General features: G+C 42.4%; 106 protein-coding genes, 3 tRNA genes and 1 pseudogene (2 of these 110 cut by a window edge). 46 read left to right on the top strand and 64 right to left on the bottom strand.

Annotated features, from left to right (window positions below):
- The 6 genes from I595_RS04040 to clpX all read left to right on the top strand — a co-directional run.
- Positions 1-345 carry the end of an alpha/beta fold hydrolase gene (locus I595_RS04040; RefSeq protein WP_054558131.1) on the top strand. It extends 426 nt beyond the left edge of the window, so 345 of the gene's 771 nt are visible here — the last part of the coding sequence; its start codon lies beyond the left edge, outside the window; it ends in the stop codon at positions 343-345.
- Between the two features lie 114 nt (positions 346-459).
- Positions 460-1980: an SGNH/GDSL hydrolase family protein gene (locus I595_RS04045; protein ID WP_054558659.1), complete on the top strand. Its 1521-nt coding sequence runs from the start codon at positions 460-462 to the stop codon at positions 1978-1980.
- 71 nt (positions 1981-2051) lie between these two features.
- Positions 2052-2399: a phage holin family protein gene (locus I595_RS04050; protein WP_054558132.1), complete on the top strand. Its 348-nt coding sequence runs from the start codon at positions 2052-2054 to the stop codon at positions 2397-2399.
- Positions 2400-2497: 98 nt separating this feature from the next.
- A complete protein-coding gene (gene tig / locus I595_RS04055; RefSeq protein WP_054558133.1) occupies positions 2498-3820 on the top strand; it encodes a trigger factor in 1323 nt (440 codons plus the stop codon).
- Between the two features lie 86 nt (positions 3821-3906).
- On the top strand, positions 3907-4584 hold the full coding sequence (gene clpP / locus I595_RS04060) for an ATP-dependent Clp endopeptidase proteolytic subunit ClpP (protein WP_054558134.1): 678 nt from the start codon (positions 3907-3909) through the stop codon (positions 4582-4584).
- Positions 4585-4687: 103 nt separating this feature from the next.
- Positions 4688-5923, top strand: a complete 1236-nt coding sequence (clpX, locus tag I595_RS04065; RefSeq protein WP_054558135.1) for an ATP-dependent Clp protease ATP-binding subunit ClpX — start codon at positions 4688-4690, stop codon at positions 5921-5923.
- A gap of 215 nt (positions 5924-6138) precedes the next feature.
- On the opposite strand, the gene I595_RS04070 is transcribed toward clpX, so the two are convergent.
- A complete protein-coding gene (locus I595_RS04070) occupies positions 6139-6723 on the bottom strand; it encodes a hypothetical protein (RefSeq protein WP_054558660.1) in 585 nt (194 codons plus the stop codon).
- Positions 6724-7006: 283 nt separating this feature from the next.
- The gene (locus I595_RS04075; RefSeq protein ID WP_054558661.1) at positions 7007-8518 is read right to left on the bottom strand and encodes a GH3 auxin-responsive promoter family protein; all 1512 of its coding nucleotides are present in this window, start codon (positions 8516-8518) and stop codon (positions 7007-7009) included.
- A 65-nt stretch (positions 8519-8583) separates the two neighbouring features.
- Here I595_RS04075 and I595_RS04080 point away from each other — a divergent pair, with 65 nt between their 5' ends.
- A complete protein-coding gene (locus I595_RS04080) occupies positions 8584-9378 on the top strand; it encodes a DUF2797 domain-containing protein (protein WP_054558136.1) in 795 nt (264 codons plus the stop codon).
- Positions 9379-9527: 149 nt separating this feature from the next.
- On the opposite strand, the gene I595_RS04085 is transcribed toward I595_RS04080, so the two are convergent.
- The 3 genes from I595_RS04085 to sppA are packed head-to-tail and all read right to left on the bottom strand — an operon-like array spanning position 9528 to position 14739.
- Entirely contained in the window at positions 9528-12227 is a 2700-nt protein-coding gene (locus I595_RS04085; RefSeq protein ID WP_054558137.1) for an AsmA-like C-terminal region-containing protein, read from the bottom strand.
- 36 nt (positions 12228-12263) lie between these two features.
- Positions 12264-12971, bottom strand: a complete 708-nt coding sequence (locus I595_RS04090) for a queuosine precursor transporter (protein ID WP_054558138.1) — start codon at positions 12969-12971, stop codon at positions 12264-12266.
- Between the two features lie 4 nt (positions 12972-12975).
- Positions 12976-14739, bottom strand: coding sequence for a signal peptide peptidase SppA (sppA, locus tag I595_RS04095; RefSeq protein ID WP_054558139.1), 1764 nt, complete (start codon positions 14737-14739; stop codon positions 12976-12978).
- A 32-nt stretch (positions 14740-14771) separates the two neighbouring features.
- Here sppA and folK point away from each other — a divergent pair, with 32 nt between their 5' ends.
- On the top strand, positions 14772-15953 hold the full coding sequence (folK, locus tag I595_RS04100; RefSeq protein WP_245628222.1) for a 2-amino-4-hydroxy-6-hydroxymethyldihydropteridine diphosphokinase: 1182 nt from the start codon (positions 14772-14774) through the stop codon (positions 15951-15953).
- A 262-nt stretch (positions 15954-16215) separates the two neighbouring features.
- On the opposite strand, the gene I595_RS04105 is transcribed toward folK, so the two are convergent.
- The gene (locus I595_RS04105) at positions 16216-16746 is read right to left on the bottom strand and encodes an RNA methyltransferase (protein ID WP_054558140.1); all 531 of its coding nucleotides are present in this window, start codon (positions 16744-16746) and stop codon (positions 16216-16218) included.
- 129 nt (positions 16747-16875) lie between these two features.
- Between I595_RS04105 and mutS the strand changes: the two genes are divergently transcribed.
- From mutS to rlmB, 6 genes are all read left to right on the top strand, one after another.
- Positions 16876-19458 (top strand): DNA mismatch repair protein MutS, encoded by a 2583-nt coding sequence (gene mutS, locus I595_RS04110; RefSeq protein WP_054558141.1) that lies wholly within the window; start codon positions 16876-16878, stop codon positions 19456-19458.
- A gap of 207 nt (positions 19459-19665) precedes the next feature.
- Positions 19666-19738, top strand: a tRNA-Gly gene (locus I595_RS04115).
- A 71-nt stretch (positions 19739-19809) separates the two neighbouring features.
- Positions 19810-19893, top strand: a tRNA-Leu gene (locus I595_RS04120).
- Positions 19894-20048: 155 nt separating this feature from the next.
- Positions 20049-23378 (top strand): VCBS repeat-containing protein, encoded by a 3330-nt coding sequence (locus I595_RS04125; RefSeq protein ID WP_054558142.1) that lies wholly within the window; start codon positions 20049-20051, stop codon positions 23376-23378.
- A 104-nt stretch (positions 23379-23482) separates the two neighbouring features.
- Positions 23483-24220: a hypothetical protein gene (locus tag I595_RS04130; RefSeq protein WP_157449638.1), complete on the top strand. Its 738-nt coding sequence runs from the start codon at positions 23483-23485 to the stop codon at positions 24218-24220.
- Positions 24221-24294: 74 nt separating this feature from the next.
- Positions 24295-25032 carry a 23S rRNA (guanosine(2251)-2'-O)-methyltransferase RlmB gene (gene rlmB, locus I595_RS04135; protein WP_054558144.1) on the top strand — a complete coding sequence of 246 codons (738 nt, stop codon included), beginning with the start codon at positions 24295-24297 and terminating at the stop codon, positions 25030-25032.
- Here rlmB and I595_RS04140 read toward each other — a convergent pair.
- Positions 25029-25763 carry a rhomboid family intramembrane serine protease gene (locus I595_RS04140; protein ID WP_054558145.1) on the bottom strand — a complete coding sequence of 245 codons (735 nt, stop codon included), beginning with the start codon at positions 25761-25763 and terminating at the stop codon, positions 25029-25031. The two genes, rlmB and I595_RS04140, sit on opposite strands and share 4 nt — an antisense overlap.
- Before the next feature lie 80 nt (positions 25764-25843).
- On the opposite strand from I595_RS04140, the gene I595_RS04145 reads away from it, so the two are divergent.
- Positions 25844-27121 carry a replication-associated recombination protein A gene (locus I595_RS04145; RefSeq protein ID WP_054558663.1) on the top strand — a complete coding sequence of 426 codons (1278 nt, stop codon included), beginning with the start codon at positions 25844-25846 and terminating at the stop codon, positions 27119-27121.
- On the opposite strand, the gene I595_RS04150 is transcribed toward I595_RS04145, so the two are convergent.
- Genes I595_RS04150 through radC form a run of 6 tightly spaced genes read right to left on the bottom strand, consistent with a single transcriptional unit; the run spans position 27118 to position 32632 of the window.
- The gene (locus I595_RS04150; RefSeq protein WP_054558146.1) at positions 27118-27891 is read right to left on the bottom strand and encodes a hypothetical protein; all 774 of its coding nucleotides are present in this window, start codon (positions 27889-27891) and stop codon (positions 27118-27120) included. The genes I595_RS04145 and I595_RS04150 overlap by 4 nt on opposite strands.
- Positions 27892-27903: 12 nt before the next feature.
- Positions 27904-29352, bottom strand: a complete 1449-nt coding sequence (locus I595_RS04155) for a DUF5723 family protein (protein WP_054558147.1) — start codon at positions 29350-29352, stop codon at positions 27904-27906.
- Positions 29349-29900 (bottom strand): hypothetical protein, encoded by a 552-nt coding sequence (locus I595_RS04160; protein WP_245628223.1) that lies wholly within the window; start codon positions 29898-29900, stop codon positions 29349-29351. Before I595_RS04160 ends, I595_RS04155 begins: the two co-directional genes overlap by 4 nt.
- A gap of 55 nt (positions 29901-29955) precedes the next feature.
- Entirely contained in the window at positions 29956-30645 is a 690-nt protein-coding gene (locus I595_RS04165; protein ID WP_054558149.1) for a YjjG family noncanonical pyrimidine nucleotidase, read from the bottom strand.
- Positions 30638-31933, bottom strand: a complete 1296-nt coding sequence (locus I595_RS04170; RefSeq protein WP_054558150.1) for a polysaccharide deacetylase family protein — start codon at positions 31931-31933, stop codon at positions 30638-30640. Before I595_RS04170 ends, I595_RS04165 begins: the two co-directional genes overlap by 8 nt.
- On the bottom strand, positions 31934-32632 hold the full coding sequence (radC, locus tag I595_RS04175; protein WP_054558151.1) for a RadC family protein: 699 nt from the start codon (positions 32630-32632) through the stop codon (positions 31934-31936).
- 137 nt (positions 32633-32769) lie between these two features.
- Here radC and I595_RS04180 point away from each other — a divergent pair, with 137 nt between their 5' ends.
- On the top strand, positions 32770-33213 hold the full coding sequence (locus I595_RS04180; RefSeq protein ID WP_054558152.1) for a DUF1569 domain-containing protein: 444 nt from the start codon (positions 32770-32772) through the stop codon (positions 33211-33213).
- A gap of 49 nt (positions 33214-33262) precedes the next feature.
- Here I595_RS04180 and I595_RS04185 read toward each other — a convergent pair whose 3' ends face one another.
- Positions 33263-34618, bottom strand: a complete 1356-nt coding sequence (locus I595_RS04185; RefSeq protein ID WP_054558664.1) for a UDP-N-acetylmuramate--L-alanine ligase — start codon at positions 34616-34618, stop codon at positions 33263-33265.
- An 80-nt stretch (positions 34619-34698) separates the two neighbouring features.
- On the opposite strand from I595_RS04185, the gene I595_RS04190 reads away from it, so the two are divergent.
- The 5 genes from I595_RS04190 (at position 34699) to I595_RS04210 (ending at position 44142) form a co-directional block, all read left to right on the top strand.
- A complete protein-coding gene (locus tag I595_RS04190) occupies positions 34699-35010 on the top strand; it encodes a cupin domain-containing protein (protein WP_054558665.1) in 312 nt (103 codons plus the stop codon).
- An 86-nt stretch (positions 35011-35096) separates the two neighbouring features.
- Positions 35097-35882 carry an SDR family oxidoreductase gene (locus tag I595_RS04195; RefSeq protein WP_054558153.1) on the top strand — a complete coding sequence of 262 codons (786 nt, stop codon included), beginning with the start codon at positions 35097-35099 and terminating at the stop codon, positions 35880-35882.
- 199 nt (positions 35883-36081) lie between these two features.
- The gene (locus I595_RS04200) at positions 36082-42171 is read left to right on the top strand and encodes an alpha-2-macroglobulin family protein (RefSeq protein WP_054558154.1); all 6090 of its coding nucleotides are present in this window, start codon (positions 36082-36084) and stop codon (positions 42169-42171) included.
- Between the two features lie 247 nt (positions 42172-42418).
- Entirely contained in the window at positions 42419-43135 is a 717-nt protein-coding gene (locus I595_RS04205) for a carboxypeptidase-like regulatory domain-containing protein (protein ID WP_054558155.1), read from the top strand.
- Positions 43132-44142, top strand: coding sequence for a transglutaminase domain-containing protein (locus I595_RS04210; protein WP_054558156.1), 1011 nt, complete (start codon positions 43132-43134; stop codon positions 44140-44142). The genes I595_RS04205 and I595_RS04210 overlap by 4 nt, the downstream gene beginning before the upstream one ends.
- A 12-nt stretch (positions 44143-44154) precedes the next feature.
- Here I595_RS04210 and I595_RS04215 read toward each other — a convergent pair whose 3' ends face one another.
- The 9 genes from I595_RS04215 to I595_RS17085 form a co-directional block, all read right to left on the bottom strand.
- Positions 44155-44874: a LytR/AlgR family response regulator transcription factor gene (locus tag I595_RS04215; RefSeq protein WP_054558157.1), complete on the bottom strand. Its 720-nt coding sequence runs from the start codon at positions 44872-44874 to the stop codon at positions 44155-44157.
- On the bottom strand, positions 44871-45926 hold the full coding sequence (locus tag I595_RS04220; RefSeq protein ID WP_054558158.1) for a sensor histidine kinase: 1056 nt from the start codon (positions 45924-45926) through the stop codon (positions 44871-44873). Before I595_RS04220 ends, I595_RS04215 begins: the two co-directional genes overlap by 4 nt.
- Positions 45923-47011 (bottom strand): histidine kinase, encoded by a 1089-nt coding sequence (locus I595_RS04225; RefSeq protein ID WP_054558159.1) that lies wholly within the window; start codon positions 47009-47011, stop codon positions 45923-45925. The genes I595_RS04220 and I595_RS04225 overlap by 4 nt, the downstream gene beginning before the upstream one ends.
- Positions 47012-47121: 110 nt before the next feature.
- Positions 47122-47328, bottom strand: coding sequence for a hypothetical protein (locus tag I595_RS04230; protein WP_054558160.1), 207 nt, complete (start codon positions 47326-47328; stop codon positions 47122-47124).
- Positions 47325-47525 (bottom strand): hypothetical protein, encoded by a 201-nt coding sequence (locus I595_RS04235; RefSeq protein ID WP_054558161.1) that lies wholly within the window; start codon positions 47523-47525, stop codon positions 47325-47327. Before I595_RS04235 ends, I595_RS04230 begins: the two co-directional genes overlap by 4 nt.
- A 288-nt stretch (positions 47526-47813) precedes the next feature.
- Positions 47814-48341 (bottom strand): DUF4136 domain-containing protein, encoded by a 528-nt coding sequence (locus I595_RS04240; protein WP_054558162.1) that lies wholly within the window; start codon positions 48339-48341, stop codon positions 47814-47816.
- 60 nt (positions 48342-48401) lie between these two features.
- Positions 48402-49400 (bottom strand): GTPase ObgE, encoded by a 999-nt coding sequence (gene obgE, locus I595_RS04245; RefSeq protein ID WP_054558163.1) that lies wholly within the window; start codon positions 49398-49400, stop codon positions 48402-48404.
- Positions 49401-49432: 32 nt separating this feature from the next.
- A complete protein-coding gene (locus tag I595_RS17320) occupies positions 49433-49576 on the bottom strand; it encodes a hypothetical protein (protein ID WP_157449639.1) in 144 nt (47 codons plus the stop codon).
- Positions 49577-49589: 13 nt separating this feature from the next.
- A complete protein-coding gene (locus I595_RS17085; RefSeq protein WP_083467492.1) occupies positions 49590-50699 on the bottom strand; it encodes an adenylate kinase in 1110 nt (369 codons plus the stop codon).
- 114 nt (positions 50700-50813) lie between these two features.
- On the opposite strand from I595_RS17085, the gene I595_RS04255 reads away from it, so the two are divergent.
- From I595_RS04255 to I595_RS04280, 6 genes are all read left to right on the top strand, one after another.
- Complete coding sequence (locus I595_RS04255; protein WP_054558164.1) at positions 50814-51971, top strand: 5-(carboxyamino)imidazole ribonucleotide synthase; 1158 nt, start codon at positions 50814-50816, stop codon at positions 51969-51971.
- Positions 51972-52114: 143 nt separating this feature from the next.
- Positions 52115-52627: a tetratricopeptide repeat protein gene (locus I595_RS04260; RefSeq protein WP_054558165.1), complete on the top strand. Its 513-nt coding sequence runs from the start codon at positions 52115-52117 to the stop codon at positions 52625-52627.
- 59 nt (positions 52628-52686) lie between these two features.
- Positions 52687-53175 carry a 5-(carboxyamino)imidazole ribonucleotide mutase gene (gene purE / locus I595_RS04265; RefSeq protein WP_054558166.1) on the top strand — a complete coding sequence of 163 codons (489 nt, stop codon included), beginning with the start codon at positions 52687-52689 and terminating at the stop codon, positions 53173-53175.
- Between the two features lie 75 nt (positions 53176-53250).
- On the top strand, positions 53251-53652 hold the full coding sequence (locus I595_RS04270; RefSeq protein WP_054558167.1) for a hypothetical protein: 402 nt from the start codon (positions 53251-53253) through the stop codon (positions 53650-53652).
- 9 nt (positions 53653-53661) lie between these two features.
- Positions 53662-55689, top strand: a complete 2028-nt coding sequence (locus tag I595_RS04275) for a M3 family metallopeptidase (protein WP_054558168.1) — start codon at positions 53662-53664, stop codon at positions 55687-55689.
- Between the two features lie 111 nt (positions 55690-55800).
- Complete coding sequence (locus tag I595_RS04280) at positions 55801-56808, top strand: cadherin domain-containing protein (RefSeq protein WP_054558169.1); 1008 nt, start codon at positions 55801-55803, stop codon at positions 56806-56808.
- A gap of 97 nt (positions 56809-56905) precedes the next feature.
- On the opposite strand, the gene I595_RS04285 is transcribed toward I595_RS04280, so the two are convergent.
- The 7 genes and pseudogenes from I595_RS04285 to I595_RS04315 form a co-directional block, all read right to left on the bottom strand.
- Entirely contained in the window at positions 56906-59473 is a 2568-nt protein-coding gene (locus I595_RS04285) for a toxin-antitoxin system YwqK family antitoxin (protein ID WP_157449640.1), read from the bottom strand.
- Positions 59474-59561: 88 nt separating this feature from the next.
- Positions 59562-60629, bottom strand: coding sequence for a hypothetical protein (locus I595_RS04290; RefSeq protein ID WP_157449641.1), 1068 nt, complete (start codon positions 60627-60629; stop codon positions 59562-59564).
- Between the two features lie 11 nt (positions 60630-60640).
- Positions 60641-61540 carry a hypothetical protein gene (locus I595_RS04295; RefSeq protein ID WP_054558172.1) on the bottom strand — a complete coding sequence of 300 codons (900 nt, stop codon included), beginning with the start codon at positions 61538-61540 and terminating at the stop codon, positions 60641-60643.
- Positions 61528-62052: a macro domain-containing protein gene (locus I595_RS04300; RefSeq protein ID WP_054558173.1), complete on the bottom strand. Its 525-nt coding sequence runs from the start codon at positions 62050-62052 to the stop codon at positions 61528-61530. Before I595_RS04300 ends, I595_RS04295 begins: the two co-directional genes overlap by 13 nt.
- 92 nt (positions 62053-62144) lie before the next feature.
- Complete coding sequence (locus I595_RS04305; protein WP_054558667.1) at positions 62145-62561, bottom strand: hypothetical protein; 417 nt, start codon at positions 62559-62561, stop codon at positions 62145-62147.
- 144 nt (positions 62562-62705) lie between these two features.
- Positions 62706-62906 (bottom strand): annotated as a pseudogene (locus I595_RS17830) (DUF7737 domain-containing protein); the annotation flags it as partial.
- Positions 62907-63162: 256 nt separating this feature from the next.
- Positions 63163-63735 carry a DUF6714 family protein gene (locus tag I595_RS04315; protein WP_054558175.1) on the bottom strand — a complete coding sequence of 191 codons (573 nt, stop codon included), beginning with the start codon at positions 63733-63735 and terminating at the stop codon, positions 63163-63165.
- Between the two features lie 170 nt (positions 63736-63905).
- Between I595_RS04315 and I595_RS04320 the strand changes: the two genes are divergently transcribed.
- Positions 63906-65111, top strand: a complete 1206-nt coding sequence (locus tag I595_RS04320; RefSeq protein WP_054558176.1) for a hypothetical protein — start codon at positions 63906-63908, stop codon at positions 65109-65111.
- Positions 65112-65374: 263 nt separating this feature from the next.
- Here I595_RS04320 and I595_RS04325 read toward each other — a convergent pair whose 3' ends face one another.
- The 13 genes from I595_RS04325 to I595_RS04385 form a co-directional block, all read right to left on the bottom strand.
- Positions 65375-66769: an RtcB family protein gene (locus I595_RS04325; protein ID WP_054558177.1), complete on the bottom strand. Its 1395-nt coding sequence runs from the start codon at positions 66767-66769 to the stop codon at positions 65375-65377.
- A 532-nt stretch (positions 66770-67301) separates the two neighbouring features.
- The gene (locus I595_RS17330) at positions 67302-67505 is read right to left on the bottom strand and encodes a hypothetical protein (protein ID WP_157449642.1); all 204 of its coding nucleotides are present in this window, start codon (positions 67503-67505) and stop codon (positions 67302-67304) included.
- Between the two features lie 25 nt (positions 67506-67530).
- On the bottom strand, positions 67531-68286 hold the full coding sequence (locus I595_RS04335; protein WP_054558179.1) for a hypothetical protein: 756 nt from the start codon (positions 68284-68286) through the stop codon (positions 67531-67533).
- A 13-nt stretch (positions 68287-68299) separates the two neighbouring features.
- Positions 68300-69016, bottom strand: coding sequence for a hypothetical protein (locus I595_RS04340; RefSeq protein ID WP_054558180.1), 717 nt, complete (start codon positions 69014-69016; stop codon positions 68300-68302).
- A gap of 50 nt (positions 69017-69066) precedes the next feature.
- Positions 69067-69576 (bottom strand): hypothetical protein, encoded by a 510-nt coding sequence (locus I595_RS04345; protein ID WP_054558181.1) that lies wholly within the window; start codon positions 69574-69576, stop codon positions 69067-69069.
- A 44-nt stretch (positions 69577-69620) separates the two neighbouring features.
- Complete coding sequence (locus I595_RS04350) at positions 69621-72191, bottom strand: DUF1963 domain-containing protein (protein ID WP_054558182.1); 2571 nt, start codon at positions 72189-72191, stop codon at positions 69621-69623.
- 2 nt (positions 72192-72193) lie between these two features.
- Positions 72194-73057, bottom strand: a complete 864-nt coding sequence (locus tag I595_RS04355; protein WP_157449644.1) for a hypothetical protein — start codon at positions 73055-73057, stop codon at positions 72194-72196.
- Between the two features lie 5 nt (positions 73058-73062).
- The gene (locus tag I595_RS04360) at positions 73063-73470 is read right to left on the bottom strand and encodes a hypothetical protein (RefSeq protein WP_054558184.1); all 408 of its coding nucleotides are present in this window, start codon (positions 73468-73470) and stop codon (positions 73063-73065) included.
- Positions 73471-73633: 163 nt separating this feature from the next.
- Positions 73634-74263 carry a hypothetical protein gene (locus I595_RS04365; protein ID WP_054558185.1) on the bottom strand — a complete coding sequence of 210 codons (630 nt, stop codon included), beginning with the start codon at positions 74261-74263 and terminating at the stop codon, positions 73634-73636.
- Between the two features lie 5 nt (positions 74264-74268).
- Positions 74269-75258 (bottom strand): SPFH domain-containing protein, encoded by a 990-nt coding sequence (locus I595_RS04370; RefSeq protein WP_054558186.1) that lies wholly within the window; start codon positions 75256-75258, stop codon positions 74269-74271.
- Positions 75259-75299: 41 nt separating this feature from the next.
- A complete protein-coding gene (locus I595_RS04375) occupies positions 75300-75800 on the bottom strand; it encodes a YcxB family protein (protein ID WP_054558187.1) in 501 nt (166 codons plus the stop codon).
- 25 nt (positions 75801-75825) lie between these two features.
- On the bottom strand, positions 75826-76389 hold the full coding sequence (locus tag I595_RS04380; protein WP_054558188.1) for a DUF6620 family protein: 564 nt from the start codon (positions 76387-76389) through the stop codon (positions 75826-75828).
- A gap of 137 nt (positions 76390-76526) precedes the next feature.
- Positions 76527-77306 (bottom strand): hypothetical protein, encoded by a 780-nt coding sequence (locus I595_RS04385; protein WP_054558189.1) that lies wholly within the window; start codon positions 77304-77306, stop codon positions 76527-76529.
- A 651-nt stretch (positions 77307-77957) separates the two neighbouring features.
- Between I595_RS04385 and I595_RS04390 the strand changes: the two genes are divergently transcribed.
- From I595_RS04390 to I595_RS04410, 5 genes are all read left to right on the top strand, one after another.
- Positions 77958-78461, top strand: coding sequence for a GbsR/MarR family transcriptional regulator (locus I595_RS04390; protein WP_054558190.1), 504 nt, complete (start codon positions 77958-77960; stop codon positions 78459-78461).
- Between the two features lie 51 nt (positions 78462-78512).
- Positions 78513-78953 (top strand): hypothetical protein, encoded by a 441-nt coding sequence (locus tag I595_RS04395; protein WP_054558191.1) that lies wholly within the window; start codon positions 78513-78515, stop codon positions 78951-78953.
- Positions 78954-78964: 11 nt separating this feature from the next.
- Positions 78965-79876, top strand: coding sequence for a TIGR01777 family oxidoreductase (locus I595_RS04400; protein ID WP_054558668.1), 912 nt, complete (start codon positions 78965-78967; stop codon positions 79874-79876).
- 252 nt (positions 79877-80128) lie between these two features.
- Positions 80129-80683 (top strand): sigma-70 family RNA polymerase sigma factor, encoded by a 555-nt coding sequence (locus tag I595_RS04405; protein WP_054558192.1) that lies wholly within the window; start codon positions 80129-80131, stop codon positions 80681-80683.
- 2 nt (positions 80684-80685) lie between these two features.
- Complete coding sequence (locus I595_RS04410; protein ID WP_245628224.1) at positions 80686-80919, top strand: hypothetical protein; 234 nt, start codon at positions 80686-80688, stop codon at positions 80917-80919.
- Here I595_RS04410 and I595_RS04415 read toward each other — a convergent pair.
- The gene (locus tag I595_RS04415) at positions 80913-81632 is read right to left on the bottom strand and encodes a UbiA prenyltransferase family protein (RefSeq protein ID WP_157449645.1); all 720 of its coding nucleotides are present in this window, start codon (positions 81630-81632) and stop codon (positions 80913-80915) included. The genes I595_RS04410 and I595_RS04415 overlap by 7 nt on opposite strands.
- A 221-nt stretch (positions 81633-81853) precedes the next feature.
- On the opposite strand from I595_RS04415, the gene gcvP reads away from it, so the two are divergent.
- The 5 genes from gcvP to I595_RS04440 all read left to right on the top strand — a co-directional run bounded on the left by gcvP (position 81854) and on the right by I595_RS04440 (position 87815).
- Positions 81854-84706: an aminomethyl-transferring glycine dehydrogenase gene (gene gcvP, locus I595_RS04420; RefSeq protein WP_054558194.1), complete on the top strand. Its 2853-nt coding sequence runs from the start codon at positions 81854-81856 to the stop codon at positions 84704-84706.
- A gap of 190 nt (positions 84707-84896) precedes the next feature.
- Positions 84897-85955, top strand: a complete 1059-nt coding sequence (locus I595_RS04425) for a 3-oxoacyl-ACP synthase III family protein (RefSeq protein WP_054558195.1) — start codon at positions 84897-84899, stop codon at positions 85953-85955.
- Positions 85956-86045: 90 nt separating this feature from the next.
- Positions 86046-86579 carry a class I SAM-dependent methyltransferase gene (locus tag I595_RS04430; RefSeq protein ID WP_054558196.1) on the top strand — a complete coding sequence of 178 codons (534 nt, stop codon included), beginning with the start codon at positions 86046-86048 and terminating at the stop codon, positions 86577-86579.
- Between the two features lie 54 nt (positions 86580-86633).
- Positions 86634-87485 (top strand): glycosyltransferase family 2 protein, encoded by an 852-nt coding sequence (locus tag I595_RS04435; RefSeq protein WP_054558197.1) that lies wholly within the window; start codon positions 86634-86636, stop codon positions 87483-87485.
- The gene (locus I595_RS04440) at positions 87486-87815 is read left to right on the top strand and encodes a hypothetical protein (RefSeq protein ID WP_054558198.1); all 330 of its coding nucleotides are present in this window, start codon (positions 87486-87488) and stop codon (positions 87813-87815) included.
- On the opposite strand, the gene pafA is transcribed toward I595_RS04440, so the two are convergent.
- On the bottom strand, positions 87784-89466 hold the full coding sequence (gene pafA, locus I595_RS04445; RefSeq protein ID WP_054558199.1) for an alkaline phosphatase PafA: 1683 nt from the start codon (positions 89464-89466) through the stop codon (positions 87784-87786). The genes I595_RS04440 and pafA overlap by 32 nt on opposite strands.
- A gap of 112 nt (positions 89467-89578) precedes the next feature.
- Here pafA and I595_RS04450 point away from each other — a divergent pair, with 112 nt between their 5' ends.
- The gene (locus I595_RS04450; protein WP_054558200.1) at positions 89579-90319 is read left to right on the top strand and encodes an MlaE family ABC transporter permease; all 741 of its coding nucleotides are present in this window, start codon (positions 89579-89581) and stop codon (positions 90317-90319) included.
- Positions 90316-91083, top strand: a complete 768-nt coding sequence (locus tag I595_RS04455; RefSeq protein ID WP_054558201.1) for an ABC transporter ATP-binding protein — start codon at positions 90316-90318, stop codon at positions 91081-91083. The genes I595_RS04450 and I595_RS04455 overlap by 4 nt, the downstream gene beginning before the upstream one ends.
- Before the next feature lie 89 nt (positions 91084-91172).
- Here the strand turns inward: I595_RS04455 and I595_RS04460 are convergent, their stop codons facing one another.
- From I595_RS04460 to I595_RS04470, 3 genes are read right to left on the bottom strand one after another with little or no spacing between them, the layout of a single operon-like run.
- Positions 91173-92633 carry a DUF389 domain-containing protein gene (locus tag I595_RS04460; RefSeq protein WP_054558202.1) on the bottom strand — a complete coding sequence of 487 codons (1461 nt, stop codon included), beginning with the start codon at positions 92631-92633 and terminating at the stop codon, positions 91173-91175.
- Between the two features lie 3 nt (positions 92634-92636).
- The gene (locus tag I595_RS04465) at positions 92637-93716 is read right to left on the bottom strand and encodes a mannose-1-phosphate guanylyltransferase (protein WP_054558203.1); all 1080 of its coding nucleotides are present in this window, start codon (positions 93714-93716) and stop codon (positions 92637-92639) included.
- A gap of 10 nt (positions 93717-93726) precedes the next feature.
- Positions 93727-94332: a SprT-like domain-containing protein gene (locus I595_RS04470; protein WP_054558204.1), complete on the bottom strand. Its 606-nt coding sequence runs from the start codon at positions 94330-94332 to the stop codon at positions 93727-93729.
- Positions 94333-94700: 368 nt separating this feature from the next.
- Between I595_RS04470 and I595_RS17710 the strand changes: the two genes are divergently transcribed.
- The 3 genes from I595_RS17710 to I595_RS04480 are packed head-to-tail and all read left to right on the top strand — an operon-like array spanning position 94701 to position 97900.
- Complete coding sequence (locus I595_RS17710; RefSeq protein ID WP_262485529.1) at positions 94701-94823, top strand: hypothetical protein; 123 nt, start codon at positions 94701-94703, stop codon at positions 94821-94823.
- Positions 94824-94881: 58 nt separating this feature from the next.
- Complete coding sequence (locus I595_RS04475) at positions 94882-97260, top strand: amylo-alpha-1,6-glucosidase (protein ID WP_054558205.1); 2379 nt, start codon at positions 94882-94884, stop codon at positions 97258-97260.
- Positions 97261-97267: 7 nt separating this feature from the next.
- Positions 97268-97900 carry a peptidylprolyl isomerase gene (locus I595_RS04480; protein WP_054558206.1) on the top strand — a complete coding sequence of 211 codons (633 nt, stop codon included), beginning with the start codon at positions 97268-97270 and terminating at the stop codon, positions 97898-97900.
- Positions 97901-98036: 136 nt separating this feature from the next.
- On the opposite strand, the gene I595_RS04485 is transcribed toward I595_RS04480, so the two are convergent.
- The 13 genes from I595_RS04485 to porV form a co-directional block, all read right to left on the bottom strand.
- Entirely contained in the window at positions 98037-98720 is a 684-nt protein-coding gene (locus I595_RS04485) for an SDR family NAD(P)-dependent oxidoreductase (RefSeq protein ID WP_054558207.1), read from the bottom strand.
- 129 nt (positions 98721-98849) lie between these two features.
- Positions 98850-99278, bottom strand: a complete 429-nt coding sequence (locus I595_RS04490; RefSeq protein WP_245628225.1) for a hypothetical protein — start codon at positions 99276-99278, stop codon at positions 98850-98852.
- A 628-nt stretch (positions 99279-99906) separates the two neighbouring features.
- Positions 99907-100053, bottom strand: coding sequence for a hypothetical protein (locus tag I595_RS17785; protein WP_316934158.1), 147 nt, complete (start codon positions 100051-100053; stop codon positions 99907-99909).
- 294 nt (positions 100054-100347) lie between these two features.
- Positions 100348-101181 carry a M23 family metallopeptidase gene (locus I595_RS04500; RefSeq protein ID WP_157449646.1) on the bottom strand — a complete coding sequence of 278 codons (834 nt, stop codon included), beginning with the start codon at positions 101179-101181 and terminating at the stop codon, positions 100348-100350.
- Between the two features lie 63 nt (positions 101182-101244).
- Entirely contained in the window at positions 101245-102033 is a 789-nt protein-coding gene (locus I595_RS04505) for a hypothetical protein (RefSeq protein WP_157449647.1), read from the bottom strand.
- 10 nt (positions 102034-102043) lie between these two features.
- Entirely contained in the window at positions 102044-102565 is a 522-nt protein-coding gene (locus I595_RS04510) for a hypothetical protein (RefSeq protein WP_054558212.1), read from the bottom strand.
- A 169-nt stretch (positions 102566-102734) separates the two neighbouring features.
- Positions 102735-103460 (bottom strand): DUF5131 family protein, encoded by a 726-nt coding sequence (locus I595_RS04515; RefSeq protein ID WP_054558213.1) that lies wholly within the window; start codon positions 103458-103460, stop codon positions 102735-102737.
- Positions 103461-104555, bottom strand: a complete 1095-nt coding sequence (locus I595_RS04520; protein WP_054558214.1) for a three-Cys-motif partner protein TcmP — start codon at positions 104553-104555, stop codon at positions 103461-103463.
- Positions 104556-104630: 75 nt separating this feature from the next.
- Positions 104631-105680, bottom strand: a complete 1050-nt coding sequence (locus I595_RS04525; protein WP_083467493.1) for a M28 family metallopeptidase — start codon at positions 105678-105680, stop codon at positions 104631-104633.
- 96 nt (positions 105681-105776) lie between these two features.
- Complete coding sequence (locus I595_RS04530) at positions 105777-107411, bottom strand: pyruvate dehydrogenase complex dihydrolipoamide acetyltransferase (RefSeq protein ID WP_054558215.1); 1635 nt, start codon at positions 107409-107411, stop codon at positions 105777-105779.
- Between the two features lie 5 nt (positions 107412-107416).
- Positions 107417-108415: a pyruvate dehydrogenase (acetyl-transferring) E1 component subunit alpha gene (gene pdhA, locus I595_RS04535; RefSeq protein ID WP_054558216.1), complete on the bottom strand. Its 999-nt coding sequence runs from the start codon at positions 108413-108415 to the stop codon at positions 107417-107419.
- Between the two features lie 81 nt (positions 108416-108496).
- Complete coding sequence (gene cdd / locus I595_RS04540) at positions 108497-108988, bottom strand: cytidine deaminase (protein WP_054558217.1); 492 nt, start codon at positions 108986-108988, stop codon at positions 108497-108499.
- Positions 108989-109069: 81 nt separating this feature from the next.
- Positions 109070-110233: a type IX secretion system outer membrane channel protein PorV gene (gene porV, locus I595_RS04545; protein WP_054558218.1), complete on the bottom strand. Its 1164-nt coding sequence runs from the start codon at positions 110231-110233 to the stop codon at positions 109070-109072.
- A gap of 410 nt (positions 110234-110643) precedes the next feature.
- Here porV and gldJ point away from each other — a divergent pair, with 410 nt between their 5' ends.
- The 3 genes from gldJ to I595_RS04560 all read left to right on the top strand — a co-directional run bounded on the left by gldJ (position 110644) and on the right by I595_RS04560 (position 114091).
- The gene (gldJ, locus tag I595_RS04550; RefSeq protein WP_054558219.1) at positions 110644-112302 is read left to right on the top strand and encodes a gliding motility lipoprotein GldJ; all 1659 of its coding nucleotides are present in this window, start codon (positions 110644-110646) and stop codon (positions 112300-112302) included.
- 63 nt (positions 112303-112365) lie between these two features.
- A complete protein-coding gene (locus I595_RS04555) occupies positions 112366-113646 on the top strand; it encodes a UDP-N-acetylmuramoyl-tripeptide--D-alanyl-D-alanine ligase (protein ID WP_054558220.1) in 1281 nt (426 codons plus the stop codon).
- Between the two features lie 73 nt (positions 113647-113719).
- A complete protein-coding gene (locus I595_RS04560; RefSeq protein WP_054558221.1) occupies positions 113720-114091 on the top strand; it encodes a thiol-disulfide oxidoreductase DCC family protein in 372 nt (123 codons plus the stop codon).
- 165 nt (positions 114092-114256) lie between these two features.
- Here the strand turns inward: I595_RS04560 and I595_RS04565 are convergent.
- The 3 genes from I595_RS04565 to I595_RS04575 all read right to left on the bottom strand — a co-directional run.
- A tRNA-Val gene (locus tag I595_RS04565) sits at positions 114257-114331 on the bottom strand.
- A 28-nt stretch (positions 114332-114359) separates the two neighbouring features.
- Complete coding sequence (locus I595_RS04570) at positions 114360-114770, bottom strand: 6-pyruvoyl trahydropterin synthase family protein (protein ID WP_054558222.1); 411 nt, start codon at positions 114768-114770, stop codon at positions 114360-114362.
- Between the two features lie 61 nt (positions 114771-114831).
- Positions 114832-115343, bottom strand: the 3' portion of a protein-coding gene (locus I595_RS04575) for a sugar phosphate isomerase/epimerase family protein (protein ID WP_083467494.1). The gene runs 328 nt beyond the window's last position; the window shows 512 of its 840 coding nt (coding positions 329-840); its start codon lies beyond the right edge, outside the window; the stop codon is at positions 114832-114834.

A 115343-nucleotide genomic window follows, 5' to 3' on the forward strand; every position in this document is an offset into this window, starting at 1 on the left:
GATCAATTGGCCAAACAGTTATCCAACCTGGGAATCCGTCAATTTTTATTAAAAAACCTGTACTGGAAAACAAAAGAACAATTGGCTTTTAGGTTTCATTTGGAAGTACTCAAAAATAAAATGGAGGAAATTGGGGACGGCTTGGACCCAATGGCCACATACTTGGGTAAGACACTCTTTCTACGAGGTGAAAAATCCGAATACATCTTACCCAGTGATTACGACACCATTAAGAGGCACTTTCCCAAGTCAGAAATCCAAACCGTATCCAAAGCGGGACATTGGCTACACGCAGAAAACCCAGATGAATTCTTTAAGAAAACGCTAGATTTCATAAATCCATAAATTCTAAGGTTATTTATTATGCATGCATAATTTTTTAATTGCAATTATTGTGTGTATCGCAATTTTAGGCTAGATTTGAACATACGGATTAAAACTAACTCAAATTATATTCTTATGAAAAAGTTCCTTGCCCTTGCTTGCTTTACAGGGCTCTTGGTCACCTCGTGCTCTGATGACGACACTGTGATGGAAGAAGAAATGACACCACAAGAACCCATTGTCTACACCAGTGGTACCGCAGATTTTTCTAATTACGTGGCGCTGGGCAATTCATTGACAGCGGGGTTTTCGGACGCGGCACTTTTTAGGGCAGGCCAAGAAGCTTCTTACCCGAACATGTTGGCCCAAAATTTTGCGCTGGCGGGCGGCGGTGAATTTACCATTCCTTTTATGGCAGACGACCTGGGTGGCGCTACCCTTGGCGGACAGCCTATTCTAGGCAATAGGTTGATATTATCCTTTGCAAGTGGCTCGCCCGCACCTGTGCCCGTATCCGGCCAAGGTTCCACTGAAATTTCCAATCGTTTATCTGGTCCCTTTAACAACATGGGGGTCCCCGGGGCAAAAAGCTACCATTTGTTGGCTCCAGGCTATGGCAGTGTTGCCGGTGTTCCGCAGGGCACGGCCAATCCATATTACGCTAGATTTGCCTCTGCAGAAGATGCCACGGTCTTGGGTGATGCGGCAGCTCAGAACCCAACATTCTTTTCCCTTTGGATAGGTAACAATGATGTCTTGGGATACGTAACAGCTGGCGGGGCCGGCGTTGACCAAACCGGAAATTTGGACCCTTCCACTTACGGAGGCAGCGATATATCCGATCCAATGGTACTGGGCGGGGCAATCACCCAGATATTAACCACCATGACGGCAAACGGCGCAAAAGGGGTTATGGCCAATTTACCCGATGTCACTTCCATACCGTTTTTGAATACCGTTCCACATAATCCCGTACCCTTGGACCAAGCAACGGCAGATTTATTGAATGGGGCCTATGCAGCATACAACCAAGCACTGTTGGCATTCAGCACCAATCAAAACCCGCTGGGCACACCGCTTATCTCCCCAGAAGAAGCCCAAAAAAGAACCATTTCCTTTGAAGCTGGCAGCTCTAATCCAGTAGTACTGCTGGATGAAGACCTGACCGACTTAACCGCTGTGAGTCCTGCGTTGATCAATATGAGACAAGCTACCGAGGAAGACCTTTTGGTCTTAACCTCGCAAACGATAATTGGCACCTTGGCCAACCCTAACGACCCTACCTCAATCAACGGGGTTGCCGTACCCTTGGCAGACCAGTGGGTTTTAACCCCCGAAGAACAAGAAACTGCCAATACGGCATTAGTTGCCTACAACCAGATTATTGCTGGCTTGGCTTCACAGTTTGATGTTGCCCTGGTGGATGCCAATTCCCTTTTGGTGGAACTGGGCACAACAGGCTTTACTTTGGCTGATGGGAGTGTGGTCACAGCCGATTTTGGAACCGGTGGTGGCTTTTCATTGGACGGGGTTCACCCTTCCCCTAGGGGTTACGCCATTTTGGCCACGGCATTTACGGAAGCCATTAATGAAAAATACGGTTCTAATTTACCGGAAGTAAATCCACTGGCGTTTACCGGTCTGTATTTAGAATAATAAGGCTACATGTGTTTATTTTAAAAGAGGCACCGTTTTTGCGGTGTCTTTTTTAATTTATAACACCATTTATGAAATTTCTATTACGTATCCTGTTAAGCGCCTTTGCCGTTTTATTGTTATCCGAGGTTTTACCGGGAGTTACCACCAACAAATTCACTACTGCCATTCTGGTGGCGTTGGTGCTAAGTGTGCTTAACTTCTTGGTCAAGCCTATTTTAATTGTACTTACACTGCCCGTCACCATCGTGACCTTTGGTCTGTTTATACTGGTCATTAACGCCATTATTATTATGTTGGCAGATTCCTTTGTGGCCGGCTTTAACGTAGACGGTTGGTTCTGGGCCATTGTTTTTAGCCTTTTACTATCCTTCTTACAATCCATTTTGTATTCCATCTTAAAAGAGGATGCCAGTTAGGTACTTTTTGATTGATTTACAATGTTTTAAAAACTTGCCAAGGCGAATAAAATATCCTATTTTTGCCACCCATTTTTAGTACAGCAAATAGCGCATCAATGAACATTACAAAAGAACAAATAGACGATTTAAATGCCGTTGTCAAAGTAGCCCTCACCAAAGATGACTATCAAGATAAGGTAGACACCATTCTTAAGGATTATAGAAAACAAGCCAATATACCTGGTTTCCGTAAAGGGCAGGTACCCATGGGGCTTATCAAAAAACAATATGGCAAGGCGGTCTTGGTGGACGAAGTGAACAAACTGCTCCAAGACAACCTTAATAAATATCTGACCGAGGAAAAATTGGACGTCTTGGGAAATCCCCTGCCCAAACAACAAGAGAGCTTGGATTGGGATGCGGAAGAGTTGGCTTTTGAGTTTGAGCTAGGCCTGGCGCCTTCCTTTGATGTAAAGCTAAAAACCAAAAAGGCGATAACGCAGTACAAGATCGTTGCCGATAAAAAAATGGTTGAAGAGCAAGTAGAGCGCATCAGAAAGCAATACGGAAAAATTGTATCCAAATCTGAAGTTGGCAAAAACCATGAACTTACCGGTATCTTTAAAAATGAAGCTGAGGAAATTGAGCATAAAACAACCCTAGAACTGGATAAGGTAAAAAGTAAAAAAGCCTTGGACACCCTGCTGGGCAAGAAGGTAAATGATACCGTAACACTTAAAACAAAAGGGCTTTTCAAAGAAGATTACTTATTGTCCGCCGCTTTGGGGATTGATCGGGAAAAAGCGGAAAAATTAAATATAGAGGTTGAATTTACCATTGAAGAAATCAATGAGCGTGAGCTAGCAGAATTAAACCAAGAGCTATTCGACAAAATTTTTGGTGAAGGAAAAGTAAGCTCCGAAAAAGAATTGAAAGCCAAAATCAAGGAAGATTCTGAAAAGCAGTTTGAACAGCAAGCAGACCAAAAGCTTTTAAATGACGTCACGGAAAAGTTGATCGAGGAGACTAAGTTTGAGCTACCCAAGGAATTCCTGCACAAATGGATTCAGGTAAGCGGGGAAAATCCACTCACGGAAGATGAAGCTAAAGAGGAATATGAAAAGTCCGAAAAAGGACTTCGTTATCAGTTGATTGAGGGCAAAATTATCAACGAAAACAATCTTCAAGTACAATTTGACGAGCTCAAGGAATTTGCCAAGGGCTTTATTAAATCACAAATGGCACAATACGGCCATTTGAATCCAGAAGAGGAAGAACTGGAAAACATTGCTGCAAGGGTTATGGGCAACCAAGATGAGGTAAAGCGCATGTCCGAACAGTTAATGAGCCAAAAATTACTGAATCTTTACAAAGAAAAAGCCAATCTTAAAGTGAAGGAGATCAGCTACGAAAACTTTGTAAAAGAGGTTTACGGCTAACAACTTAAATAATATGTATCTTTACGGTTCTGAAATTTTCATTTCAGAACCTTTTTTATGGACTAAAATCAAGAGTACAATATCCTATGGATTACGGAAAAGAATTTAAAAAATACGCCACCCAACACCAAGGAATCAACAGCATGTATTACGACCAAATCGTAAGCAGCATGTATCCCGTAAATCTTACCCCTAACATCATTGAAGAACGACAAATGAATATTGCCGTTTTTGATGTGTTCTCGCGTTTGATGATGGACAGAATTATTTTTCTAGGAACGGGAATCAACGACCAAGTGGCCAACATTGTTCAGGCACAACTACTATTTTTGGAAAGCACTGATGCCACCAAAGATATTTCCATTTACATTAATTCCCCTGGCGGAAGCGTTTATGCCGGATTAGGTATTTACGATACCATGCAGTTTATAAAGCCAGACGTAGCCACCATTTGCACAGGAATGGCGGCCTCCATGGGCGCAGTCTTGCTCTGTGCCGGAGAAAAGGGTAAAAGGAGCGGACTTACCCATTCTAGGGTAATGATACACCAGCCCATGGGCGGCGCCCAAGGACAAGCAAGTGACATTGAAATCACGGCAAACGAGATATTAAAACTGAAAGGAGAACTTTACCAGATTATTGCAAACCACTCTGGCCAAACCTACGACAAGGTATACGAAGATAGCGACCGTGATTACTGGATGAAATCCGATGAGGCACTCTCCTATGGAATGATTGACGAAATCCTGGTAAGGGAACGATAGATTATCCGACAAAAAATTTAATCAGATAACAAAACTTGGTGGGGTACATAGAACAAAACCCCATTTTTAGCGTTTTGCAGTAGGACCAACTTGACGAAGCAACATGGCAAAAGAGAATTTAGAATGTTCATTTTGCGGCCGTAAAAAGCCGGAAACCAATTTATTGATAGCTGGTTTGGATGCCCATATTTGCGACCGATGTATTGAGCAAGCGCATAGTATTGTAGCCGAAGAATCCAAACAGTCCAAATCCAGTGACCTTTCTTCTGAATTGGTCCTTAAAAAACCTCAGGAAATCAAAGAGTTCCTGGATACCTTTATCATTGGTCAAGAACGCACCAAAAAGGTAATGTCCGTTGCCGTATACAACCACTATAAAAGACTGCTGCAACCCAAAAGCAAGGAGGATGATATTGAGATACAAAAGAGCAATATTGTCATGGTTGGGCAAACTGGTACGGGAAAGACATTAATGGCCAAAAGCATAGCCCGTATGCTTAATGTGCCGTTAGCCATTGTGGATGCCACTGTACTTACCGAGGCAGGTTACGTTGGTGAAGATGTGGAAAGTATTCTGACAAGGCTACTACAGGCCGCAGACTACAATCTGGAAAAAGCAGAACGTGGTATTGTTTTTATTGACGAAATTGACAAAATAGCCCGTAAGAGTGATAATCCCTCCATCACCCGTGACGTTTCTGGTGAAGGGGTACAACAAGGCCTCTTAAAATTACTGGAAGGAACCGTAGTGAATGTTCCACCAAAAGGTGGGAGAAAACATCCTGACCAAAAATTTATTGAGGTCAATACGGAGAATATTCTGTTTGTCGCCGGTGGTGCTTTTGACGGTATAGAACGTATTATTACCAAACGTCTAAATATGCAGGCCGTTGGTTATAGTGCCTCCAAAGCGGAAGACAAGGTAGACAACGAAAATATCCTGCAGTACATTATCCCCAAGGATTTAAAGGAATATGGGCTTATCCCGGAAATTATAGGAAGACTTCCCGTGCTTACCCACATGAATCCCCTGGATAAAAAGACCCTTAGGGCCATATTGACAGAACCCAAAAATGCCATCATAAAACAATATGAAAAATTGTTTGCCATGGACGGCATACAATTTAAGATTACGGAACAGGCACTTGACTATATCGTTTCCAAGGCTGTAGAGTATAAATTGGGGGCTAGGGGTCTACGTTCTTTGTGCGAGGCCATCTTTACCGATGCCATGTTTGAACTCCCCAGTAGTAATGAAAACGAGTTTAAGGTCACCAAAGCATACGCAGAAGAAAAACTATCCTACGAAACCATTAAAAAGCTGAAGGCGGTTTCTTAGCAGCTATTAGGAATTCACTACTATACCTATATCTCTAGCACACCTATAAATTTTAGCCTGAGGCGGGCATTTTGCGTTTTGTTGACCATCCTATTGGTTGAATTCAAAGAAAATGAACTAAGAATTTCTTTAGGTCATCATGAAAAAAACCAACTATAGGGAAGTATAAAAAGTACTTTTATTTAAAATTGGTACCAAAAAGGTTGAAAAGATGCTTATGCACCTTTTTTATATTGCTCAGGTGCACTTACTTCAGATTCCACTTGATGTCCACCTAAAACTTTTTGAAGTAAACCCTTACACAAGGCCGTAATTATTTTTTCATCTGAATATAACTCATGGCCAAAATTTGGCACCACGTTCATGGATACGCCCACGTTCTCTGCCCATTCCAAGTTGGGTCTATATACATCGTTTTCGCCGTACATCAAATCTATCTCACAGCTGGGTTTGGTCTCTTCAAAACGAATCCTAGTTGCGGAAATAGCAGTTAATGACTTCATCTTAAAACCCTTAAGTCCAGCCTTCCAAGCAATGGTGCCACCAGTACTAAACGCCAAAACATGGCAGGGTTCTGTTTCCTTTTTCATCAAATGTGCCACAGCGGTATCTATCCCGCCGTTGACGAAGGCCTTGTGCAAATTTTTCTCGGTATTGACCAGTTCGTCAATGTGCCCTAACTGTTGGCTATCATAGAACTGGATGTCAAAAAATTGTTGTAGATACCCAAAATAGGATGTAATCCAGAGGCCCTTTTTAACGCCCCACATGTCTGATATAACGAGTAATTTTTCTGCCATAATGGTCTTTTTGTTAATGGTTTTAATAAGTATTCGGGAACTATCGGATTCAAACTTCAACCATAAACGCACTAAATCAATATTTATTGGTTCAATTATGGGTTTTGTTCGTTGAGGTGCACATTTAACTATAACGTTTTCGTAAAACACTGCTGTTTTGTATGGTTACCTTGGATAAAAATGGAGGTTTTATCGCTAGAAAAGTATAACTATCTTATTTTAAGAGTCTTAACCACCACTACGGGGTGGTTGTTATGAAGGATAAGTTGCCTATTGGTTGTGTTTAGTTCATTTTGAGCAATTCCTCAAGATAACCCCTATCGTTGGAAAGCCTGGGTATTTTATGCTGCCCACCCAATTTGTTTTTTAGCTTGAGCCAATCATAAAAAAGATCTTTGCGCGCTATATGAACCTCTGGCATCCTTAGGGTAATATTGTTATAACGTTTGGCTTCATAATCAGAATTCAAGGCTTTAAGTGCATTGTCCAAGAATTCCGTAAAATATCCCAAATTCTCTGGCGGGTGCCTAAACTCTATCATCCATTCATGCGCCCCTTTATCATTGCCCTGCATAAATATGGGTGCTGCGGTATACTCCTTAATTTCCGCTCCTGTTTTTTTACAGACCTGCTTTAAGGCTTCTTCCGTATTCTCAATAATCAACTCCTCACCAAAAGCGTTGATATGGTGCTTGGTACGTCCGGTAATCCTGATTCTAAATGGGTCCAAAGAGGTAAACCGCACCGTATCCCCAATCTTATAACGCCATAAACCGGCGTTGGTGGTTATAATGATAGCGTAGTTGATACCTGTCTTCACCTCCCAGAGAGGAATGGCCTGCGCTCCTTCTTTACCATAAACATCCATCGGAATAAACTCGTAAAAAATACCGTAGTCCAACATCAAGAGCAAATCTTCCGAGTTGTTCCTGTCTTGGATTCCAAAGAATCCTTCAGACGCGTTATAGGTTTCATAATAATTAAACCGCTTTCTGGGCAGTAGCTTTTTGTATTGCTCCCTGTACGGGGCAAAACTGACCCCTCCATGAAAATAAACCTCCAAATTCTCCCAAACTTCAAACAAATGGTTTTTTCCCGTTCGCTCCATCACATTATTCAACAACACCAGCATCCAGGAAGGCACCCCGGCCAAGCTAGTTACATTTTCCCGGATACTTTCCTCAATGATGGCCTCCAACTTAGATTCCCACTCGCTCATTAAAGAGACCTTGTTGCTTGGGGTACTACTATACTCCGCCCAGAGTGGCATATTATCAATTAAAATGGCAGACAAATCACCAAAAAAAGAACCATTATCCTCATAAAGTTCCTTGCTGCCCCCTAAACGTAGGCTCTTACCAGTAAACAACTGGGAATTTTCGTTATTGTTTAAATAAAGACATAACAAATCCTTTCCTGATTTGTAGTGACAATCTTCCAAAGCCTCTGAACTTACCGGGATAAATTTACTTTTTGCATTGGTGGTGCCACTGCTCTTTGCAAACCATTTGATATGGCTGGGCCAAAAAATATTTTGTTCCCCCCTACGGGTACGCTCTATGGTTGGGGCTAGCTCCTCATAACTGGAAATGGGCACCCGCTCCCTAAAGGTTTCATAGGAACGGATAGAGCTAAAACCATATTGCTTGCCAAGTTGGGTATGTGCCGCAAAATTGATCAATTGCAACAATAGTTCTTTCTGAACGTCCAAAGGATACTTTAAAAACAACTCTATCTGGTGATAGCGCTTTTTAAGTAGCCAGGAGGCTATGGAATTAAACAATGGTATTGGCATTTTAGGTATATTTAGACCTGCGGTCCGCTGGCTAAAATACAAATTCATTATTAAGAAATCACAACATGTTGTACCAAGGTGTCTTACGTAAAATGAAAACTGAAATGGGAAATCCCATTCAATATTTTATGGTGTTTGAAAGTGACTTTATACATCTAAACCAGGCACTGGACAGCACCTTGCACCTAAAATTTATAAAACACCAGTGTCTCAATTGCGGAAACGATAGGAAAATTTACCGTCAAGGATTTTGCCAAAGCTGTTTTTTTGAAATTCCCTCTGCTGGTGATTGGATTATGAAGCCAGAGCTAAGCACGGCCCATTTGGACAAAGAGGACCGGGATTTGGAGTATGAAAAAAAGGTACAGCTACAACCACATATTGTCTATCTTGCCAATAGTAGCAACGTAAAAGTTGGGGTGACCCGCAAAGCACAGGTACCTACCCGTTGGATAGACCAAGGAGCACATGAGGCCATTGAAATTGTGGAAGTGCCCAACAGATACCTTGCCGGTATTACTGAAGTAGCGCTAAAAAACCATGTGGGGGACAAAACCAATTGGCGTAAAATGTTACAGAACAATATAGAAGACCTTGACCTCGTGGAATGGCGCGAAAAACTAAAAACCCATATTCCCGAGGAGGCCCAGGAGTACTTTATCACAAACAATACAGAGACCCAGCTCAATTTTCCCGTTTTGCGGTATCCAGAAAAAGTAAAGAGTTTAAACCTTGATAAAACCCCAGAATATAAGGGTGTTTTAAAAGGAATAAAAGGGCAGTACCTGATGTTTGAGGACAATACCGTTTTTAATGTTCGCGGAAGTGAAGGTTATGTGGTAGGAATTGATATCCGATAATTTACATTTAAATTCAGATAAAAAAGTTTTTGCTTACCCTCTTTTCTCTTGGCTCTTGCAGAAAGCTAAAAAGGAAAAATCGTACTTAAAAAGTTGGTCTAAAACCAAGTGAGGAGATTACAATCATCCCATCAATAACTATTTAAACTCTAGTTTTGGGTAGAATCTTGTTTCTTCTTCCTGCCCAATAAGTTGCCCAAAACACTTTTTGCAGCATCTTTTACCTGGTTCCTTTGGCCGGAGGAATCTATCGTCACGGAATCTTTCTTTTGAGCACCCAGCAAACCGCCCAACATCTGTACTGCTTTTGTCTTAGTGGAATCAGAGGTTGTAGCATCCTTGTTATTTCCCAACAAACCTCCCAATAAATCTTTGGCTTTGTCTTTTCCTTGGTTGACCATTTTCTGTTTCTGAATCTCCACCAATCGCTTTGTTAGGTTGGTTACACCAGACTTTAAATCTGTAGTGACGTTTGGGCTATTGTAAGCCCCGGTAATGGATGCCGTTACGGGAATGGTCAAACCATTTAGGCTGTCATCATCTAACTTGGCAATGATACTATTAACCTCATTACCCAAATAGGCAGCAGGAACGTCCAAAACTGCCTGATATTCCAAGGCCTTATCAAACGTATGATTCCCAGAAATGTTGATGGTAATATCCTTATAGGTTAACTTAAAAGGTTTAACGGCAACCCTACCGTCATTAAAAGTAAGCGCAGTTTTCAAATCCTTTAGGTCCAAGGCATCCAAATCAATAAAAGTAACACTGTTGTTCAACGCTTTTAAAACAGAGGCCTCCTTGGTATTTACCTGGGCGGATAGCAGTTCTCCCATTAAGCTACCGCTTAAGGTGGCCAAATTAGGAGTCATATCGTCTTTTAAAACACCGGACAACGTTATGTTGGAATTGAGTTTTCCCTCTAGGGCATTAGCCACAGGTGCCAATATTTTAAATAGATCCAAGGCTTTAAAGGACTCTGCAATTTGGAAATTGCTAATATCCAAGTTCATTTCAAAGTTAGAGACTTCCCCTTTGGTGGCTACTGCACCATCCATCCCTATGGTACCCCCAAATAATCCAGCTTGTACATCTTTTAAGGTTGCAATTTCCTCTTTAATCAATAACGTCCCAACCACATTTTTAAGGTTAAGATTATCGTACAGTACATTGGCGGCCCTTGCTTGTATGGTACAATCCAAAAAAGAAGGGATTTTGATGCGCTCGGCCAGCTTAGTATCGCCGCTAATAGCACCTCCATCAGGTTCTGCAGGCTCCTCCACCATAAAATCACCAACGGCAAAGGTATCAGAGGCCAAATTAAAATTTCCTTCAAGTTTTTCATCGTTAAATACAAAACCCAATAAATTGATCAATGTGCCCGTAGCCTTAAAATCGGTTTGGCCCATTTTTCCAGAAAAAGAATTCAAGCTTACCGTAGTTGGATTAAACGTCATCACTGCCTCGTCAATGGTAACAGGGTGCTTTAGTTCTTCTGACTTATATTGAAAATCTGCCAATTTAAATGTCCCATTCGTGGTGGTGTTTTTATACTGTTGATTCTCTACCGATGCCATATCAAAAGCAGTAGTAAGGTCTGTGGCCAAAATTCCTTTAAGGTTAAAATCGTTAGAAACAGGGTAGGCTTTGGAAATGTTGGCCAAATTAATTTTTCCGTCCGCATGGGCCTTTACTTTGGTATTGCCCAATAGCTCATGAATTTTAGCATTCAAATTAAAACGGTCGTCATCAATTTTAAATGATAAACGGTCGATGTCTACAAAGGTATCCTCGGTAATACCCGTGGTGTTCTTAATCTCGGTTTTTAGAAAGATGTTAGTGACCGCTTTTGGCAGGTCCGGATACTTAAACGAGGCATTTTCAGAATTGATGCTGATACCAAAAGTGGGAATATGGGTATCATCTACCAAGCCTTTAAAAAAACCTGAAACCTCAAAATTTCCAGTGGTGGTGACATTTTCAATATTTTTGGAATAGCCCTCAGGAATCACGGCCAAAAAATTCTTAAAATCTGAGGATGGGGTGTTAAAGTTGATATCAACCTCTTGGTTTTCATCATTGAGCTTCACGAATCCATCAAAAACCAACGGTAACTGATTCACCAAAGCCTTATTTTCTAAAAAGCTAAACTTGCTTTGTTCTAAATCTATACCAAGGAGCGCATCCAATGCAACGGCGTTGTTGTCCAAATAGTTGGTTCCATCAAAAGCAAAGGAAACCAAGGCGTCTGTTTTGGTTTGCAACTGGGAATTGGCCAATGATAGATCACCAGTACCAACATGGTTCATATCGGATATCTCCAAATGCATTCCAGTTGCATAATCGTCATAGATTATCTTGGTACCCGTGACTGCATATTGCCTTAAATCCAATTTAAAATCTGAGGAACTGCCAGAATCCGTTTGCTGGGTGTCCGTTTTGGAGGGCAATGCAATATCATAATTTACATTTTCCAAGCTATCCACCTGAATATGGAGAAGTGCGCCGTCCAAAGTGAGTTTTTTGATCGCAATGGGGTCTTCTTGCCTCTTAAAAAGCTCCTTGACAGAAAGTTCCAAGGCAATATCCTTTGCTGCAAAAAGGGTATCACCCTCAAAAGGTACTTTATTCACCAAGGACACCCCTTGTAAATCCAAATACGCATCAGGAAAACTTTTGATCAAGCTCAACTTTGCTTGCTCAAAGTCAAAAGTGGCATTGATATTTTGGTTGACCTTATTTTTAATGATATCTGCAATTTTACCCTCTAGAAAAAAAGGCACGGCTATCACAAGCAGTAAAAGAAAGGCAAAAAAGCCCAAGGCTATTTTAAGGAGTCGTTTTTTCATGATATTATTGGGAACGTGAAACTTTGGAAAATGTGATTAATCCAACGTTAATTCTTCCTCTATTTTTAGGTTAAAGCGCTTACGCATCATATATACGCACAAATAGAGCAAAGGGGTGTCCAGAAAGGCAATAAAAATTTTAAACAAAAAACCACTGACCACAAGACCATAAAACAATTCCCACGGTATGACCCCAAATGCACATAACAGACCTACGACGGTAAAGGTATCCACAAACTGGGATGAAAAGGTTGAAAAATTATTTCTGAGCCAAAGATATTTGCCATTGGTCATTTTTTTCCAGAAGTGATAGATTGAAATATCTATGTACTGGGCAAACAAATAGGCCAACATTGAGGCCAACACCCCCAAAGGGGACAAGCCAAACACTTGGGTAAAGGTAACGTCATCTATAGGTGAGCTTTCAATGGCGGGCACCACATTGGCTACATAAATAATAAGCATGGAGAACACAGACGCAAAAATACCTGCGGTAACCACTTGATTGGCCTTTTTCTTACCGTAGATTTCGGAGATCAAATCAGTAATCAAAAACGTGATGGGATAAGGCAAAATACCCACGGATACCTGAAATAAAGAAGCTCCAAAAAGTTGGATTTCCCCAAAAGGCTCCCAATAAAAAAATTTCTGGAAAATCAGGTTGGAGACTACCAGAGAGGTTATGAACAGTGCCCCCAGATATAAATAAATCTGAAAGGCCAATTTCTTATCCTTTTGGGGCATAGGCTTATTTGATGTTCAATATATAGGGCATCCGGGCCTGAACCCCTTGCTGCTCTGTGAGCTTTTTAAGCTCTATGAAGGCGTTATACGTTTCCACACCCAATTCTTCTTTCATAACGGACCCACCTATTTTGGCTTTTACGCCTCCCAGGTCTTCCATTAATCGTTCAAAATCAGATTTATATTTAGGATATTTACGGAGCCCATAGTTTTGCAGTTCTACCAACTCAGCGGCGTACTCAATAGCATCATCTAAACTGCCCAATTCATCTACCAGGCCATTGTTTACTGCATCAACCCCGCTCCATACACGGCCTTGGGCTATTTGGTTTACCGCCTCCTTGGACATGTTTCTCCCTTCCGCCACGCGGGACACAAACGTATCGTACACATTTTCGATACCCTCTTTTATTTGCGCACGGAACGCATCGGTCATGGGTTCAAAAAGGGAATAATCCACTGAATTGGCATTGGTACCAACCTGCTCCGCATTGATACCTATATCGGCTGCCAGCTGGTTCATATTGGGTATGGTACCAAAAACTCCTATAGAACCGGTAATCGTGGTTGGCTCTGCAAAAATCTTATCCGCGCCTGCGGCTATATAGTAACCTCCAGAAGCGGCCACGTTGCCAAAAGATACAATTACGGGCTTTGTTTTTTTGGTGAGCTCTATCTCCCGCCAAATAATGTCAGAGGTCAACGCACTGCCACCAGGGGAATTTACCCGTAGCACAATTGCTTTTACCTTATCATCTTCCCTGGCTTTTTTCAATGCTTTATTGATAACTCCCTGGCCTATAAAATCCTTGTTGCCCTCCCCGTACAAGATTTCTCCCTGCGCATAGATTACGGCTATCTTATCCGTTCCCTTTCGTAAAGTCTTTTTATTGGCCACGGTGATATAATCTTCAAAATCCAGATAGTTGATTTTCTCCTTTTCTTGGATGGACAGTTTATCCCTTAGCAACTGCTCATACTCATCATAATACCACAAGTCATCTACCATATGTGTTTGTGCCGCATATTTTGGCAAGCGTGCTCCCAAGGTATCGGCAATTAGGTTCAGGTTTGTTGTAGATAGGTTTCTAGAATCCGAGATATCTGTTAACATACTGGACCAAATGGCCGTGATGAGCTCTTTAATTTGAGCCCTATTCTCGTCACTCATACTATCTGCAATGTAAGGTTCCACGGCACTTTTGTACTTCCCGTGACGAATGACCTCTATCTTAATTCCTGTTTTTTCCTGTAAATCTTTCAGATACAAAACTTCCGATGACAACCCTTTAAAATCCATAGCCCCTTGCGGGTTCACATAAATGGAATCTGCCACACTGGCCAGATAATAATCTTTTTGGGTGTAAAAATCCGCATACGCGTAAATAAACTTGCCGTTATCCTTAAAAGTCTGCAAGGCCCGCCGTAACTCCTGCGCTTGTGCATAACCAGCTAATAAAAAACTGTTTTTTATGCTTATTCCTTTAATGTTGTCATCGTTGGAAGCGACTTGGATGGCATGTAATATATCATCCAAACCCATTCCAGCCTCGGCAAACAAGGTGGCAAAGGGGTCCGTATCATCTGTCCCTTCATAGTCCCTTATGGGTGTCTTAAAACTGAGCTCCAACACGGAATTAGGCTTTACCATTACCCCGTCCTCGCCGCTGCCCACCAAAGCAGCGAACACAAAAAACATGACAAAAAGGATTCCAATGGCAATTAAAGTTCCCAGAATGGCCGCCAAAAGATTTCTTAGAAAATTCATAGCAAAGTTTTATAAGGCAGCAAAGATAACCAATGTCAGATTGTTTTGTTTATTTTGCCCTTGCAAACATGATCGCAACAACAACAGCCTACATTTCCATTGGGAGCAATCAAGGAAAACGCCTTGCCAATCTGCAAAACGCCATCCTGCACTTTAACATGGATGGAACGGAGGTAATTGCTACTTCCCATGTCTATGAAAACGCAGCAATGGGATTTGATGGAGCTGATTTTTTAAATGCCTGTTTTTGCATACGTACGGATAAAAGCCCCACTGAACTTTTAAAGCATATCACGGCCACCGAAGCATATTTTGGCCGCAAGCGCTTTACGGACGGGCAATACCACTCACGAACAGTAGATTTGGATATCCTCTATTACGGAGCAGATTGTATTTCCACCGATACCCTGACCATTCCGCATCCCCGAATGACCCAACGCAATTTTGTCCTTAAACCCCTGGCCGATATTGCACCACAGTTCTATCATCCATTGGAACAAAAAGATACCAGAAACCTTTTGCAACAATGTCAGGATACCAGCGTACTTTGCAAAAGAAAATATCGATTGTTCGTTTCTCGCGTGGCACTTTTTAAACAGTTACAATTTTTGGCCATAGAGGGAACCATTGGGGCGGGCAAGACCACTTTGGCCAAAATGATATCCAAGGATTTTAATGCCAAACTGGTCTTGGAACGTTTTGCGGACAATGCCTTTTTGCCCAAATTTTATGAAGACCCAGAACGGTACGCATTTCCATTGGAAATGTCTTTTTTGGCAGATCGGTACCAGCAATTTACAGACGATACCAGTCAGTTTGATTTGTTCAAAAATTTTATGGTAAGTGATTATGACATTTTTAAATCCCTCATTTTTGCCAAAGTAACCTTGCAAAATGAAGAGTTTGGGCTATATCGGAAGCTTTTTAATTTTATGTACAAAGAAGTGAAAAAACCCGATATCTATGTTTATCTGCACCAAAATACGGATAGGTTATTGGAAAACATTAAAAAAAGGGGGCGCGATTACGAGCAGAACATTTCGCGGGATTACCTGGAAAAAATAAACCGCGGCTATCTAAACTTCATCAAAAGCCACCCACAACAAACCAGTTTACTCATTGACCTTGGAAATTTGGATTTTGTTTCCAACCCGGCTGATTACCGCTCTATTTTGGAAAAAATTGGGGCAGCGTTGATGGATGTATTGAATTAGCTAGTGGGGTTTTATTAAGGCCAAGACCTTTTTACATTATTTGGTGTGATTTACCATCCATCCACTTTTAGCAATCTACTGTTTTAACAATTTTTAGATTTTATTTGGATTTCCACATGGCTTTTACTTTCTTAGCAGCCTGTGAGATTCAGAAACTAACTAACTCAAACTATATAGTGCACCCTTGGTACCGAGTATCAAGGGTTTTTTGTTTACTGTCAAATTATTGCTGATACCGCTTTAATAAAAACCAAAAATGGCTTTATCCCTGTAATTTGGACCAGAAGTCCCAAAGCACTATCCCAGCACTCACCGAAATATTCAATGAATGCTTGGTGCCAGACTGGGGAATCTCAATGACCCCATCACATGCTGACACTACTTCCTGGGATACGCCTTTTACCTCATTCCCAAATACCAGACCATAGGTCTTTAAAGGTTCCGGTTGAAAATTGTTCAACAGAATTGCCCGTTCCGCCTGCTCTACAGAGAAAATGGCAACCCCGCTAGCCTGTAGTTTTTGCACGAGCCCAAGGGTATCCCCAACGTATTCCCAGGATACGCTATCCGTGGCTCCTAGTGCCGTTTTTTGAATATCCTTGTGAGGGGGTTTTGCGGTAATACCACAGAGATAGATTTTTTGAATCAGAAAGGCGTCCGAGGTCCTAAATACCGATCCGATATTGTTCAAACTCCGAATATTATCAAGAATCACGATAATCGGGGTTTTTTTGGCTTTCTTAAATTCATCAACGTTTAAGCGTTGTAGCTCTTCATTAGCAAGTTTACGCATAGACTTATCCACTTTTATCCTTGAAATATCAACAATAGTTCAAGAACCCTAGGTAACTTCATATTTTCGATAAAATTAAGACAATCTATTTTGGGCAAAATTACAAAGGTTAAAAAGGTGACACCTTTAATGAAGCAGTACAATGCCATCAAGACCAAACATCCTGATGCGCTTTTACTTTTTCGTGTTGGGGATTTCTATGAAACCTTTGGTGCAGACGCCATAAAAGCCGCTGAAATTTTAGGTATAGTGCTCACCCACAGAAACAACGGTGGTGACCAAACGGAACTTGCGGGCTTCCCACACCATTCCTTAAACACCTATCTACCAAAACTGGTCAAAGCAGGGCAGCGGGTGGCCATTTGTGACCAACTGGAAGACCCCAAACAGACCAAGAGTATCGTAAAAAGGGGGGTGACCGAGCTAGTGACACCGGGGGTTGCTTTAAATGATGACATTTTAAGCGCCAAGAGCAATAATTTTCTCGCAGCCGTGCATTTTGGAAGGAAAAAATTGGGGGTTGCATTTTTGGATATTTCAACGGGGGAATTTTTAATCTCCGAAGGCTCCATGGAGCAAATTGATAAATTATTGCAAAACTTTGCCCCAAATGAAATTCTGGTCCCAAAAACGCATCGGAAGGAATTCACAGAGCAGTTTGGCACAACGTACCACAGTTTTTTTCTTGAGGATTGGATTTTTCAAGAAGACTACGGCAACGAGCGCCTAACAGACCATTTTAGAACCATAGGCTTAGAAGGCTTTGGTGTCGCACATCTACAGCACGGCATTATTGCCGCTGGGGCGGTACTGCATTACTTATCGGAAACCCAACATAGACAGCTAAAGCATATCAATAAAATTGAGCGAATCGCAGAGGAATCCTACATCTGGATGGACCGTTTTACCATTCGTAACCTAGAACTCTACCAATCTGCCAATACCAATGCCGTCACCTTGTTGGACGTTATAGACAAAACTATTTCACCAATGGGTGGTCGTTTGTTAAAAAGATGGTTGGCGCTTCCTTTAAAAGACGTTGCAGAGATTACCCGTCGCCATGAGACGGTTGGTCACTTGAAAGATACAAGTGCGGTCTTAGAAAAAATGCAGCATTGGATGAAGCAAATGGGGGATTTGGAACGATTGATCTCCAAAGTGGCCACCGGCAAAATCAACCCAAGGGAGGTAGTTCAGTTAAAAAATTCACTTTTGGCGGTGCAGCCCATAAAACAATTGGCGTTAAAAAGTGGCAACAAAGCACTACAAGGTCTGGGAAACAACTTAGAGGATTGTAGGTTGCTTACAGAAAAAATAAAGGCAATGCTCAACGAAGATGCCCCGGTCAACATCGCCAAGGGAAACACCGTTGCCACTGGATATTCCAAGGAATTGGACGAATTACGCGGGTTGGCTTTTTCCGGCAAGGACTACCTTAACAAAATGTTGGCCCGTGAGACTGAAACTACGGGTATTACCTCATTAAAAATTGCGTCGAACAATGTTTTTGGATATTATATTGAAGTCCGGAACACGCATAAAGACAAGGTGCCAGAAAGTTGGATACGCAAACAGACCCTTGTTAATGCAGAACGCTACATTACAGAAGAGCTTAAAGAATATGAAGCTAAAATCCTTGGTGCGGAGGAACGTATTTTTACTCTGGAACAACAGTTGTTTGAGCAGCTTTTGGTTTGGATGCAAGCACATATCACCGAGGTACAGCAAAATGCCCAAGGAATTGCCAGATTGGATTGCCTTTGTGGTTTTGCACAGTTGGCAAAAGACAACAATTATACCCAACCAGAGATAAATACCTCTACGGATTTAATCATTAAGGATGGCAGACATCCGGTGATAGAAAAACAGCTTCCATTGGGTGAAACCTACATCACCAATGATGTTGTTCTCAACAGGGAAGAACAGCAGATCATTATGATCACAGGACCAAACATGAGCGGTAAATCTGCCATTCTTAGACAAACCGCGCTCATTGTTCTCTTGGCCCAAATGGGAAGTTTTGTTCCTGCGGCATCTGCCCAAATTGGCTTGGTAGATAAGATTTTTACGAGGGTTGGGGCAAGTGATAACATCTCCATGGGGCAGTCTACCTTTATGGTTGAAATGAATGAGACCGCTTCCATCCTCAACAACTTATCCGAAAGAAGTCTTGTCCTACTTGACGAAATTGGCAGAGGCACATCTACCTATGACGGTATTTCCATTGCCTGGGCCATTTCCGAATACCTGCATGAACATCCTTCGAGGGCCAAAACGCTTTTTGCAACCCACTACCATGAACTCAATGAAATGACCAACACCTTTGAACGAATCAAAAATTTTAACGTATCGGTCAAGGAGTTAAAAGACAATGTTCTCTTTATAAGAAAACTGGTTGCGGGAGGCAGTGAACACAGTTTTGGCATCCATGTGGCCAAAATGGCCGGTATGCCGCAGCAAGTAGTACAAAGGGCTGGCAAACTTTTAAAAAAGTTGGAGCAAACGCATGCCACGGAAGATAACGGTGCGCGTCTTCAATCTGGACAGGACGAGCTTCAACTAAGTTTTTTTAACCTAGACGACCCCCTTTTGGAAGAAATCAAGGAGGAAATCCTGCATTTGGACATTGACACCCTAACGCCAGTAGAGGCCTTAATGAAGCTCAACGAAATCAAAAGGCTATTGAGTAAGAACAAAAAAGCAACTTCCTAGTCCAATATCATTATCTTATGGTAATGGACTAATGTTTCTCCCTATTGGGATACTTATCAAAAACAGCCAACGAAGTAATGTTTAAAAGGATACCATTCATTTAAATTTTGGAGCGGCTATTATTTTTCATTCAAAAATTGTTTTAGATTACAAGAATTGTTTTAAATTTGCATCCGCATGTTAATAAATATGCACGTTCATACAAACGCGAAAATAGCTCAGCTGGTAGAGCATCACCTTGCCAAGGTGGAGGTCGCGGGTTCAAATCCCGTTTTTCGCTCAATTTCGACTCCGCTCAGTCAACCAGAGTGGAGTTTTTTTTTGAGGTAAAAAAAAATCAGATGAAGTCCTGCTCGAGTGGTGGAATTGGTAGACACGCCGGACTTAAAATCCTGTGGGCATTTGCCCGTGCGGGTTCAAGTCCCGCCTCGAGTACAGAAAAAGCTACAATCCCCGTATTGTGGCTTTTTTGTTGCGACCAATCTTACGTACCAACAATTTGGTCTTCCTGTTCAAAAAGCCAATTCACATTCCTGTATTAGGGCATTTAAAGTTCCCCATTGTATCTTTATCCCAAATTAAGATAAGAAATGAGATTATTTTTTGGTTTTATCCTCCTATGGGTTGCATCGGCCTGCATTAACAATAAAACAGAAGATAAACGTGGGGTTGCTGTCCCCAAAACTGCTCCCCAGCCCATTTTTAGTTCCTTATCCCCATCAAAAACCAATATAAATTTTAAAAATACACTTCAGGAAAACCTTTCTACCCTGGACAACTTGTTCGATTATGACTATTTCTATAATGGGGCTGGCGTAGGCCTGGAAGACATTAATAACGACGGGTTATTGGACATCTTTTTTTGTGGCAATCAAGTTCCCAATAAACTTTACCTAAACAAGGGAAACTTTGTGTTTGAGGATATCACGGAACAAGCTGGCATTAACCAAGGAAAGATATGGACCAACGGGGTCACCTTTGTTGACATCAACCATGACGGCTGGATGGATATCTATTTGTCCCAAGGCGGACCAAACCAAAGGTTACAAAGAAAAAACCTGCTATTTTTAAACCAACAGGACAATACTTTTAAGGAGGTTGCGGAAGAAATGGGACTTGCAGATATGGGCATAAGTACCCAGTCCGCTTTTTTGGACTACGATAAAGATGGTGATCTTGACCTGGTGGTAATGAATGAAAATGAATACTATGGCGTTGATCCCATTACCTTGGGCAACTTAATCACAAAAAATGAAGAGGCCGCTTATTTTAACTCTTCCCACTTTTATGAAAATAGTAACGGTAAATATGTGGACGCTACCAAAAAAGTGGGTTTAAATAGGCCAATTTTTGGATTGGGTCTTTCCATTCATGATTTTAATGGAGATATGTGGCCAGATATTTATATTGCAAGTGATTACTATTTACCTGACGCCCTATTTATTAATAATCAAAATGGTTCTTTTACGGATGAGATAAAAACCCATACCAACCAAATCTCTTTCTATGGCATGGGAATGGACGTGGCGGATATTAATAATGATACCCATGATGACATCTTTGTTTTAGATATGGCAGCTAGCGACCATAAACGGTCCAAGACACTTATGGCCTCAATGGATACCAAAAGATTTGAGTTTTTAACCGAAACTGCAAAATTCCACCACCAATATATGTACAATTCCCTGCAGTTGAATACCGGGACCAATCAATTCAACAACATAGCACATTTAACCGAAACTGCAAACACGGATTGGAGCTGGTCCGTTCTTATGTCCGATTTTGATTTTGATGAAGACAAGGATATTTATATTACCAATGGTTACCGCCGCTACGCACTGGATAATGATAGCCAGCGAAAGGTGTTCCAAGCGAGGCAAAAATACGGACGTAATGTACCCCTATCCGTAAAAAAGCAATTGTACAATGACCTTCCCACAGAAAAATTACCCAATATTTTATACCAAAACCACGGGGATTTAAGGTTCCAAGAATCAGCGGCGACATGGGGTTTGGCAGACTATACTTATAGTAATGGAGCTGCAACGGGCGACTTGGACAATGATGGTGATTTGGATCTTGTCATCAATAATCTGGATGATATGGCCTTGGTTTACCAGAACCATACGATGGAAAGGGAAAACAAGAACTACATTAAAATCCAGCTAAAGGGAAACCACTCTGAACAAACCGCGAAGGTTGTTCTTAACTATAATGGAAAACAGCAGGCCGTTACCCCAAGAAGGGTCAGGGGATATAGATCTTCCCAAGAAAAGGCCGCGTATTTTGGTTTGGGAAACAATACGATTATAGATTCCATAGACATAATTTGGGACACCGGTAAAAAGCAGACCCTAACCAACATAGCGCCCAATACTACCGTTGAGGCTTACATAAATGCTGCTACCAAAACCTATAAAGCCCCAAGCTCAACAACTCTTTTTGAAGAGATTAGCACACCCAAAATATCCCATACACATATTGAAAATCCGTACAACGATTTTGAAAAGGAAATTTTATTGCCGTACAAACAATCCTCATTAGGCCCATTGATGAGCAAAGGAGACGCCAATGGGGATGGATTGGAGGATGTCTACATTGGAGGGAGCTCCGGTCATGCCGGCCAGTTATTTATTCAAGGTGCCAATGGGTTTTCCAAAAAAAGGACCATCGCATTTGAGCTTGACAAGGACTTTGAAGACATGGAATCTGTATTCTTTGATTTTGATGGTGACAATGACTTAGACCTATTTGTGGCCAGCGGCGGCAATGAATTTGAGGAGCACTCGTCTCTTTTCCAAAACAGACTCTATGAAAATGATGGAAAGGGCAATTTTAATAAAGTTAAGGTAAAGGCCTTTGAGGAATATCCAAAAAACAGTAAAACCGTTGCCATTATAGATTTTGATGATGACGGGGATCCGGACATTTTAATAGGCAACCGTGTCATCCCTAAGAACTATCCAACGTTCCAACCCTCCACATTATACAAAAACGAACAAGGAACTTTTGTAGACGTAACCCAAGAATTTGCACCCGGACTCTTAGATTTTGGCATCATAAACAAACTCTTGGTCACGGATTTTAACAGCGATGGCAATGAAGATTTTATCGCCGTGGGGGAATGGACAGGTATCGGTTTTTTTGAAAATAAGGACGGTAGGTTTGTCCAGGTCAAGGATGAATCCAAAAATCCTGGTGCCACGGCCAAGGGTTGGTGGTTTACAGCAGAAGAGACTGACGTGAACAAGGATGGACTAAAGGATTATGTCATTGGTAATGTAGGCCAAAATCTAAAGTTTAAAGCAAGTAAAGAAAAACCCCTTAAAGTGTACGCAAATGATTTTGATGACAATGGAACCACAGATGTTGTCCTAAGCAAAAAATACAATGGTGAGTACGTCCCCGTTAGGGGCAGGGAATGCTCATCGCAACAAATGCCTTTTATCAGTGAAAAATTTGAAACCTATTCTGAATTTGCCGACGCAAAACTCATCGATATCTACGGGGATAAACTTGACAAAGGATACGCTGCAGAGGCAACCGATTTCCGCTCCGTTCTCTTGATTAACCAAGGTGATGGTGTTTTTAGACTTGGTTACCTGCCCATAGAAGCCCAGTTTATACCTAATTTGAGTTACTGTGTACAAGACCTTAACCATGATGGTTTTGAAGATATTGTGGTTACCGGGAATATTTATGAAACGGAGGTAGAAACCCCTAGGCTGGATGCCTATTCTGGAATTGTTCTTATATCCAACCAAAAGGACGGCTACAGCGTGTTGGCACCAAGCAAAAGTGGGCTCATTGTCAACGGAAACATCAAGGATGCGATTTTTGTGGAGCATCGGGACCAAACGCTTTTGCTGACAGCCCAAAATAATGGAAAATTACAGCTATTTCAATGGCAAGACCAATAAAAAATCGACCTTAAAGTAAGGTAAATGCAACATCAATGTTAACAACATCCAAATGTTGCTCATTTCGGTTGAAATTAATTAACTTACCCGCAAAATCAATCATTATGAAAAGTATTCTTTTATTCTTTTGTGTTTTTTCCATGTTTTTGGGTGAAGCGCAGTATTCTGGACAGTTTGCCTCATCTGGCTCTGCCGCGGGAAATGCCAATGGATTAGGACAGCTTGAACAAGCTTTGGGACCAATCAATGAACGTAATAGTAAAACGGCAAAAAAAATGGAAACCATTCAGGGTTCTCCATATACATCAAATACATTCCTCCCTGGAAACGTGTACTATAAAGAAGAAAACACGGGGAGCGTTTTCTACCGTTACAATGCGTACAATGAAGAAATAGAAATAAAAACCCAAAACCTGGAAGACGCCCCGATAAGAGGTCTTAGCCGAGACAAAAATATTGCCGTAATCGGGGTAGATGGCAGACAAGTAAGATTTAGCACTTTTATTGACAAAAGGAACAGAACGCAAAATGGGTATCTAACCTTAGTGCAGGACGGGAAATTTAAGCTCTATGAAAGAAACAACATCAAGTATACGGAAGGGCAGCCCGCCCCAAACCCATTTATTAAAGCAGTTCCGCCAAAATTCTCACAATTTAAAGAGTATTATTTGGAGATTGAGGGAAACAACAGGGTTGATGAGGTAGAGCTTAAAAATAAGAAACTCTTAAAATTATTGCCCGCGGATATGAAAGTGTCCACACAGCAATATTTAAAAGAAAATAAAATTAAGATTAAGGACATTGAGGATTTGATGGCGGTAGTCACCTATTTGAATCAATAAACAAAAAACTTTTATCCACTTAGACCCTACTACTGCCGTAGTGGGGTTTTTTAATAGGCATCATACCATCAAACATGAAAAAGGGTAACCTCATCTACGGCATTAGGGCAATCATAGAAGCTATTGAAGCCGCCAAACCGATCAATAAAATATACCTTCAGCGCGGATTGTCGGGAGACCTTTTCAAAGAATTGGAGCAACACATCAGAAGAAAGGGACTAAGCAGTTCTTATGTACCTGTGGACAAACTCAACAAACTTACCACCAATAAACACCAAGGTGCCATTGCAAGCATTTCCCCGGTAGCTTTCCAGGACTTTGAGGCCACAGCCGAAAAAATATTGACAAGTACGGAAAAACCCTTGTTCCTTATTCTCGATGGTATTACAGACGTCCGCAACTTTGGGGCCATTATCAGAACAGCGGAGTGTACAGGGGTCCATTTGATCATTGTTTCCAAAAACGGTGCAGCCCCCATAAATGATGACACTATAAAAACCTCAGCAGGTGCCGCCTTTAACATTCCCATCGCAAAGGTAGACCATATAAAGGATGCGCTGTTTTATTTACAGGCCTCCGAGGTAAAAATTGTTGCCGCAACGGAAAAAGCGCCAATGGATATATATCAAGTTGATTTAACCAATCCGCTCGCTATCATTATGGGGTCGGAGGATAGGGGAATAAACCCTTCCGTTCTAAATTTGGTATCAGAAAAGACTAAGTTACCCTTATTGGGCAGTATAGCCTCGCTGAACGTTTCGGTTGCCTGCGGGGTTTTCCTTTATGAAGTGGTAAGACAACGCATGGGTTAATCCTTTGTTTTAGGATTTTTTTTATAATGGTATATAATTTCCGTTTTATCGTCCGGGTCTTGCTCTTGGCCGGTTTCCATAAAATTCCCATCTGCATCAAAGTGCTTTAGGAAGGGATCGTCATCTTCGTTAAAATCCTCTTTTTCCCATTGATACCTTTGCGGACTGGGCAACCGTGTTGGAATTACTTTGGCCAAAACCAAACCAACTAAAAATCCAGATAGGTGGCCCTCCCATGAAATTCCGTCCTCAATCGGGAAAATATACCAAAGCATACTTCCATAAATAAACACCACCCCTAAGGATAGGGCTATCAACCTATAGTATTTTGAAAAAACACCCTTAAAAAAGATAAACGCAGCCAAGGCGTAAATCAACCCACTGGCACCAATATGGTAAGAAGGCCTACCAATGACCCAAGTAAGGGCTCCAGAACATACAACGCCCAGCAGAAACACTCTTAGGGCTGCATCCTTATAAAAATACACCACGGCCAAGGACAAGATGGCCAGTGGAATGGTATTGTTGTACAAATGTTCCAGGGAACCATGAATCAACGGGCTTAGCCCTATGCCAGCCAGACCCTTAATGGTTCTCGGATAAACGCCTAAATAGTTTAAGTTTACCTGAAACCGCACCTCTATCCAGAAAACCGTCCAAATAGCGAGTACGGCAAATAGCGGCACTAGCAGCATGGACGTCGTAAACTTATAATAGCTATTTTCGTTCATGGACCACATAAAAGCAAAGAATTGACCAGTTTAACCAAAACGGCTAAATTGTCAGATATATTTTACTTGGAATGAACCAAATGAACGCACCTTTAGCGGAACGTATGCGACCGGAGCATCTAGAGGATTACATCAGTCAACACCATCTAGTGGGCAAAAATGGCTCATTGACACAACAAATTAAGTCTGGCGTAATTCCATCATTGATTCTTTGGGGACCGCCCGGGACCGGAAAAACCACCTTGGCCAATATCATCGCCAAGGAAAGTAAACGTCCGTTCTATACCTTAAGTGCCATTAGCAGTGGGGTAAAAGAAGTACGGGAGGTCATTGCAAAGGCCAAAGATCAAGGAGGTCTCTTTACCACTAAAAACCCAATCCTGTTTATAGATGAAATCCACAGGTTCAGCAAATCCCAACAAGACTCTTTGCTGGGAGCTGTAGAAAAGGGTTGGGTGACCCTAATTGGAGCAACAACGGAAAACCCTAGCTTTGAAGTGATTCCGGCCCTTTTAAGCCGCTGTCAGGTATATATCCTGCGGCCTTTTTCAAAAGAGGACCTGGAAGCGTTGCTAGAACGTGCCATTAAACAGGATCCTTTATTAAAATCCAAAAAAGTTCATCTCAAAGAAACCGAAGCCTTAATAAGATTGTCCGGGGGTGATGGCAGAAAGCTTCTAAACATTTTTGAACTGCTGATTAATTCCTATCCGGAATCCAAGGTTATTGTTACTGATGAGCTGGTCTTAAAGCAAGTACAGGCCAATACAGTGCTGTATGATAAAACTGGGGAACAGCACTATGACATTGTCTCTGCTTTTATAAAATCCATCCGCGGTAGCGATGCCAATGCAGCAGTATATTGGTTGGCCAGAATGATCGAAGGCGGGGAAGATGTAAAATTTATTGCTAGAAGAATGCTTATTCTTGCCGCTGAGGACATTGGCAATGCCAACCCTACCGCATTGGTGATGGCGAACACTACGTTTCAAGCGGTGACGACCATTGGTTACCCAGAGGCAAGGATAATCCTGAGCCAATGCGCCATTTATTTAGCAGCATCACCAAAAAGCAATGCCAGCTACATGGCCATCAACAAAGCCCAGCAAAGCGTGAAGCAGACTGGTGACCTGCCCATACCGCTACACTTGCGAAATGCACCAACCAAATTAATGAAAGACTTAGGGTATGGAGATGGGTATGCATACGCCCATGACTACCAGAACAATTTTATTGACCAAGAGTTCTTACCAGAGCAACTAAAGGGAACTTCCTTTTATATTCCAGGAAAAAACGCTAGGGAACAGGGAATGAAGGATTTTTTACTGGCGCGATGGAAAGACAAATATGATTTCTAAAATACAATGACCAATTCCTCTACCATTTTGTCCTGCTCCTTTTCAGACTCAAAATACCATTTCCCCTCTTTCTGGTACACAATTCCCTTAACGCCTTTTTTATCTGCATGAAAAACATTTTCAGCAGCGGTTTTGGTCAAACGGTATTGTATGGTATCCGCGCCATCGACCAAAAGGTAACCATCATTGGTACCGATGGCATTTAAGCTAGTGCCGTTATTTGCAGAAAGGCCCTCCTTGGCTTCAGTTGGCACAATATTGCCATCGGTTGGGGAAGCACTTATGGGAGAAGGGGCTTTGGACTGTTCGGTGACCTGGGTATTTATTTTCTTTGGTGCGGTTGGAGGCCTGTAATTGTGGGTTAATCCAGTAAAATAGGAAGAAGCTTCCGTTATCACCTCTTTATAAGCCTTTAATAAGTCTTTTTCTTTGGTTTGTGCCTCAGGGGTGAGGTATACACTATTTCCCTTACAATCGTTAAGCGCTATGGCCACCTTTGTCTTTAACATGCTAGAATTGTCCTGAACATCCGCAAATAGCGCTAAGCATCTATTCGCTGCGCCATCTTGGGGCAGCTCGTCCTCATACAACACATTAAAGCCCGCCTGTTGCATGAAGTGCTTTATAATGGTGCTACTTTGATATTGGTTATACTCCTTAAAAGTCAAAAACTTTTTGGGTACCACAATGTATTTATATCCATCCAACTGTGCACTTATTGAGGTCCCGTACAAAACTACAAAGGTAAAAACCACTATATTCCTTAACATCTATACAAATTACTAATTAGGGTTCCAAGATAGTATATTCAACCCAAACTGTAAAGAGGCATAGTTACTCGCCGGCAGGTTTTGGTAACCGAGCAAGTTATCCGCCATTAGGTAAAAGTTCACAGGTCCTGCCTGCATACTAACCCCAAGCCCGAGATTGGCAAAGGAGTATTTATCCATGGTGTAAGTGCCTTTTAACGCCAAAACATTGCCCAATCTTTTTTGATAAAAAGCGGTTAACGCCGCCTGGGGCCCTCTGGGCCGATGAATCATGAAAAGTTGCGCTCCTACGGCATTCTTATAATCGATGTTGATATTTCTTCCACTTGGAGCGATATCGCAATCGCAATTTGATTTCTTGCTATATTCCCCAAAATGGTAGCGATAAGATGCATTAAGTTGTGTAGGCCTTAGCGAAAAAAAGGCATCGGCATTGGTATCCAGCGGAATACGTTCTTCAAAATCATCCACCAAATCCTGCCAAATGTCCACACTCAGGTTTCCCAAATCCTCGGGTAAGATAATTTCTATACCCTCATTGGTTCCGGCACCATTTAGGGTGTAGTTTTTAACATCATTATTGTGGTAAATAAACCCGATATCCAGAACGCTAATGGTGAAATAGGAATTTGAACCCAGTCTTTTTGTAAACCCAAAATCAAGACCAACACCTAAGTTTCCGCCCAACAGGGAGCGACCCAACAACCATCTGGGCAATTCTACACTTTGGGCCAAGGTATCATCCCCAAGCAGTTCCAGAAGGCTTTCCACGCCGGAAGTCCTCATGGTAACATCTGCCACTACCGTATTGCGCAAAATATTGTTCTCCCCTTGGGTGGTCACAAAATACCCATCGTTACCTTTGGATGTAAATTCAAATACACTGGAATATACCTTGAACCGCAACCCCGCGGTCAACCTATTGTTAATCTGCCTATTGATGCCAAAATGGAAGACATTGACGGCTTCGCCCCCAGTTGTTAAATGATTGAATTGAAACCTGCGGCCGATATTGTTGGCGTTGCCTTCAAAAGCTAGCTGTGCCAAATCGGACGGCCAATATTGGGCAATAAACCCTTCGCCGTACATGCCAAAAGAATAATAATCCGTAGGCCTTTTGGAACTTCTGAAACCACCCGAAAAAACCTCTATTTGTCCGCTGCCCCCAATGACATCGTTTGGGCTTAAACCATTGACCACACGTTCCCGGAACTTTGTGGTAAAATCAATGCCGTCATTGGCAAAAATATCGTTTACGGCAATTCCACTGCTTCCCGCCTGTACGGAAAGTCCTGACAACAAAGGAACTCCAGCGTGCCATTGGTATGGGGTAATGACCCCTGGGTTTAAAAGTAACGACTGGGGCACTTCATAGAAATCATACAATAACTGCTTATTTTGTGCAGTTACGCCCGCGGTCCAAAGGGCAATGAACCACAAAAAGGTATTGGTCCACCTCATCTGAGTTCTAGGCTAAAGGTAGCACTTGAACGAATTATAATGACTGGGGTACGTTCTGAGGATGTGCTGGAAGCGTCTCCCAAATTCTCCCCCGTTACCTTAATTAAGGTGGTGTTTCTTAGAATATCCAAGCTTTTGCCCCCCTCCCCATAGGCTACCTGACGTTCCAATAAGGGAAAAGGGTGCTCACCAATGGCAAAGTTTTCCGTATCCAGCACTGTTCCAGCATTGTCAAGAAAAGAGATACTCGCGGCTATTGGTTTACTGGTGGTGTTTTCTATTTGATAGGTAATGGTGCCATTAACAACCCGTTCTGAAACAAAAGGCTCGTTAAAGGCTTCAAAGGTAAAGTCCTGTTCGTAAAACGTTCCGCCACCCGCCGCGTTTATGGTGCCTTCATCGGACTCAAAATAAAAAATGCTACTAGACACCTCTGGAATTATGGACAGATTGTTAAACTGGTCAAAATCCTGCTCCTCCGCACAAGAAACGGCGAACAACAGGGCTATATACCAAAGAGGCCTACAAAGGGAACTAATTTTCATCATAGTGGAATACTTAATAAGAGATAACAATCAACAAAAAGTATACCCTACTATAACTCTACAAATAGTTTTTTATTTCGCTCAATTCCATGACCGATGGACAAATAGTATGGTCCAGTTTTTTTTGATATTCAAAATGTAAGGTATGCAAGCCCATATTCTTTGCGCCCAAAATATCCGCTTCTAGGCTATCTCCTATCATAAGTGAGGTTTTAGGTTGGGCATCTGCCATTTCCAATGCCATTTTAAAAATCTTGGGATGCGGTTTTTTTACCCCTGCCATTTCTGAGTTCACTACCACCTTAAAATAGTCCAAGATGCCCGCATTACGCATTTTCTTTTCTTGGATTTCCTCAAACCCATTGGTAATTATATGCAGCTTATAGCTGCCCTTTAAATAATCTAGAAGTTCCAGTGTACCGGGAAAAAGATGGTTAAAGGTAGATAGGTTGGCAATATAATCCTCTGCAAGTTGGTTGATATCATCATCGCTTACGAACATGCCCAATTGGTCAAAAGCGGTCCTTAGCCGCTGGTAGCGCAGTTCTTCTTTGCTAATTTTTTCCTCGCGGTAAAGCCTCCAAAAACTAAGGTTCAATGGAACATAGATTTCCAAGAACCTGGCCAGTTCAATGTCCAATTCGTTGCTTTTAAAAATCTTTTGAAAGGTTAATGCAGAGTTTTTCTCAAAATCCCAAAGGGTGTGGTCCAAATCAAAAAACACATCGGTAACAACCGCTTTAAACATAATATCTTTTTAAGGTGGCCCCGTAGAGTTCCAACCAGTTTATTTTATGGTTGCCCCCCAAGAGCTCATTGGAAAAAACAAGGGTAAAGGTTCCATTCACCTGTTTAACTTGTTGATAAAGGAGATCTAATTTCTGAAATACCTCTTGTTGATTCTTAAAATTCCTTAGGGCATAATCACACAACACAAACGGGTGAATGCGCAAGGGTTGCTGTGCCTCTAAGGTAAGGTCGTAAAAATAGAATGGAGTACAGGTTCCGGCCCTAAAACCAAGGTGGTGGGTATAGCCCATGGTATAATCGTCCGTAAATTCCGCTTCAATTAAATTGCGGTACGTTTGCGGAATGGCCACGCGGTTATACCGTAAACGAACATGCTGTACGGGCCTATTGATCAAATCAGAAAGACGTTTTCTTTCCTTGACCAATATGGAAATATCCCTAACCGAGGCCAAGGAAGCGCTTAGCGCCACTTTGCTATAATCCGAAACCGATTTAATGAGGTGCCTAAATTTGTTACGGTAAATGGAGATGTTCTTATCATGGGCAGAATATGCCGCAAATTGAAAGAAGAACATGGCCTTTACCTTAAATTTCTTATGAAGGCCCAGCAAGAAATCAAAATTGTCATACGGATCTTTTTTGGGGTTGAACCAAACCGTAATCCTTTTGACCAAACGAGATAAGCGCAGACGGCTTAAATCCAGAAAAAATCCGGCAATGCTCCTGGAAAAACCTTTGAGCGCGTAACAATGGGAGGTTGTCACATTTATGATAGGGGTAAAGGAATACGTTTTTGATGCCTGTTCTAGGTCTGGAAACCGCTGCTTTAAACCGTCCAACAGTAAATACGCCCATTGATCTACCAGCGGGCATTCCAAAAACCCTTTTTCAAACCCCAAGCTTTTTTTGGCCGGAAAACGACCTAAATCGTCTTTTACATGGGGTAAATATTCCTCATACCTACTAAGCAAGTAAAATGCTGCAGAAAAAATATCAAAGGGGACATTGCTGCGTTCGCCAGCATCAAAAAAGCATGGCACCCCGTTCCATTCTCCAAGCTTAATCTCTATATCATTGATGCCTTGCTCAAAAAGCAAATCATTGGAGCGAACAAAGAACTCGTTCTGCAAAGGCTGTTTGGTATAGGTGATTTTTGGCCCGGTGTGTTTGATAAAGTCCTCTACTTTGGTGGTAAACGTGACCTCAATACCTAAAATCCGCACAAAAACCTGCTTCATCACATAGGTGAAACGTTTTGTAATCTTATGTGTATAGATCAAGAGCATCTACAGGAGTTGTTCATCGGCAAAACTAAAGTACGCCTTTTGTGTGATGATTAAATGGTCCAACACCTTTATATCCAATGCTTGGGCCGCATTCTTAAGTTTTTGGGTGAGTTGCTTATCGGCCAAACTCGGTTTAAGGGTCCCAGAGGGATGGTTATGCGCCAAAATGAGTCCTACCGCAGCATGTTCAAGTGCAAGTTTTAAGACCAGCCTAACGTCTACCAATGTACCCGTCATACCCCCTTTGCTCAGTTGTTCCTTGTGAAGCACCTTATTGGCATTGTTTAGGTACAAAATCCAAAACTCCTCATGTGGCAACTCCCCCAGAATAGGTTGTAGCAAATCAAAAGCGACTGCACTACTGGTGATTTTACCAACCTTGACCAAGTCTTCTCCCCTTCTGCGCCGGCCAATCTCCAAAGCTGCGGCTATACCAATGGCTTTGGCCTCCCCAATACCTTTAAATTTCATAAGTTGCTGCAAGGACAATTTACCCAAATTGTTTAAATTATTGTCTACAGATGCCAAAATGCGCTTTGATAATTGTACCGCACTTTCTTCCCTACTGCCAGAACCAATAAGAATGGCGATAAGCTCTGCATCGGAAAGTGCGGAACGTCCCTTTTGCGCTAGTTTTTCACGTGGCTTATCGTCATCAGACCAGTTTTTTATGGGAAAGGAGGTTGGCTTATCTTGCATGCGCTAAAGATACTTGGAATTTTGGATTTGATGTTTCCCAAAGCCCATCGGATTCCATCTTTGCGATACCATGAACATTTGTCTAAAAAAGATTTAGGCCTTATCTTATAACGCATTAACACTAGCACCTATACGAAATGAAATCCCTATTAACCACCGATGGCCATGCTGAAATCAAAGATAGACTAGCAAAACTAACCGAGAATTCTAAAGGCCAATGGGGTAAAATGACGGTAGGCCAGATGTTGTGGCATTGTCAATACCCATTGCAACTTGCTATTGAAAACAGGCCAAACACCTCAAAGGGAAACTGGTTCATAAGGACTTTTTTTAAAAAATCGCTCTACAATGACAAGCCTTGGCGAAAAAACCTCCCTACTGCCCCACAGCTTAAAGCAAAAGAGCCCAAGGATTTTAGCACTGAGTACGAGGCTCTCACCCGTTTGGTAGATGAGTTTGCACAATTGCACGATCGTGAAACTTGGCACCCACACCCAGCTTTTGGCACATTTACCAAGAACCAGTGGGGACAATTGGAATTTAAACATCTAGACCACCATTTAAAGCAGTTTGGGGTATAGATTTCTATGTGCTGGATGGGGCATTGGCCCAAACACTGGAAAATTACCGCTAACCAAATAGGTCTTTAACTGCATTTAAGTCCAAACCGCCATAGTTGCCAGAACTCATAAACAGGGCTACCGTGTTGTCATAGTTCTTTTGAAACACCACCTCCCTAAAAGATGAAGCGTTGGTATAAATTTTTAGGTCTTCCCGCTTAAAGGCACTTTTAATTTGCTGCGTACTTACAGGTTCTAATTTTTTTATGGCCACGGATTCTGGCAAATAGAATACAATAGCCTCATCTGCCGCCGCCAACGAGCCTTCATACTCTTTTAAAAACTCCGGGTTAAAGCTGCTATAGGTATGTAATTCCAGAAATGCCACCAATCTTTTATCAGGATACTGTTCTTTTACCGCCTTAGTGGTGGCTTTTACCTTACTGGGAGAATGTGCAAAATCCTTATAGGCAACCTTGCCATTGCCCTGCACCAACTTTTCTAGACGTTTGGAAGCTCCCTTAAATGTGCCGATGGCTTCGTAGAAATCAGCTTCGTCCACCCCCATTTGCTGGCATATCCATTTGGCACCGGCTAGGTTATTGAGATTGTGTTGCCCAAATATTTCAATAGGCATCAATCCTTCCGGGGTATCCAGTAGCGTCTTTCCATCCTCTACCTTATAATTGGGGGTGCGATACGGAAATTTGCGAATGGTATTTTGGGACTGCTCTACCACCTGCACAACGGCAGGGTCTTCTTCGTTATAAGTAATAGAACCCCCATTTACAATGCTATCCACAAATATTTGAAACTGCTCCACATAATTCTCCAAGGTTGGGAATACATTGATATGGTCCCAAGCAATTCCGCTCAACAAGGCGATATTAGGTTGGTATAAATGAAATTTTGGACGCCTGTCCACGGGGGAAGAGAGGTATTCATCCCCTTCCAGGACCATAAAGTCATTATCTTCGGTTAAGTGCACCATGCGTTCAAACCCCTCTAACTGGGCTCCAACCATATAGTCCACCTCCTTTTCGTGGTACTTTAACACATGCAAAACCATAGAGGTTATCGTAGTCTTTCCATGGCTACCTCCTATGACCACCCTAGTTTTATTTTTGGATTGTTCATATAAAAACTCGGGATAGGAATATATGGTAAGCCCTAGTTCTTGTGCTTTTAAAAGTTCTGGATTATCCGCTTTGGCATGCATTCCCAAAATAACGGCATCTATGCCTTCGTGGATTTTATTGGGAAACCATCCAAAGACCTCTGGCAGTAACCCATGGGCTTGGAGCCTTCCTTTTGAGGGTTCAAAAATCACATCGTCACTACCGGTGACCTGATATCCTTTATGTGCCAAAGCCAATGCTAAATTATGCATCGCGGAGCCACCAATGGCAATAAAATGTACGTTCATAGCTGTTTTATTGCTGGCAAAGATAACCAATGGGCCAAAAATGTGTTTTGATTCTTGCTATCTTGTCAAAAAAGAAATTCATGAACCTATCAGAAATACCTTCAAAAGAGATGATGCCGGGCTATCACGGTAAAATGGTACACGCAAACACCATGAGTTGGGCATTTTGGGATGTAGAGATTGGTGCTCAGGTACCAGAACACCAGCATATCCACGAGCAGATCATGCACGTGGTGGAAGGAACGTTTGAATTTACCCTAGATGGCAATACCAAAACCTATAAAGCGGGTGATGTTGTCATTATCCCTTCCAATGTGCCACACAGCGGCAAGGCCATTACCACCTGTAAATTAATGGATGTTTTTAGCCCTGTTCGGGAAGAGTATAAATAAGGCGGTGAGGCTCCATGGGTGAACAAGCGGAACGTACAACAAACTAAGCAAATCCAGGGGTACAGAAACTTAAAAAAACGAAACATATGAACATATCACTACAACATAAAAACGCCCTTGTTGGCGGGAGCAGTGGCGGTATTGGTAAAGCCATTGCCCAACAACTGGCCGCCAGCGGCTCCAATGTTACCTTAATGGCTAGAAATAAGGAAAAACTAAAATTGGTTTTGGAAAGCCTAGATACGTCCCTAGGACAAAAACACCAGTATTTGGTGGTGGACTTTTCTGACTATGAAGGATACCTGCAAAAGATTACGGCGTATTTTAAAAGGAATACGATTGATATTTTAATAAACAACACCCAAGGACCCGCAGCCGGCAGCGCGTTAGAAAAGAAGGTCATGGAGTATCAGGAGGCTTTTGACCTGCTGTTTAAGACCGTAGTCCTTACAACGGAACTGGCCTTGCCCAAAATGATGCAAAACCAATGGGGCCGCATCATCAACGTAGCATCAATATCCGTTAAAGAGCCCTTGTCCTATTTGGCCCTATCCAATTCCATCAGGGCCAGTTTGGTTACCTGGGCAAAATCTTTGGCCACTGATGTTGGGGATAAACAGATTACCGTAAACAGTATTCTAACGGGATACTTTAATACCGAACGCATTGTACAGCTCAATGAAAAAAAAGCGGAACAATTGGGAATTTCACAAGATGAGGTCTTGGCAGACATGAAATCCAAAGTGCCCTTAAAACGCATAGGCGACCCAAAAGAGTACGGATATCTGGTGGCTTTTTTGGCATCGGACAAGGCGTCCTATATTAACGGAACACAAATTCCCATTGATGGAGGTCTATTAAAGAGTCTGTAAATACGCTAGGCAGTGAACCCCACACCTGCTTGTACAACCAGTACCGTTTTGAAGCTTTTTACTCATCCAAACACCTGTTTCCCTCATTTTTCATGGTATTCCGGGTACTTTGGAGGCATCTTTGTCCGTAATTTTATCATTCTATAAGCTAAGTAAGATTACCACTTCCTTGCTAAAGCGTATAGTTTAAGCGCAGCACATGAAACACATTGTAATCCTAATTGCCCCACTATTTTTTTTCCAAATGGCAAAAGCCCAACAACATAATGATTCTTTTGAAACCCTTTGGTCACAGGTTGAAAAACTAGAGGCAGATGCCTTGACCAAGTCTGCCGTTGCAGTAGTGGACATCATTAGGGCCAAGGCAGAAAAGGAAAAAAATGCCCCGCAGAACGTTAAGGCGCTTTTGTATGCAGCTAAGTACGCCCTTACCCTTAAGGAAGATGCCCAGTTGAGCATAATACAGGATTTTAATACCGCCATCCAGAACGCAGAATTCCCTACCAAGAATATTTTAGAAAGTTATTTGGCCAATCTCTACTGGCAGTATTTTCAACAGAATAGATATCGATTTTATAATCGTACACAAACAGAACAAAAAGTAGACCCAGTAGATTTTAGGACTTGGGACCTTAGCACCATTTTTAAAGAAATCACCACCCATTTTGAGGCTTCCTTGGAGAATGAATCTGCCCTTCAGCTGCTTCCAATTTCAGATTTTGAGCAGATTCTGAACCAACAGAAAGGTTCTGCGGAATACCGCCCTACCCTTTTTGACCTGCTGGCACATACCGCACTACGTTTTTATACCACTGGTGAAGATAATATGACCAGACCTGCGGACAAATTTGAAATTGATGATGCTGAATTTCTTTGTGACGGGGAAACCTTTGTACAGTTAAACATCTCCACTACAGATAACACCTCCCTCCAAGTTAAGGCTCTATGTGTTTTTCAAAAACTTTTAACCCTCCATGCCGCTTCCAAAAAGCCGTACACCTATGCTGAAGTGGACATCCAGCGTCTAAAGTTCATTTATCAAAATGCAGTTTTTCAGAATAAAGAGGGTAAATTTTTGCAGGTGCTTCAAAATAATGCCTCTAAGGAAAAAGGGAACTTGGCCGCTAGCCTTTACCACTATGAAATAGCCTCTTTACTGCATCAACAGGGTGCCACTTATAATCCAAAAACCAATACGGAAACGCGTTGGAAAACAAAGGAGGCCCTTGAACTTTGTGAGCAGCTCATAAGGGAAATGCCGGATAGTAGAGGGGCAGAAAAATGCCGGGGCCTTAAATCCCAGATTCTTTCCCATGACCTGCGTCTGACTGTGGAGCGGCACATTCCTATGCACCAAACATCACGCCTGTTGGTGAATTATAAAAATTACGATGGTCTACAACTCACCGCCCACAGCATTTCCCAAAAGCAATGGAACGCATTGCAACGTATCTATCCGCAAGAAAAGAAGCTGGTCTTTATCAAAGACTTGGTTGCCGTTGCTTCGTGGGAAGCCAGCTTAAGGAACGAAAACGATCATCAATCCCACAGTACCGAAATTTCCTTGCCCCCTTTGGGGAATGGGCAATATCTCATTTTAGCACTACCCAAGGACAACACCGATAACACATTCGCCTACACCCAAGTACAGGTTACCGATCTGGCTTTAATTCAGATAGAGACAGAAACCCATCAGGAGTTTCAAGTAGTGGATAGGAATAACGGAAATCCGGTTATTGGAGCAATGGTGACCTTGCGATATCGTTTAAACTATAACGGTAAAAAATTGACCAAAACATGGTACACGGACCAAACGGGAACAGTATCCATTAAGAGGACTCCCAAAGAGTGGAATGACGTGGATATTACCGTGTCCCACAAAAAAGATACGGCCTTCTATGGGAAGTACTACATTTACCGAAACTATGAACCAGGCGAACCCAAACCTACCTATTCTTCTTTTTTATTTACAGATAGGAGTATCTATAGGCCGGGGCAACCGTTATATTTTAAAGGCATTGCGCTAAAAAGATGGAAAGAAAATTCCTCCTTATTGAAAGACCTCAATGTTACGGTGCAGTTAAAAGACGTAAATGGCCAGGTAATAAACACTGCAGATTTTACCACCAATGAATATGGTTCTTTTGCAGGGGAATTCATCTTGCCAAATACCGGGCTCACCGGACAGTTTTCATTACAAGTGAGTGCAAAGGACCATGCCTTGGCCGGTTACACCAGTTTTTCCGTAGAGGAATACAAACGTCCCAAATTTGAAACGGCTTTTGAACGGGTCATGGAGAGTTATAAGGTCAATGATACTGTTACCGTTCATGGAACCGCTACGGCCTATGCAGGAAGCAACATCACCGATGCCAAAGTTAGTTACAGGGTAAAACGTTCCGTTTCCTATCCTCGCTGGTACTATTGGCGATATCCCTCCCAAAATACAAGTCCTCAAGAAATAACGAAGGGCGAAACAAAAACGGACGCCACGGGTACCTATTCCATAGATTTCAAGGCTATTCCGGATAACCGAACGGACAAAAAAAACCTACCCACCTTTACGTACGAGATCACTGCGGACGTGACCGACATTAATGGGGAAACGCATAGCGCCACTACTTTTGTGACCGTAGGATACCATGCCATGATGGCTAGGATGTCTTTGGCCAACCCAATGGATAAGGACATCAAAACCCATACGCTTAGCATTGCCACACGCAATCTTAACGGTCAGTTTGTAGCCGCAAAGGGAACTGTAAAAATGTATAAGCTAAAAGCCCCAAGTACTGTTTTAAGGCCACGGCAATGGCAATCACCGGATTATCCCGGTTTTACGAAAGAGGAGTTCCGAAAGTTATTTCCACACGATGCCTATGAGAATGAACATGATGCCTCTTACTGGGAAAAAGGTGCATTGGTATGGGAATCAAATTTTAATACGGAAACTTCCAAAGAACTTTCCTTGGGGAACATTAAAAAATGGGCATCGGGCAAGTACCTCTTGGAATTGGAAACCACCGATAGATTTGGGCAGGAAGTCAAGGATATTCTAGAAACCACCCTGTTTAGCCAAAACGATGAACAACTGGCAGACCATCAATTGTTCCAAATTAAGACCGATAAAAACAGTTATCGTACCGGTGAGCGCGTTAAAGTGACCCTACTTTCCAATGCAAAGGACGTTCATGTAACGGTTGCCATAGAAAAAAACAAAAAAATTATCGATACCAAGATTATCCGCTTGAACAAAAACTCAGCTAGTTTCACCATACCCGTAAATCAGGAAGATTTGGGAGGGTTTGCAGTTTCCTACAGCTACGCTGTGTACAACCATTTTGATTCTGGTACCCTTAATGTTGCTGTACCCTATCCCAGTACCGACCTCCAAATAGAGACCCTGACATTTAGGGATAAACTACAGCCTGGTACTGATGAGACTTGGTCGTTTAAAATTAAAGGGCCTAAAGGGGACAAGGTCGCTGCAGAGATATTGGCAAGCATGTATGACGCCTCCCTGGATGCCTTTAGGAATCATTACTGGGGATTTAACCCTTTGGTACGGCCACATTACTATGCCAATAGAACGGTGAACGCTTATTCCTGTTTTACCAATGCTACCTTTATCACCCATTTAGACAATGAGTTTTACACCTTTAAGAGCCTAAATTTTGATAGTTTTAATTGGTTTGGCCTTTATTTTGGGCATGGCAACTACAGGCTTGCAGGTGCCCAAGTAATGCGCAGTAAAACGGCTATGGCACCAAGGGCAGCATTAGGAGAGCCAATAATGGATAATGAAGGGTCTGAACTTGATGAAGTTGCTTTCTCCGAAGATTTTAAAAGAGAAAAGAAAGCCTTAGGTTATGCCGTAACCTCAGTGGATTCTAAAAAAATTGCTGATACTTCTTCTGAAGCAACCAAAGCCGAGAATTTACAAATCCGTAAAAACCTTCAGGAAAACGCATTTTTCTTTCCGCAATTGCAGACTGATGCGGAAGGTACCGTTTCATTTAGCTTTACCACCCCAGAAGCCTTGACAAGATGGAATTTACAATTGTTGGCCCATACCAAAAACCTTGAGAGTTCCTACACTACGCTGCAGGCCATCACCCAAAAAGAACTGATGGTAATACCCAATACGCCAAGATTCCTTAGGGATGGTGATCAAATAGTAATCAGCAGTAAAATTACAAACCTAACGGATAAGAAGCTATCCGGTTTAGCAAGGCTTACATTGATAGATGCTATTTCCGGCAAGGATATTTCCAAGAAATTGGCATCCTCCGCTCCCGGAACTGACATAAATGGAGTTGCCTTTACAGTAGATTCCCTTAACAATGCCCAGGTATCATGGCGATTAGAAATACCATCTGACATACAGGCCGTTCAATATACCGTAACCGCCAAAGCAGGGGATTTTAGTGATGGGGAGCAAAACGTTTTGCCCGTTTTGACCAACCAGATGCTAGTGACAGAAACCTTGCCCATGTGGGTCAGAAGCAACCAAACCAAGACCTTTACCTTAGATAAGTTAAACAAAGCTTCCTCCCCTACGCTCAAGCACCATAAGTTAACTTTGGAGATGACCAGTAATCCCGCTTGGTATGCGATACAGGCACTCCCCTATCTAATGGAGTACCCGTATGAGTGTAATGAGCAGACCTTCTCTAAATATTATGCAAATACCTTGGCCACGCATATTACCAACAGCAATCCAAGAATTCAGGAGGTTTTTGACCAATGGGCTACTACGGATGCCTTGGTCAGCAATCTGGAAAAAAACCAAGAATTAAAATCCCTTTTGATTCAAGAGACCCCATGGTTACGCGATACACAATCTGAGACCGAGCAGAAAAAACGTATTGCGCTGTTGTTCAACCTCAACAAAATGAACAGTGAACAGGCAATTGCCCTGAACAAACTACAACAGAACCAAAGCCGTTCCGGTGCCTGGCCTTGGTTCAATGGCGGTCCGGACAGTCGTTTTGTAACCCAACATATCGCTGCCGGCCTTGGACATTTAAAAAAGTTGAACGTTACTTCTGGAGTAGTTGAAATGCAATCCGTTTTAGAAAGAGCTATCTATTATTTGGATGACCAATTTGTGCAAGAGTACCTCCAAATGAAAAAGTATGCCACCAACCTTAATGACGATCATCTAAGCCAAACGCAAATCCATTATTTGTACATGCGTAGCTTTTTTAACGATATTAAGACTACCAAAAAAGTTAAGGACATCCAAGACTATTACATGGGGCAAGCACAGCACTATTGGAAGAACAAAAATCTGTATTCCAAAGGAATGTTGGCCTTGATCGTGCATCGGGACGGGGATAGCAAAACGTCTAAAAAGATACTCCGCGCCTTGGAGGAAAATAGCATCACTTCAAAAGAATTGGGTATGTACTGGAAGGAAAACACAAGTTCTTGGCATTGGTACCAAGCCCCTATTGAGACCCAGGCATTGTTGATTGAAACGTTTTCTGAACTGCGGCCCGCCGATGTAGAAACCATTGACAACCTTAAAATTTGGTTGTTAAAAAACAAACAGACCAACCAGTGGAAAACGACCAAGGCAACCACCGAAGCCGTTTACGCCCTCTTATTGCAGGGCAGTGATTGGTTGTCGGTGACAGATGCCGTGGACGTTTTGGTGGGAGGAGAAAAAATAGCGCCTTCCCAATTGCAACATGTAAAAGTGGAAGCAGGAACAGGATACTATAAAACGTCATGGAACGGTAACGAAGTACTACCCAAAATGGCAGAAGTTCAAATTTCAAAAAAAGGGAATGGTATAGCCTGGGGCGGATTGTATTGGCAATATTTTGAGGATTCGGATAAAATCACCTCGGCGGAGACCCCATTAAAACTAAACAAGAAGCTGTTCCTCAAAAAGAATACAACCACCGGAGAGACCATTTCAGAAATTACGGATAAAACGGCTTTAAAGGTTGGTGACCTGGTTAGGGTACGGATAACCATACGGGCCGATAGGCCCATGGAGTTTGTGCATATGAAAGATATGAGGGCAGCAGGTTTTGAGCCGGTAAACGTTATATCCAGGTACAAATGGCAAGACGGTTTAGGCTATTATGAAGCCACTAAAGATGCCAGTACCCATTTCTTTTTTGACTATCTGCCCAAAGGGGTCTATGTGTTTGAATATGATTTACGTGTGAACAATGCAGGGGATTTTAGTAATGGCATCACCACCATCCAAAGCATGTATGCGCCAGAATTCACCAGTCATTCAGAAGGGGTCCGGATTCGTGTACAAGCGCCATAGTCCCTCATGGGAAAATTACCGACGTTTACAAAATTGGCGCCTCTGCTAACTTCGCAAAAAATGGATGCCAGATGAAGCTTGTTCCATGTAGTAAGAAAGGTTAAACACCCTTTTAAGTCCCGGTGTTACTTAACTAAAGTCTTATTTTAGGGCTGTTCCCTCAACCAAAACCGCGGCTACCTCATTATTGGTTTTATTTGCCGCAACGGTCTCTTAGCTTAGCTCCATCATTTAAAACCAATACGTTATGAAAAATGCCATTAAAATTTCCATTACCGAACCATGCTCCAAAAATTTTAATAATTTTAAGCGTACCCATGGGGGAGGCTTCTGCAGCAGCTGTAAAAAAGAGGTCATTGATTTTACGGGTATGTCAAATGCTGAAATGATACTACACTTAAAGAAAAAGAAGGAAGACATTTGCGGAAGATTTACCCAGCAACAGTTACAACAGTCTATTTCAATTGTGCCAACCCGAAGCGCATGGCTCCATAGGGCAGCAATTTTTGGGATTTCCATTTGCACCTTGGGAACTATGGGAACCTTGGAGGCACAACAAACAACCACCAAAAACAAGGAGATACAAACCCAAGTAAGCAAAACCACACAGTTAGAGGTATTGGCGGCCAAAAATTATACCATCAAAGGAACGGTGCTGGATGACCAAAGCCTGCCGCTGCCCGGGGTGAACGTGGTCTTAAAAGGTGCTGCCATTGGCACCCAAACAGCTCTTGACGGTAGTTTTGAATTTCCTAAAAAATTAGAGGTAGGTGATATCTTGGTCTTTAGTTATATCGGGTTCGAGACCAAGGAGTATATGGTAAAAGCATCCGAAAACGAGACCATTAACGTTACCATTTTATTTGAGGCAACGGATATTATCCTCATGGGCGATGTGGCCATAGAAGGCGTTTATAGTTCTAAAAAGAACTTGTTCCAAAAATTCTTTGGACTGTTTAAATGAGGTTTTTATTGGTTTTATGCATTGCATTTACAACGGTAACCCAAGGGCAGCGAATAGCTTTTTCCGGTATTGACTTTGCAAAGGCAGATAGCTTGGCCAAGCACTATCATGGGGCAAGTCTTACCAACCTGCCCCATTTAACGCATAACCTTACAGAAGGTTTGGATACGGAGGTTGAAAAGTTTAGGGCAATTTACCGCTGGGTATGCACAAACATCGAAAATGACTATGCCGCCTATCAACGTACCAAAAAAAAGCGCAAAAAAATAAAAAAGGACCAAGCCTCCTTTTTGCTTTGGAACAAAGGATATACCCCTAAAATGTTCCAAACTTTGATGAAGCATAAAAAAACGGCTTGTACCGGTTACGCTTATCTCATTAAGGAAATGGCAAACCTTGCAGGGCTGGACTGTGAAATTATTAACGGCTTTGGAAAGGTACTTAACGCTAACCTTGGTGCAGAAAGTGAACCTAACCATTCTTGGAATGCCGTTAGGCTGGCAAACACTTGGTATTTATGCGATGCCACCTGGTCCGCAGGGACTTTTGTCATCAATGAGGGGGTACCCAGCTTTAAAAAGGAGTATGTGGATGGCTATTTTCTGACCGAACCCCGATATTTTGCCAAAAACCACTATCCATTGGATACCAAATGGCTGCTTATGCCTAACCCGCTGGGGTTTGAAGATTTTTTGGCGGGACCCTTGTTGTATAAGGACGCTTTTGAAATGAAGGTATTCCCGGAAGAACCCCAAAAAATGCATGTCCGTGTCCAAAAAGGACGGTCTTTTGTAGTAAAGTTCAATGGGCAGGTTAATTTGGAGAAAGCATTGGTCCTTTTTATGGTGTACGATGGCAACCAAACAACAGCCGTTGTCCCAGAGCTTCAAAAAAAAGATACCGTTTATTTCCTAAGGGAGCCACTTAACCGTCGTGGCACCTATGATATTCACCTGAACATCAATGGAAAGCCAATTGCCACTTATGTGGTTAAGGTGACAAAATAAGTGACCTAAGAATTAAAAACTCATCTTATCCTTAAACAGGTAGGACTGCCTACGGGACACTTCAATTTCCTCCCCGTTTTGCATGGTGAGCTTTAATTTGCCGTTAAACCAAGGCACCACGTTACCAATGTAATTGGTATTTACTATTTGTTGTCTGTTCACCCTAAAAAAGGAGGCTTCGGGCAGTTTTTCTTCTATTTGGTTCAACGATTTGTACAACAATGGCCTTTCTCCCCTAAAAAAGACCCGCGTGTAATTGCCAACAATCTCAAAATGCGAAATATCTCCAATCTTTACCAACCAACAAGATTCGCCATCCTTAATGAAGATTTGGCTCTGCTCTGTAAGTTTCTCCCTGTCAGAAACTTCAGGATTTTGCTCTAGTTGCTTTTTCACCTTGTCGATGGCGCCGGCAAAACGTTCCTCACTAATAGGTTTTAACAAATAATCCAATGCATTATATTCAAAAGACTTTATGGCATACTCATCAAAGGCGGTTGTAAACACCGTAATGGGCACCTCATCCAACATTTCCAATAGTTCAAAACCGTCCTTCTCCGGCATATTGATATCTAGAAAAAGAAGTTCTGGCTGTTCTTTTTGTATCAGTTCCAAGCCATCGTCCACATTTTCCGCCTCCCCTACCAAAGTAATATCCTGATGCTCCTTTAACAGCTCTTTAAGTTCATTACGGGCCAAACGGCTATCTTCCACTATTACGGCTTTGATCATGGTATTAAAGGTATTTGTATGGAGGCCCCAACGGTATGGTCTGCAATCTCCTCCAGTTTAAAAACGGCTTTGGGCCCGTATAATAGGGACAATCTTTTTCTAATATTGGCAAGCCCCAACTGGGTGGTATCTTTTGCCATCAGCAATTTACCGGTATTGCTTACCAAGATGGACATGGTTTGGGCAGATTTGGTAATTTGGAGCCGTATCACCCCACCTTCCTTTAACTTGGAAATCCCGTGTTTGGCGGCGTTTTCCACCAAAAGCTGAATGACCATGGGAGGAATTTTAAGGCGTAGACATTCTGGGTCTATGTCTTCGTCATATTTTAGGCGTTCTTCCATTTGGATTTTGGAGAGCCCAACATAGTTCCGGACCATTTCCAGTTCCTCTTTAACGGTAATGCTATCCACTGAATTTTTGGTCATTGAAAATTCCAACATCTCAGAAAGCTTGGTAATCATTTCCTTGGACTTGGGAACATCCTCTAACATGAGGCCCCTAATATTGTTTAAACTGTTGAACATAAAATGTGGATTCACTTGGCCCTTTAGCGTGTTTAATTGTGCCTCCCTAAGGGTGCTGTTCAATTCCAAACGCTCCAGACTGTTTTTATTGGCCCTGATGCTAAAATTTATGACAAAGTAAAGGACAGTCCAGCATAACATGGTGAACGCAGCATTGGCAAATGCAAGGGCATAGTTAAAGTTTTCCTTGATAAATGCTTTTTCTTCCGCCGTGCGCCCTATATAGGCATCATAAAAATGCTCTGCAGTAAATATCAACATAAAATAGAGCCCGCAGGTGGCAATAAAGGCCAATAGCAACCTAATGTACTTTCGTTTCTGGTCAAACTCAAGCCCTACATATTGTTTTAGGTACCAACGGTAACCAAAGGTCACAGCAATTCCAAATACCGTGGAAACCATAAAAGAAAAAAACAAATAAGTCTTACTAAAACCTAACGGTACAATAAATATGGTGGCGTCCAAAACCGACCAACCCACCAATTGTAAAACCCAAAACAGGATGTTTTTATTCCTAGGCCTCATAAAAGTTGTGGTTTTAGGGCTTTGGGTGCCACGGGCAGGGTGAGCTGTACGGATAGCCCCCCATCAAATGACTTGGTATAGCCTCCCTCCTCCTTAAATAGTAATTTTAAACGCTGTTTGATTCTGGATTCCATGACATCATCTGGTCTGGCCAATGAAAACTTGGGACAGGACAGCGTAAGTGTCAGGGTTTCCTTGACCAAACTTCCCGCCAGCCCAAATTCATTGGTTCCAGCTTGTCTAAAATCTTCATTTTCAGCGACCATTTCGCACAAGTTGAGCAGAAGCATTGGCGGAATTTCCAAACCTAGGGTCTCTTTGGTAAAATCCTTTTTAAACAGGACATCGGATGCGGTAACCTTGTTTAGGAGCAGTGCATAGCGGTCTACCATTCGCAACTCTTCATTAATAAAGACTTGGTGCACATCATTTTTAGTCAATGAATACCGTAAGATTTCGGAAAGTTCCGTAAGCATACGTCTGGCAAGTTTTACATCGGTATCCATGGTTGTTCTTATCGCACTTAATACCTGAATGATGAAATTAGGGTTTAAATGGCCTTTTAACGTATTTAGCTGTGCTTTTTTAATAGAGTCTTTGAGGACGATGCGTTCTGCCCTTTGGTTGTTAAGCCTAAAAAAGTACTGCACCCCCAAATAAGCAGAGGTCCAGGCAGCCATCAATATCAAACTAAAAATAAAGCGAGAGGTATCCGAGGTAAATCCCATAGTATTGGAAACGTCCAATGGGTCCTCAGGGGCAATACGTTCCGTTAACCAGCGCGAGGCAATTCCCAAGTAATAGGGAATAGTGATAAAAATCCAGCTGGCCGTCATAATACCTATGATTACCTTTAGGACGTTCCACCAGCTAAACCGCGCAATACTTTTTGTAAGTTTAAGGTAAAACCTAAGAAGTGTAGTGGGGATTACACCCACCAATACCAAGGAAATATATAGTAAAAGCCTGGCAAAAATTCCACCGGATGCGTTTAAGGAAATAAACACCAATAAGAAAAAAGCACCCCAACCCAAAAACTGCAGTACAAAGAAAATGAAGTTTCTATTTTTAATGTTCCAAGTCATACACATACTGCCCCGTTAGGCCATTGAGCGTCTAATTGAACCAAAGATATGCAAGTTTTCCAAGCCTACTGTGCTTATCAACCCCACAGGAAAACCAAGGACACTGGGCCCTAAAGTTTACTTTTGCTCTTTCTTCTTTTTTTAAGGCACCCATATAATTTTCTATCCTCCTTAACCCCCCAAATGATGGCTACTACCGACGAGGCAACCATGAAAATGGTCCATACCTGTTTACCCGCATTAAATTGGGAGGCCAATGCTGATGCCAATAGCAGGGCTGCCGCTCCGTAAAGGGCATTGCGTATGGGTTTTTTCATTTTTGCAATTTTTGGGTGGCAGCTGTTGTGGTTTCTTCTTTGTGGAGCACTGCCATTCCCATGAACATAAAACCGGCGTGTATGGGTAAAAAATAATGAATGACACTCTGGTCCGCGATGGCTCCAAATGCACCTAAAAGGAGGGCGATGAAACCAATGACAAATACGGCTTGCTTAATATTCTTTGAATTTTTCATAATACTTGTTTTATATTGGATTGATTTGATAACTATACTTGCCCGATGAAGGAGTTTTGATAATTTGATTTCCTAAGCTACGTGCCCCAATAAGGAACCTATACCAAAATGCTTAGGATAAGTGAAACGATTATTTTTACTAATGCTACCATCTGTTTTGATTTAATTGATTTGATGACACAAATGTAGCCGGCAGGTCACCTTCAAAAAATAGAATTATGACGAACGGTAAACTGGTCTTACCGAACGGTAAAAAGAGGATACTTAGTTTATAAAAGTGGTGGTGCTTTAGTTCTTGGAAGGAGGAAATTTCGAGAAAATCTTGTGGACCACACGCTGAATTTGTTGTTCACGTTCAACCGGGGTAGCTTTTTCCTTATAATTGGCAGAACCAACTCCCTGCCAGAACATCTTATTGGTCTGGGAATCCACAAAATCAAATTGTAATTGACGCTGAAGTCCAGAGCGGCCCATAGGAATACCAATGGTCATACCGCCACCCATATTACGGTTGGTGCCACCAATCCCAACCCCTACATTATTTGTACTGGGCGCAGATTGGAATTCCTCACTTTGGATGTTGATATAGAAATCTGGTTCCTCTACCTGAAGGAAGCCTTTGGCACGTAAGGTAGAGTCCAATACGCTAAAAAGTCGTCTATCGTCAAAAACACTTAGGCCAGTTTCCACATCGGAAAAATAGTTATACGTAGTGTAGTTGTTAAAATTGGTCCTTTTATCATAGTCATAAGCCACGCGGACCGTATTGCATGAGGTCAGGAAAAGAAGGACACAACAAACCAAAAGTAGCCTCATAACCAAGTAGTTTCTTTAAAATTAGCAAAAAATTGAGTGTGGTTTCCAGTAAAAAAGAAACTATTCGTTCAAAAGGCCCCAAAGCTTATCCTTGAGTTCTTGTATTCCTTTTTGGGCAACGGAAGAAATAAACATGTAGGGAACTTTTAAGGTATGGTCCAACTCCACTTTCATCATTTCCTGAAGTTCATCATCCAACATATCGGACTTTGATATGGCCACAAAGCGTTGTTTGTCCAATAGCTCTGGATTATATCGGCGTAATTCATCCAACAAGATTTCATACTCCTTTACAATGTCCTTACTATCGGCAGGAATAAGGAACAAAAGCGTGGCATTACGCTCAATATGGCGCAAGAAATAATATCCCAACCCTTTGCCTTCCGCAGCTCCTTCTATGATACCTGGAATATCTGCCATGACAAAACTTTGGAAATCCCTGTACTCCACAATGCCTAGATTGGGTTTTAAGGTAGTGAATTCATAATCCGCTATCTTGGGCTTTGCCGATGTCATGACGGACAGCAGGGTGGATTTTCCCGCATTGGGAAAACCTACCAGACCCACATCTGCCAAAAGCTTTAGTTCTAAAATCACGTATTTTTCCTGACCGGGGATTCCCGGTTGCGCATAACGTGGGGTTTGGTTGGTAGAAGTTTTAAAATGCCAATTGCCACGACCGCCCATTCCTCCTTCTGCCACAATTTTTTCTTCCCCGTGTTGGGTGATTTCAAAGAGGATTTCATTGGTTTCCCCGTTCCGTACCACGGTACCCAAGGGCACATCCAAATACACATCTTCACCATCTGCACCGGTACTTCTATTTTTGCTGCCATGCTCACCATGGCCCGCTTTAAAGTGCTTTTTAAACTTATATGTGACCAGCGTCCAAAGATTGTTGTTCCCCCGGAGAATCACATGGCCACCGCGCCCACCGTCCCCACCATCAGGCCCACCTTTGGTGATGTACTTTTCACGGTGCAAATGCACAGAGCCCTTGCCCCCGTTACCAGAAGAGACAAACAGTTTTACGTAATCAACAAAATTACCTTCGGTCATATGTTTAATTCAATCATCAGTTTTGTACAGCTTTAGCCTGTGGGCAGGGAATCGTCCAAATAAAAGGTATACACCAAGTAACAGACCGCAACTATTACAAATATGAGCACGGCAGAGCATCCGGTGATAAAGCATCCCTTAAATGCATATTTTGGCGGAATGGCTTCTTCTGGCATGGTTTTATATCACTTAGGCCAAACGATCGATCACCTTTGCCAAACGCTGGGTAATTTCTGTGATTTCACCAATACCGTTCACTGCATAAAATTTATCCTGTGCACTGTAGTACTCTTTTAAGGGCGCTGTTTTTGCGTTGTACTCATCAAACCGATTGCGGATTTTGGCTTCATCCTGGTCATCACTCCTTCCGCTGTCCTTACCACGTTCCAATAAACGAGCTACCAAAATATCATCTTCCGCCTCAAGGGCAATAGTGGCATGTATCTGCATATCCCTGCTTTCCAAGAAATGGTCCAATGCCTCTGCCTGGGTGGTAGTTCTTGGAAATCCGTCAAAAATAAATCCAGCGGCATCCGTGTTCTTTTCCACTTCTGCCTTGAGCATATTAATGGTTACCTCATCTGGCACCAAGTCACCGTTATCCATATAAGATTTGGCCAATTTCCCCAATTCCGTCCCGTTTTTAATATTATATCGGAACACGTCCCCGGTAGAGATGTGCTTAAGATTGTATTTTTCTTTTAAAAATCCAGCCTGCGTTCCTTTGCCCGCTCCGGGTTTTCCAAAAAGTACTAGGTTGATCATATGGTCTTCATTTAATTGATATACTTCTTTTAAGTTTCTTCCCAGCTCCCTGTAATCCAATCCATACCCAACAATAAATTTATTGGGAATTTCAAGCCCTACATAGTCAATATTATATTCCCCATTGTATACTTCCGGTTTATAGAAAAGGGAAGCTATTTTAAATTCCTTGACCTTAGAATTGGCAAATAAATTCACCAGCTGCTTTAAGGTCCTGCCCGTGTCTATAATGTCTTCCAAAATAACCACGGTCTTGCCCTCCAGATTTTCTGGAACATCCAATAAGGTTTCCACAATACCTGTAGAGGTGAGCCCTTGATAGGAGCTAAGTTTTACAAAGGAGACCTCGCATGGCTCTTCATAGGCCTTTAAAAAATCTGCCACAAACATAAAAGACCCGTTCAACACCCCTACAAAAATGGGTACTTCATTTTTAAGGTCCGCTGCAATCTGGCTTGCCATTTTATGAACCGCACCCAAAATCTGTTCTTGGCTTAAGAAGGGTTTAAAGTATTTGTCATGCAATTGTATCATGGCAAGGGTTCTTTTTTGCAGGCCGCTAAGATACTATTTTAAGAGCGGTTTCCTTTTGAAACCTTCACCCTTTTGGGAATTCACCGTATTTTTGTTTTTTAAGCACAGGGTGTTATGGACTATTTTTCTTCAGACTTTAAATTAGGAATTCTCGGCGGCGGGCAGCTGGGCAAAATGTTGCTCTATGAAACCCGAAAATGGGATATTTACACCAAAGTTTTGGATGCTTCTGAAGAAGCGCCCTGTAAAGTTGCTTGTAATGAATTTGTGCTGGGCAGTCTTTTGGACTATGATACCGTCTACAGTTTTGGAAAAGATGTTAATGTACTTACCATCGAAATTGAAAATGTAAACTTAGACGCCCTTGAACAATTGGAACGGGAAGGGATTACCGTTTATCCACCCACCAAATCCCTGCGTACCATACAGAATAAGGCCACCCAAAAGTTGTTTTATGTTGATAATAACATCCCCACGGCAGGTTTTCAGCGTTTTGCCTACAAAAGTGAAATTACGGACAGTATAAAGAACGAAGCCTTGGATTTTCCCTTTGTTTGGAAAGTTGCCCAATTTGGGTATGACGGACAAGGGGTTAAAGTGGTCCGGTGCTTGGAAGATTTGGAAGAACTTCCATCTGGGGAGTGTATTGCGGAACAACTGGTTCCGTTTAAAAATGAACTGGCCGTGATCGTTGCCAGAAGCGCCAGTGGCGAGGTTAAGACCTATCCCGTGGTAGAAATGGAGTTTCACCCAGAGGCCAATCAGGTAGAATACGTTATCTGTCCTGCCAGAATACCGGAAGAAGTAGCCAAGAAAGCCCAAAAGGTGGCGCTGGCCGTTTCGGAAAAGATAGGACAGGTTGGCTTACTGGCCGTAGAGTTGTTCCAGACCCATGAAGATGAAATCCTGGTCAATGAAGTGGCACCTAGACCCCACAACAGCGGCCATTACAGTATAGAGGCCAGCTTTACCAACCAGTTTGAACAACATCTGCGGGCCATTTTAAATTTACCTTTGGGAAATACAGCGAGTAAGCTCGCCGGCATTATGGTGAACCTGGTTGGTGCAGAAGGGCATACCGGCCCTGTAATTTATGAACATTTAAATCAGGTTCTTGCCAAAAAAGGGGTTACCCCGCATATTTACGGGAAGAAACAAACAAGGCCCTTTAGAAAAATGGGACATGTGACCATTGTAAATGAAAACATTGAGAGAGCTAGGGAAATAGCACAGCAGGTGAAGGAAAAAATCAAGGTAATTGCAAAGGAATAGGTGGCAGCAAATCCAATGAGGGTGATAGCTTATATAGAATAGTACATCTGCGTTTATCGTTTACGGTACAAACCCCTGTTTACCGTGGTTTTGAGGAAATAATTGTATTGTATTTTTGAATGGACTAATTAAAAAGAAATAACATGAAATTCAGTTTTAACAGCGGTGGCAACCAGTTTAAGCTCGAGGAAAAATTTAACGTGGCAGACCAAGAGATAAAAGCTGCCAAATACGAAGCTGCCGTAGCACTTTTACAGGAAATCATCAGCGAAGATCCCAAATTTGGAAAAGCCTACAATCATTTAGGTTGGTTGTACGAAACCAAGTTCAAAGATTTGGCAGTAGCCGAAAAGCACTACAAATTGGCACTAGAGCATGCGCCGGAATACACTGCCGTTTATAAAAATTATGCTATTTTATTATCCACTTTGGGCAAATATGATGATTTAAAGGTACTACTGGACAATGCCATCAACGTACCTGGGATGGACAAGTTTACTGTGTACAATGAATATGGCATCATGTATGAGCAGTTAGAGCAATACAACCAAGCCATTAACTATTATCGTGATGCCGCAAAAGCCACTATGAATGATAAGACCATGAAAACGGCCATGGATTCCATTGAGCGCTGTAAAACCAAAATGAGTTTATAAGCTGTTTAGTAAGAGTGGTAATTGTAATACCTTGTAGCCATTAAATAAAAAATGATACCATGAGCAAAGTAGCCGTAGTAATGGGCAGCACCAGCGATTTACCCGTAATGCAAGATGCTATTGATATTTTAAAGGGCTTTGATATTGAAGTGGATGTGGATATTGTATCTGCCCACAGAACTCCAGAAAAACTTTTTGACTTTAGCAAAAATGCCCACACCAACGGGTATTCCGTAATCATTGCCGGTGCTGGTGGTGCGGCTCATCTACCCGGTATGGTAGCTTCAATGTCTCCTTTGCCCGTCATTGGAGTTCCTGTGAAAAGCTCAAATTCCATTGATGGTTGGGATTCCGTATTGTCCATTCTTCAAATGCCCGGAGGGGTGCCCGTAGCAACAGTAGCCCTAAACGGAGCCAAAAATGCGGGAATATTAGCTGCCCAGATTATTGGTTCGTCCGATACCTGTGTTTTGGATAAGGTGATTCTCTACAAAGAAGGCCTAAAAAAGAAAGTGATTGACGGCGCAAAATCCGTAAACGGGAAATAGTTGGCAGTTGGCAGTTGGCAGTTGCAGTTGGCAGTTGGCAGTTGCCATTGGCAAAACATAACTAACAAAAATTTAATGAAAGTCTTAAATTGTATCTTATTGCTACTTGCATTGTTGGGTTCATGCCAAACCAAGACCACCATTACACATACCTTAAATTCGCCCACCTTAATTGATATTTTTCCGGATAGCTTAGCGCTTGTGGAAATTGAACAAAAATGGGGCGAAGAGGATTTTCCTGTTTTTATGGATGACGTTATGTGGTATCACAGTGAGCTAATGATAATGGTTGATACACTGAGGATGGACCGCATTAGCACCGAAAGCAGAAACCTTAAACTCATTGGTGGAGAAAAAACATGGGAGATAGAAATGGACACCACAGCCCAAAAATGGCGGTATATTTATTTTGATGGTACTGATTTTATTGAAAAGGACGCCATTGCCATGAAAGACTACCTTATAGAAAATTACTAAAAAAAGGACATGCACAACCCACTTCTTATACCTTTTGACGAAGCCCCATTTTCCCAAATAAAAAACGAACATTTTAAACCTGCTTTTTTACAAGCTATGGAAGATGCTCGTGCCGAAATTGATGCTATTACATCAAATTCAGAAAAACCTACTTTTGAAAATACAATTGTAGCTTTAGAATTTTCAGGGCAACAGCTAGATAGAATTTCGAGTGTATTCTTTAACCTCAACTCAGCGGAAACCAACGAGGAAATTCAGAAAATCGCCCAAGAGGTTTCTCCGCTGCTTTCGGAATTTGGGAATGATATTACCCTAAATGAAGATTTGTTTCAAAGGATAAAATCCGTCTATGAGCAAAAAGACAGTTTACCCCTGTCGGTTGAGCAACAAACCTTACTTGAAAAAAGATATAAGAGTTTCAGTAGAAATGGAGCCAATCTTTCTAAAGAAAAAAAGAAACGTTTACGGGAAATCGATGCCGAACTTTCCAAGCTTACATTAAAATTTGGGGAGAACATCCTGGCGGAAACCAACAAATACCAAATGCACCTCACCAACGAGGCGGATTTGGACGGTTTACCGGACGGCGCAAAAGAGGCTGCCGCGCAAATGGCAAAGTCAAAAGGAAAGGATTCTGGTTGGGTAGTTACCCTAGACTATCCTAGCTACATCCCTTTTATGAAGTATGCCAATAACCGTGAGCTACGCAGGGAACTCTCGCTAGCCTTTGGAAGCAAAGGTTTTCATGAAGATGAACTTGACAATCAAGAAAACGTACTTAAAATAGCCAACTTAAGGCACCAAAGGGCAAATCTTTTAGGATATGCTACCCACGCCCATTTTGTATTAGAGGAGCGTATGGCGGAAACGCCCAAGAAAGTCCATTCTTTTTTAAATGAAATCTTGGAAAAAGCAAAACCGGCTGCAGAGCGAGAATTCAAACAACTGGAAGAATTTGCAAAAGAGTTGGATGGTATAGAACAATTACAAAAATGGGACGGCAGCTACTATTCGGAAAAATTAAAGCAAAAGTTGTTTCGTCTGGATGACGAACAATTGAAGCCTTATTTTAAATTGGAGCATGTAATCGATGGGGTTTTTCTAGTTGCTGAGAAATTATTCGGTTTACGGTTTAAGGAAGTATCCGATATTGATACCTACCATGCAGAAGTAAAAACCTATCGCGTTTATGACCAGGATAAAAATTTTGTTGCTGTGTTTTATGCAGATTTCCATCCAAGGGCGGGAAAACGGGGTGGTGCGTGGATGACTTCCTTTAAATCACAATGGAAAAAAGATGGGAAAAATATACGCCCTCACATATCCAATGTGTGCAACTTTACACCGTCCACAGAAACCAAACCATCCCTGCTCACTTTTAATGAAGTAACTACCTTGTTTCACGAATTTGGCCATGGGCTGCACGGCATGCTCGCCAACACCACCTACCCAAGCCTATCTGGCACATCCGTTTATTGGGATTTTGTAGAACTTCCCAGTCAGGTCATGGAGAACTGGTGCTATGAAAAAGAAGCACTGGAGCTTTTTGCAAAACACTATGAAACGGGAGAAGTAATTCCTATGGAACTTATTGATAAGATTAAGGCATCTGCCACTTTCCAAGAGGGCATGCAAACCATGCGCCAATTGAGTTTCGGGTTATTGGATATGGCATGGCACGGGGCAGACCCCTCTGATATTACTGATGTAAAAGCGCATGAAAAAAAGGCTTTTGAAGGCACCAACCTGTATCCGGATACGCCAGAGACTTGTATGAGCACCTCTTTTGCACATATTTTTCAAGGTGGATATTCCTCTGGCTATTACAGTTACAAATGGGCCGAAGTACTGGATGCCGATGCCTTTGCCTACTTTAAAGAAAACGGAATATTCAACAAAGAGGTGGCCACTAAATTTAAGGAACACGTGCTATCCAAGGGCGGAACGGAAAAACCCATGGTTTTATATAAGCGATTCCGTGGTTCGGAGCCCAAGGTGGAGGCCTTGCTGGAGCGTGCGGGGCTTTTACAGGATTAACGGGTTTTACCACAACTTCTTCCCACTTTACAACAAGGTATTGGGGAATCCAAATAGCAACCTTAATTTTCTGGATGTTAAGGCAACATTGCTTGCATCCATAAGAAAATTATGAAGAAATCCTTTTTTGTATTAGCCACCTTGCTGGCATTTAGTTGCAGCTCTGACTCCGAAGATATTGCTGGGAATGAAGAAAATACCGCTCCCATCATTGCCAACCAACAATTCCAAATTGCTGAGCATGCACCAAGTGAAACTGGTGTTGGACGTGTTATTGCCACGGATGCCAATGAGGACGAGCTGATGTTTATCCTAAATGATAGTGAAGATTTTATTTTGGACGAGGTTACCGGCAACATTACCGTGGGGCCTAACCTACAACTGGATTTTGAAAGCCAAACAACCTACGAACTATCCGTTTCCGTATTTGATGGGGAAGCACTGGCAGATGCTACCATCACCATTAATGTGACCGATATCAACGAGTTTGATGAACTAAGTGATGAACAAAAGGAACTTGTTGCCCATTTTAAGCATTTGACCCTTTTTCAGGATAACACTTCACCCACCCAAGATGTTATGAGAAAATGGCAAGAACCTATGAAACTTTTCCTTTTGGGAACCTTTGACAACAGTGCCCGTACTATGGTGCAAGAGGTAATTGCCGATTATAACCGATTGACGGACACCGGTTCTTTTGATATTAGTTTGGTCACCAATGAGACCGAGGCCAACGCCAAATTGTTCTTGGGCACTAAGGCATCCGTGGAATCCGTTTTCCCGGCCATGTACGAACAAATACGGAACCTTAACGTGGATGGCTTTGCCGTTTCCTCATTTGCCAACGACACCTATTTTTCATCAGAGATATGGATATCAAATGGAGGGCAGGCAATCTGTAGGCACGAATTAGGGCATGCTCTGGGCTTGGGGCATTCCAATCTTTGTGATGGTGAAAACGCCAGCGTGATGTGCTCTAGCATCCGTCCGCAAAACCAATTGCTGGGTATCGAGGAAAAAGTCATTAGCTACTTTTACCATGAAGCTATGCCCACCGGCCTTAACGAAAACTTGATACAAGACCAATTGTCCAATCTTATCCTCTTGGAGGATTTCTAAGGGAACTGCCTGTTGATTTTCCACGAATCCTAGAGGGCCGGGTAATGGTTTAGATATGGATTTCGCTACAAATTATTCATCGGTTCAGATACAGGTGTTAATACAATTTATTTCCCGTGACTTGGTCCAAATACACGTATAGCTTCTTCATAAAAATGGGGCTTCCCGTAGTTGTAGTATTTTCCTCAGCAGAAAAGATATTCTGCTGCTCTATGTCATAAAATTCCACGTTCACCAAATCCTTAGTTTTAGAAACCTTTAGGTAGTGTACATTGGAGCCTACATCAAAACCTTTTAAAAGCACAGTTCCGCTTTCCAAGACCCCGTTCACAAATACTGCCGTGTGGAGTACGTTTCCTCTCTCATCGTATCGGATTGCCTTTCCGTCCAGCATATTGCTAGTGGTAAGGTATTCCAATTTCTTTGTGTCAGAATCCTTAAAATAGGCTATGGATTTCTTATTACTGCCCGTCAAGTTCTTGGAAAGCACTTTTCCATCCGCACCGTAGGACTGCTGTTCTACCAAGTTCCCATTTTTATATATCTCATATTGCACTTCATTACGGTATGCAGAGGTTACGCGCTTTCCGTTCATCGGCTTGCCATTTTCGTACAACATACGGCCAATTTCCTTGGTGGTGTCATCATAATAAAAGGCTGTGCCATTAAGTTCCCCATTTTTAAAAGTCTCCTTCTTGGTTAACGTCCCTTGGTAGTTGTAATATTTAAATTCACCTTCTGGCCTACCGTTTACAAAATTGCCCTCTTCCAATACGCGCTGGGAATAGTCCAGTTTTTGATATAGCCCATTGCGCACCCCTTGGCTAAGAGTGTGCAGTGTACCTTTGTTCTTGTCATATAATTGGCCGTTCCATGGCTTACCATCTTTGTAGGTAAGTTTTGCAATAAGTTCCCCTTCCCTGTTGTAGTAAGCGGCACAACAGGCAGCATCAATATCTTCTATTAACACGGGGTTAATTTCCCCATACTCGGACCTGGGACCATAATCATACAATTTTAACTTATTTATCTTTCCATTTTCGCGGACTTCCATTCTTTTAAGTTCATCAGACTCCGAAAAGAATTCGTAGAGACTGCCCTCCTCTTTTTCATAATCATAGAGGCCTATTTGGTTACCATCCATATCAAAAAACTTCCCGGTAACCTCCTTATAATTTTTGAACGAAATATCGGATTGTAGCTTTCCATTGCTATAAAACTCCATGCGTCTTGTTCTATAACTTCGATCATCATACTCCTCAATACTTCTAAACGTTTTATATTCCCCATTGCCTACTTGGCGCTTTCTGTAGTCCGTGCGGTTGGTGACATAGCCCTCCTTGAGGATTTCTATACTTATTACATCCCCATCCTTATAGTCCATGATAAAGCGCTGACCGTTCAATGGTCTGGCATACTTGTTCTTATACTCCAATTGCAACTCGCCAAGGACATTTCCCTTCTTGTCATAAAACACCTCTTTGGTCTGTGTTTTTTTGCTCTGGACAATTTCTGTATCTGGATAATACGTAATCTCCTCTACCAGTTCACCATCTTTGTAAGTGGTTTTTTTGTCCTTTAGGATTTCAGTACCATTATAAGGATTGTACCCTTTGTACTGCATGCTGTTAATCTCCTTCCCATTGGCATCATAACTCACCTGCAATTCTTTTTGTTTGTCCGCATACTGGGTTTTGGTTTTAACCTGCCCAGAGGGATAAAAAGTCTTCTCCTCCACCAAATTGCCCTTGCTATAGGTTTTAGCGGAAACCACCACATCCGTAATCTCCCTATAATTCTTACCATAGTCAAACAGTAGTTCTGTACCGTCTTGGGGCACTAAGCGCTCATTTGCATAGGCATATCCAATCTTTGCAAGTTGGTTACCCGTTTTATCAAAGTAGGTTTTGGTCCACCCCGGCTCTTTGGAAACTTTTTCCCTTGGCTGTCCATTGGCATAGTACCGCTCCCCAATGAGCAAGTTTCCAAAAGGATAGTAATTAATCTCCCTTACACGCATGGGATTGTAGTTGTAAAAAACCTCAACCCCTTTAAAATAACCGTTAGGTAATGGTAGCTTCTCCCCAATTAGTTCCCCATTGGCGTCAAAATACCTTGAAAGTCCGCGAGAGTTGGTTTTGGTTCCGTAATACTCATAACGGATACCATTAAGGTCTTCTTGATAAAACTTTTCAATAATGGAATCGCCCTTTTTTTCCGTAAATAGTTGAATGTTCCCAGAGGGTATGTTCTGCTGGCCGGATATAAAGTAGCCGTTTTGGTAGTTAGCCACAATCTTCTTGCCCATAAAGGTGGTAATAAACTCCCCTTGTAGCCTGTTATTTACATAATTACCTTGTTGGTACAAGGTTCCATCTTCATTGTACCAGCTTGCTTTTCCCTCCCATAGATCTCTTTTGGCACTCGAGGAGGTGGCTCGCATTTGTATGCCACCGGATATATAATAATCTTCTACCTTGTACAAGTTACCCACTTTGGTGACAGGTGGCCTATAAAACGCAGCACTATCCTTCACTGTTGGTTTCCATTTAGAATCATAATAAATGGTGTCTTGTTGCCCTATGGCAGAGATGGTAAAGAGCAAGATAAGCATGCAAAGGCCCTTTGTTTTGTAATGGCATTTCTGAAGGAGAAGGTGTATCATTTTAATTGCTTTATAACCAGGATTGGATGTTTTTTAATACCACAAAATTAGGACACTTAGGGCAGCGATACACCCCTGTTTTCCGTTATTATTTTGGGTGCAACTTTAAATTTGCGGTAGCTAGACTATCAACAACTTCATAGTAGCGCATTTCATATTTCTGTCCAAACAGTTCACCAAGCCAAAAGTCGGTCGGGAACATCGCCTCAAAAACAGCATCTACCTTATCTTTTTGATTTGACGGTCCCAATTTTTCTTGGATTAGCGTCTTTATTTGTTTTTTGGACAAACCTGCCCTCACAAACGCTGGGGTAAAATCATGTGCCTTTACCTGCTCGTAAAAATCTTTTGTACACCGAAAATGCAGTTGTTGGCCATACAACAAGTAACCGTCCAAGGTAATGGTTCCTTTGTTCTCAGAATTGCGCAAATAATGGGTAGCATGCTCTGTTTTCATAATCAGTGTGGGACCAGTTTCCATGATGTTAGCCGCATTGTCTCCTGCTTTAAAGCCCTTTAATCCCGAAAGGCTCGCTATGATGTTGTTTGCGAATTCTTTACCGTAGGCATGGTGATCAAATATGGTATCTTGCTCAGAAACCAGTATAGCAGGGCAATGCAGGTTGAAGCGATATTCGTAACCATCAGCATCCACTTCTGAAGCCCTAGTGATATAGACCCGATTATTTTTTTCTAGGGAGTCCTTCTGTTTTAAGTAAGATTCCCTATAATCGTAAATAGCGTTAAACCGCAGTGGTTTTCCGTGTTGCCGCAAAGAACCCATTTCAAAAGTTTTGAATTTTCTCGCAATCTTGTTCTTTACAAGCACGTTATCTTTAAAAAGCCAGATACCTTTTGGTGATGGGCCTTCTCCTGGCAGATAGCTCATCCAACTTATGGCCACCTCTATACTATCTTTATTAGCCTCTAAAACGGCCTTATCATCTATCAAAATCGGTGGGTTTTGGTCATCTAAAATAATCGCATAGGCTGCCGTGGAAAGGTCTGTGCCTTCTAGGAATTTAGCCCTTTCAGCAGTTAGGATACCGTCCACCGCCTTGCCCACTTCTTTTTTTACAAAGGACATGCAGCCTCTGACCACTAGTAATAGAAGAATCAGAATTCCTAAAACGATAAAAAGGGTCTTTGGTTTCATGGCTGCCGGAATCAATAGGTTTGGTCCTTTAATTTTTGCAAATATGCTTTAAGGGCCTCCTTATGGGCATAGGTGGTATTATGCCAATACACCCTGTCTTTTTTGAGGTTGGTCCGGTTTTTACCCATTTGTTCCCCCGTAATAAAATATAAGGTATAATACTGTTTATCATGAATCACCAGTTCATTATAGTTGGTGCGTGCAATTTTCTTTGTCTCTAGTAAATTCAATTGCCCACTAGCGCCCAAATACAAATCAAAATCTGAAAATCGGTAATGGGGGTTGCCATTGTCCATATTTCTAAAGGTTCTTCTGTCTCCATTTTTAAAAACAAACTTTCTAACTTTTTCAAAGTCTTTTTTGGAGAACTCAGCACTAACATCTATAAATTTTTCATTTTCCAATGCTTTCCATGCGTTGGCCAAACTATACGTTTTCCGGGACAGATCACCTTTTTGTCGCATGGTGAACTTCACCGTATTTTGCGCATCAAAACGGATATACCGCCCATCTATACGGCCCTGTTCCAAGTCATAATTATATTGGTGTATATAGGGGTAACTAAGACGTCCCTCTGCATCGGCATAAAAAGAAATCTTTCGTAAATCTTTATCATCTTTATAATGCAAATACAGAATGGCGTTAAGTTTACCCTCATCTTCGTACATATGTTTAGAGGTCATGGATATGGGGGCCAAATCTGCGTTTAACGTATGGGTACGCATTAAACTGTCAAGCCCTGCCTTGGCCAGTTCAGCATAAGGTTCTGTACAATGTAAATCATATTGGTGCAGTCTTATCTGCCTGGTTTCCCTATTGATTTCTATTTCTGCCGAAGTTGCGGCGATGGGCAGTTGTTCCTGTGACAGGAAGGATACAAAGGCATACACTAGGATTTTTACTTCCTCCATGCTTTCAGTTTTTGTAGTTGGGTGTTGAACTTTTGGAAATACACATCGTTATAACAATAAAACTGGATTTCCCTAAACTTGGTAAAAGTAATAGCTTCTTCTAGGCCAGCAGCCACTACTTGGTCCATTGGATACTTAAAAACACCGGTAGACAAACTGGGAAATCTAATACTTTGATATCCTTCTGCCGCCGCAGCGGATAAAGAGGTTTGATAAAAGTGCTTTAATGCTTTAGTATCGGTGCTGCATGCCTCTGAAAGTACGGCATACATTAAACTGGATTGGGCACCATGTTCTTCAGGTATAAGGTACACATCTCCATATGCTACCTTGTCCTTATTGGGGACAACCTCATGTAATTTACGCAAAGCATATCTATGATTATAAATTACATAATCTAAAGGTTTGTGGCTACCTGATGTTTCCAGTCTTTTGTTTACCGGGGCCACGATAAGGTCTATCGTCCTTTCTGTGATATCATGGGATTTATCAAAGATTTTAATATGGTCCATCTTACAGGTAAATTAGCTATTGTTTTGTATTAGGGTTTCCTTCGACAGAATTTCACAAGTCCAAAGGATTTAAAGTTCATACTAAGCATAAACTACCAATACGCCCCCGACAAAAATGTCATCCTCATAAAGGTAAAGACACTTTTTTGAGTTAAGTTCAGGGGATGTTCCAAATCGGTAATCTCATGGTCATCCACGAAAACGAGATACAGTCCGTCTTTGTGCGCCAGCAGGGCATTTTCAATGGCGGTTTCTTCCGCGGCCAGGGTTTTGTTGGCCAGATCGCCAAACACTATTTTACCGGTTTCGCCCTGCTCTTGGATTTCGGTGGCGTTCAAGAAGGACAGCACGATATCGCCCTCGCGTTTTTCGTTGTATTTTTTTACTTCGTGGCGCACGCAGGCCCCAATCAACTGTTTTAGGTTTTTCGGGGTGGAATCCAGAACAACATCAATCGTTTTTACTTTTTTCTTGCCGAGGCGTTTTAGTTGTAGGCTGAGTTGGTTCATAACTTTATGGTTCATTTTCATTGCGTCAGGGATTGCAGCGGAAAGCCCACAGCCGCTTTTTGACAGCGAGGACTTGGGTTTAACCCCTCCGTCTTTAATGTTATCCTAATTACTATATCAGACTCTAATAACATTGTTGCTGTATCACCCCTTATGTATCTGCGCCATTACGGTGGGGTCCTGGATTTTATGGTCTTCGGCCAATAGTTTCATTTTTGAAATCAATTCCGCCGTTTTTGGGTCGTCATCCACAAAGGGCAAAAACATACGGCCGCAATGCTGACTGTGTACGGGTATGATGTTGAGGGCCAGGCCGCCCTTGCTGACGTTGGCACTGCCTAACCCCATGCCGGACTCAGCAAATATTAACACTTTACCGCGTTGCCAAGGGTTTATTTTATAGTCTTTGCCAAAGGCGTCGCTGTAATAGGAAATCATGGGGGTGGTGTCCCGGTATTTGGGAAGTTTCCCCACCACCAATTTCCCTAAAATTTGGTAGGGCTTGGAGAAACCGCCAAAGGTTTCGTCCTTAAAGTCCTGTTTCCTTTTTCCCTTTAGAATGGTTGCCGCCTGTTGTTTTGATATCATTTCTGTATTCTTTTTATGGCACCAGTGCCTTTACCTTCCAAAAAGCGATGGCCTCTTTTAATTCTTCGTGATTTTTATTGAAAAGATGGTTTTGCTTTACCCTGTACTGTTTACAATGCCGTTCTCTTTCTCCTTTGGTATATTCCAAAAAATGAACAATACAGGCAATCTGTTCCGTGTTCAATAATGAAAATCGACTTTTGGAATAGTCTGACTCCAGATTATGTGTCAACGCAAACTGGATTTCCGGTGGCCAAAGCGTAAAGTCTTTGTCTTCATGCAATTCCTCCTCTTCGTCCATAAAGACATACAAAGCAAATAGAAGGTATAAGGGCAGGTGAAAACGCATGCCCTTGGCGTCATGAAACGATATGGAACTACTGCATTCATACAAACGCACTATTGGTATTTTTTGCCAATCCAATCGTTCGTCTTTTGCCCTTAAGCGCTCGTACGCCGCTGTATTTTCCAGTCTATCGTCCAAAGCCTGCCCTTCCCAAAGTCCCACGCCATCCTCTAGAACAACGCCTTCAAAAGCCTTATAGATCTTTCCAATAAGCTGGGTTTTAGTGAGGATCATGGTCATTAGCCTAGCGTGATTTTGTTTCGGTTTATTTTAACTCTATCGGTGCGTTAAAATTACGGGATGGTTCCTTTTTTAAATTCCCTGTTTCCAGTGAAAATAAGCAATACAAAAGTCTTACTTTTATTCTCATCAAGATTATGACCGAAAAAATCCTTAAACAAAAGCCCTAGATGTTCTGGAAAAGTGCCTTTAACTACAAACAGCCCAAAACCGCAGCATCCATTAACTTTAGAATAGGTTTTATAGCTGAACTATTGTCCAAACAAACAGTAACCAACACCCCTTATTCTTCATTTACACATCCATTTAATGATACCTTGACCAAAGAAGAGGCAAAACTGCTCTTTAGACAAGTGAAACAACATATGGGTCTGGCAGGGGCAAACATACAACTGGAGTTTTTCTGGGAAAAACCCTTGGAAACCAAGGAAAATACCGGTTTTATTGATACTTCTGAACTCTACCGGAAAGAACGGCTAAAAGTTGGTGAATATCTAGAGAACAAGGACGGCTTCACCATTAAATTGGGAATGACCACCCTTAAAAATTCCGATGCACTGGTGTTTACCATGGCCCATGAGCTTGCCCATTATCACCTTTTGGGAAAACACCGGATTTTTTTTAATGATGAAAAGCTCACCGATATTTACGCCATACGAGCCGGATTTGGAGGCTACTGGCTCAAAGCGCAAAACTGGGAGGATACCACCAACCAGGAACGTTACAGTTATCTAGACAAGAATGAAGGGCTGTTTACCTTGGGGAGGTTAAAGCAACTGCATTTGCAAGATGTTGACCTTGAAGCCTTGCCCAACAAATGCAGTACTGCGCTTAAAGAGGCCATTGATCAAACGCATGGTTATAACCACATGGAAATACCGTACACGGAAAAGTTTCTCATTGCTAATTTTGCAATTAAAGTGACGCATTCAACCTATGTTGATGCCCCACTGAACGATACCGACATTTACTCCTCCATATCCACATATAACACTTGGGTAAAAAAAGGACGCGGACGGCTTTTTAAGAAAAAAAGGACAGATATTGACCAAACAGTACGCCTGTTTTTAGAAAGCCATAAAAAGTGGGTCATAAAAGAAACCGATTTTCTTTATAGGGCAGAAGCACATTTGAGACGCTTATTAGCTTCCCAACAAGTTAAAGCGGTTAGCACCCTAACAAGCTCATGGAAAAAGCTGCTAAAAAAGCATGACGCAAACATGGACGCACATATGGTACGCTATGAAAAAAATTCCTTTGTGGCCGTGGAAGAGATTGTCCAAAATTATGCCGACTACAAAACACAAAAAACAAAGGATATATACGCTTGGGCAACGACAGAAATTGGAGATCTTGATGTCCAAGAACCCCAATAAAAATAACGTGGCCATTTTGTACAAATCACCATCATAGACGCCGTTTAATTTTCATCCACCAAACCATAAAAACCCTGTTAGCATATTTACCGTTAAATGGCAAAGCAGTTGCATTCAGCACTTTTAATTATGTTTTTGACTTAAGCCGATAGTGAGAACACAAAAATGCCGCCTTGGACAAAAGACGGCCACTTTTTACCTAGCTCCAATTCTTAATGCACCACAAGCGCACCAGGGAAAGTTTTCCTGAGAACAACTCAACCTTATCGAGATTTTAGTCGTTTTTTCCTCCTCCAAGGAGCATTTACCTCCCAATCCCCGGCCATTATGCATCCGTAGGGCATCACCTCATCAATAACGGTCCCTAAATTGAACTTTTCCATTTGTTCACGAACGGCAGTGGCATTTTTATACGCACTTGGTAGTTCGGAAACATCAATCTCATTAGAAAAAAAACGAACGTCCAGGCCTTTGGTTTCCATATCAAAAATTTCCTCATTGGTGTAGTTTGCCTTGTTTTTCTTGTGCTGGGTCCTGCTCATATTACGTCCTGCACCGTGGGGCGCAAAACCCAAGTTGCTTGCCGTGGTTTTACCTTCTACGATCAGTACCGGTTCTGCCATATTCAAGGGAATTAGACGCGGACCTGTAATATCTGGCATAAATTTGGCGTCCAAGGGCGTTGCTCCTTTGGCATGATAAAACAAATCACCTTCCTTAAAAACAAAGTTATGCTCGTTCCAATACCGATCTTTAGCCTCCAATCCCAGTTTTTCCAAAGTGGCATTATGAATCACTTCATGGTTAACTTTGGTCCATGCCCTTATAGTTTGCAGCCCTTCCCAATAAGTTTTACCCTCTTCCGTATCAAATGGAATCCAAGCATTTTGTTTTAAGGTATTAGGGGAGATTTCAATTCTAAAACGTTCGGCAATTTTCATGCCTTTGGTATACAAACGTGCACCTGGTCCTCGGGAACCGTGGTGGGTGATCAGCATGGTATTTCCCGTTTTTTTGGAAATTCCCACAAAAAGAAAATGGTTTCCATCGCCTTGGGTACCTAAATGCGACCTAGCGGCCTGTATCATGTTTCCATCGTTCAATAAAAAGTTATTTTCAAAGGCTTGTAATAGATCGGACGGAAGTCGGTATTGCGTATTTCTGTCCCTACCACCCGGACCAAAATGGGTGCTGGCGTGTGCCGCATCTAAAACTGTTTTTGGGTTAGCGTCACCAAAGTCCGTCAGCATTACGGAACAGCAGATGTCCGCAGAATGCATTCCTGGGTGTATGGCATTTTTAGCCACCACCACGCCGCCCACTGGAATGGTTCCGTTAGGTCCTGCCGGACAGGCGTCTGGCATGATGGCCCCATCTATCAGCGTGGGTGTGCGCATTAAGATGGACATAGAAGCTACGACCTTGTTTACGTTGTCCGTTTCCAAATCGTTTTCCGCTTGTATATTTATGGCAAAGGGAATGGCCTCTGGATGTAAGTCCATAATTGGTCCTGGACGGTACTGCTCTAAATAGGCCAACATTTCCAATCCTTGCAATTGGTGGTTATTGATGTGGGCAATGGCCTCAGGAAACCATTTTCCAGATTTAAAACCTAGTTCAATCAGCGTTTTTCCGGTTATTTTTGTTTTATTTTCCATAGTTCTTATTTAGTAGGGTTCACAGACTCCAACATGAATTGGGTAATTCATGAAGTCCATGAACCCACTTGTTTATGATTCCGTAACAAACTTGCGATACAACTACGCAATTATTTTGCGTAGTACTAAGTAGTATAATTCTACCTTTAGTTTACCCTTCTTATGAAGGAAAATAAAATTGCCTTTATCAGCGCCGTAAAATAATCGGCTGTATAGGACGGAATTTGGTTATAGGCTATCAAAGACTTCCTTGCTTATAACGGAAAAATAACGCAAACTTTCCAGGCGGTGCAACTGGGTGGGAATCTGCGTCATTCTATGCCGCCCCCTGAACGTATCGGTGTTGGTTAAACTAAGCTCCACCAAATAGGGCATTTGGAGTATGACCTCCAAAACGTATTACGGCACGCCGTCCACTTTGTCCAGACACAGGCTATTGAGTTTCTTGAAGCCGAACAGCTTTTGGGGCTCCCTTTCCTTCTCGGAGGAGCCCCTACCAAAGATTCTGCCCCGGCGGGGCTTTTGTATCTTTTTAAAGAAGGTCTCCTCCAGGGCCAACACCTGTATTTGAAAACGGAACGCTCCTTTGGGCACTGGGGCGAGGCGCCTTGTGGGCAGGATCTGACAGATGGAGCACACCTCCCGTCCGTGCCCATTGGCTTCCTTTAAGAGGATATCGCCAAAGTCCGTCAACCCCAGCAAGCGCTTTGCGGTCCTGGATTACGGCACTTAGCATTTGGTTTTAGAGGGTCATTTTTCCCTTATATTTTCAAATCATCCAAGCTACCGTCATAAAACCCAAAACTATGGGGCAACCAAAAACGGGCTTCCAAACTGTTTTTTCCGGTACCGCCAAAGCCCAGGTCGGGGTGTTCCAGACAGACCTCATCCCGGTCGTTTTCTTCGGCGGCCATATCCAATAAAATAGTGGCCAGCGCACACAGCCCATCCACGGTAAGGCCAATGATCAGTTGGTCCGCATATTGAACACGGTCTTCAAGATACCTCTTTTGTGCATCGCTCCAGCCATACAAAAATACGGGGCAGTCTTCCAGGGCCAGGCTCCTGTCACTGAAGCCCGGGCCAGAAAGCGGAAATTTTTCCAGCTTCTCCCGGTAATACCCATAAGACCTAATGGCCAACGCTTCGGTTTTGAGAAAAGAATCTTTTACAAGCGTTCTATCGATATATAAAAATACATCTTTAATTTTCGATTGTTCCCCAGTCAGTTTTAGATGGATATGGTTCTTGTTGGAAAACAGCAACTGAAACAAATACAGTCCCAAGGCTTCGTAGGACGACTGGTACCCGTAAAAATCGACCGCATCTACCTGATGCGTTATTTCGAACGGAAGTGCTTCATCTCCCGTAAAACCAATGTTGCGCTTGCGCTTGGCCACCAAGAGGTCCGGGAAGGTGACCACGGGCGCGGGTTCACCAAAATCAGTGCGCAGCAGGTTGAGCGACTCGCCCTGTTTCAAGTTTTGGAGTGGTGTATGTTTTTTAAAGCCTTCCATAACATATCATCCATTAAAAACGATACCGTATCCTGACCCCTCCATTTGGGGCATCCGTACCATCCATTTGTGAGTGTACCGCCACGGCTCCATAGATGGATGCAAAGCAATCCTGGATTTCTTTGATCATATCGCCCTCGGAGAGACCCACAAACTCATTGGCATAGCCTTCAATTTGAAAATTGTACGCCAAGGGCAAAGCCTCCTCCCCAATGGAAAACCCGAGTTCCGCCACGGCGTCCTTTACCTTCCCCTTTGCACAAAACCCAATATGTGAGCCCTCCGACAATTGCCCAAAGCCCAGTTGCGAAAACCGCGCTGGAACGCCAAATTCCGGAAACCAGCATGTGGTCTGTTCTAAGGTGGCCGCTCCAAAACGGTGGTTCTCCAAAACTGCCGGAAGGGGAAAGTGGGGAAACCCATTGTGCATGTCCAATTTGGCCGTTTTGGGATTGTAACTGGAATGACCGATATCAAAATCCAGTTGTAGGCGATTGCGTTGCCCCTCTTCCAAATCGTCCAAGCTCAGGGGCACCACACCTTGGTGGAACAAGGCATCTGTAACTTCCAAAGGAACCTCATAGGTTAAGCTCAGGGACAAAGCCAGCAGACCATCCCCATTCTTGTAATCCATGGTGCGCCAATTTTCATCCAAAGTGTAGACACCGGTTACCGCACCAATGTTTAATGGCAAAGCGTAGATTTTATGGTCAAGAATTAGATTTAACATTATTTTTTTGCTTACTCAAAATACGCGTAAATACATCGCTGAAAGCCCAATTAAGGCACCTCAATAAAATACTTTTTCTCAAGGGGTTTATCCAGCCAAAAGGTCTCGCCAAAAAACCAATAGGGCTGGTCTTGGTACAAGGAACGATATTCACCCCAGTTGTAAAATATATTATAGCTTTTCTGCTTTTCTTCACTAAATACGGTGCCGAACAAATACGCCGCGGTAGTACCACTAACGCCCCCTGTAATCAACGTTACCTTGTCAAAGTTCACTTTTGTGCCTATGGGTAGTTCCGCCAAAACCTGTAAACTTTTTTCCATTCCAAAACCACTGCCATCTTCAAGATAATAGGCATAATCTTCATCTGGTGGAACACTCGGGTATGTTATAATGATGGTCTCTTTAATAGTAGTTACGGGCTGGCTCATCAATTCAGCGAACGGAGCTATATTGGAAACATCGCTTTGCTTTGGCGCTAAGACCATATAGACATACAGTATAAAAAGAGCTATACCAACAACAACCGTAATAACCAGACCTATAACCACTTTTTTCATCATTAAACCATTTAATTTCAAGAATGTTCCAAGCCATAGCTGGCCTAACTGCTTTCCAAGGTCACAAACACATTACTAAAGTCCAGCTTGGCCAAATCGCTCTTATGGATTACATAAAAGATATCCCCGGCATCGCCCCATTGCATATCGCCGGCCGAGGTCACCACCAGCAGGGTCACCCAATCCTCGGGATTTCCTTTTTTTGCCAGTGATGCCTGCAGTTCCGGCGCTTCGTGTTGGGTAAAACCGTGGGCGTTAACGGCATAATCAAACTGTATTTTATCATTGAGCGGTTGTTCAAAAGTATCATAAAGCTCATCCAATACCCTGTCCTTGTCCAACAGAACCTCACTTTCTCCCTTAAAAAGATGCTTGTTCACGTAACTGGCATAGAACGAGGGGGCACTGTTCATTTTTTGGGCGGTTACCTTGTATCCTTGATACCCATCGCCAAACATCTCAAAATAATCTTCTTTTGTAAATTGAAAACGCTTTCCGGAGGCCAAGGTGCTGTTGTCTCCAACGTAGATGATCTTGCCGGGGTTTATATCGCCTGCATAGATGTTGTGCATAGTTTCCAAAAAGAAGAACAAAGTGCCGGTTCTAGGCAGATAGTCTTGTAAATGTGCAATGGCCTCGCAATTTATTTGCCCAATAAATTCCAGCACATAGTCTTCTTTATCATCGCGCCAATTTTCACCGAATCTTGGGTAAGGAACACGTTCTGGCAAATCTGGCATGCCGCCAAAACGGTGATTGCCTACAGCTGCATAATCCTCTTCCGTGGTATGCTTAAAACCAATGCCCTTTTTCACCATGGGACGCAGGGCATCGGCAAATTCCTCCAGTTTGTTATTTTTAATTACTCCATCGACCTCAGCAACCAACTCTTCATCGTGTTGCGCCCAAAAGTGGGTATCGTCCCAATCCGTGAGCCCAGTGCCGTCCGCACCTTTATAACCAAAGTCCAACAAGCGCTGTTTGTCCTCTATGGACAAGTCGATTTCCTTGATGGCGTTGAAGGCATCTGGTAGGCTCGCCAAAGGATTCCCATTCAGTTTTATACGTTTCAATTTTGGCTGTTTGGCCAAGGATTCGGGCAAGGTGGCCAAGTCATTCTTATCCAAGGAAATGTTCTGTAAACTGGGAAGATCGATGTTCTCCGGGATGCTCGTTAGTTTATTGGCGGACAACCAAAGGAATTTGAGCTTGGGCAGCTGCCAAATGGCATCCGGTATTTGCTCCACCAAGTTATTGTTGATGCTCAACTGCTCCAGTTGGGTAAGCTGCCCGATGCTTTCCGGCACTTGTTCCACGGAGGTGCCACTGATGTGGAGCTTTTTTAGTTTTGATAATTGCCCCAGTTCCGGTTGAAGCACGCTTAAAGGCAGTTTTTCCGCATCCCAGACATTGGCTTTTTGGTGCAGCGTAAGCTCCTCCAAATGGGTGAACCCGAACAGGGCCTCCGGTAATGCTGTAAAACTTGGATTTTGTAGCGAAAGAAAACGTACGTCCGTTGGGTTGGCGGTGGCCGTCTCTTCCATGGATGAAAAGCAGTAGTCCTCCCAATTTAAGGCCGACATATCCAGCTTTTTGGCCACAAAAATCGGGAATGCCTTGTCGTGATAGCTCTTGGTCATTTCCCCCTTTAACAGCACCCAACCGTTATCAAAGGTGAGCGAACCAGAGAAGGCCAAACGGTAATCGAACCCTTCGCTTCTGGCATTCAAAAACAAGGGGGCATTGGTCTTTTCCTCTTCAAAATACAGTTGCCCTTGGGGCTGCCCATTTAGATGAATGTCCTTTGCGGGAAAGGTCAAGGTGACCGTACCATCTCCCGGATAATCATCCAGCACTTTTGTTTTGATCGCTTGTTCAATTGCTTTGGTCTTGGCCTTGAGCGTTAACTGAATATCTCTAGACATTGCTCCGATACTGATTTTGGTTTCTTCAGGAACAAACTCAAAATCAAATATTCCCACCTTGAACACTTCTTTTTCATCTTTAGGGATCTGCACCTGCCGGAAGCTGTTCTTTTTCTCCTCTGCCTGCTGCTCTTTCTTGGTTCGCTGGGCCTCCAATATTTTTTTGTAATCTACTTGCGTGTCCAGCACATGCTGGGCATAGGCCTTTTTTCTGGTGTCCGTATCACCCAAAATGGCAATGGATTCAAAGGTTTGTAGCACCCAATTGTCCAGTTCGTTGGAGGGGATTTTTTCATGAATGGTCTTGAACTCTAAAAAATAGATATCATCCAAAAACACCGCAGCCTGAAAATACTGCAATTTAAAATGCAGATCGTTCCAAGCGGCATCGGTATGGGAATGGACAATAAAACACGTATAACCTTTGAACTCCGTCTCCTCAAAACGGATAAGTTCGGATTTATAATTTAGGGAAATGCACCAATCTTCCCACTTTTCTGCCAATGTATCTCCTTTATAGTCGTCCGACTTTAAATCCGCAATCTCAAATAACCTTGCCTCTACATGTGGATGCTGAACCTTACCATCCGTTGTATCATCTTCTGCCCGCAACCCAATTTTACTTTCATAAGTAATTTTGAAGTCGTCCGGAAGCTGTAGTTCCAATATTGGGGTGGTCAATGTTTTCATCGCTAATTGTTTTCAATGTTAAGTGTGGCCGTAGCCGTAATCGCCGCAGCGCTATTTTTATCCCATAACCTCACCGTCCAGCGTAACGGACTGTTAAACCTACCATTATTTAGGGACAAGGTGGCCTTTAATACCTGATCGTTGGTGATGCCCTCTACATTAAAGTTGGGAAGTGCATCTTTATTTTCCGTTAAGACCCTACCCCGGGAATCTACCAATTGGGTATACATTCCAAGTTGTATTCTTCCGTTCTTTTTTTGATACCCTTCCAAGAGTTGAAAATCCATGGAAATGTTACTGGCCTTTGGGGTATTGGAACCAAATAGTACGGAATTGGTATCCGAATTAAAGAGGTAGACTTCCTTGGCCATGAGACCATCGGGTGTTATAGTGATTTGACTATCGGGCAAGAGTTCAAAATCCATTTCTGTCTGTAGCTCATGGTCACTTTTAGTGTCATAAAGGCGATACACCGCCTTATAACTCTGGCCAGAAAGGATGGGATTGGCCAAGGTTAGGGTCCCATACAAAACAGCATCTTCCGGTTGTGACAAACCGCCCAAGAGGCTTTCCTGCTTTAAAATAATTTCTCCGGAAGTGTTGAACACGGTAATATCCAAGTCCGGAAACATATCGCCCTGTTCCAAGGTGAACCCGGATACATTGGCAAATCTCACATCAAACCACTGGCCATACTGAAAGGTATTTACGGCCAATGCCTTGATATCTGAATGGACATAGACTTGTCCGGCGGACAAACCGTCCTCTAAGGTGATTAACTGGTGCTCCAGTTCCGATTTGTGCTGCATCTTACAAGACGCTAATATCAAAATACTTCCCAATAGTGCTATGTATGTTTTTTTCATGTTATCTATTTTAAACCGGGACCCCCGATGCTAGCCTTCACAAAGTTGTGAAATTCCTTTACCACTGCTTTTTTGTTTAACCGATGCTGCATTGCGGTGTGGCGGAGCGCCTTTTTTACCTTGAGCATTTTAGCTACTATCAACCCAGCCAAAACCAAAAAACAAACCAAATAAATACAAAGGATGATGGCAAAAGTGTTTTCAATATTCCTTGCCTCTGAGTACGGGTAACTTTTACCTCCAAAAAAGAGATTATACCCTAAAACTATGGCCGGGAAGCCGAGCATGGAAAAATAGATATATTTAAAATTAGCAGCATAAGCGCCGTAACCTTCTACCAATTGTGTTAATTGCTTCTTTGGTATTTTGGACAGTAACGGCCATATCTCGCTTTGTGTTTTGACTTCTTCCATATTTGGCTATTGGGATTCAAAAAAAACAGGTTTGCCATGTTTTCGTTACAAAAATGTGGAAATAAACTATGACTGACATCCCTTATTTCAGGGGTTTTTAAGGTATTTAGATAAGTATTGCAATGGGATTAACGTAATGCGGCACCTCAATTACCCAACTTCATTACCGCTCATAATAAGAAACATACAAGACCGCCATTTTTTTATAATAGGCACCGTCTTTTATATTGGCATGTGCGTATTCCTTAAACTTTTTATAGACTGCTTGATACTTTTCTTCATCCGTATTATAGGTATATGCACCGGCCAACAGATATTGATTGGCAGCGACCATCCAATCCTCACCGCCTTCTTCCAGTTGTAGGCCAACCTCAAGGTATTTTTCAGAGTACGTGTATTTGCCCTGCTGATTGTAAAGCAGCCCCAACATAATGTTTGCCCTACCATGGTTTTTGTACAAATCAATAGCGCCGAGATAGGCTTGTTCCGCCTCTTCTGCAATTTTATTTGCGCTTTTGGACATGGGGTTTTCCGTTGCCGTTGAAAGGGCGGGTTGTAGCAACATGGTCAGCACACGACCATAATCAAATATTCTGTTGGCATCTTCCGGTTCCTTGAGCACGTCTGCATGTTCCTTCCTGAATTTTGGAAGGTGTTGCGTAGCGATCTCATTTTTTTCGCGGGCCTCAGTTATCCATTGGTCCAAGGTTTCTTTTTCAACAGGTTTAAAACTGGTTTGAGCAACTGCTGTTTTTGCTATTATCGCTAAAAATATTAAGGTCAAGGATTTCATAGTCTTTACATTTGGTCTAAAAGTTGTTGTTTTTTTGTCTTAAACTCTTCTTCGGATATTAAATCGTCCTCAAAAAGTTCTTTTAACTCTTTAAGTTTTGAGCGGACATCCGTTTTTGGTTCCGGCGCTTTTTCCTGTTGCTGTGGCTGCCCCATGGCATTGCCCATGTTCATTCCTGCGAACACGCCCATACCGGCACCAGCAACACCTTCATTCTTGGCCATATCGCGCATAGCCTTTAATTTTTGGAGTTCGGCAAAATCTACCCCAGCAATATTGGCGGAATGCACCTCTGCCTGAACATCGCTGATTTCATTGATACGGTCATTGGTCTCCTTATCAAAGGAATTTCCTTCAATCCTGAAATCGAGCAACTGGAACCCTAAATTTTCAAAAACGGAGCCCGATTTGTTTTTGGCCTCCGCTGCAATCAGTTCTATATTGGAATCTATTTCGGCATAGGAAAATTTTGCATTGGCCAAATAGTTGGATATGGGTTGTGTGATGCGGGACAAGAAAATTTCTTGTAATTGGTCCACAAAATAGTCTTGTTGACCGGCGAGAATGTTTTCAAAAAAATTCTCCGCTTTGGTGATGCGGATGGAATAATTGCCATAGGCCCGCAACTTTACCGGAAAACCATACACCGGGTCGTTGTAGGTAATGGGGATTCGCGTGCCCCAGCGCACGTTTACCATATCGGCTTTTCTATAAAACCAAATGCCCGTTTTATGCTCGCTCTCAAAAGCGTTCATAAATTTGCGCATGGTGGTCAAAAAAGGCTTGTTGGCCGTTTCTAAATCGTACAGCCCTTCTTCTTCAAAAACACCTTCAACCTTGCCTTCATAGGTGAAAATACAGCCTTGACCAGGCTGTAAAATCAGTTTGGAGGCGTTCTTTAATTCGTCGCCACTTTCTGTAAACTTGAAGAACAATTGGTATTCCCGTGGATTTTCCCATTGGATGACCGACCGCATTTGTTTTTTGATATCCATAGACTTTATATTTTTAGAACGATTTCCAAACTATCTTGTTTTTACACTAATTCCTGATGTAACCCTTGCTGGGACGCTATCAGGGCTTTTAGCTCAACTAGCTGTTCCCCAATGGATTCCTTGGGAATTAAGTTGGCCAAAGAGTTACTTTGATACAGTAAAAGCCAATCTTTGGTTTCAACGACCTTATGTAACTTGGCCCATTGCATCTCAGTTGAAAAGGTATCGCCCCTTAGAATAATCTTATCCTCTAGAAATTCGTATTCCATTTTCTGTTGTAACATTTGGTTGGAATAAAAATCCCTTTTGGACTTTATTTTAACAGTAACATAAGGCAAGACCACTAGCCAAAGTCCGACGCCAATAAAAATTAACATATAGAGAAAAGGCACTTTATCATAGAGAAAAACCAAGGCCAAAATCCCTATTAAAAAGAAGATTGCACCGAGCACTACGGTGGCTATTACCAAACCCCTTTTATAGAAGAGTTGTACCATTAAAGCGGCGTAGTTCTCATAATTTAGTTGGGTCGTAATATTCATTTCGTATTTCTTGTTCAATAATGGCTTAAAAATCAATATCTCCCCCTAAATCTACCGCATCATTTTTATATTGTTCCTGGAACAGTGTTTCCCATTTTGTCCTAAGTGCCTCCAGTTCCTTATGGCGTTCGCCTGCACCTTCGGTTCCGTTTTGAACATAGCTGTGGTACCAGTCCATGTAATGCATATTCAATTGCCCCCATGTTTGCAGGTTTAGACCATAACTTTCAATGACTGAAGTGGGGTCTACCCCATGTTGGGATGCTTGGGTCTGGTGGACGGAAACTTTTAGATACGAATCATAGTCGGGAAACTTTGCCAAAAGGTCCTCCAATGAAGGAACATCTGCACTTACTCCGGCAAACTTGCCCACTTTAGGGTTGGTAAAAAAGTTGCCGTAGGTGGCTGCTACCGACCTATCCTCGGCCATTAAATCTCCTAATTTATTGGACCATTCCTCGTTTGTCTTTTGCCATACCGGGAACTCAATGCCCAATACTTTACATACTTCCTCTTCGCTCATCCCTGCTGCCAGGTTGCCGCAGGCCGCGCCCCAATCTTCAAAGGTTACTCCGTTTATTGCTTCCATAGGTTTATTTTAGATTTTAGATATTAAATGTGAGATGTGAGATCGAAAACCTTACTTCTGGTCTCATCTTCTATTTACTTATCGGTTTTCCTGTTTATTTCTTGTTTCTTATGTCTTGACTCTTGTTTCTTGTCCAACTAAGATGTTTGTATCCTTTTATAAGCTTCAAACTCCGTTCGTTTGCGTTGCATATCTGCCTCATAACGTTCTTTTGCATCGGAATTTAGTTTAATGCGCTCGTTAAAGTATTTTTCCCAATACGCGTAGTACGCATTTTCGTAGGCCGACCAATGACTATCATCACGTTCCGTTTTTCGTTGCTTACTTAGGGTATCCGACGCCTTTTCCATGGCATCATATTCGGGTTGGGCTTTTAGTGCGGCAATGTTGTCTATGATGCCCCAACCAATTTTAATGAACTTGGTTTCTGGTTCCACCGTATTGACAGCATTGCAATAGCCGCAAGTAATGTACTGCGCCCTGAAAATATCTTTCTTGATTTCCAAATCTGCATCGCATTGCGAACAGGATGCTTTTTTATTAGCGATTTGGATGGCATGGTCATAAAATTGTTGTGATAGCTTGCCTTCCAATATTCTTTCGAACCTAAAAAGTTCGTCGATCAAGCGGTCGTTGGTGTCGCTCGCTTTGTATCCTTCCTCGTTATAGAAATCACCTACGGCCTGCATTTCCGGTCGGACTTTACCGTGCCAAACGGCATCTATTTTCTGGATCAGTTCATGGATTTGAGCTTTCATTCCCTGCCATGACCTGTACACGGTTTCATAGTCATGGTCGGTTTCAACCAGTTGCTCTAGGCAAGCGGCCTCGGCATGTTGCAGTGATTCGCTAAAACGCGCTTCTATCTTTTTGAGGAAAGCGTCCCAACGGTTTATCAGTTCTTGTTGATCACCCATCGTCACACATCCGCTTTAAAGTGTTGCACATTTTCCATAAAAGGAGTCTTGCAATAATCACATTTCACCAAATTGGAATTCTTTGGTCGTGGCGCACCGCAGCTCTCACAACGCTTTGAAACAACCGATGCTGCCGACCGTGTCCTGTTAGCATACATCTGACCTTTGGAAGTCTTGGCGTTGTTCGTGATATTCTTGAACGGGTTGGTCATAGTTCGTTTTAATGGCTGATGCAAGGTAGAAACAGGCAAAAGTTACCACTACCCCTTTTTCAGGGGTTTTGGATAAACCCAGATTAAGCAATAGAAATTCCCCGCCTGAAAGGAACGGGCAGGTATTACGGCTGCAAATCCCTGCAAAATCAATAGTTGCACTGACTTTTGCTCACTCACCGCAGCGATGGCTACGCCTCAATCGCAAAAATTTTGATTTTATTGGGCTTTACACCCTCATCATGAAAGTCCAGTGCATGATCTGGGATAAAACGAAAAAAAGGGCCTTTACGTACTTTTTTGAAACAATTTATGCCCATTTGGAGCTTATTGACCGGATTTAAGGGTTAAAACCAATATAAACTTGACAACATATCTTGCAAAATGTTAAACTTTCAAAATTTATTGAAACTTTAAAAATATTTTTTATCTTAGCCCTATGGATTATCAAGAGGCCAAAAATAAGTTCATCAGTACCTGGGGAAGCCTGGGCACCCTTTGGGGCATTAACAAGGCCATGGCACAGATACAGGCGCTGCTCTTCATATCCACCGAAGCCCTGACCACGGAAGACATCATGGAAGAGCTCCAGATTTCCAGGGGCAATACCAGCATGAACGTAAGGCAACTCATCGACTGGGGCATTGTGACCAAGGAACTCAGGCCCGGGGAACGAAAGGAATATTTTTCTACCGAGAAAGATGTGCAGGAACTGGCCCGTATCATTGCCAAGGAACGCAGTAGAAGGGAAATTAAACCCGTCATCAAAGCTTTGGAAGATATAAGCAGCATTAAAGACGATGGCAGTACCGCAACTAAAGAACTCATTAAACAGACCAAGGCTTTACACGATTTGGCTCATACGGCAAACAGTATATTAGAAAAAGCAGTGAGCCAAAAACAAAATTGGCTAACCAAGTCTATACTGAAAATAATACAGTAAAAAATTTATTAGATAATTTCAATATTTTCTGAAAGTTTAAAATATATAGTTATGAAAAACGAGATTCCTACATGGCTCATTATCTTAGGCGGCATGGGTCAGATATTCACCGCCCTTATCTATCCCTACATTAGGCACCGTGTCTTTGACTGGTACACGGACGTAAAGCAATTGAAACCCCTCAATCAGGAAATTGCCAAAACCTATGGCCGGTACATCCAAGGCCTCAACTTTTCCTTTGGACTCATTGCCATCCTGCTTCCCTTGGACCTGCAGAACGGCAGCAGTCTTGCCTTGGCCCTAACCGGTCTCATCGGAGCCTATTGGGTAGGTAAGGTAGCCACGCAAATTGCCTATTACCCCATGTACCAGATTCCACAGGAACGCATTTTTAAAGTGGGCAGCTATTTCATGAACGGTCTGTTTACCCTGTTCGCCCTGGTGTACACCTGGCTCTTTGTGCGCAACCTGTATCAATTCCTAAACCTTTAAAAATGAACATCATGAAAAAATTAGTCGTCGCTGGAGGCAGTGGCTTTCTGGGAAATGCCATTGTTGACCACTTTAAAACCAAATTTGAGGACATCGTTGTCCTTACCCGAAACACGATTGAAAATACAAACACCGTGCGCTATGTGTCATGGGATGCAAAAACCCTGGGCCACTGGCAGTGCGAATTGGACGGCTGCGATGTCCTCATAAACATGGCTGGCCGATCGGTAGATTGTAGATATACCGCTAAAAACAAGCACCTCATTATGGATTCTCGTGTGGACAGCACCCGTGTGCTCAACCAAGCCGTGGCCATGGCCACAGACCCGCCCCACATCTGGCTCAACTCCTCCACCGCCACCATTTACAGACACTCCCTGGACATGGAAATGGACGAGGAACAGGGCGAAATTGGCACAGGTTTTTCCGTGTCCGTTGCCCAGGCCTGGGAAGCCGCCTTTTTTTCGGGGAACACCCCAAAAACCAGAAAGGTGGCCCTACGGACCAGCATTGTAATGGGCAAGAACGGTGGCGCCCTAACACCCATTAGGACCTTAGCAAAAATGGGCCTGGGCAGAAAACAGGGCAATGGAAAACAAAAGTTCAGTTGGATTCATGTGGATGATTTTGTCCGATCTATTGAATTCATCATAACTAATAGCGATTTACATGGGCCTATAAATATCGTAGCACCAAAACCTACGACCAACACCAAACTCATGGAAACTGTTCGTAATACCATGGGGATAAGCTTGGGGTTACCATCTCCCAAGTGGCTTCTAGCAATTGGTGCAAGAATCATACGCACCGAACCGGAGTTGGTATTAAAAAGTAGGAACGTGGTGCCAAAAAAACTGCTGACCGCGGGTTTTGATTTTAAATACGGTGACCTTGACCATGCCTTAAAATCAGTACTAGTCTAAATTCTCAAATCCAATGTTCTGGTTTTAAAAACACCGATGTTATTTCCAACAAACACTAAAAATACGGTTTGGAACTAGCAGGCAGTTCCGTACCCTACACTCAACTATTCTATGGTGTATGCCATATAAACGCCAATAGGAACAGTCCGCAATGCCATCCGTGACCTTCCTGTGATAATTTACCGCTAGTTTGCTTTTCCTATTTCGTATAACATTTTAAAAACTTTACTTTTGATATCAGCAAACAACGGTATGCCAACTAACGAATTACATCCCAATACTTGGATTGACAAATATGCAGATTACCTGTTTAATTATGCCATAACTAGGGTAAGCGATGCAGAGATTGCCAAAGACTTAGTGCAGGAAACTTTTTTTGCAGGCTTAAAATCTGCCAAAAACTATAAAGGAGAAGCGGCAGAGCGCACCTGGCTCATTGCTATCTTAAAAAGAAAGGTGATTGATCACTACAGAAAAATCAACTCTAAGAAAGGTAAGGCAGAGATAAGGATGGGATATGCCAACATGGAAGATGCTGAGGGCGACTGGCTAGAGGAGAAAGTAGCAGATCCCTTTTCCCAGTCCGGCGAGCAGTCCATTGAAAATGAAGAACTGGGCTTGGCACTGCAGGACTGTATATCTAAATTACCTTCCAAACAAAAATTGGTGTTCACCATGAAAACCATCCAAGGAATGAACACGGAGGATATTTGTAATGAATTGGGAATAAATGCGTCTAACCTCTGGGTAATGATACACCGATCCCGAACCGCATTAATGGGGTGTTTAAATCAAAACTGGTTTTAATTATGATGATTTCCTGTGAAAAAGCAGCGGATATCTGCAACAAGTCTCAATACAATGAGGCCACCACTTGGCAAATTGTAAGGTTTAAGCTTCATATTTTACTGTGTAAAACATGCGCCGTTTTCACCAAGAAGAACACAAAACTTACCCATCTTTGTGATCAGGCCAACCTACAACAACTTCAAAAAGAAGATAAGGAAGCCATGAAAGCCGCATTGAAAAAAGAACTTCAATAAAAGCTCACGCCCAACAACGACAGAATTGGAACAGATTCTACCCAAAACTGACTGTAGTATCTTGGGCGTTCTTCATGTGTGAAATATAGGAAAATGGCCAAAGTAATGGCAACCATCACCCGATAACACCACTCTAATGCGGTGGCTTGATCATTCAAAAAAGTAAACAGCAGAAAAACAACCAACAACCCGTAACCTAATTTTTTGGTATTGGCCACGCCAAGGCGTTGCGGAAGCGTTCGTAATTCCTTGTCATCAAACTTTAAATCGCGTATTTCAAACGGCAGTATCAATACCAGCACCAGCAAAAAACGTTGCAGTAGTAAAATTGGGACAGTACTGTCAAAATCGCTCACCATATCGTCCATAGCGGGCAGGTATACCGTGCAACCTGCCCAAACCAAGGCCACCAAAAAAACCTTTAACCCACCATAACTCCTTAGGTTTTTATTTTTTTCCAAAAAAGGAACAGCGTACAGAATAGATAAGAAAGCCAAGAAAACGATGGAAATTTGAAGTCTACGATTCAAAAAAAGAAAAAAGTACGCAGCGCAAAGACCAGATAAAAAACTAAAAACCTGAATAACCTTATGGTATGGATTGGAGACCAATAAGTACTTTTTTGCCTCTACACCATATTTAATAAAATTATAACATATGATGGTCCCAAAAAACAAAAAGGCCACAAGCTGCCAATTTGTTGAAACTTTCATAAAATTAACCGTAAGCAAATAGCAACAACATACGGATAAAGCTACGTGAATACTGGCATCAAGGTAAAAATTAAAAAAACGTCTAGGCCACCGCATTAAACAAAACTAAGGATAACCACCATATAGTTGATTACCGGTTAAGAACTTTAGGCAACAGGCCCCAAGGACCAAGGTGTTTAAAGCAAATTAATACCTAATTTTAGGCACTTTATTTGAAGACGATGAATACAGAAAAATTTGCATTACGCCATATTGGCATCCGTGAAGAAGATTTAAGCACTATGTGCGATGTCGTAGGGGTTAAGAATCTAGATGAATTGATAGATCAGACCATACCAGAAGACATCCGGTTGAAGGAAGATTTAGACCTTGCAGATGCCATGGGCGAGCATGAATTTCTCAACCACCTGCAAACCTTGGCAAATGAGAACAAAGTATTCAAGTCCTACATAGGCCTTGGCTACCATGAAAGCCTGTTACCATCCGTCATCAAAAGAAATATTCTTGAAAATCCTGGATGGTATACGGCTTATACGCCCTACCAAGCAGAAATTGCCCAAGGTAGGCTGGAAGCCCTGTTAAACTACCAGACCATGGTATGTGATCTTACCGCCATGGAATTGGCAAATGCATCACTTTTGGATGAAAGCACTGCCGCTGCGGAGGCGATGACCATGCTGTATGATGTTAGAAGTAGGCAACAGAAGAAAAACGGGGTGCTAAAATTCTTTGTTTCGGAGGAAATCTTACCACAAACCTTGAGCCTGCTCCAAACAAGGTCCACACCACTTGGCATTGAACTGGTTGTTGGCAATCACCAAGAATTTGATTTTTCCACGGATTTTTATGGTGCCATTCTCCAATATCCCGGTAAACATGGGCAGGTCCATGACTATGCAGAATTTGTGGAAAAGGCCAAGCAAAAAGAAATTAAAGTAGCCGTCGCGGCGGATATATTGAGTCTTGTGTCACTAACGCCACCAGGAGAATGGGGCGTTGATGTTGTGGTTGGCACCACCCAAAGATTTGGTATCCCATTGGGTTATGGCGGTCCACATGCGGCATTTTTTGCCACCAAACAAGACTACAAAAGAAATATACCTGGCAGGATCATTGGGCTTACCAAAGATACGGATGGCAACCCTGCATTGCGCATGGCATTGCAAACTAGGGAACAACATATAAAGCGTGATAAGGCTACTTCAAACATTTGTACTGCTCAAGTCCTTTTGGCCGTTATGGCAGGAATGTATGCGGTATATCATGGCCCAAACGGACTTAAATTCATCGCGGAAAAAGTACATAACCACACAAAGATGGTTTCCCAACTCCTGGAATCCATGGGCTTTGAACAAACTAATACCAGTTTTTTTGATACCATAAAGGTAAAGGTAAAAAGCGCGCAACAGCTAAAAACCAGTGCAGAGCTCAGACAGATCAATTTTAACTATGTGGATGAGCAAACGGTGACCATCTCTATTAACGAAGCTTTCGGGGAAAAAGATATAAAACCTATTTTGGCCGCCTTTGCGGAATCGCAAGGACTGTCAGATGATGTTAGCCACCCAGATAGGCTAACGGACGTGATTCCCAGCAACCTTAAGCGACAATCTACCTTTATGGAACAGCCGGTCTTTAACACCTATCATTCGGAGACTGAACTTATGCGGTACATCAAAAAACTAGAGCGAAAGGACCTGGCCTTGAACCACTCCATGATTTCCCTGGGTAGTTGTACCATGAAATTAAATGCCGCCTCTGAAATGCTTCCGCTGAGCTGGACAAGCTGGGGCAATATCCACCCCTTTGTACCCCTAGACCAAGCCAAAGGTTATCAATTGGTATTAAAGGAATTGGAAGAACAGCTAAACATTATCACGGGTTTTGCGGGAACCTCGCTACAACCTAACTCTGGCGCCCAAGGAGAATACGCAGGACTTATGACCATTAGGGCATACCATGAAGACCGTGGTGAAGCACACCGTAACATTTGTATCATTCCGGCATCGGCACATGGTACCAATCCGGCATCAGCGGTCATGGCCGGTATGCAAGTGGTGGTCACAAAAACGGACGACCATGGTAATATTGACGTTATAGATTTGGAAGAAAAAGTAATACAGCACTCTACAAATCTGGCAGCACTTATGGTCACCTATCCTTCCACACATGGGGTGTTTGAATCCTCCATACGGTATATCACCAAATTGATACATGACCACGGTGGACAAGTATATATGGACGGTGCCAACATGAATGCACAAGTAGGACTTACCAACCCTGCAACCATTGGGGCTGATGTTTGCCACTTAAACCTACATAAAACTTTTGCCATACCCCATGGTGGTGGAGGCCCGGGTGTGGGGCCCATTTGTGTTGCAGAACAATTAAAACCATTCTTGCCCACTAATCCTGTAATCAAAACAGGTGGAAAACATGCCATCACCGCAATCTCAGGAGCACCATGGGGCAGCGCATTGGCCTGCTTAATCTCTTACGGTTACATTAAAATGCTAGGTGGTAAAGGTGTTACCGATGCCACCAAGATTTCCATTTTAAACGCCAATTATATCAAGGAACGCTTAAACGGCAAATACGATGTGTTGTATACCGGCGAAAAAGGCAGGGCCGCACATGAAATGATCATTGATTGTAGACCTTTCAAAGAGCATGGCATTGAGGTGACGGATATCGCTAAAAGATTAATGGACTATGGGTTTCATGCCCCTACCGTATCCTTTCCCGTAGCCGGAACCATGATGATAGAGCCAACAGAAAGCGAAAGTTTGGCAGAATTGGACAGATTTTGCGAGGCCATGCTCGCCATCCGTGAGGAAATAGATGAGGCCTCACTGGAAGAACCCAATAACGTCCTTAAAAATGCACCGCATACTTTAGACATGGTCACTTCTGACCATTGGGTGTTTCCCTATACACGGAAAAAAGCTGCCTTCCCCTTGGATTTTGTGGGGGACAACAAGTTTTGGCCCACGGTACGAAGAACGGATGAAGCGTTTGGCGATCGTAATTTAATTTGTACCTGCACGCCCATAGCTGCTTACGCGGAGGCCTAAAGACCCTTATTTTATTGGAGGTGAACCCATCCTATCCCAAAAAGGATGGGTTTTCTCTTTTTGGGAATAGTTGAATTGCCCTCACTGAACATCAGTAATTATCCTATGCATGCATAGTAAGCCTGGTGTATTTTAAAGTATCTTGCTACATACCGAGCAAATTTAAAAACACATACCATTATTAATCTATATGAAAATAGGCATCACTGGCACAGGGAGTTATCTACCTGAGATCATTACTAAAAATGAAGACTTCTTAAACCATCGATTCTTAGAGACGGACGGCAGTGAATTTAAACATTCCAACCAGGTAATTATTGAAAAATTCCAGGCCATAACAGGTATTGCAGAACGCCGTTATGCCAAACCAAATCTCAATACTTCAGATTTAGGAGCCTTGGCGGCAGAACAGGCCATAGCAGACGCAAACATGGATAGGGAGGAACTGGATTACATCATTTTTGCCCATAATTTTGGCGATGTGGAACAGGGGAAAATACAAGGTGACACCCTGCCTTCCCTTGCTTCTAGGGTAAAGCAACAGCTAAAGATTAAAAACCCCAACTGCGTGGCCTATGACATGCTCTTTGGATGCCCGGGATGGATAGAATCCTTGATACAAGCCAAAGCATTCATCAGTTGTGGGATGGCAAAAAAATGTTTGGTCATTGGTGGTGAGACCCTATCCCGTGTTATTGACCCTCATGATAGGGACAGTATGATTTATGCTGATGGAGCTGGCGCATGCATTCTAGAGGGCACAGATAGCCACGGAGAAATCCTGAACCATGCCAGCGAAACCCATGCCATAGACGAGGCCTACTACCTTTATTTTGATAAAACCTATGATAAAAAAGGTGATGCCAATACCCGTTACATTAAAATGAACGGTAGAAAAATCTATGAATTTGCTTGTACCCATGTGCCAAAAGCCATGGCCAGCTGTTTGGACAAAAGCGGAATATCCATAGATGAGGTAAAAAAAGTGTTCATTCACCAAGCCAACGAAAAAATGGACGAGGCCATTATTAAACGGTTCTTTAAACGGTATGGCAAACAGGCACCAGAGCGTGTAATGCCTATGATCATCAAGGAAATGGGAAACAATTCGGTAGCAACGGTTCCTATTTTATTTGACCGTGTTAGGAAAGGAAAGGTAAAAAACCATAATCTACAAAAAGGTGATATTGTGATTTTTGCCAGTGTAGGCGCCGGTATGAACATTAATGCAATGGTCTACCGATATTAATTGGCATTTCGTAAAACTTGATGAAAAACATCGTATCCGATTATCTGGCTTTAATTGGATTATATCGTTTAAAATTTAGACTTTTGACAGATGTACGAAGGAAAATATCCCCATAAACGATACCGTATAACCTTAGCATTTTTGCGCAAACATATTTCCAAGGACAAAAAGATATTGGATTTAGGTGTGGATAACCCCTTTTCAAAAATTATGAGGGCAGAAGGCTATCAAGTGGACAACACCAAGGGGGAAGATTTGGATGTAGCGTATGCTTGTGTTCAGAATTCAGAGGCAGATGTGGTTACTGCCTTTGAAATCTTTGAACATTTGGTTGCCCCGTTCAACGTCCTCAGGGAAATTAAGGGTGATACCTTGGTGGCGAGCATACCTATGCGCTTGTGGTTTGCCACCGCCTACCGGAGTAAAACAGACAAGTGGGATCGGCATTACCATGAATTTGAGGATTGGCAATTTGATTGGCTCTTGGAAAAAGCTGGATGGCACATTGTAGATTCCGTAAAATGGACCAATCCTACTAAAAAAATCGGCCTTAGACCATTACTACGCTACTTTACCAAAAGGTATTATTTAGTCTACGCGGTTCGTAAAAACCAAATCGCCTAAAAAACCCCTACCTGGAGATTGGGATTTGTAATTTGTTTTTTAGACTTTTAGCGGATGCATATTTGCGTTATCATTCCTGCACACAACGAGGCCCGTTTCTTAGCGCAATGCCTTTCCTCATTTGTATCCCAAAGCCAACCCCCTAATGAGTTGATTGTGGTGGATGATAATTCTTCTGATGAAACCGCCTCCATTGCGCAAAAATTCGCCGGGGAATACCCTTGGATCAAGCTACGGCACCACCAAAGCGCTAACCAACATTTGCCTGGACAGAAGGTAGTGGAAGCTTTTAATTTTGGCCTCCAACATGCCCAAAACTATGACCTTATTGGAAAGTTTGATGCCGATATCATACTTCCACCCAATTATTTTGAACAAATGCGCAACTATTTTCAAAGCGACTGGAAACTTGGCGTTTGCGGTGGTCTTTTGTACATCAAAAAAGAAGGTGGATGGATGTATGAAAACATAGCGGACAAATCCCATGTCCGTGGCCCCATTAAGCTCTACCATAAAGCCTGTTTTCAAAAAATCAATGGGTTACGGGCGGGTACGGGATGGGATACCGTGGACATCTTATTGGCAAAGTATCATGGTTTTACCACAAAAACAGATGCCTCCCTTAAAGTAAAGCACCTTAGACCTACTGGTCATGGCTACTCGCACTTAAACCATAAAGCAAAAGGGGCGGCCCTATATAAGATGCGTTATGGACTGCCTCTGGCTAAAATTGCATTATTAAAAATGGCGGTTCAGGCCAAAAACCCTGCCCTTTATATATTAGGGTTGTACGGTTTTCTTAGGGCTTTTTTCCTTAAAACAGAACGTTTTGTCACTAAAAAGGAGGGTAAATACGTTAGGCAACTCCGATGGAATGGGATTTTTAAAAAACTAAAAGTACTTTAAATGGTTGTATTTTTTCTTCTGATACCTCTTTTGGGATTGGTGTTGCTTTTTTTAAAAGACACCAATCCTAGGCGTAAAATAATACTGAACGGACTGTTATTACTTAACTCAGCAATCTATCTAGTACCTATGATACTAGCGTATCTGAGCACGCCAGAAGGGGCTTCTTTATTCAATGAAAATACAGGTGGTGGCGCTTTTTTATGGTTCTATATGTTGTTGATGCCGTTATGCGGGTTGGCACTTTTGGTGCTGGCCATTTTAAAAATTGTATTTATGGTACAATCAAAACAAAAAGCTAATAGTTCTGATCCAACACCGCCAAAATAGGTTTGCCCGTAGTTCCATTAGGAAAGGCAATACCGAGCATGCTGGCAATAGTAGGGGCAATGTCTGGAATCTCTGTTCTAGCAGCCGTTTCTCCTTTTTCAATCCCGTTGCCATAGAATATAAGCGGGACATGGGTATCATAAATCATAGGAGATCCATGGGTGGACCCTGTTCTAGAATAGGAGATAAAACCTGGCTTTTGCACAAAAAGCACATCACCGGAACGCTTTTGGTTCCAACCGTTTTGTAAAATGTAGGGAATGCCTTGGGTATAATTATTTTGCCACATCTGGGTTCCGGTAAATACTCTGTCCATCCCCTCATAGGACAAGAGTTCATAGGCTATTTCTTCTTGTATATCATCCAAGTCCATATCAAGGTTCCCTACCACCTTATGATCCAAAAAGACCTGGTTGTTGCTAATGTTCTTTACAATATCTGTTGTGCCATAGGTGTAGCTTATAAACTCGGTGAGGCGCGTTTTCATCGCGTTAAGGTCCAAATATCCTGCAGGGATATGGTTATCGGCCAAATAGGCCGGAACGTTGATCGCTGCATGATCTGCGGTTAGGAACACCGTATAATTTTGGCTGCCCACTTGGGCATCCAACGCGCCTAATAATCGCGCTAAATCTTGGTCCAAGCGCAAATAGGTATCCTGTATCTCCTTGGAGTTTACGCCATATTTGTGTCCCACATAATCCGTACTGGAAAAACTAACCGCTAAAAAATCGGTATCGGAATCCATCCCTAAATTTTCATTTGTTAGTGCAGCGATAGCAAAATCTGCGGTAATACTGTTTCCATATGGGGTAGCCCGTAAGGTACTGTATTGGCCATTGGCATCCCATAATTTGGGCAGATCGTAAGGAAAGGTCACTTTATCCTCCCCTTTAAAGGTTCCTTCATACGAGTTTGCGTCACTACCACTTTCTAGGTACGTAAAAATAGGTTTCAATGTTTCCCAAGGCTTTTTATACCCTTCCACCGCGTCTGAGGTGTTGTGCGCATTCACCCAAGCAGGCAGCACATCCATATAAAAGGAACTGGTGATCCAATTACCGGATTTACCCCCCTCAAACCAATAAGCAGCGTTGGCCGTGTGGCCACCGGGCAAAACAGCGCCCCTATCCTTTAAGGCAATGGCAATGGTCTTCCCGCGCATTTGCGTATGTAACCGCAACTGGTCCGTAAGGGTAGTGACCTGCATCCGATGGGGTGACATTTGCCCGGCATTGCTAGAGGTGCCTATGCTCTCATAAGCATCGTCCGAGGAGCAATATACTTCCTTATCCTGCACCTTGTCATACCAGTTATTGCCAATAATTCCATGAACTGCAGGGGTGGTACCGGTATACACGGAGGCGTGCCCGGGCCCAGTGCTTGTGGGGGCATAATTAAAATGGTGGTTTTTACAATTAAAACCATCATTGACCAGCCGTTTAAATCCGTCGTCTCCATAATGGTTCCAAAAACGGGTCAGGTAATCATAGCGCATTTGATCTACAACAATCCCCACAACCAACTTTGGGGCACTTTCAACTACCGCCTTAACGGTTTCCGTGTTTTTTTTCTTCTTTCGTTGACCAGAAGCATGGGGAGACACCAAAAGAAACGCGGTGGCAAAAAAGATGAAGGTTCTCAAGGTCATAATATTTCATTTAATACCTACAAAGCTATTGATTTCAAAGAGGTAAAAAATGAATTTAAGGTTAAATACAAACCAATATTAGTATTTTTACAGCTGAAGCACCCAAAGATTTATGAAGCATCTTGCCGCTATTGGCCAATATTTTTTAATGGTACGGGAGGTTTTTAAAAAACCTACCAAGTGGAGAATCATGAAGACCTTAATTCTAAAGGAAATAGACGAGCTGGTCTATGGGTCCCTTGGCATTATTATCTTTATTGCCTTCTTTATAGGCGGGGTGGTCACCATACAAACTGCTTTGAACCTTACAAGTCCGTTGATTCCCAAAAGCCTTATTGGTTTTGCCGCCAGGCAATCTGTTATCCTGGAATTTGCGCCAACGTTTACTTCCGTCATCATGGTGGGGAAGGTAGGCTCTTATATTACCTCAAGTATAGGCACCATGCGGGTTACCGAGCAGATAGACGCCCTAGAGGTCATGGGGGTGAATAGCTTAAATTACCTAGTGTTCCCAAAAATCATAGCCATGCTATTTTATCCTTTTGCCGTAGCCATTGCCATGTACGTTGGTGTGCTGGGCGGATGGGTGGCAGCGGTCTTTGGCAATTACGCACCCAGTGGCGACTTTATTGAAGGACTACAACTGGATTTTATTCCTTTTCACATTTCCTATGCCTTTATAAAAACCTACGTTTTTTCCTTTGTTATCGCAACGGTGCCGGCTTATCACGGTTTTTATATGAAAGGAGGCGCGCTGGAGGTTGGCAAGGCCAGCACAACGGCATTTGTGTGGACCAGTGTGGCCATCATTATTTTAAATTACGTACTCACCCAACTGCTGCTCGGACAATGATAGAGGTTAACGAATTACATAAATCATTTGGAGATACCCATGTACTTAAGGGGGTGTCCACTTGTTTTGACCAAGGCAAGACCAACCTTATTATTGGGCAGAGCGGATCGGGAAAAACAGTATTCTTAAAATGCCTTTTGGGACTATTTACCCCGGAGGAGGGCACCATCAGTTATAGCGGACAGATTTATGCCGACCTCACTAGCAGGGAACAGCGGGACCTAAGACAGGAAATGGGAATGGTATTTCAAGGAAGTGCCTTGTTTGATTCCATGACGGTGGAAGAAAACGTAATGTTCCCAATGGAAATGTTTACAAAAACAGCCAAAAGCGATATGCAGGATAGGGCAAATGAGGTGCTGCAGCGGGTAAACCTAGTGGATGCCCATAAAAAATTCCCCTCGGAGATTTCTGGAGGGATGCAAAAACGAGTGGCCATAGCAAGGGCCATTGTCATGAATCCCAAATACTTGTTCTGTGATGAACCCAACTCCGGCCTGGACCCCAAAACGGCTATTTTAATAGACAACCTTATCCAGGAAATTACCGAAGAATTCAACATTACCACGGTAATCAATACCCATGACATGAATTCCGTGATGGAAATTGGGGAGAAAATTGTTTTTTTAAAACAGGGTCATAAAGAATGGGAGGGCACCAAAAGGGAAATTTTTAAAACCGACAATAAGGCGGTAACTGATTTTGTCTACTCCTCTGAACTCTTTAAGAAGGTACGGCAAATGTATATTGAGGAAAGAAACTAAAACAACAGCGCTTAGGCTATATCATCAAAGAATTATTATCTATCAGGATAATGTAAAATTCTTAAGGATTAGTAATCTTAGCTACGGCACTACTCCACTTCCCGGACCTGTATGGTGCTATCTTTTAAGCGCACCTTTAACCATTCCGATACCCGTTTCATTTCTTCTTTCTTGGCATCGGGATTGATGCCGTCCTTTAATTTCACCTCAAAAATGGGTACCGTATCCTGTTTCTTAAAATCGGTTTGGACGCGGTTGGAAAAACCGATACCGCTAAGGTTACCGTAGAGTACCTTGGCCTCTTTTGAAATCTCGGCGAATGGAATGCTACGTTCCGCATATTTGCCCAGACTGGCCACTTCTTGCTCCAAAACCCGTATACGTTCTTCCTTGGTCAACAATTCCGCCTTTTTAGATTCGTACAATTCATTCACATAATTGAATTTTTGTTCAGAATCGTCACGACCGCCCTGCAACACACGAAGCTCCGTATCCACCAATCTGCTATAGGTGTTTTTCTTGTTGCGCCACATGTTCACTATATTTTCCGGAACCTCCTCCGTGCCCAAGATGGCCACCTCTAAGTAAGACCCCAGCTTTTCATCAAAATGGATATCGGTTAGGTCATTTTCATAGCGCCCATTGCCCTTAAATTCATATATCTCAACCGTATTTGCCAAAAATTCCTGGGCCTGTTTCCGGAAAAGGGATTCTTTAAAAACCGTGTAAAAGGTAAATCCGGCGGGTATCATCACCGCCAGCCCCACTAAAGAGGCAACCCTGGCAATAAACCTACGCCTTTGGGAATTGGCGTAGCGCACCATGGGAAACCGTAGGTACTTGATGACCAAAAAAGTGGCCAACGCTATAAAAATGGTGTTAATGGTAAACAGATACATGGCGCCAAGGGCATACAAAGGTTTACCAATGGCAAGTCCAAAACCAACGGTACACAAGGGCGGCATTAATGCCGTTGCAATGGCCACCCCAAAGATAACACTGGCAATGGTTCCTTTTTTAGCACGTGCCACCACTAAGGCAAGACCCCCAAAAAAGGCAATCAAAACATCCCGGATGTCTGGCTTTGTGCGTGCCAAAAGCTCTGAAGATTCATCGCGCAGTGGAAAAAGATAAAAGAACAGAAAGGCCGTAAGCACACTTAAGATCACCATTACCCCAAAGTTCTTTAACGATCGCCGCAACATGTCAATATCATTAATGGCCAAGGACATGCCCATACCTAAAATGGGACCCATTAACGGGGAAATCAACATCGCACCGATAACCACGGCGGTAGAGTTGGCATTTAGACCAACGGAGGCAATAAAGATGGAACAGATCAATATCCAAGAGGTATGCCCCTTAAAAGGAATATCGGCTATAATGGATTCTTTGGTGGCAACTGGATCGGTATTGCTCCTAATTTCCAAAAGTTCAAACAAAAAGGTTTTTGCCTTGCCCAAAAGCCCCTTTACGTCCTTTTTAATGTCTTCCCCACCCGCATCATTACTGGTTGGGGTAATATTATCCTGATTGAGGTTCTGGTTCATTTCTTACGCGTATTGGTCACCAAATTTATCCTGTACCTGACCACGTACTTGTTTGATATCTTGCTGCTTGGCTTTGGGATAGATCAAAAGCACATCATCCTTGTCCACGATAATATAATCTTCCAGACCATCCACAATAACCTTCTTGCCCTTTGCCGACCGGATCATGTTCCCTTTGGCATCCGCCAATATGGTATCACTGTTCACCACGGCATTGCCACTGTTGTCCTTGTCCAGCTTTTCATAGAGCGCGCCCCAAGTACCCAGGTCGTTCCAATCAAACGTAGCAGGTAAGGTAAAGATAGCATCGGAATTCTCTAAAATGGCATAATCTATGGAGATGTTTTCTGCCTTTGGGTAGTTTTCTGCTATAAAGCCCTGTTCCTCAGCAGTATTGTAACAAGCCATTCCATTTTCAAACAGGTCATATTGTGTGCTTTGGTAAGCTTTAAAGGCATTAACGATCGTGGTAACGCTCCACATAAAAATCCCTGCATTCCACAGGAAATTGCCTTGGGCCAGAAAATCTTTTGCCGTTTCCACATCTGGTTTTTCACGGAACTGGGCCACTTTTTTAATGGGGTTTTTATCCTTTTTTTCGTACTCTATGTACCCAAAACCAGTATTGGGATAACTAGGTTTTATTCCCAAGGTACAGAGCACTTCCTCCGTACTACATTTGTGAAAACAGGCGGTCACATCTTTTTCAAAGGCTACCTCATCTTCTATCCAATGGTCACTTGGGGCAACGATCATTACCCCATTTGGGTTCATTTTTTGAATTTTAAGTGCAGCATACAAGATACAGGGGGCTGTATTTCTCATGGCAGGTTCCAGCACTACTTGGTCCTGTTTCACCATGGGCAACTGTTCCAAGACCAAGTCATTGTAACGTTCGTTGGTCAGAATCAAAATGTTTTCCGTTGGTATAAACCTGTTGAGCCTGGAAAAGGTTTTCTGGATAAGGGTATCACCAGTACCCAGCATATCATGGAACTGCTTTGGATTATCGGTTGTACTCACGGGCCAGAATCTGGAGCCTACGCCACCGGCCATTAAAACTGCATAATAGTTCTTATTCATGGATTCTTTTTTAGTCCTTTATTAATTCTACCTCAGCATTGGGCTGAAAGAGATAAATACGTCCCGTGGACAGTTCTACACACTCATACCTTTTGGTGCGTTTTTGCCCCTTTTTAAAGAGCTTGCCATTATAAAGCCTAAAGGTACTGCCCATGGGTAATTCAAAAACGTAAGAATGGTCGTTCTGTTGTACGGTATCAAAAGCTTTAAGGGCAATGGCCAGGTGGGCGTCCGTACTGCTGCTTGCCTTTGGGTTTTTAAAATGGTTGGCAATAAGCGGCAATAATTTTGATGGAAACACTTCTGGCCGGATAAATGGGATCATTAAATGTTGAAAGGTTCGCTTCCATTCCAGTCCGTGCGGTTTAATGCGACGCCCAAATTTTTCAAAGGCTACCAAATGCGCAATTTCATGTACCAGGGTAATCAAAAACCGATACTTGTTCAATGAGGCATTTACGGTAATTTGGTGCATCCCATTGGGCAGTCTACGGTAGTCCCCATGGCGCGTTACCCTATGGTTTACAATTTTAAGGTTGACCCCATTGGCCTTGATCAATTCAAAACAAGGTTCCACGGCACGGGCCGGAAGGTATTTTTGTAGTACGTCGCTCACGGCCACAAAAATAAAGTATTATCACAATTCTTTTGATTATCCTTAATTTAGGAGTGATTTATGCCGGTGGGCAATGTGTTTAAAGCAAAACGTTAAATAGGTCTATTTGGTTATATTTTACACCTATTATTGGGGATGGTTGTTATTCATGCATAGAAGGCAAGCGGCGACACCGGTAAGGATAAACCTTAAGGAAACCTGAAGGTTCTCGATACAATTGCCGCCACCACCGGAAAGTGGTGACAACAATCACTCGAACTGACCTAGGTGAATACAGGGGAATAACGTATAAATGATGGATTTAAAATTGCTCACATCAAGGTTTAAATTAGGGAATATGGCGATCAAATAGTAGTTCAAAAACATGAATGAGAAAGTTTTTCCAACGCTTCTGTACTAAAATGGCACTGGTAAAGATAAAACCTAAGGAAACCAGAAGATTCTCGATACAATTGCTGCCACCACCGGAAAGTGGTGACGGCAACCAATAAGATGACAGGGCAGCATTTTTATAGCCCAAATAGATTACGTTTGATTTAAGGAAAAGATATGATTTTTACGAAACGCTTTTTTTTCATACTCTCCATTTTGTTTTGTGTACAATGCACAGAAAAGCCCGTTTTTGATTTGGCATCTGCCCTGACCCATACCAAAAGTATTCCCGGCAAAGCAGAATATTTGGATTCCCCTTATGTTACAGCCGGCAACAGGGTCTATATGGTAGGACACCAGAACGGAAGCTTTCCCGACCTTGGTTGGCATATTAAAGGGGAAATGGGCGGCATCTGGAACCATCCCATTAAATTAATGGACGGGTTTGAAGCAGAAATACGGCTTGCCAATGACACTGTTGCCCTAGATAATGCCACTTCTTTTGTAAACTATCCTTTTGCCAATCAGCATCATTTTCTGTTCAATGACAAGGACATCAAAGTAGTACGGACACAATTTGTACCAGACGATGTGGAGGGATTGGTGGTGCAGTATACAATTGCGAACACCGGAGAAACTCCAAAAAACATTACTTTTGTATTCACCGGAAATTCTGATTTACGCCCCACCTGGTTGGGCGAGCGAACCCAAATGGTCAATGGACAGGATGAGCCTACCTATACGGACAGCATTTGGGGATGGATATTTAAGGACTCCAAAAATCCTTGGACAGCTTGTATTTCACCCAACATAAAACCGGAAAGAAAATTTAGCTCCACCTTGGACGGTGAGGCCCTGACGGCTTCCGGAACCTTTGAGTTTGATTTTAACTTGCCCAACAAAGGCAGCAAAACCATTAGTTTTGCCATCTCCGGATCCTACACCTCCACAGAAGCTGCAACCGCCACGGCAACCAAACTGCACGATAGTCTTGCTTCTTTTTTTGAAGCGAAAAAATTACGGTACCAACAATTGGCCCAACAGGCCCGGCTCACCATCCCTGACAAAAAAATGCAACAAACGTTTGAGTGGCTTAAATACAATTGTGACTGGCTGGTGCGCAAGGTACCAGAGATTGGTACAGGTATCACCGCCGGAATTCCAGATTACCCTTGGTGGTTTGGGGTAGATAGTGAATATGCACTACAAGGGTATATGGCCATTGGACAGGAAGATGCCGTTTACAACACCATACACTTACTGGACAGCGTCTCCGAGGCCGTTAATGGCAATGGAAAAATCATTCACGAAATGTCTACCAACGGAGCTGTTTTTAATAATGGCAACATTAACGAAACCCCACAGTTTGCCACCTTAATCTGGCGCATCTACCAATGGAACGGTGACCGTACATTTTTAGAAAAGTACTTTCCAACCATTGAAAAGGGATTGGATTGGCTGTTGAAGGAAAATGATTTGGATGGAAATGGTTTTCCCGAAGGATTCGGGATGATGGAAATCCACGGTCTTGATAGTGAAATGATCGATGTGGCGGTCTATTCCCAAAAAGCTTTTGATGACGCCTCCCAAATGGCCACTATTTTGGGCAAGGACAAGCTTGCCAAAAACTATGCGGCCATCGCCAAGGAATTGAAGGCAAGAATCAACTCAGAATTCTGGTCAGAAGATTTTGGGTCGTATGCGGATTTTATTGGGACAGATGAACAAGCTCTGCGTTTAATTGATGATGCCATAGTCCGCGCGGACACCTTGGGAAAACCTTGGTCCATAACGGAATTGAAAAAGACCAAGCAATTCATTGTAAACCATCCATCAGACAAGGCCAGACCATTTGTGCTGCATCATAATTGGGTGGTGAACACCCCTATGGAAATGGGTATTGCAGATGGGGAAAAAGCGGTAAAAGCGCTGGAGACCGCTAAAACCTATGTAAACCCATTTGGGGTTTTTGTAACGGGAATAGATAGGGACAACTCCGCCGGTTCCAATGAAAATACCTATAAAGCACCGCCTATTTTCAACTATACCGGTGCGGTGATGACCCTGCCTACGGGCGTTTCTGCCATTGGGGAAAACAATTACGGCAGACCCAATGAAGCCTTGGATTATTTGGAACGTATGACACGTAGCTTTAGCTATGCCTTGCCTGGTAGCATGTATGAGGTCTCCCCAGATTTTGGGATGATGGCACAGGCCTGGAATATTTACAGCTATGCCTACCCCATTGTACAGCAGTTCTTTGGCATTCAGCCCAATGCGGCAAACAAAGAAGTAGTAATACATCCGCAGATGCCCGATAAATGGAAGGAAGCTTCCTTGGAAAATATCAAAATTGGAGATAATGAAATCTCTATATTCTACGCTATGACCAATGGTAAACCATCAATTACGGTTAAACAGACCAATATTGATTGGACCCTTATTTTAAAAACATCAGCAACTGAAAAGCCTAAAACCTATAAAGGCGAAATCACCACTACTAAAAATGGAACCATCATTAAAGGCAAAGGTGAAACAGTTTCCATAACCTTTTAACGATAACATGAAGTATTTAAAAATCATTAGTGCATACGTCCTATGGATGACATTAGCCCTAAGCTGCTCCAGCTCAAAATTTAAACCCAGTTGGACAAAAACCCAAGCACCTGATACTTTTACCGCCAAGTTCCAAACCTCAAAAGGCGACTTTAACGTGGTGGCACAACGCCAATTATCGCCCAAGGCGGTGGACCGTTTTTACCAGTTGGTGAAGACGCGTTATTTTGACAACATTTTATTTTACAGGGTGAACCCCGGCTTTGTTGCCCAATTTGGAGCACATGACAGTACCATTTACCAAGCTTGGAACCAGTATAAAATACCCGATGAACCTGTACTCCAAGGCAACGAAAAAGGCACTTTGAGTTTTGCCCGGGGAGGAAAAGAAAGCCGGGGAACGGATTTATTTATCAACCTACGCGACAACCACCGTTTGGATACACTAGATTATAATGGTGTTAAGGGGTTTCCCACGTTTGGCAGGGTAACGGAAGGCATGGATGTATTGGAATCCCTTTATGATGGTTATGCGGACACTACCATGAACAACTTGGATGTGATGTATACCCATCTAGATGCTTTTATCAAAAAATACCCAAAGTTGGATACGATTTATGGGGTAGCTTTAGTAAAATAATACCTAAACACCATTAATACCCATGTCCTTGAAAAAGAGGTTATGGATTAGGTTGTAACCATAAGGAACCGCACACTGCATCCTAACAAAACAAAAGCGGTATCTGATAGCGCCCAAAAACTTATGGGTCATAATCCTAAGGCGTGCTATTGCTCACCTGTAACAACTTACCATTATAAAGCTTATGGGCAGATAAGCTAAAATCCTTGATATAGGCAGCCATTGCTGCGGCGGTTACCGGAGCTTCATACCCTGGGAAGGCTTCAGCCAGCATTTCGGTCTGTACGGCGCCCAGGGCCAAAACATTGAACGATGGTCCGGTTTCCTTAAATTCTTCTGCCCAAAGCTCGGTTAAGGTAATTACGGCTGCTTTACTGGAGCTATAGGCAGCCAATCCAGGGAATTTCATGCTCCCCTGCACACCGCCCATGGAGCTTATGGTAACCACATGCGAATCTTGGTGCATTTTAGGCAATAGGATTCTAGTGAGTTCGGCAACGCCAAAAACATTAACGCGATACACCCTTTCAAAATCTACCATGGTGGTTTCTGCAAAGGGTTTGTTCAGCAGGCTCCCGGCATTATTGACCAAGACATCCACCGTGTTCCACTCATCAATAAACTCCATCACCTTATGGTAATCATCCCCATTACAAAGGTCAAAGGCAAAAGTGGCAATATTGGCATGGTTCAGGTCCAAAATGGGCCTTGGGTTTCTAGAAAGGGCCAGTACCTTGTGGCCTTCATCAGCAAACTGCTTGGCCAGTTCAAAACCTATTCCCCTACTGGTTCCTGATATAATGATGTTTTTATGAGACATAATGTTAATTCGCTTACATTAAATGACTGTGCTACATGGCTTCGTTACGGAATTCTAGAACGGAAGATATTCAAAAGGAGGTAAAGATAATTGATTGCCCCAATTTTTAGGCAGAAAATGGGGCGGTAATTACGTGTCTACGCTGTTAGCAAACTTGTTATTTCTTGTCTTACCGTCCACGATTTGTTTTATTTTGGCAATTGATTTTTCTTTTTCTGAGTTGAACCCAAAAAATGCGAGTCCTATCCCAAAGGCCAACATCACTAAAGGAACAACGGCAAATAACGGATTGGTCTCTTGTCTAAGGATTCCATAAATGGTCCCAACGAAGCCCAGTCCAACCCCGCCCAGCCAAAAAGCCATAAATACGATAACAAATCTGTGGATTTTTAAGTCCATCAAAATGGTCGTTCCGTTTGCGCTATCAGTAATTGTCCCTTTGATTTGGGGTGAAAATGAGTTTTTTCCCTTTATCACTGGCTGTATTTGAAAGTTATTGCCGAACAACGTTCCTTCAAAACTTTTTTGGTTTGCTGGTCGGCCAAGCCTTAAAACCATTCCTTTTTTTGGTTGAATATTTTTCCGTAGTCTTTTTTGAACTTCCGGTTTTGATAGCGGACTAATGATTTCGACCTGATCTGAAAGAAATATTTTTATAGAAGTTTGTAGAGGGTTGAGCTATGCACAGTACGGGGGTAAACCAGCGTTTGCTTTCTACCACGGACATATGGAAATCTTTTGGTTTTCTTTTTTCTTTTTCCGGCTAAAGAGGAAGCCCAAAGCCTCGAGGCCATAGGTTTTATGGACTTTATAAAAATAAACAAACCTTGCGATTCTGCCCTCCAACAGGTAAGCCGTAAGCCCGTATGGCTAAAAGGTTTTGTTGGCAAGCGTATTTTGGGGGCAGTTTAGCGTATATTTTTCAAATCCTGTTTTCCAACAATCGCCGTGATATCCACCGTGCCATTATTGATTTTATAGTAAATGCTGCACAAACTGCAAACACAGCTGTGATCCCCTTTTTTAGTATTCCACAAATTATAACGAATGAGAATCGTTAGCTAAACTGTCAAAATATTCAAAAAACCTTTTGAAATAGTTGTCCGCTTGTTGCACTGCAAATTTTTTGATTCCATAAGGATGAATACGAATTAGGTCCTCTTTTGCATCGTAACTTTATCTATACCTACTCATTAAGTGGAGAGTAGGACTGTGCTAAGATTTGTTCCTTACCCTCTTTAGTAAATCCGCTGTTTTCAGACTTTTCCAATTTTGCCCTAATCCAGTCAATTTGGAGTGGTTGGTATTTAGCCTGACGAATTAAATCCTTCACAAGTTCGCTTTTACTAAAATATTCTTGATTATCAACTTGTGCGTTTAACCATTCATCATTTGGTCGCGTGAAAGATATGCGCTGTCTCGCCATAGAAATCCAATGATGATACTACTTTACCCTGTAAACGAACCAAACTCAAATTTTTATAATAATGACACCTATAGTAACATATACGTATAGTACCGAATTATGATGCAGTTAGTTTTCGGTTTGTTACTATCGTTTAATTTATATACTTCATTTCCTTTTAGCCATTAGATGGCTTGTATTATGCTACCATGTTCTACCCAGTTATTTTTCAATTATATCACCCTTTTTTAGTTCAGTACTTTTAAGACCTTCAACAAATTCAAATGCTATTGACATCAATCCATTTTCACTGTTGGTTGGAACTAAACAATTGAAATGAAGATGTTCTACATCTGTTTGGCCTGTCATACCTGATAATCCAATTGCTTGACCTTTTTTGACCTTGTCGCCTACGTTAACTAAGCTTCCATTTTCAGTTAAATGAACGTACTGGGTAAATATTCCAGAATTTGGTTCATATACGGTAATGAAATTTCCATAGGGTTTCCATTCTTTTCCTTTTCCACCAAATTTGTAATTATCAACAACCCCAACTACAAAGCCATTTGTTGCTGAACAAATAGTATCATTTATTTTTAGGGAAAAATCAACAGCAAATCTTGACCAGTCTGTATTATGAGTATAATTTGTATTGTTTCCTTGGATAACTTTGTATTTCCTTCCTTTTAGAAAAGGTAATTCCAGTTTAATAGGTTCGATTTTTTTTGACAAACTACCAAACTTCCAATTGTAGGCGAATGACATATTTTGGTCAAAATCTGAAACATTTATGATGTTAACTATTGTATCTGATTGTGCCTTTAATTCGAATGTGCCAAGTTGTTCAAGTACTGTTTTTAAATTTGGGTTGTTAGTTTCAATTTCGAATCTAATTGGGCAATCAACGGGATTTGTTAGCTTAATTTCTAAACTGTTATTCTCAAGATTAATTGTTGGTGGTGGAATTTCAGCTTGGGATATTTTCTTTGAAGGCAATTTAGTCGTTGAGCAACCAACAATGAATAGTGTCATTATACCTAATACTCTAAATTTCATATGGTTGGTGTTTTTTGCGTCAACGCTTGGGCTATGAACAGTTGCTTGTGTTAGCAAGTGTTTTCATTCAGAAGTAGTAATTTCAAATTCCGAAACTCTAGTTTCAATTATATTATTGTTTTCTACAAAATAGTAGTTGCAAATCAATTTAATAGAATAGGTCGTATTGTTGTTTAAACCAGTTACATTGATTAAAGTTGAACTTGTATCGAAAGTCTGATTTTCTACTCCGTCAATTTCTAAAACAAAACTATAATCATATTCAAAAGGCCCGCAATTATATAATCCACTTAAGTCTGTTCTCCAAGATAAATCAAAACCTGTTGATGTTAAATTGAAAGTACTAACATCTAATTCAGAAACTAAAGGAGAGTTATAAGAAGTAAATTCAAATTCTTTGAAAGTTGTCAGTTCTAAGTTGGGTTCATAATTAGTATCCACAGGCTCATTATCAAAATCAACCTCAACTTTAAGGCGGTAATTGTTATTAGGTAGTAGATTAACTATTGTGGGGATGGTTGCATTAGAAAAACCAGATTCCCAATAGCACTGATATTCACCTATTAATTCATCATTTATATAGATATTATAATTTGTCTGTTGTCCAGTTGTAGAAGGACTATAAATATTAATATCTGTATTATTTCTTGCTACAATGTTTACCGATGTATCTTGAACGTTAAATGCATATGCCTCGAAATCATCATCTGGAAGCTTAAATAATTTCCTGGTTTCTGTCGAAAAATGATTTTTAACACCTAAAAGCTCATTTTTACAAACAAAAATATCTAAACTATAATTGTAATCACCTTCTATATGTGCATAGTAAATAGGAATGTCAGAAATCTGCAATTCAGATTGATTAAAATTTATGTGTAATGGGTTCTGTGTAAAAGAACCTAATGAATTGATAAAAAATTTCATTTGGAAAATCAGGGTTAAGACCACTTATATTATAATTGATAGCAGTGTATCCAATATAATTTGTGTCAATTTGCAACAATAAATCATCAAATTCTTGTATAGACGGTGTTGTATATCTGAACTCTTCTGTATTGACCGTTCCATTAACGTCAAATTGCACTTTTATTGTATAGTCCGTTGATGGTTGGTGTAGGGATACAGTTGACTTTCCGTTGCCATTGCTAATGGGATTGCTGAAGTCAGTTGCCCCATGACCACTATAAACAAAGTACCGATAAGGGTAGGTGCCATTTGTATTTCCCCATGTTATGTAGGTTCGAATTTTATTTGAGTCAGTCTCAAAAATGAACTTTTCAATCTTGAAATCAACTACCCCTGTTTCTGCATCAGCCCGACTACTATCATCAGATGAACAACCTAACATAAATAGTAGTATTACAAACAACAAACTTTCCTTCATTTCAATATTTTTTGCACTTTAATATTTGCTAACGGCCCGGGTATGAAACGTAGGGCTTTTCTGAGCACTTAACTTTCCGCCCGAAACCAAGCTTACTATGAACCCGAAACTTGCGGAAACCACTGTTCGCCCTATATTTTATACCCATTGTTAGGCACAGTTTTTTATTTTAAACACTCAATTGTAGCTCAATTTCAGGCATTTCATCATAAGTTTTACCGTTCAAAATTCTCCCGTTCTTTTTCTTGTTTTTGCCACCCCACTGCTTGAAGAAAAACGCTACGTCATTTTTTTCACATTGTTCCTGTATGTCTATTACCCAATCGGCTTTCATAGGTCTAGGATTATGTCCACTTTCTCCACCAACGATTACCCAATCAATATTATCAAGATTCATATTTTGAAGTGGTCCAATTAATGGTTCAAGGGATAGGAACTTTGTTTTTGCATGTGTCTGTCTTAATTGGTCAATTCGTTTTGTAACTCTCTTATCTTCTACAGAAACGCCCATCCAAATATTGTGGCTCCATTTAAGTTGATTGTCAAGTTCCAAAAGTCTGCCCGCTCTTTTTGTGAGAACTTGAAAAACATGCTGTGGATTATCACGCATAACCTTAAAGACTTTTTGAATAAAATCTAATGGGACATCCTTATGGAAAAGGTCACTCATGGAATTGACAAAAACTATTTTTGACTTTTTCCACGTGTAAGGTACTCTCAGAGCACTTTCATGAGTTCTCACCTGAAAATTATCCTTGTATTTCTCCACACCCATTGCTCGCAGCCTCTTAGACATTATTTCTGCATAGCAGAATTTACACCCTTGGGATATCTTAGAGCAACCCGTAGTGGGATTCCAAGTCATTTCAGTCCATTCTATGCTTGATTGTGCCATTTATAATATTTCTATTTGTTTAGGTTCACGACTTTTCTTCCAAACTGTTGAACACTTAAATGAAGGATTTGATACTCTGATTAATTTACTTGCTTTCATTTCTTTAATCACAGGTATAACATGTCTTGCAATAAAGCCATTATTTAAAGCAAAGAGGAATACATCAATATCCGTCTTCAGAGTTCCATCAAGTATTTTTGAGCGTAAACTATCTTCAAATTTTGAGATTTTTTTCTGTTTATTGTCTTCTTCAAAAAGCGAAGGTTGAAGCTGTATTTTTTGGTCGCCCTGAATATCAAAATTTGCTTCTCCTGTTACGCCATCAAGACCCCAACAAATCTCAAGAAACTTTTCTAACCCCAATGGATGGCCACTCCCGAAAATTAAACCGTAGATGTTAGTCCCTTTTCGGATTGAAAAAGGTGCTAACCCATACGAGTGGTTTTTTGGTATCAAATCAGAGTACTTTTCATGGACTAGTCTGTGAATATCATAAAAGGGGGTATCTTTTATCTGTTGAGAGTCCATTCCAATAATATCAACTACGTTGGGGTCATTAGGGAATCTATTAAATGTGGACGATGAGATAAAAAACATTAAGTCTGTTACTGGAAGTTCAATGAGGGCTTTGAATCTCTCTTTATTTACGTACTTGATTCCGAACTGGTCTAAAAACATCAAGTTAGCTGCTTTCTTGGTATTTGGTAACAGCTTGGGAAATAATTCAACGAAATCTTCATTGTGAAAATTGATACTAATGTTTTCTCTGTCGTATCCTAGCTTGTTGATATTTTGGTCTAATTGCTCGAGGTATTGTTTATTCTGGTCATTGAAGAATAAATTAATTTGAACTTTAGTTGTCTTTACAAGGTCTTCAAATTCTTTAAGGACTTCTAAAGCAATTATTGGACTTCCTGCGGTACCTTCTGAATCTCTGCCCGTACCACAAAATAGGTCAAACAGGTTTACTATTTGTACAAAAGGCCTATGAGCAGCTAGGAAAACAGGGAACCATTTTTTAAGATACTCACGGTAAAGTTCAAGCTTTACGTTGGTGTCTTCCGTGAATGGTCTATTAAAGAATTCTTTGCTCATTTTTCCAAATTGTGCCTTACAACTAAACAAACGCTACCAAAAGGTCGCTAATCCTAAACCAGCTTTTTTAGCTGTTTAGTTCATCTGTATTTCTTGGGTAGCGGCATTGGCAATGCCTTCCAAAACGGGAATCATTTTATTCACCATTTGTGCCATATGTGCAAAATCCACTACGTCTACCTCATCCCCTACTTTGTGATAATGGTCAAAGTTGGTAAAGTCAAAGGTGCAAAAGGTGTGTGCAGGCACCCCATATTCTTGGTGGAATGGATAGTTGTCCGATCGCTGGAACAGGTTAAACTCCTTGGCCGTTGGCAAGAAACCCACCAAATTGGCCTTGGCATAGCGGTTACTCACCTGGGCCAGGTTAGAATTGTCATAACCGGTGATATACACCTCATAGTCCTTGCCCTCCAACGGTACGCCCGTCATCTCAAAGTTGAGCATAGCATAGAGCGGCACGTTTAAATCCTTCATTTTCTTGGCCAAGTGCTTGGAACCCAACAGCCCTTTTTCCTCCGCGCTGAACAGGGCAAACACCAAGCTGCGCTTTGTGGGGTTCGCTGCAAAGTACCGTGCAAATTCCATTACGGTAGCCGTCCCGGAGGCGTTGTCATTGGCGCCGTTGGCAATGGCGTCCCCATTCACTTCTTGGATCATCCCAATATGGTCATAGTGGGCACCAATTAGGATCAGCTCGTCCTTTAGGTCGGCATCGGTACCGGGCACAACGCCAACCACATTGTATGCGGGTTTGGTAAAGTTGGACAAGGTATCCCTATAACTATCAAAATAGGGCATCACTCCCTGCACCTTAAATTTTTCCTCAATAAATTGGGCGGCCATTTCAATGCCTTCACTGCCAGAATCACGGCCCTGTAAGGCATCAGAGGCCAAAAAATTCATGATTTCCCCTATGTCTTCAGCGGTGGTGACCGTTGGGTAGGCGGCACTGAGTTTTGCCATTACGCCTTCTGGGGCATCTTCCCCCACAGGCCGGTTGGGCATTTGCACCCCATCTGGGGTTAAACCATCCGTGGCCACCGGCTCTTTTAGGTTTTTGGTGTTTTTACAAGCCGTAGCAAGAACTACTAAGGCCAATACTGCAATAATCCTGTGTCTCATAAGTACGTGTGCTAAAACAATTCTTTAGGTCTAAAGATAAAAAAAGCATCCTAGGAACCTAGGATGCTTTGTATAATTAGCTACCAAACAATCCGTTTAGGCCAGCATGGTCACGGGGTTCTCCAAATACGCCCTCAATGTTTGTAAAAACTGTGCTCCGGTGGCCCCATCCACGGTTCTATGGTCACAGGCCAAGGTCACCTTCATGGTATTGCCCACAACGATTTCCCCATTTTTTACCACTGGCTTTTGCACAATGGCACCCACGGATAAAATGGCAGAATTGGGCTGGTTGATGATGGAAGTAAACTCCAATATACCAAACATACCCAAGTTGGAAACGGTAAAGGTGCTCCCTTCCATTTCTGCTGGGGTAAGCTTTTTGTTTCTTGCGCGCCCGGCCATATCCTTTACCGCAGCACCAATTTGGGTGAGGTTCATTTGGTCCGTAAATTTTAACACGGGAACCACTAGCCCATCTTCCACAGCTACGGCCACCCCAACGTGCACGTGATGGTTGTACTTGGTGGTATCATTGTTCCAGGTAGTATTTACCTGCGGATGCTTTTTTAGGGCCATGGCGCATGCTTTTAGCACCATATCGTTAAAAGACACCTTGGTATCTGGCAGGCTATTGATTTGGGCACGCGATGCTTTCGCATGGTCCATATCCACTTCTATGGTGAGGTAATAATGTGGCGCTGAAAATTTAGATTCGCTCAAACGCTTGGCGATTACCTTGCGCATTTGGGAGTTCTTCACCTCTTCCGTTCCCTCTTCACCTACCGGTAATACTACGGGTGCCGGTGCTGGGGCAGCAATGGCGCTGGTTGCTGCTGCTGTCTGTGCAGGCGCGGTAGCGGTCGCTGCGGGCTGATAGTTTTCCACATCCCGTTTAACGATCCTACCATTGTCCCCACTACCTTTTACGGTAGCCAAATCTATACCCTTGTCGGCGGCGATTTTTTTTGCGAGTGGGGAAGCATAAATCCTTGAGCCATCCATAGCAGCTGCTGGTGCTGCCGGCTCGCTGGGTTCTGCGGTTTTGGCGGGTTCCTTCTCCGCTGTATCCTCTGCTTTGGCCTCCGTACTTGGGGTTGCCTTTCCCGCATTTAAAACGGCATTAACATCGGTCCCTTCTGGGCCAATGACCGCCAGCAAAGAATCTACCGGGGCGCCTTCACCCTCCTGAATACCTATATGCAGTAAGGTTCCCGAGTAAAAAGACTCAAACTCCATGGTAGCCTTATCGGTTTCTATTTCCGCCAGAATGTCTCCTTCTTCCACCACATCGCCCACTTTTTTTAACCAAGCGGCCACGGTACCTTCTTCCATGGTATCGGACAATCTGGGCATGGTAATGATTTCAACACCCTCTGGAACCTCACCACCTGAACTCGGCGCTGGGGCCGGGGCCTTTTCGTCGGAAACAGCATCAGCGGTCTCTTCCTGTGGGACAGTGTTGCCTCCAATTAGTCCAGAAATATCCTCGCCTTCCTCCCCAATGATGGCAAGCAAGGTGTCCACAGGGGCTCCCTCCCCTTCTGCGATACCAATGTGCAACAAGGTTCCTTCATTAAAGGACTCAAACTCCATAGTGGCCTTATCTGTTTCAATCTCGGCCAAAATATCCCCTTCTTCCACTTTATCACCCACTTGCTTTAGCCATTTTGCAACGGTACCCTCTTCCATGGTATCGCTCAGTCTGGGCATATTGATTACTTCTGCCATCTACTCTAGAGTTTATGTTTAATGAATGGATAATCTTCTTGTTCGTACACCATATCGTACAATTGTTGTACTGGTGGAAAATCTGATTCCTCCGCGAATTTCTCACACTCGGCCACTCGGGCTTTCACCCGCTTGTCCATCTCCTTGATTTCCTCTTCCGTGGCATAGCCTTTTTCCAGAAGTACGTCTTTGACCTGGGTAATAGGGTCTATTTTTTTGTATTCTTCTACCTCATCCTTGGTACGGTAGTGCTGCGCATCTGACATGGAGTGCCCTCTGTACCGATACGTTTTCATTTCCAAGAAGGTTGGGCCGCCCCCAGTCCTTGCGCGTTCAATGGCCTTATCTACCTCTTTGGCCACGGTTACCGGATCCATACCATCTACCGGGGCACAGGGCATCTCGTAACCCAGTCCCAATTTGTAGATATCCGTGGAGTAGGAAGTCCTTGCCACGGATGTCCCCATGGCATAGCCATTGTTTTCACAAATAAAGACAACCGGCAGCTGCCATAACATGGCCAAGTTAAAGGCTTCATGTAATGAACCTTGCCTAACGGCGCCATCGCCCATATAACACAGGGTTACATTATCACGCTTAAAATATTTGTCCGCAAAGGCCAGACCGGCACCCAGGGGAATTTGACCACCAACGATACCATGTCCTCCATAGAAACGGTGTTCCTTGGAAAAAATGTGCATGGAACCGCCCATACCTTTGGAGGTTCCGGTGACCTTACCAAAGAGCTCTGCCATCACCATTTTGGGGTCTACGCCCATACCTATAGGCTGTACGTGGTTACGGTACGCGGTTATCATACGATCCTTGGTCAAATCCATGGCATGCAAAGAGCCCGCCAAAACCGCTTCCTGACCATTGTACAAATGTAAAAAACCCCTCACCTTTTGTTGAATGTAAACTGCGGCAAGCTTATCTTCAAACTTTCGCCAAAACAACATCTCTTCGTACCAGTTACGGTATACCTCTTTGGTTATTTTTTTCATCAATTGGTATGTTAAATAACGTTACCCCATTTTTGGGAAAAACAAAAATACGGATATATCTCTTTTGGGAAAAAAATTGATTTAAGAATCACTCAAAAAAGAGCTATTAAATGCCAGGGGTAACAAATCTGCAATGGAATCACATACATACACCGGGCCATTTTTGCCTTGCAGTATGATTTGAATGGGCTTCTGCTGCCGTTGTTCATACTCTGCAATGGACTGCCTACAGTTTCCACAAGGCGCGGCAGGACGGTCCACTTCATACCCCTTTGCGCTGGCACTTATGGCAATCATTTTAACGTGTTGTTCCGGATAATTGGCACCAGCACTAAAAATGGCCACGCGTTCTGCACACAGGCCCGATGGATAAGAGGCATTTTCCTGGTTGTTACCCAAAACCACAACGCCACTATCCAATAAAACGGCCGCACCCACCTGAAAATTGGAATACGGGGCGTAGGCTTTTTCTCTGGACGCAATGGCGGCCTTTAAAAGCGATCGTTCCCGTTCCGGTAGTTCTGTAATGGTGTCGTATTGGGTATACTTAAAAGAGACGGTCTTCCTTTTCATGGTCCGATGCATTTTTGGGAATCCTAAAAATAAGAAAACCCCAACGGCCGTTGGGGTTTTGCTTGTATTTTATTTTGCTCCTTAATCGTTATAAAATTCTTCACCAAAATTAAAGGTAAGTGAAAAACGAAGGGTGTTCTCCAAGGGATTCCTGACTTGGGAAGTGGAAAACAAATAGGATAAATCTATTTGCGCCGCCTTAAACTTAAAGCCAGCACCCAAGGTAAAAAATTGTCTTGCCCCCTTGTTTGGGTTTTCGTTAAAATAACCTGCACGGAGCATAAAGGCGTCCTGGTAGCGGTATTCCGTACCAAAGGCCCATGTTAACTCCTGCAGCTCCTCACTAAATCCGTCGGGCGCATCACCAAAAGATTCAAACACGCCATTAAAGAAACTAATTTGCTGATAAATATCGTTGTCAGCAGATGTGATTACGCCATCAGAAGGTGTATTTCCGAATTCATCAACAAAATCCCGTGGGGTGGGGACCAAAAGTTTGTTGAACTCTGAGTAGACGCCAATGACGTTATCCTGGTCCAGAATAAAATCAAAACCGGCACCAAACTTTAAATTGGTGGGCAAAAAGTTTTCTTGCCCGCCTTCATCATACTGTAATTTACCCCCTAAATTGGAAATATTGAATCCTGCCCTCCAGCGACCGTCAAAATTATTGTAGGCAATCTCCGGAGACCTGTAAAAACCGGAAACATCCACTGCAAAAGAATTGGCTCCCTGCGAATCTTGCTGTGAATCTTGAAACCTAAGGTTGGAACTGATAAAACGACCGCCCACTGCCATGGAGAACGTATTGCTCAATTTCAAGGAATAAGAACCGTCCAAAGCAAATTCATTTGGATTTACGATGACCGGGGTCTGGTCTATGGTTTGCCTAAGCTCAATATCCCCCAGTCCAAAATACCTGATGGAAAATGCAAAGGCACTCCGATCACTTAGTTTATTGTAAATACTTGCGTTTAACAAGGAGATATCCGTTACAATGCTTTCCAAATATGGGGTATAGCTCACACCAATGCCCATTTTTTGTTCCGCAAAGGCAAATTTTGCCGCATTCCATTGCTGGGAAAAGGCATCAACCGGGGTGGCCACTCCCATATCCCCCATACCGGAGGCCCTGGCATCTGCCGCTATGTTCAAAAAGGGAACCGCAGTGGTAATGGTTCTTTCTAATTGGGCACTGGCACCTACACCGGCCAACAGAAAGCTGAGTAGCATAAATTTTTTCATTTGTATCATATCAGTTAATCTGGTTAAAGGTCTGAACATACTATAAGGTGTTCAAAAAATATAGATGTACTACCCATAAACGGGCTTTTTGGGCAAATCTTATACCTGCGTATCAAATTGTTCCAAAAATCCGTTCAACTGCATTAATGCGTTCCAAGATTGGCCCATGAGGTTCCAAAGGTGCTCCACACCAGTGTTAAAGCCAATATGCATTTATACTACATTGCACTTTACATCGTTATCTCTACAGTAGAACGCCAAAGGCACATAACGAAATGCACAGATTTATTTTCATCGGATAAAATATTCTGTTTTTCTTTTCGTTCTTATGCCGATAGAGCTTTAAATCAAATGAACCTAAAGTACCAACATTACAGCAAATAGTTGGTTTTTGAACTCAAGTCCTAATTATGAAAAATTACGTTTTTAAAATTGTGCTATCATGTGCGGTCGTCGCCGGCCCACTTTCTAGTTGCAAAAATTCATCCTCTTCCTCTAAGAATGTTTCTAGGGCTACCGGATGGAAGATCAATGCCAAGGAAGGTGGTTTTCAGTACAATTCTGAATTCAAGGAACAGGAAACGCCTCCAGGAACGGTGTTTATTGAAGGTGGAACCTTTACCAAAGGCCAGGTTCAGGATGATGTGATGCATGACTGGAACAATTCTCCCACACAACAGCATGTACAGTCCTTTTATATGGATGAGTCCGAGGTGACCAACCTTATGTACTTGGAATATTTGGATTATTTAAAGGCGGTCTATCCTCCTGAAAATCCGATGTATGAAAATATCTACAAAGGGGCACTCCCGGATACCTTGGTCTGGAGAAACAGATTGGGTTTTAACGAGACCATGACCAACAGTTATTTAAGGCACCCAGCCTATGCGGAATATCCCGTTGTAGGGGTAAATTGGGTTCAGGCAACACAATATGCCGAGTGGAGAACGGACCGTGTCAATGAAGCCATGTTGGAACGCGAGGGCTATTTGGCCCAGGATGCTAAGTATCAAGTCCTAAGTGGAGAAATAGGTGGAACCTTCAGTACGGAGGCCTATTTAAACAATCCAGAATCCGTTTACGGTGGCCAGATAGATTCCCTTCAGGGAAAACAAAAAAAGGACAGTACCAATACCTTTGCCAAGAGAAGCAGCGGTATCATCATGCCAGAATATAGGCTACCTACGGAGACCGAGTGGGAATATGCGGCACAGGCCCTTATCGGAACAAGGGAATACAACAATTATAGAGGTAGAAAAAAATATCCATGGGAGGGAGATTATACCCGAAGTGGACAGCGTGTTGGCCGCGGAGACCAATTGGCCAACTTTAAACAAGGTAAGGGTGATTATGGCGGTATAGCTGGATGGTCCGATGATGGAGCCGATATCACTGCCGAAGTAAGATCCTACAAGCCCAACGATTTTGGACTTTACGATATGGCAGGTAACGTTTCTGAGTGGGTGGCCGATGTTTACCGACCCATAGTGGATGATGAGATCAGTGATTTTAATTACTACAGGGGCAACATTTATATGAAAAAAGCCATCGGAGAGGATGGAAAAGTACAAATACTTAGGGACTCTGTGGTGTTTGATACCCTTCCCAACGGCAAAGTTGTGGCCATGAACCTTCCAGGGGAAATTAAAATGGTTCCCGTGGGGGAAGAAGAAACCTATTTAAGGACCAACTTCTCTTCCAGTGATAACAGAGGGTTTAGGGACGGTGACCCAGGTTCTTCCAGATTCTTTGAGCGTTTTAGCGATGAAGATGAGGATGCCAGGAAAATGTACGATTCCCCAAAGCATAAAGTGGAGAGGGATTCTACCGGAAATTTAATCCGTCAATATGATACCTCAAATTACAGGACTTCATTAATCAACGATGAAGTAAGGATTTACAAAGGTGGTTCTTGGAGGGATAGGGCCTTTTGGTTAGACCCTGCACAAAGACGCTATTTACCACAGTACATGGCAACCGATGATATTGGTTTTAGATGCGCTATGTCACGGGTAGGTTCCAAATCCAAAACCAAAAACAAAACGGTACGGCACAAAAAGGCAAAATAAAATTGCATAAGATATCATGGAGCCCCTAGCTGAAAAGTTAGGGGCTTTTTTTATCTTAGACCTATGGAAATATCATCACTGCACCAGCTTTTTCTTAGGCATCCAAACGCTTTTACGGATAGTAGGAACTGTATTGAAAACGGTATATATTTTGCCCTTAAAGGCCCCAATTTCAATGGAAATACATTTGCCAGGGAAGTCTTGGAAAAGGGTGCGGCATACGCCGTTGTGGACGATGCTGCCCATGCTGGCCAGGAGCGAACCATTTTGGTGGACAATGTGCTTAACACATTACAGGAACTGGCAACCTACCATAGAAATTACTGCAAGGCCAAAGTCATCTCACTTACAGGAAGCAACGGAAAAACCACTACTAAGGAGCTTATCTACGCGGTGCTGTCCACAACCTATAGTACCATTGCCACCAAAGGTAACCTTAACAACCATATAGGGGTACCATTAAGCCTTTTGACCATTGCCCCAGAGACAGAAATGGCCATTATAGAAATGGGTGCCAACCATCAAAAAGAAATTGCCATGCTGAGCGCTATTTCACAACCAGATTATGGCTATATCACCAATTTTGGAAAAGCGCATTTAGAGGGTTTTGGCGGTGTGGAAGGTGTGATTAAAGGCAAAAGCGAGCTTTACGACTACCTTATGGACAATAATAGGTACGCTTTCCTGAATGCGGACGACGCCATACAAAAAGAAAAGCTGTCCAGCCATATCAAGAAAATTGGATTTAGCCAAACAGACCATGAATATTATAACATACGGATGATAGCCTCAGAGCCCTATGTAAGCCTAAGTTTTGAGGGACAAACCATTAACACCCAACTGGTAGGCCATTATAATTTCACCAATTGCGCCATTGCGGTATTAGTGGGGAAGTACTTTAATGTCCCCATTGATGCCATTAAAAGCGCCATAGAAGGGTATGTCCCGGAAAACAATCGTTCGCAATTGATCAAAAAACAAGGGTACGAAATACTTCTGGATGCCTACAATGCCAATCCCACAAGCATGAAAGCGGCCTTGGAAAGCTTTCAAAAAAATACGGCCAACACCAAAATCCTTTTCCTTGGCGATATGTTTGAATTGGGAGAAGAAGCGGAAAAAGAACACCAATACATTGCAGAACTGGCCAAAGAACTTGGTTTTGACGAGGTATACCTGGTGGGGGAGAACTTTTATAAAACGACCAGCCAATATCCAAAATTTAAAACCTTTGAGGACTTAAAAGCGCATTTGGGAACATCAAAAATTCCGTCCTCGTCCATACTCATCAAAGGCTCAAGAGGCATGGCCTTGGAACGTATCCTAGATAGCATTTACTCCTAAAGTTTTCTAAAGATTACGTTCTAATTGAAATCATAGGAAACATTTTACGAACTAAGCTCCATAATCTTAAAGCATGGAGAAACATAGTATCATTTTTGACGGGGAATGCAATCTTTGCAATGGAGTGGTAGCCTGGTTGTGGCCACTTACCCCAAAGGACACCTTTGAGTTTGTGGCTTTTCAGTCCCCATACGGTAAAAAACTACTGCGCACCTTTGGATTTCCCCAAGACCAACTCACCACGGTGATTTTGGTGGACGAAACAGGAGCGTACACCCATTCCGATGGATTCCTGAAAATACTGGGATACATTCCAAAATACCGCTTGGTTGCAACCTTATTGGCTTTTATCCCAAGGATATTTAGGGATGTGATTTACAATGCCGCATCAAAGAACAGGGTGCGCTGGTTCGGAAAATCAAAATCTTGTACCATCGGTGTTTAGGCCACGACAAGTGTGCATATTGAATTCTAACACCCAATAGCATCCGTATCTAGAATCTAAAATATTCTGGGCAAGATGTGCAGAAAACTTTGTGTTGAAGTAAACTTCCCCGACGCCTCGGGGGAACCAGTGGAGTATACTGCCCCGACGCCTCGGGGGAACCAGTGGAGTATACTGGATTCGAACCAGTGACCTCTGCCCTGTCAAGGCAGCGCTCTAAACCAACTGAGCTAATACTCCAATAAGATGCCGCAATATCGTAAAAATGTTACCAATCTCCATATTCTGCAGAATTCTTTTGGGTTTCGTGCAGTGTAATATGTAATTGCTGGGCCTTATCCAACTTTGGCTTTAAAATATCATAGATAATTTTTACAAAATATTCGGTTGAGGGCAAGATGTCTTTAAACTCTGGGCAGTCTTCATTTAGGTTTTTATGGTCAAAACGAAGCTCTACCTCTTCTTTTATCAGCTTTCCCAAAACAGCCAAATCCATCACAAATCCGGTATCTGGATCAACCTCCCCTTTGATCCTCACTTCTAGGTCAAAATTATGGCCGTGATAATGTGGACTGTTGCACTTACCAAAAACGTGTAGATTTTTCTCATCGCTCCAGTTGGGATTATGTAAACGATGTGCCGCGTTAAAATGTGCTTTTCTGCAAATAGTTGCTATCATACCTCCGTAATGTGCGGCAAATTTAATTCAAAAAAAAGGCTCCCACCTAGCATCGCCCTTGTTAAAAAACCTCTTTTTTGATAAATTCCAGGCTCTTACCCACCTGCTCAACACTCCTAGAGGACTCATCCTCAAGAAAAAAATGGGTAACCCCCAGCTCTTTCCCCCATAAGGCCAAGGCCTTAATATCAATCATCCCTGTCCCCAAAGTGACATTGTCCTCCACATCACCATGACCGGTAAGATTGCCCACAGTACCTTTTTTCATATCCTTTAAATGCATAAGCTTAAACTTATCAGGGTATCTATCAAATAAAAGCATAGGATCTTCCCCGCCATGTACTACCCAATAGACATCCATTTCAAAATCAAAATGTACAGCCTTCTTGGCCATATCATCAAATAAGGTACCCTCACCATATGGACGAAATTCATAGCCGTGAGGATGGTATACCAAATTAAGGCCTTGGCTTCTAAAAAACTTTCCGGCACTATTAAAGACTTGGGTGGCGTTTTGGTTGTCCTCAAGGGTATAATCATCCCCATCATGAGGTATCCAAGCACACATGACAT

This window comes from Croceitalea dokdonensis DOKDO 023 (assembly GCF_001306415.1).
Taxonomy (GTDB): Bacteria; Bacteroidota; Bacteroidia; order Flavobacteriales; family Flavobacteriaceae; genus Croceitalea; species Croceitalea dokdonensis.

What these genes read in the sequence shown, in the direction of transcription:
- I595_RS04045 (WP_054558659.1), top strand. Translation starts at nt 460, where the DNA reads ATGAAAAAGTTCCTTGCCCTTGCTTGCTTTACAGGGCTCTTGGTCACC.
- I595_RS04050 (WP_054558132.1), top strand. Translation starts at nt 2,052, where the DNA reads ATGAAATTTCTATTACGTATCCTGTTAAGCGCCTTTGCCGTTTTATTG.
- tig (WP_054558133.1), top strand. Translation starts at nt 2,498, where the DNA reads ATGAACATTACAAAAGAACAAATAGACGATTTAAATGCCGTTGTCAAA.
- clpP (WP_054558134.1), top strand. Translation starts at nt 3,907, where the DNA reads ATGGATTACGGAAAAGAATTTAAAAAATACGCCACCCAACACCAAGGA.
- clpX (WP_054558135.1), top strand. Translation starts at nt 4,688, where the DNA reads ATGGCAAAAGAGAATTTAGAATGTTCATTTTGCGGCCGTAAAAAGCCG.
- I595_RS04070 (WP_054558660.1), bottom strand. Translation starts at nt 6,723, where the DNA reads ATGGCAGAAAAATTACTCGTTATATCAGACATGTGGGGCGTTAAAAAG.
- I595_RS04075 (WP_054558661.1), bottom strand. Translation starts at nt 8,518, where the DNA reads ATGCCAATACCATTGTTTAATTCCATAGCCTCCTGGCTACTTAAAAAG.
- I595_RS04080 (WP_054558136.1), top strand. Translation starts at nt 8,584, where the DNA reads ATGTTGTACCAAGGTGTCTTACGTAAAATGAAAACTGAAATGGGAAAT.
- I595_RS04085 (WP_054558137.1), bottom strand. Translation starts at nt 12,227, where the DNA reads ATGAAAAAACGACTCCTTAAAATAGCCTTGGGCTTTTTTGCCTTTCTT.
- I595_RS04090 (WP_054558138.1), bottom strand. Translation starts at nt 12,971, where the DNA reads ATGCCCCAAAAGGATAAGAAATTGGCCTTTCAGATTTATTTATATCTG.
- sppA (WP_054558139.1), bottom strand. Translation starts at nt 14,739, where the DNA reads ATGAATTTTCTAAGAAATCTTTTGGCGGCCATTCTGGGAACTTTAATT.
- folK (WP_245628222.1), top strand. Translation starts at nt 14,772, where the DNA reads ATGTCAGATTGTTTTGTTTATTTTGCCCTTGCAAACATGATCGCAACA.
- I595_RS04105 (WP_054558140.1), bottom strand. Translation starts at nt 16,746, where the DNA reads ATGCGTAAACTTGCTAATGAAGAGCTACAACGCTTAAACGTTGATGAA.
- mutS (WP_054558141.1), top strand. Translation starts at nt 16,876, where the DNA reads ATGAAGCAGTACAATGCCATCAAGACCAAACATCCTGATGCGCTTTTA.
- I595_RS04125 (WP_054558142.1), top strand. Translation starts at nt 20,049, where the DNA reads ATGAGATTATTTTTTGGTTTTATCCTCCTATGGGTTGCATCGGCCTGC.
- I595_RS04130 (WP_157449638.1), top strand. Translation starts at nt 23,483, where the DNA reads ATGAAAAGTATTCTTTTATTCTTTTGTGTTTTTTCCATGTTTTTGGGT.
- rlmB (WP_054558144.1), top strand. Translation starts at nt 24,295, where the DNA reads ATGAAAAAGGGTAACCTCATCTACGGCATTAGGGCAATCATAGAAGCT.
- I595_RS04140 (WP_054558145.1), bottom strand. Translation starts at nt 25,763, where the DNA reads ATGAACGAAAATAGCTATTATAAGTTTACGACGTCCATGCTGCTAGTG.
- I595_RS04145 (WP_054558663.1), top strand. Translation starts at nt 25,844, where the DNA reads ATGAACGCACCTTTAGCGGAACGTATGCGACCGGAGCATCTAGAGGAT.
- I595_RS04150 (WP_054558146.1), bottom strand. Translation starts at nt 27,891, where the DNA reads ATGTTAAGGAATATAGTGGTTTTTACCTTTGTAGTTTTGTACGGGACC.
- I595_RS04155 (WP_054558147.1), bottom strand. Translation starts at nt 29,352, where the DNA reads ATGAGGTGGACCAATACCTTTTTGTGGTTCATTGCCCTTTGGACCGCG.
- I595_RS04160 (WP_245628223.1), bottom strand. Translation starts at nt 29,900, where the DNA reads ATGATGAAAATTAGTTCCCTTTGTAGGCCTCTTTGGTATATAGCCCTG.
- I595_RS04165 (WP_054558149.1), bottom strand. Translation starts at nt 30,645, where the DNA reads ATGTTTAAAGCGGTTGTTACCGATGTGTTTTTTGATTTGGACCACACC.
- I595_RS04170 (WP_054558150.1), bottom strand. Translation starts at nt 31,933, where the DNA reads ATGCTCTTGATCTATACACATAAGATTACAAAACGTTTCACCTATGTG.
- radC (WP_054558151.1), bottom strand. Translation starts at nt 32,632, where the DNA reads ATGCAAGATAAGCCAACCTCCTTTCCCATAAAAAACTGGTCTGATGAC.
- I595_RS04180 (WP_054558152.1), top strand. Translation starts at nt 32,770, where the DNA reads ATGAAATCCCTATTAACCACCGATGGCCATGCTGAAATCAAAGATAGA.
- I595_RS04185 (WP_054558664.1), bottom strand. Translation starts at nt 34,618, where the DNA reads ATGAACGTACATTTTATTGCCATTGGTGGCTCCGCGATGCATAATTTA.
- I595_RS04190 (WP_054558665.1), top strand. Translation starts at nt 34,699, where the DNA reads ATGAACCTATCAGAAATACCTTCAAAAGAGATGATGCCGGGCTATCAC.
- I595_RS04195 (WP_054558153.1), top strand. Translation starts at nt 35,097, where the DNA reads ATGAACATATCACTACAACATAAAAACGCCCTTGTTGGCGGGAGCAGT.
- I595_RS04200 (WP_054558154.1), top strand. Translation starts at nt 36,082, where the DNA reads ATGAAACACATTGTAATCCTAATTGCCCCACTATTTTTTTTCCAAATG.
- I595_RS04205 (WP_054558155.1), top strand. Translation starts at nt 42,419, where the DNA reads ATGAAAAATGCCATTAAAATTTCCATTACCGAACCATGCTCCAAAAAT.
- I595_RS04210 (WP_054558156.1), top strand. Translation starts at nt 43,132, where the DNA reads ATGAGGTTTTTATTGGTTTTATGCATTGCATTTACAACGGTAACCCAA.
- I595_RS04215 (WP_054558157.1), bottom strand. Translation starts at nt 44,874, where the DNA reads ATGATCAAAGCCGTAATAGTGGAAGATAGCCGTTTGGCCCGTAATGAA.
- I595_RS04220 (WP_054558158.1), bottom strand. Translation starts at nt 45,926, where the DNA reads ATGAGGCCTAGGAATAAAAACATCCTGTTTTGGGTTTTACAATTGGTG.
- I595_RS04225 (WP_054558159.1), bottom strand. Translation starts at nt 47,011, where the DNA reads ATGACTTGGAACATTAAAAATAGAAACTTCATTTTCTTTGTACTGCAG.
- I595_RS04230 (WP_054558160.1), bottom strand. Translation starts at nt 47,328, where the DNA reads ATGAAAAAACCCATACGCAATGCCCTTTACGGAGCGGCAGCCCTGCTA.
- I595_RS04235 (WP_054558161.1), bottom strand. Translation starts at nt 47,525, where the DNA reads ATGAAAAATTCAAAGAATATTAAGCAAGCCGTATTTGTCATTGGTTTC.
- I595_RS04240 (WP_054558162.1), bottom strand. Translation starts at nt 48,341, where the DNA reads ATGAGGCTACTTTTGGTTTGTTGTGTCCTTCTTTTCCTGACCTCATGC.
- obgE (WP_054558163.1), bottom strand. Translation starts at nt 49,400, where the DNA reads ATGACCGAAGGTAATTTTGTTGATTACGTAAAACTGTTTGTCTCTTCT.
- I595_RS17320 (WP_157449639.1), bottom strand. Translation starts at nt 49,576, where the DNA reads ATGCCAGAAGAAGCCATTCCGCCAAAATATGCATTTAAGGGATGCTTT.
- I595_RS17085 (WP_083467492.1), bottom strand. Translation starts at nt 50,699, where the DNA reads ATGATACAATTGCATGACAAATACTTTAAACCCTTCTTAAGCCAAGAA.
- I595_RS04255 (WP_054558164.1), top strand. Translation starts at nt 50,814, where the DNA reads ATGGACTATTTTTCTTCAGACTTTAAATTAGGAATTCTCGGCGGCGGG.
- I595_RS04260 (WP_054558165.1), top strand. Translation starts at nt 52,115, where the DNA reads ATGAAATTCAGTTTTAACAGCGGTGGCAACCAGTTTAAGCTCGAGGAA.
- purE (WP_054558166.1), top strand. Translation starts at nt 52,687, where the DNA reads ATGAGCAAAGTAGCCGTAGTAATGGGCAGCACCAGCGATTTACCCGTA.
- I595_RS04270 (WP_054558167.1), top strand. Translation starts at nt 53,251, where the DNA reads ATGAAAGTCTTAAATTGTATCTTATTGCTACTTGCATTGTTGGGTTCA.
- I595_RS04275 (WP_054558168.1), top strand. Translation starts at nt 53,662, where the DNA reads ATGCACAACCCACTTCTTATACCTTTTGACGAAGCCCCATTTTCCCAA.
- I595_RS04280 (WP_054558169.1), top strand. Translation starts at nt 55,801, where the DNA reads ATGAAGAAATCCTTTTTTGTATTAGCCACCTTGCTGGCATTTAGTTGC.
- I595_RS04285 (WP_157449640.1), bottom strand. Translation starts at nt 59,473, where the DNA reads ATGATACACCTTCTCCTTCAGAAATGCCATTACAAAACAAAGGGCCTT.
- I595_RS04290 (WP_157449641.1), bottom strand. Translation starts at nt 60,629, where the DNA reads ATGAAACCAAAGACCCTTTTTATCGTTTTAGGAATTCTGATTCTTCTA.
- I595_RS04295 (WP_054558172.1), bottom strand. Translation starts at nt 61,540, where the DNA reads ATGGAGGAAGTAAAAATCCTAGTGTATGCCTTTGTATCCTTCCTGTCA.
- I595_RS04300 (WP_054558173.1), bottom strand. Translation starts at nt 62,052, where the DNA reads ATGGACCATATTAAAATCTTTGATAAATCCCATGATATCACAGAAAGG.
- I595_RS04305 (WP_054558667.1), bottom strand. Translation starts at nt 62,561, where the DNA reads ATGAACCAACTCAGCCTACAACTAAAACGCCTCGGCAAGAAAAAAGTA.
- I595_RS04315 (WP_054558175.1), bottom strand. Translation starts at nt 63,735, where the DNA reads ATGACCATGATCCTCACTAAAACCCAGCTTATTGGAAAGATCTATAAG.
- I595_RS04320 (WP_054558176.1), top strand. Translation starts at nt 63,906, where the DNA reads ATGTTCTGGAAAAGTGCCTTTAACTACAAACAGCCCAAAACCGCAGCA.
- I595_RS04325 (WP_054558177.1), bottom strand. Translation starts at nt 66,769, where the DNA reads ATGGAAAATAAAACAAAAATAACCGGAAAAACGCTGATTGAACTAGGT.
- I595_RS17330 (WP_157449642.1), bottom strand. Translation starts at nt 67,505, where the DNA reads ATGCTAAGTGCCGTAATCCAGGACCGCAAAGCGCTTGCTGGGGTTGAC.
- I595_RS04335 (WP_054558179.1), bottom strand. Translation starts at nt 68,286, where the DNA reads ATGGAAGGCTTTAAAAAACATACACCACTCCAAAACTTGAAACAGGGC.
- I595_RS04340 (WP_054558180.1), bottom strand. Translation starts at nt 69,016, where the DNA reads ATGTTAAATCTAATTCTTGACCATAAAATCTACGCTTTGCCATTAAAC.
- I595_RS04345 (WP_054558181.1), bottom strand. Translation starts at nt 69,576, where the DNA reads ATGAAAAAAGTGGTTATAGGTCTGGTTATTACGGTTGTTGTTGGTATA.
- I595_RS04350 (WP_054558182.1), bottom strand. Translation starts at nt 72,191, where the DNA reads ATGAAAACATTGACCACCCCAATATTGGAACTACAGCTTCCGGACGAC.
- I595_RS04355 (WP_157449644.1), bottom strand. Translation starts at nt 73,057, where the DNA reads ATGAAAAAAACATACATAGCACTATTGGGAAGTATTTTGATATTAGCG.
- I595_RS04360 (WP_054558184.1), bottom strand. Translation starts at nt 73,470, where the DNA reads ATGGAAGAAGTCAAAACACAAAGCGAGATATGGCCGTTACTGTCCAAA.
- I595_RS04365 (WP_054558185.1), bottom strand. Translation starts at nt 74,263, where the DNA reads ATGAAATCCTTGACCTTAATATTTTTAGCGATAATAGCAAAAACAGCA.
- I595_RS04370 (WP_054558186.1), bottom strand. Translation starts at nt 75,258, where the DNA reads ATGGATATCAAAAAACAAATGCGGTCGGTCATCCAATGGGAAAATCCA.
- I595_RS04375 (WP_054558187.1), bottom strand. Translation starts at nt 75,800, where the DNA reads ATGAATATTACGACCCAACTAAATTATGAGAACTACGCCGCTTTAATG.
- I595_RS04380 (WP_054558188.1), bottom strand. Translation starts at nt 76,389, where the DNA reads ATGGAAGCAATAAACGGAGTAACCTTTGAAGATTGGGGCGCGGCCTGC.
- I595_RS04385 (WP_054558189.1), bottom strand. Translation starts at nt 77,306, where the DNA reads ATGGGTGATCAACAAGAACTGATAAACCGTTGGGACGCTTTCCTCAAA.
- I595_RS04390 (WP_054558190.1), top strand. Translation starts at nt 77,958, where the DNA reads ATGGATTATCAAGAGGCCAAAAATAAGTTCATCAGTACCTGGGGAAGC.
- I595_RS04395 (WP_054558191.1), top strand. Translation starts at nt 78,513, where the DNA reads ATGAAAAACGAGATTCCTACATGGCTCATTATCTTAGGCGGCATGGGT.
- I595_RS04400 (WP_054558668.1), top strand. Translation starts at nt 78,965, where the DNA reads ATGAAAAAATTAGTCGTCGCTGGAGGCAGTGGCTTTCTGGGAAATGCC.
- I595_RS04405 (WP_054558192.1), top strand. Translation starts at nt 80,129, where the DNA reads ATGCCAACTAACGAATTACATCCCAATACTTGGATTGACAAATATGCA.
- I595_RS04410 (WP_245628224.1), top strand. Translation starts at nt 80,686, where the DNA reads ATGATGATTTCCTGTGAAAAAGCAGCGGATATCTGCAACAAGTCTCAA.
- I595_RS04415 (WP_157449645.1), bottom strand. Translation starts at nt 81,632, where the DNA reads ATGAAAGTTTCAACAAATTGGCAGCTTGTGGCCTTTTTGTTTTTTGGG.
- gcvP (WP_054558194.1), top strand. Translation starts at nt 81,854, where the DNA reads ATGAATACAGAAAAATTTGCATTACGCCATATTGGCATCCGTGAAGAA.
- I595_RS04425 (WP_054558195.1), top strand. Translation starts at nt 84,897, where the DNA reads ATGAAAATAGGCATCACTGGCACAGGGAGTTATCTACCTGAGATCATT.
- I595_RS04430 (WP_054558196.1), top strand. Translation starts at nt 86,046, where the DNA reads ATGTACGAAGGAAAATATCCCCATAAACGATACCGTATAACCTTAGCA.
- I595_RS04435 (WP_054558197.1), top strand. Translation starts at nt 86,634, where the DNA reads ATGCATATTTGCGTTATCATTCCTGCACACAACGAGGCCCGTTTCTTA.
- I595_RS04440 (WP_054558198.1), top strand. Translation starts at nt 87,486, where the DNA reads ATGGTTGTATTTTTTCTTCTGATACCTCTTTTGGGATTGGTGTTGCTT.
- pafA (WP_054558199.1), bottom strand. Translation starts at nt 89,466, where the DNA reads ATGACCTTGAGAACCTTCATCTTTTTTGCCACCGCGTTTCTTTTGGTG.
- I595_RS04450 (WP_054558200.1), top strand. Translation starts at nt 89,579, where the DNA reads ATGAAGCATCTTGCCGCTATTGGCCAATATTTTTTAATGGTACGGGAG.
- I595_RS04455 (WP_054558201.1), top strand. Translation starts at nt 90,316, where the DNA reads ATGATAGAGGTTAACGAATTACATAAATCATTTGGAGATACCCATGTA.
- I595_RS04460 (WP_054558202.1), bottom strand. Translation starts at nt 92,633, where the DNA reads ATGAACCAGAACCTCAATCAGGATAATATTACCCCAACCAGTAATGAT.
- I595_RS04465 (WP_054558203.1), bottom strand. Translation starts at nt 93,716, where the DNA reads ATGAATAAGAACTATTATGCAGTTTTAATGGCCGGTGGCGTAGGCTCC.
- I595_RS17710 (WP_262485529.1), top strand. Translation starts at nt 94,701, where the DNA reads ATGAGAAAGTTTTTCCAACGCTTCTGTACTAAAATGGCACTGGTAAAG.
- I595_RS04475 (WP_054558205.1), top strand. Translation starts at nt 94,882, where the DNA reads ATGATTTTTACGAAACGCTTTTTTTTCATACTCTCCATTTTGTTTTGT.
- I595_RS04480 (WP_054558206.1), top strand. Translation starts at nt 97,268, where the DNA reads ATGAAGTATTTAAAAATCATTAGTGCATACGTCCTATGGATGACATTA.
- I595_RS04485 (WP_054558207.1), bottom strand. Translation starts at nt 98,720, where the DNA reads ATGTCTCATAAAAACATCATTATATCAGGAACCAGTAGGGGAATAGGT.
- I595_RS04490 (WP_245628225.1), bottom strand. Translation starts at nt 99,278, where the DNA reads ATGGTTTTAAGGCTTGGCCGACCAGCAAACCAAAAAAGTTTTGAAGGA.
- I595_RS04500 (WP_157449646.1), bottom strand. Translation starts at nt 101,181, where the DNA reads ATGAAATTTAGAGTATTAGGTATAATGACACTATTCATTGTTGGTTGC.
- I595_RS04510 (WP_054558212.1), bottom strand. Translation starts at nt 102,565, where the DNA reads ATGAAGGAAAGTTTGTTGTTTGTAATACTACTATTTATGTTAGGTTGT.
- I595_RS04515 (WP_054558213.1), bottom strand. Translation starts at nt 103,460, where the DNA reads ATGGCACAATCAAGCATAGAATGGACTGAAATGACTTGGAATCCCACT.
- I595_RS04520 (WP_054558214.1), bottom strand. Translation starts at nt 104,555, where the DNA reads ATGAGCAAAGAATTCTTTAATAGACCATTCACGGAAGACACCAACGTA.
- I595_RS04525 (WP_083467493.1), bottom strand. Translation starts at nt 105,680, where the DNA reads ATGAGACACAGGATTATTGCAGTATTGGCCTTAGTAGTTCTTGCTACG.
- I595_RS04530 (WP_054558215.1), bottom strand. Translation starts at nt 107,411, where the DNA reads ATGGCAGAAGTAATCAATATGCCCAGACTGAGCGATACCATGGAAGAG.
- pdhA (WP_054558216.1), bottom strand. Translation starts at nt 108,415, where the DNA reads ATGAAAAAAATAACCAAAGAGGTATACCGTAACTGGTACGAAGAGATG.
- cdd (WP_054558217.1), bottom strand. Translation starts at nt 108,988, where the DNA reads ATGAAAAGGAAGACCGTCTCTTTTAAGTATACCCAATACGACACCATT.
- porV (WP_054558218.1), bottom strand. Translation starts at nt 110,233, where the DNA reads ATGAAAAAATTTATGCTACTCAGCTTTCTGTTGGCCGGTGTAGGTGCC.
- gldJ (WP_054558219.1), top strand. Translation starts at nt 110,644, where the DNA reads ATGAAAAATTACGTTTTTAAAATTGTGCTATCATGTGCGGTCGTCGCC.
- I595_RS04555 (WP_054558220.1), top strand. Translation starts at nt 112,366, where the DNA reads ATGGAAATATCATCACTGCACCAGCTTTTTCTTAGGCATCCAAACGCT.
- I595_RS04560 (WP_054558221.1), top strand. Translation starts at nt 113,720, where the DNA reads ATGGAGAAACATAGTATCATTTTTGACGGGGAATGCAATCTTTGCAAT.
- I595_RS04570 (WP_054558222.1), bottom strand. Translation starts at nt 114,770, where the DNA reads ATGATAGCAACTATTTGCAGAAAAGCACATTTTAACGCGGCACATCGT.